The organism is Shewanella jiangmenensis, assembly GCF_018596335.1.
GTDB lineage: Bacteria > Pseudomonadota > Gammaproteobacteria > Enterobacterales > Shewanellaceae > Shewanella > Shewanella jiangmenensis.
Genome location: NZ_JAHEPS010000002.1, coordinates 403,701 through 519,043, shown reverse-complemented (window position 1 = coordinate 519,043; position 115,343 = coordinate 403,701). Strand labels below are relative to the sequence as shown.

General features: G+C 56.2%; 94 protein-coding genes and 2 riboswitches (2 of these 96 cut by a window edge). Of the genes, 37 read left to right on the top strand and 57 right to left on the bottom strand.

Annotated elements, in window-relative coordinates; genetic code table 11:
- Nucleotides 1-634: the final stretch of a valine--tRNA ligase gene (locus tag KJI95_RS07710; RefSeq protein WP_214506598.1), read on the top strand. Its footprint begins 2,246 nt before the window's first position; only the last 634 of its 2,880 coding nucleotides appear in the window; its start codon lies beyond the left edge, outside the window; the stop codon is at nt 632-634.
- A gap of 165 nt (nt 635-799) precedes the next feature.
- On the opposite strand, the gene KJI95_RS07705 is transcribed toward KJI95_RS07710, so the two are convergent.
- Nucleotides 800-2,221 (bottom strand): aspartate ammonia-lyase, encoded by a 1,422-nt coding sequence (locus KJI95_RS07705; RefSeq protein WP_214506597.1) that lies wholly within the window; start codon nt 2,219-2,221, stop codon nt 800-802.
- 269 nt (nt 2,222-2,490) lie between these two features.
- Between KJI95_RS07705 and KJI95_RS07700 the strand changes: the two genes are divergently transcribed.
- The gene (locus KJI95_RS07700) at nt 2,491-3,303 is read left to right on the top strand and encodes a helix-turn-helix domain-containing protein (RefSeq protein ID WP_214506596.1); all 813 of its coding nucleotides are present in this window, start codon (nt 2,491-2,493) and stop codon (nt 3,301-3,303) included.
- 229 nt (nt 3,304-3,532) lie between these two features.
- Here KJI95_RS07700 and pepB read toward each other — a convergent pair whose 3' ends face one another.
- A complete protein-coding gene (gene pepB, locus KJI95_RS07695) occupies nt 3,533-4,810 on the bottom strand; it encodes an aminopeptidase PepB (RefSeq protein ID WP_214506595.1) in 1,278 nt (425 codons plus the stop codon).
- 191 nt (nt 4,811-5,001) lie between these two features.
- Between pepB and sfsA the strand changes: the two genes are divergently transcribed.
- The 8 genes from sfsA (at nt 5,002) to KJI95_RS07655 (ending at nt 11,776) form a co-directional block, all read left to right on the top strand.
- On the top strand, nt 5,002-5,727 hold the full coding sequence (gene sfsA / locus KJI95_RS07690; RefSeq protein WP_214506822.1) for a DNA/RNA nuclease SfsA: 726 nt from the start codon (nt 5,002-5,004) through the stop codon (nt 5,725-5,727).
- Nucleotides 5,728-5,875: 148 nt separating this feature from the next.
- Nucleotides 5,876-6,319 carry an RNA polymerase-binding protein DksA gene (gene dksA / locus KJI95_RS07685; RefSeq protein ID WP_214506594.1) on the top strand — a complete coding sequence of 148 codons (444 nt, stop codon included), beginning with the start codon at nt 5,876-5,878 and terminating at the stop codon, nt 6,317-6,319.
- Between the two features lie 140 nt (nt 6,320-6,459).
- Nucleotides 6,460-7,344, top strand: a complete 885-nt coding sequence (gene gluQRS, locus KJI95_RS07680; RefSeq protein ID WP_214506821.1) for a tRNA glutamyl-Q(34) synthetase GluQRS — start codon at nt 6,460-6,462, stop codon at nt 7,342-7,344.
- 188 nt (nt 7,345-7,532) lie between these two features.
- Nucleotides 7,533-8,876, top strand: coding sequence for a polynucleotide adenylyltransferase PcnB (pcnB, locus tag KJI95_RS07675; RefSeq protein WP_432653790.1), 1,344 nt, complete (start codon nt 7,533-7,535; stop codon nt 8,874-8,876).
- Nucleotides 8,873-9,361, top strand: a complete 489-nt coding sequence (gene folK, locus KJI95_RS07670) for a 2-amino-4-hydroxy-6-hydroxymethyldihydropteridine diphosphokinase (RefSeq protein ID WP_214506593.1) — start codon at nt 8,873-8,875, stop codon at nt 9,359-9,361. Before pcnB ends, folK begins: the two co-directional genes overlap by 4 nt.
- A 58-nt stretch (nt 9,362-9,419) precedes the next feature.
- The gene (gene panB, locus KJI95_RS07665; protein WP_214506592.1) at nt 9,420-10,214 is read left to right on the top strand and encodes a 3-methyl-2-oxobutanoate hydroxymethyltransferase; all 795 of its coding nucleotides are present in this window, start codon (nt 9,420-9,422) and stop codon (nt 10,212-10,214) included.
- Nucleotides 10,215-10,221: 7 nt separating this feature from the next.
- Nucleotides 10,222-11,067, top strand: coding sequence for a pantoate--beta-alanine ligase (panC, locus tag KJI95_RS07660; protein WP_214506591.1), 846 nt, complete (start codon nt 10,222-10,224; stop codon nt 11,065-11,067).
- A 199-nt stretch (nt 11,068-11,266) separates the two neighbouring features.
- Nucleotides 11,267-11,776 carry a DUF4124 domain-containing protein gene (locus KJI95_RS07655; protein WP_214506590.1) on the top strand — a complete coding sequence of 170 codons (510 nt, stop codon included), beginning with the start codon at nt 11,267-11,269 and terminating at the stop codon, nt 11,774-11,776.
- Between the two features lie 153 nt (nt 11,777-11,929).
- Here the strand turns inward: KJI95_RS07655 and KJI95_RS07650 are convergent, their stop codons facing one another.
- From KJI95_RS07650 to mpl, 5 genes are all read right to left on the bottom strand, one after another.
- Nucleotides 11,930-12,700, bottom strand: a complete 771-nt coding sequence (locus KJI95_RS07650) for an ABC transporter permease (protein ID WP_214506589.1) — start codon at nt 12,698-12,700, stop codon at nt 11,930-11,932.
- Nucleotides 12,697-13,665, bottom strand: coding sequence for an ABC transporter ATP-binding protein (locus KJI95_RS07645; RefSeq protein ID WP_214506588.1), 969 nt, complete (start codon nt 13,663-13,665; stop codon nt 12,697-12,699). Before KJI95_RS07645 ends, KJI95_RS07650 begins: the two co-directional genes overlap by 4 nt.
- A 79-nt stretch (nt 13,666-13,744) precedes the next feature.
- Nucleotides 13,745-14,275 carry a hypoxanthine phosphoribosyltransferase gene (gene hpt, locus KJI95_RS07640; protein ID WP_214506587.1) on the bottom strand — a complete coding sequence of 177 codons (531 nt, stop codon included), beginning with the start codon at nt 14,273-14,275 and terminating at the stop codon, nt 13,745-13,747.
- Nucleotides 14,276-14,282: 7 nt separating this feature from the next.
- Nucleotides 14,283-14,939 (bottom strand): flavin prenyltransferase UbiX, encoded by a 657-nt coding sequence (locus tag KJI95_RS07635; protein WP_214506586.1) that lies wholly within the window; start codon nt 14,937-14,939, stop codon nt 14,283-14,285.
- The gene (gene mpl / locus KJI95_RS07630) at nt 14,936-16,321 is read right to left on the bottom strand and encodes a UDP-N-acetylmuramate:L-alanyl-gamma-D-glutamyl-meso-diaminopimelate ligase (protein WP_214506585.1); all 1,386 of its coding nucleotides are present in this window, start codon (nt 16,319-16,321) and stop codon (nt 14,936-14,938) included. Before mpl ends, KJI95_RS07635 begins: the two co-directional genes overlap by 4 nt.
- A gap of 249 nt (nt 16,322-16,570) precedes the next feature.
- Between mpl and KJI95_RS07625 the strand changes: the two genes are divergently transcribed.
- Nucleotides 16,571-17,254 (top strand): hypothetical protein, encoded by a 684-nt coding sequence (locus KJI95_RS07625; protein WP_214506584.1) that lies wholly within the window; start codon nt 16,571-16,573, stop codon nt 17,252-17,254.
- A gap of 471 nt (nt 17,255-17,725) precedes the next feature.
- On the opposite strand, the gene cobO is transcribed toward KJI95_RS07625, so the two are convergent.
- The 8 genes from cobO to KJI95_RS07585 form a co-directional block, all read right to left on the bottom strand.
- Entirely contained in the window at nt 17,726-18,328 is a 603-nt protein-coding gene (gene cobO / locus KJI95_RS07620; RefSeq protein WP_214506583.1) for a cob(I)yrinic acid a,c-diamide adenosyltransferase, read from the bottom strand.
- A 29-nt stretch (nt 18,329-18,357) separates the two neighbouring features.
- Nucleotides 18,358-19,863 carry a cobyric acid synthase gene (locus KJI95_RS07615; RefSeq protein WP_214506582.1) on the bottom strand — a complete coding sequence of 502 codons (1,506 nt, stop codon included), beginning with the start codon at nt 19,861-19,863 and terminating at the stop codon, nt 18,358-18,360.
- 14 nt (nt 19,864-19,877) lie between these two features.
- Nucleotides 19,878-20,396 carry a bifunctional adenosylcobinamide kinase/adenosylcobinamide-phosphate guanylyltransferase gene (gene cobU / locus KJI95_RS07610; RefSeq protein ID WP_214506581.1) on the bottom strand — a complete coding sequence of 173 codons (519 nt, stop codon included), beginning with the start codon at nt 20,394-20,396 and terminating at the stop codon, nt 19,878-19,880.
- Nucleotides 20,393-21,175 carry an adenosylcobinamide-GDP ribazoletransferase gene (locus KJI95_RS07605; protein WP_214506580.1) on the bottom strand — a complete coding sequence of 261 codons (783 nt, stop codon included), beginning with the start codon at nt 21,173-21,175 and terminating at the stop codon, nt 20,393-20,395. The genes cobU and KJI95_RS07605 overlap by 4 nt, the downstream gene beginning before the upstream one ends.
- 14 nt (nt 21,176-21,189) lie before the next feature.
- Nucleotides 21,190-22,224, bottom strand: a complete 1,035-nt coding sequence (gene cobT / locus KJI95_RS07600) for a nicotinate-nucleotide--dimethylbenzimidazole phosphoribosyltransferase (RefSeq protein ID WP_214506579.1) — start codon at nt 22,222-22,224, stop codon at nt 21,190-21,192.
- Between the two features lie 9 nt (nt 22,225-22,233).
- A complete protein-coding gene (locus KJI95_RS07595) occupies nt 22,234-23,322 on the bottom strand; it encodes a FecCD family ABC transporter permease (protein WP_214506578.1) in 1,089 nt (362 codons plus the stop codon).
- The gene (locus KJI95_RS07590) at nt 23,319-24,113 is read right to left on the bottom strand and encodes an ABC transporter ATP-binding protein (RefSeq protein ID WP_214506577.1); all 795 of its coding nucleotides are present in this window, start codon (nt 24,111-24,113) and stop codon (nt 23,319-23,321) included. The genes KJI95_RS07595 and KJI95_RS07590 overlap by 4 nt, the downstream gene beginning before the upstream one ends.
- 96 nt (nt 24,114-24,209) lie before the next feature.
- Nucleotides 24,210-24,370: riboswitch (cobalamin riboswitch) on the bottom strand.
- Between the two features lie 36 nt (nt 24,371-24,406).
- Nucleotides 24,407-25,066 (bottom strand): histidine phosphatase family protein, encoded by a 660-nt coding sequence (locus KJI95_RS07585; RefSeq protein ID WP_214506576.1) that lies wholly within the window; start codon nt 25,064-25,066, stop codon nt 24,407-24,409.
- 360 nt (nt 25,067-25,426) lie between these two features.
- On the opposite strand from KJI95_RS07585, the gene metH reads away from it, so the two are divergent.
- On the top strand, nt 25,427-29,167 hold the full coding sequence (gene metH / locus KJI95_RS07580) for a methionine synthase (protein WP_284730690.1): 3,741 nt from the start codon (nt 25,427-25,429) through the stop codon (nt 29,165-29,167).
- A 385-nt stretch (nt 29,168-29,552) separates the two neighbouring features.
- On the opposite strand, the gene KJI95_RS07575 is transcribed toward metH, so the two are convergent.
- Together KJI95_RS07575 and KJI95_RS07570 are read right to left on the bottom strand one after the other, a co-directional pair.
- Nucleotides 29,553-31,268, bottom strand: coding sequence for a GSCFA domain-containing protein (locus KJI95_RS07575; protein WP_214506575.1), 1,716 nt, complete (start codon nt 31,266-31,268; stop codon nt 29,553-29,555).
- 454 nt (nt 31,269-31,722) lie between these two features.
- The gene (locus KJI95_RS07570; protein ID WP_214506574.1) at nt 31,723-32,694 is read right to left on the bottom strand and encodes a DMT family transporter; all 972 of its coding nucleotides are present in this window, start codon (nt 32,692-32,694) and stop codon (nt 31,723-31,725) included.
- Between the two features lie 399 nt (nt 32,695-33,093).
- Here KJI95_RS07570 and dbpA point away from each other — a divergent pair, with 399 nt between their 5' ends.
- The gene (dbpA, locus tag KJI95_RS07565; RefSeq protein WP_214506573.1) at nt 33,094-34,497 is read left to right on the top strand and encodes an ATP-dependent RNA helicase DbpA; all 1,404 of its coding nucleotides are present in this window, start codon (nt 33,094-33,096) and stop codon (nt 34,495-34,497) included.
- 78 nt (nt 34,498-34,575) lie between these two features.
- Here dbpA and hflX read toward each other — a convergent pair whose 3' ends face one another.
- Nucleotides 34,576-36,006 carry a GTPase HflX gene (hflX, locus tag KJI95_RS07560; protein WP_214506572.1) on the bottom strand — a complete coding sequence of 477 codons (1,431 nt, stop codon included), beginning with the start codon at nt 36,004-36,006 and terminating at the stop codon, nt 34,576-34,578.
- Between the two features lie 319 nt (nt 36,007-36,325).
- Nucleotides 36,326-36,697 carry a potassium channel family protein gene (locus KJI95_RS07555; RefSeq protein ID WP_214506571.1) on the bottom strand — a complete coding sequence of 124 codons (372 nt, stop codon included), beginning with the start codon at nt 36,695-36,697 and terminating at the stop codon, nt 36,326-36,328.
- A 222-nt stretch (nt 36,698-36,919) separates the two neighbouring features.
- Between KJI95_RS07555 and KJI95_RS07550 the strand changes: the two genes are divergently transcribed.
- Nucleotides 36,920-37,189, top strand: a complete 270-nt coding sequence (locus KJI95_RS07550) for a DUF2999 family protein (RefSeq protein WP_214506570.1) — start codon at nt 36,920-36,922, stop codon at nt 37,187-37,189.
- A gap of 64 nt (nt 37,190-37,253) precedes the next feature.
- Here the strand turns inward: KJI95_RS07550 and KJI95_RS07545 are convergent, their stop codons facing one another.
- Complete coding sequence (locus KJI95_RS07545; RefSeq protein WP_214506569.1) at nt 37,254-40,847, bottom strand: CHASE domain-containing protein; 3,594 nt, start codon at nt 40,845-40,847, stop codon at nt 37,254-37,256.
- Between the two features lie 375 nt (nt 40,848-41,222).
- Here KJI95_RS07545 and KJI95_RS07540 point away from each other — a divergent pair, with 375 nt between their 5' ends.
- Nucleotides 41,223-42,101, top strand: coding sequence for a transporter substrate-binding domain-containing protein (locus KJI95_RS07540; protein WP_214506568.1), 879 nt, complete (start codon nt 41,223-41,225; stop codon nt 42,099-42,101).
- A gap of 122 nt (nt 42,102-42,223) precedes the next feature.
- Here the strand turns inward: KJI95_RS07540 and KJI95_RS07535 are convergent, their stop codons facing one another.
- The 3 genes from KJI95_RS07535 to KJI95_RS07525 form a co-directional block, all read right to left on the bottom strand.
- Entirely contained in the window at nt 42,224-42,667 is a 444-nt protein-coding gene (locus tag KJI95_RS07535) for a hypothetical protein (RefSeq protein ID WP_214506567.1), read from the bottom strand.
- Between the two features lie 124 nt (nt 42,668-42,791).
- Entirely contained in the window at nt 42,792-43,271 is a 480-nt protein-coding gene (locus KJI95_RS07530; RefSeq protein WP_214506566.1) for a GNAT family N-acetyltransferase, read from the bottom strand.
- A gap of 70 nt (nt 43,272-43,341) precedes the next feature.
- The gene (locus tag KJI95_RS07525) at nt 43,342-43,785 is read right to left on the bottom strand and encodes a GFA family protein (protein ID WP_214506565.1); all 444 of its coding nucleotides are present in this window, start codon (nt 43,783-43,785) and stop codon (nt 43,342-43,344) included.
- Nucleotides 43,786-44,241: 456 nt separating this feature from the next.
- Between KJI95_RS07525 and KJI95_RS07520 the strand changes: the two genes are divergently transcribed.
- Entirely contained in the window at nt 44,242-45,063 is an 822-nt protein-coding gene (locus tag KJI95_RS07520; protein ID WP_214506564.1) for a hypothetical protein, read from the top strand.
- A 42-nt stretch (nt 45,064-45,105) separates the two neighbouring features.
- Here KJI95_RS07520 and KJI95_RS07515 read toward each other — a convergent pair whose 3' ends face one another.
- The 4 genes from KJI95_RS07515 to trxC all read right to left on the bottom strand — a co-directional run bounded on the left by KJI95_RS07515 (nt 45,106) and on the right by trxC (nt 48,645).
- Nucleotides 45,106-46,113 carry a hypothetical protein gene (locus KJI95_RS07515; protein ID WP_214506563.1) on the bottom strand — a complete coding sequence of 336 codons (1,008 nt, stop codon included), beginning with the start codon at nt 46,111-46,113 and terminating at the stop codon, nt 45,106-45,108.
- A gap of 295 nt (nt 46,114-46,408) precedes the next feature.
- Nucleotides 46,409-47,116: a monofunctional biosynthetic peptidoglycan transglycosylase gene (gene mtgA / locus KJI95_RS07510; protein WP_250885696.1), complete on the bottom strand. Its 708-nt coding sequence runs from the start codon at nt 47,114-47,116 to the stop codon at nt 46,409-46,411.
- Nucleotides 47,117-47,271: 155 nt separating this feature from the next.
- Complete coding sequence (locus tag KJI95_RS07505) at nt 47,272-48,156, bottom strand: hypothetical protein (RefSeq protein ID WP_214506562.1); 885 nt, start codon at nt 48,154-48,156, stop codon at nt 47,272-47,274.
- Nucleotides 48,157-48,222: 66 nt separating this feature from the next.
- Entirely contained in the window at nt 48,223-48,645 is a 423-nt protein-coding gene (gene trxC / locus KJI95_RS07500; RefSeq protein ID WP_214506561.1) for a thioredoxin TrxC, read from the bottom strand.
- A gap of 702 nt (nt 48,646-49,347) precedes the next feature.
- On the opposite strand from trxC, the gene KJI95_RS07495 reads away from it, so the two are divergent.
- Nucleotides 49,348-49,611 (top strand): hypothetical protein, encoded by a 264-nt coding sequence (locus KJI95_RS07495; RefSeq protein WP_214506560.1) that lies wholly within the window; start codon nt 49,348-49,350, stop codon nt 49,609-49,611.
- A gap of 133 nt (nt 49,612-49,744) precedes the next feature.
- On the opposite strand, the gene KJI95_RS07490 is transcribed toward KJI95_RS07495, so the two are convergent.
- The 3 genes from KJI95_RS07490 to hldE all read right to left on the bottom strand — a co-directional run bounded on the left by KJI95_RS07490 (nt 49,745) and on the right by hldE (nt 52,790).
- Nucleotides 49,745-50,236 (bottom strand): TetR family transcriptional regulator, encoded by a 492-nt coding sequence (locus KJI95_RS07490; RefSeq protein WP_214506559.1) that lies wholly within the window; start codon nt 50,234-50,236, stop codon nt 49,745-49,747.
- Nucleotides 50,237-50,380: 144 nt separating this feature from the next.
- Entirely contained in the window at nt 50,381-51,358 is a 978-nt protein-coding gene (locus tag KJI95_RS07485) for a hypothetical protein (protein ID WP_214506558.1), read from the bottom strand.
- Nucleotide 51,359: 1 nt separating this feature from the next.
- Complete coding sequence (gene hldE, locus KJI95_RS07480) at nt 51,360-52,790, bottom strand: bifunctional D-glycero-beta-D-manno-heptose-7-phosphate kinase/D-glycero-beta-D-manno-heptose 1-phosphate adenylyltransferase HldE (RefSeq protein ID WP_214506557.1); 1,431 nt, start codon at nt 52,788-52,790, stop codon at nt 51,360-51,362.
- A gap of 114 nt (nt 52,791-52,904) precedes the next feature.
- Between hldE and KJI95_RS07475 the strand changes: the two genes are divergently transcribed.
- On the top strand, nt 52,905-53,831 hold the full coding sequence (locus KJI95_RS07475) for an LpxL/LpxP family Kdo(2)-lipid IV(A) lauroyl/palmitoleoyl acyltransferase (RefSeq protein WP_214506556.1): 927 nt from the start codon (nt 52,905-52,907) through the stop codon (nt 53,829-53,831).
- 179 nt (nt 53,832-54,010) lie between these two features.
- On the opposite strand, the gene KJI95_RS07470 is transcribed toward KJI95_RS07475, so the two are convergent.
- Nucleotides 54,011-55,732 (bottom strand): potassium/proton antiporter, encoded by a 1,722-nt coding sequence (locus tag KJI95_RS07470; RefSeq protein ID WP_214506555.1) that lies wholly within the window; start codon nt 55,730-55,732, stop codon nt 54,011-54,013.
- Between the two features lie 370 nt (nt 55,733-56,102).
- Here KJI95_RS07470 and KJI95_RS07465 point away from each other — a divergent pair, with 370 nt between their 5' ends.
- The 3 genes from KJI95_RS07465 (at nt 56,103) to KJI95_RS07455 (ending at nt 61,312) form a co-directional block, all read left to right on the top strand.
- Nucleotides 56,103-58,379: a nitric-oxide reductase large subunit gene (locus tag KJI95_RS07465; protein WP_214506554.1), complete on the top strand. Its 2,277-nt coding sequence runs from the start codon at nt 56,103-56,105 to the stop codon at nt 58,377-58,379.
- A gap of 294 nt (nt 58,380-58,673) precedes the next feature.
- The gene (gene norR, locus KJI95_RS07460) at nt 58,674-60,215 is read left to right on the top strand and encodes a nitric oxide reductase transcriptional regulator NorR (protein ID WP_214506553.1); all 1,542 of its coding nucleotides are present in this window, start codon (nt 58,674-58,676) and stop codon (nt 60,213-60,215) included.
- Nucleotides 60,216-60,397: 182 nt separating this feature from the next.
- Entirely contained in the window at nt 60,398-61,312 is a 915-nt protein-coding gene (locus tag KJI95_RS07455; protein ID WP_349356718.1) for a L,D-transpeptidase family protein, read from the top strand.
- Nucleotides 61,313-61,547: 235 nt separating this feature from the next.
- Here KJI95_RS07455 and KJI95_RS07450 read toward each other — a convergent pair whose 3' ends face one another.
- From KJI95_RS07450 to KJI95_RS07440, 3 genes are all read right to left on the bottom strand, one after another.
- Nucleotides 61,548-61,838: a hypothetical protein gene (locus tag KJI95_RS07450; RefSeq protein WP_214506551.1), complete on the bottom strand. Its 291-nt coding sequence runs from the start codon at nt 61,836-61,838 to the stop codon at nt 61,548-61,550.
- 166 nt (nt 61,839-62,004) lie between these two features.
- The gene (locus KJI95_RS07445) at nt 62,005-62,550 is read right to left on the bottom strand and encodes a GNAT family N-acetyltransferase (RefSeq protein WP_214506550.1); all 546 of its coding nucleotides are present in this window, start codon (nt 62,548-62,550) and stop codon (nt 62,005-62,007) included.
- Nucleotides 62,551-62,807: 257 nt separating this feature from the next.
- Nucleotides 62,808-63,635: an N-acetyl-ornithine deacetylase gene (locus tag KJI95_RS07440; protein ID WP_214506549.1), complete on the bottom strand. Its 828-nt coding sequence runs from the start codon at nt 63,633-63,635 to the stop codon at nt 62,808-62,810.
- A 217-nt stretch (nt 63,636-63,852) separates the two neighbouring features.
- Between KJI95_RS07440 and KJI95_RS07435 the strand changes: the two genes are divergently transcribed.
- The 3 genes from KJI95_RS07435 to KJI95_RS07425 all read left to right on the top strand — a co-directional run bounded on the left by KJI95_RS07435 (nt 63,853) and on the right by KJI95_RS07425 (nt 68,025).
- Nucleotides 63,853-65,487: a M16 family metallopeptidase gene (locus tag KJI95_RS07435; protein ID WP_214506548.1), complete on the top strand. Its 1,635-nt coding sequence runs from the start codon at nt 63,853-63,855 to the stop codon at nt 65,485-65,487.
- On the top strand, nt 65,484-66,938 hold the full coding sequence (locus KJI95_RS07430) for an insulinase family protein (protein WP_214506547.1): 1,455 nt from the start codon (nt 65,484-65,486) through the stop codon (nt 66,936-66,938). The genes KJI95_RS07435 and KJI95_RS07430 overlap by 4 nt, the downstream gene beginning before the upstream one ends.
- Nucleotides 66,939-67,140: 202 nt before the next feature.
- Entirely contained in the window at nt 67,141-68,025 is an 885-nt protein-coding gene (locus KJI95_RS07425; protein WP_214506546.1) for a universal stress protein, read from the top strand.
- 139 nt (nt 68,026-68,164) lie between these two features.
- Here KJI95_RS07425 and KJI95_RS07420 read toward each other — a convergent pair whose 3' ends face one another.
- Entirely contained in the window at nt 68,165-69,130 is a 966-nt protein-coding gene (locus KJI95_RS07420; RefSeq protein ID WP_214506545.1) for a bactofilin family protein, read from the bottom strand.
- Between the two features lie 266 nt (nt 69,131-69,396).
- Here KJI95_RS07420 and KJI95_RS07415 point away from each other — a divergent pair, with 266 nt between their 5' ends.
- Complete coding sequence (locus KJI95_RS07415) at nt 69,397-69,924, top strand: DUF4124 domain-containing protein (protein WP_214506544.1); 528 nt, start codon at nt 69,397-69,399, stop codon at nt 69,922-69,924.
- Here KJI95_RS07415 and KJI95_RS07410 read toward each other — a convergent pair.
- Both KJI95_RS07410 and KJI95_RS07405 read right to left on the bottom strand, forming a co-directional pair.
- Nucleotides 69,872-70,327 carry a DUF4156 domain-containing protein gene (locus tag KJI95_RS07410; protein WP_250885694.1) on the bottom strand — a complete coding sequence of 152 codons (456 nt, stop codon included), beginning with the start codon at nt 70,325-70,327 and terminating at the stop codon, nt 69,872-69,874. The genes KJI95_RS07415 and KJI95_RS07410 overlap by 53 nt on opposite strands.
- 186 nt (nt 70,328-70,513) lie before the next feature.
- A complete protein-coding gene (locus tag KJI95_RS07405) occupies nt 70,514-71,116 on the bottom strand; it encodes an acetate uptake transporter (RefSeq protein WP_214506543.1) in 603 nt (200 codons plus the stop codon).
- 32 nt (nt 71,117-71,148) lie between these two features.
- On the opposite strand from KJI95_RS07405, the gene KJI95_RS07400 reads away from it, so the two are divergent.
- Both KJI95_RS07400 and KJI95_RS07395 read left to right on the top strand, forming a co-directional pair.
- Nucleotides 71,149-71,394, top strand: a complete 246-nt coding sequence (locus tag KJI95_RS07400) for a hypothetical protein (protein ID WP_214506542.1) — start codon at nt 71,149-71,151, stop codon at nt 71,392-71,394.
- Between the two features lie 240 nt (nt 71,395-71,634).
- A complete protein-coding gene (locus KJI95_RS07395; protein ID WP_214506541.1) occupies nt 71,635-72,228 on the top strand; it encodes a DUF4124 domain-containing protein in 594 nt (197 codons plus the stop codon).
- 60 nt (nt 72,229-72,288) lie between these two features.
- Here the strand turns inward: KJI95_RS07395 and KJI95_RS07390 are convergent, their stop codons facing one another.
- On the bottom strand, nt 72,289-73,263 hold the full coding sequence (locus KJI95_RS07390) for a LysR family transcriptional regulator (protein ID WP_214506540.1): 975 nt from the start codon (nt 73,261-73,263) through the stop codon (nt 72,289-72,291).
- A 137-nt stretch (nt 73,264-73,400) separates the two neighbouring features.
- Between KJI95_RS07390 and KJI95_RS07385 the strand changes: the two genes are divergently transcribed.
- From KJI95_RS07385 to bamJ, 4 genes are all read left to right on the top strand, one after another.
- Complete coding sequence (locus KJI95_RS07385; RefSeq protein WP_214506539.1) at nt 73,401-74,348, top strand: sodium-dependent bicarbonate transport family permease; 948 nt, start codon at nt 73,401-73,403, stop codon at nt 74,346-74,348.
- A gap of 106 nt (nt 74,349-74,454) precedes the next feature.
- Entirely contained in the window at nt 74,455-75,678 is a 1,224-nt protein-coding gene (locus KJI95_RS07380) for a DUF418 domain-containing protein (protein WP_214506538.1), read from the top strand.
- A gap of 30 nt (nt 75,679-75,708) precedes the next feature.
- Entirely contained in the window at nt 75,709-76,059 is a 351-nt protein-coding gene (locus KJI95_RS07375) for a DUF1294 domain-containing protein (RefSeq protein WP_214506537.1), read from the top strand.
- Nucleotides 76,060-76,172: 113 nt separating this feature from the next.
- Complete coding sequence (gene bamJ / locus KJI95_RS07370; RefSeq protein ID WP_214506536.1) at nt 76,173-76,643, top strand: BamJ family beta-barrel-assembly machinery protein; 471 nt, start codon at nt 76,173-76,175, stop codon at nt 76,641-76,643.
- A 274-nt stretch (nt 76,644-76,917) separates the two neighbouring features.
- On the opposite strand, the gene KJI95_RS07365 is transcribed toward bamJ, so the two are convergent.
- Nucleotides 76,918-79,521: a glycosyl hydrolase family 18 protein gene (locus tag KJI95_RS07365; RefSeq protein WP_214506535.1), complete on the bottom strand. Its 2,604-nt coding sequence runs from the start codon at nt 79,519-79,521 to the stop codon at nt 76,918-76,920.
- Nucleotides 79,522-79,637: 116 nt separating this feature from the next.
- Nucleotides 79,638-79,734, bottom strand: a riboswitch (cyclic di-GMP riboswitch).
- A 220-nt stretch (nt 79,735-79,954) separates the two neighbouring features.
- Entirely contained in the window at nt 79,955-81,172 is a 1,218-nt protein-coding gene (locus tag KJI95_RS07360) for a M24 family metallopeptidase (protein ID WP_214506534.1), read from the bottom strand.
- A gap of 919 nt (nt 81,173-82,091) precedes the next feature.
- Here KJI95_RS07360 and KJI95_RS07355 point away from each other — a divergent pair.
- On the top strand, nt 82,092-84,800 hold the full coding sequence (locus tag KJI95_RS07355; RefSeq protein WP_214506533.1) for an ankyrin repeat domain-containing protein: 2,709 nt from the start codon (nt 82,092-82,094) through the stop codon (nt 84,798-84,800).
- 56 nt (nt 84,801-84,856) lie between these two features.
- On the opposite strand, the gene KJI95_RS07350 is transcribed toward KJI95_RS07355, so the two are convergent.
- Both KJI95_RS07350 and KJI95_RS07345 read right to left on the bottom strand, forming a co-directional pair.
- Nucleotides 84,857-85,636: an ROK family protein gene (locus KJI95_RS07350; protein WP_214506532.1), complete on the bottom strand. Its 780-nt coding sequence runs from the start codon at nt 85,634-85,636 to the stop codon at nt 84,857-84,859.
- An 87-nt stretch (nt 85,637-85,723) separates the two neighbouring features.
- Nucleotides 85,724-86,917 (bottom strand): MFS transporter, encoded by a 1,194-nt coding sequence (locus KJI95_RS07345; RefSeq protein WP_214506531.1) that lies wholly within the window; start codon nt 86,915-86,917, stop codon nt 85,724-85,726.
- Between the two features lie 189 nt (nt 86,918-87,106).
- On the opposite strand from KJI95_RS07345, the gene KJI95_RS07340 reads away from it, so the two are divergent.
- Both KJI95_RS07340 and KJI95_RS07335 read left to right on the top strand, forming a co-directional pair.
- Nucleotides 87,107-88,906 (top strand): aminopeptidase P family protein, encoded by a 1,800-nt coding sequence (locus tag KJI95_RS07340; RefSeq protein WP_214506530.1) that lies wholly within the window; start codon nt 87,107-87,109, stop codon nt 88,904-88,906.
- 77 nt (nt 88,907-88,983) lie between these two features.
- Nucleotides 88,984-89,658 (top strand): glutathione S-transferase family protein, encoded by a 675-nt coding sequence (locus KJI95_RS07335; RefSeq protein WP_214506529.1) that lies wholly within the window; start codon nt 88,984-88,986, stop codon nt 89,656-89,658.
- Nucleotides 89,659-89,862: 204 nt separating this feature from the next.
- Here the strand turns inward: KJI95_RS07335 and KJI95_RS07330 are convergent, their stop codons facing one another.
- Nucleotides 89,863-90,438: an aldolase/citrate lyase/malate synthase family protein gene (locus KJI95_RS07330; protein WP_214506528.1), complete on the bottom strand. Its 576-nt coding sequence runs from the start codon at nt 90,436-90,438 to the stop codon at nt 89,863-89,865.
- Nucleotides 90,439-90,595: 157 nt separating this feature from the next.
- Here KJI95_RS07330 and KJI95_RS07325 point away from each other — a divergent pair, with 157 nt between their 5' ends.
- A complete protein-coding gene (locus KJI95_RS07325; protein ID WP_214506527.1) occupies nt 90,596-92,113 on the top strand; it encodes a DUF3612 domain-containing protein in 1,518 nt (505 codons plus the stop codon).
- Between the two features lie 79 nt (nt 92,114-92,192).
- Here the strand turns inward: KJI95_RS07325 and KJI95_RS07320 are convergent, their stop codons facing one another.
- Together KJI95_RS07320 and KJI95_RS07315 are read right to left on the bottom strand one after the other, a co-directional pair.
- A complete protein-coding gene (locus tag KJI95_RS07320) occupies nt 92,193-95,267 on the bottom strand; it encodes a TonB-dependent receptor plug domain-containing protein (protein ID WP_214506526.1) in 3,075 nt (1,024 codons plus the stop codon).
- A gap of 360 nt (nt 95,268-95,627) precedes the next feature.
- Complete coding sequence (locus KJI95_RS07315) at nt 95,628-96,005, bottom strand: PH domain-containing protein (protein ID WP_214506525.1); 378 nt, start codon at nt 96,003-96,005, stop codon at nt 95,628-95,630.
- A gap of 515 nt (nt 96,006-96,520) precedes the next feature.
- On the opposite strand from KJI95_RS07315, the gene KJI95_RS07310 reads away from it, so the two are divergent.
- On the top strand, nt 96,521-98,890 hold the full coding sequence (locus KJI95_RS07310) for a M4 family metallopeptidase (RefSeq protein WP_214506524.1): 2,370 nt from the start codon (nt 96,521-96,523) through the stop codon (nt 98,888-98,890).
- 83 nt (nt 98,891-98,973) lie between these two features.
- Here KJI95_RS07310 and KJI95_RS07305 read toward each other — a convergent pair whose 3' ends face one another.
- The 7 genes from KJI95_RS07305 to mdh all read right to left on the bottom strand — a co-directional run bounded on the left by KJI95_RS07305 (nt 98,974) and on the right by mdh (nt 108,565).
- Nucleotides 98,974-100,902 carry a peptidase U32 family protein gene (locus tag KJI95_RS07305; RefSeq protein WP_214506523.1) on the bottom strand — a complete coding sequence of 643 codons (1,929 nt, stop codon included), beginning with the start codon at nt 100,900-100,902 and terminating at the stop codon, nt 98,974-98,976.
- Nucleotides 100,903-101,013: 111 nt separating this feature from the next.
- Entirely contained in the window at nt 101,014-101,328 is a 315-nt protein-coding gene (locus tag KJI95_RS07300; RefSeq protein ID WP_214506522.1) for a cupin domain-containing protein, read from the bottom strand.
- A 102-nt stretch (nt 101,329-101,430) separates the two neighbouring features.
- Complete coding sequence (locus KJI95_RS07295; protein WP_214506521.1) at nt 101,431-102,030, bottom strand: hypothetical protein; 600 nt, start codon at nt 102,028-102,030, stop codon at nt 101,431-101,433.
- A 167-nt stretch (nt 102,031-102,197) separates the two neighbouring features.
- The gene (locus KJI95_RS07290) at nt 102,198-105,269 is read right to left on the bottom strand and encodes an efflux RND transporter permease subunit (protein ID WP_214506520.1); all 3,072 of its coding nucleotides are present in this window, start codon (nt 105,267-105,269) and stop codon (nt 102,198-102,200) included.
- Nucleotides 105,270-105,278: 9 nt separating this feature from the next.
- Complete coding sequence (locus KJI95_RS07285; RefSeq protein WP_214506519.1) at nt 105,279-106,358, bottom strand: efflux RND transporter periplasmic adaptor subunit; 1,080 nt, start codon at nt 106,356-106,358, stop codon at nt 105,279-105,281.
- A complete protein-coding gene (locus tag KJI95_RS07280; protein WP_349356714.1) occupies nt 106,358-107,329 on the bottom strand; it encodes an efflux RND transporter periplasmic adaptor subunit in 972 nt (323 codons plus the stop codon). Before KJI95_RS07280 ends, KJI95_RS07285 begins: the two co-directional genes overlap by 1 nt.
- Nucleotides 107,330-107,629: 300 nt before the next feature.
- Entirely contained in the window at nt 107,630-108,565 is a 936-nt protein-coding gene (gene mdh, locus KJI95_RS07275; RefSeq protein ID WP_214506517.1) for a malate dehydrogenase, read from the bottom strand.
- 284 nt (nt 108,566-108,849) lie between these two features.
- Here mdh and argR point away from each other — a divergent pair, with 284 nt between their 5' ends.
- Nucleotides 108,850-109,314, top strand: coding sequence for a transcriptional regulator ArgR (argR, locus tag KJI95_RS07270; RefSeq protein ID WP_214506516.1), 465 nt, complete (start codon nt 108,850-108,852; stop codon nt 109,312-109,314).
- Nucleotides 109,315-109,477: 163 nt separating this feature from the next.
- On the opposite strand, the gene KJI95_RS07265 is transcribed toward argR, so the two are convergent.
- The 5 genes from KJI95_RS07265 to KJI95_RS07245 form a co-directional block, all read right to left on the bottom strand.
- Nucleotides 109,478-110,413, bottom strand: a complete 936-nt coding sequence (locus KJI95_RS07265) for a Dyp-type peroxidase (RefSeq protein WP_214506515.1) — start codon at nt 110,411-110,413, stop codon at nt 109,478-109,480.
- Between the two features lie 98 nt (nt 110,414-110,511).
- Nucleotides 110,512-112,218 carry a gamma-glutamyltransferase gene (gene ggt, locus KJI95_RS07260; RefSeq protein WP_214506514.1) on the bottom strand — a complete coding sequence of 569 codons (1,707 nt, stop codon included), beginning with the start codon at nt 112,216-112,218 and terminating at the stop codon, nt 110,512-110,514.
- A 153-nt stretch (nt 112,219-112,371) separates the two neighbouring features.
- Nucleotides 112,372-113,415: an ABC transporter ATP-binding protein gene (locus tag KJI95_RS07255; protein ID WP_214506817.1), complete on the bottom strand. Its 1,044-nt coding sequence runs from the start codon at nt 113,413-113,415 to the stop codon at nt 112,372-112,374.
- Nucleotides 113,415-115,148, bottom strand: a complete 1,734-nt coding sequence (locus KJI95_RS07250; protein WP_214506513.1) for an ABC transporter permease — start codon at nt 115,146-115,148, stop codon at nt 113,415-113,417. Before KJI95_RS07250 ends, KJI95_RS07255 begins: the two co-directional genes overlap by 1 nt.
- Nucleotides 115,149-115,206: 58 nt before the next feature.
- Nucleotides 115,207-115,343 carry the 3' portion of an extracellular solute-binding protein gene (locus KJI95_RS07245; RefSeq protein ID WP_214506512.1) on the bottom strand. The gene runs 871 nt beyond the window's last position, so only the last 137 of its 1,008 coding nucleotides appear in the window; its start codon lies beyond the right edge, outside the window — the gene reads right to left on this strand; its stop codon occupies nt 115,207-115,209.

Here is a 115,343-nt window from a genome sequence, read left to right as displayed (position 1 = left end):
TGAGCAGCTGCTGCGCCTGATGCACCCCATGATGCCTTACATCACCGAGACCATCTGGGATCGCGTTAAGCCGCTCGCCGGTGTTGAAGGCGACACCCTGATGTTGATGTCCTTCCCCGAGTTCGATGCCGCCAAGGTAGATGCCAAGGCTATGGCCGATCTCGAGTGGGTTAAGCAGGTGATTGTGGCGGTGCGCAATATTCGCGCCGAGCTCAACATTGCGCCAAGCAAGCCGCTGTCAGCCCTGCTGCGCGGTGTAAGCGATGAAGACAAGGCCCGCATCGAAGCCAACCAGGCCTTCTTCGGGACGCTTGCCAAGCTTGAGAGCATGACCATACTCGCCGAAGGCGAAGCCGCCCCCATGGCCACCACTCAGCTGATTGGTGAAATGGAGCTGCTGATCCCTATGGCGGGCCTGATTGACGTAGCCGCCGAAATGGCACGTATCGACAAGCAGCTGGAGAAGCTGACCGGTGAAGTGGCCCGTATCGAAGGCAAGCTGTCCAACGAAGGCTTTGTGGCCAAGGCCCCGGCCGAAGTGATTGAGAAAGAGCGTGCCAAGGCCGCCGACATCAAGCGCGATATGGACAAGCTGAGCGAGCAGAAAGCCGAGCTTGCCAAGCTGGAAGCCTGAGACGGCGTAAAGCCAAGTCTCTGACTCCGTAAAAAGCAGTAAAAAAGCAGCCATCAGGCTGCTTTTTTTATTGGTCAATTTTTACTGAGATCAAAAGCCTTTGTCAGTGCGCCGTTTGATCAATACCGCTTAATCAGCGCGGCGCTTAATCAGTGCGCAGGTTGATCAATGCGTCTTGGCACCAAGGCCGGTCAGCTCCACCGGGGTGACCATGGCGGCCGGGCTTAAGATTTGGCTTAAGGCATCATCGCTCAATAGCCCATCGCGGCGCACGAGCTCCGCCACACCGGCGCCGCTCAGCAGAGCTTCACCGGCGATGCGGGTGGCGTTCTCATAACCGATGTGCGGCACCAGCGCCGTGACTATGCCGATACTGGTGTTCAGGTGCTGCTCGCATTTGGCCTCGTTGGCTTCGATACCCTGAATACAGCGGCTATCGAGCATGGCGATGGCGCGGGTGAGCAAGGCGCAGTTATTCAAAAGGTTATAAACAATCACCGGCTCCATGGCGTTCAGTTGCAGCTGCGCCGCCTCGGCGGCCATGGTGATGGTCATGTCGGTGCCAATCACCTGAAACGCCACCTGATTCACCGCCTCGGGGATCACCGGGTTTACCTTGCCCGGCATGATGGAGGAACCCGGCTGCATCGCAGGCAAACGGATTTCCCCAAGGCCGGTGCGCGGACCGCTTGAGAGCAGCCGCAGGTCGTTGGAAAGCTTCGACAGTTTCACCGCCAGGCGCTTCAGCACAGATGACAGGGTCACAAAGGCGCCCATATCGGTGGTGGCATCGATAAGGTTGTCAGCCTGAGTCACCGGCAGACCCGTGATATCGGCAAGGGCCTTCACCGCCAGCACGCCGTAAGCCGGATGGGTGTTGATGCCGGTGCCAATGGCCGTGCCGCCAAGGTTTACCACGCAAAGCTCCTTGCAGGCATCATCTATGCGGGCGATGTCCGATTTAAGGCTTGCGGCAAAGGCATCAAACTCCTGCCCCAGGGTCATGGGCACCGCATCCTGCAGCTGGGTACGGCCCATCTTGAGGATATGGCCAAACTCGCGGCCCTTGGCCTCAAGGCTTAAGCAAATGGCCTCGATGGCAGCCTTGAGTGGCACAGCCGCTTCCACCATGCCAAGACGCGCCGCCGTTGGGTATGCATCATTGGTTGACTGAGAGCAGTTCACATCGTTGTTGGGATGCAGATGACGATACTCGCCCTTGCCGTGGCCAAGCTTGGCAAGGGCCAGATTGGCAATCACTTCGTTGGCATTCATGTTGGTGGAGGTGCCGGCGCCGCCCTGAATAAGGTCCACCACAAACTGGTCATGCAGCGCACCCTGAATGATGTCATCGCAGGCGGCGACGATGGCGCTGGCCTTGGAGTCACATAATAGTCCCAGCCCATGGTTGGCGCGGGCGGCAGCGGCCTTTACCCTGGCCAGTGCACGGATAAGCTCAGGGAAGGCGCTGATGGGAGTGCCGCTCAGACTGAAGTTTTCCAGCGCCCTCTGGGTTTGAATGCCATACCAGGCGTGGGCAGGAACCGGGGCATCCCCCAGCAGGTCGTGTTCAATACGTGTATCCATATTATGTGTGCGCTCCCGGAAGCGGTCTTGGCTGGGCTGTCTCAAGTGGGCTTGTTCTAGGCAAGCCTGATTATTCCGCGCTATTACAGCAGCCTGCACTGCAATAAGGGAGTTGACGCACTGATGCAAATTGGCGCTGATTGACGCAGTTTTAGCGACAAACAGCATCTGACGCAGTCTGTCGCACTTTGCCGCTTTTAGGTACACTGGACGAACAGTTTCGAGCGATACGCGCGCCAATTGCCGCCGGGAATAATCACAGGTCTGCCATGCATCAGGAATTTGCCAAAAATCTTCGCCTCCTTTGCAGCTACTACCGCTCGGTGGCCGAGGTCTGTCGTCGCCTCGATATCAACCGGCCGCAGTTCAACCGCTATTTAAGTGGCAAATACCGCCCCTCGGCCCATAGCCTGCGGCGCCTGTGTGATTTCTTCGGGGTGGAAGAGCATGAGATCCTTATGCCCCACAGCCAGTTTCAGCTGCTTATTCAGGTGCGGCCGCGCCCCAGTGAGCCTGTAAGCGAGGCGCCTGAGCTTGAGCATCTGGCCAGGCTGCAAAGCCTGAGTCAGGGGCTCGATAAATACCTTGGCTATTACTTCGAATACCACCTGTCGATGGCCTTTCCGGGCAAGATTTTGCGCAATCTTATTTGCCTTGAGAAACAAGGCGGCAAGGTGTACTACCAGCGCACCGAGCGGTTGCAGCAGGGCCCGGGTGAAAAGGTCTATCACAGCAAGTATTTCGGGATGGCACACCTATTAGCTGACCGTATCTTTTTAATGGATTATGAGTCACTTACCGGCAACCAGCTGACCCAGACCATCCTTATCCCCACCTTCAAGAGTCGGGTTGGCCGTTTAAGCGGTTTGCGCCTTGGCGCCTCGGCCAGCGGTGAGCGGATCCCCAGCTGCACCCGGGTGGTGTTCGAGTATCTGGGGCATCAGGTGGATATCCGCAAAACCCTTAAGCTTTGCACCACCTTAGACCCCGACAGCGGCCAGATAAGCCCTCGAATTCTGGAAGCCATTCAAAACGATATGGCGCCGGGCGAGCGCCACTTTCGTGCCCGCCACAGCTTTTAGGCATTTTGCATCTGAGCAGTCTTCCGAGCACTCTTCTGAGCGCTCTTCTGAGCACACGGCTTATATAAGCCTTGCTTTGCACCTGCGCTGTCAAAGCAGACCAAAACCCGCTTTACAGACGTTAGCGCTTTGCAATGTTGAAGTTTGGCACTGTGCCAACAAAAAGGCCGCTCAACGAGCGGCCTTTGAATTTCTGCAGCAGTACTTTGCTATGTCAGTAAAAAGCGGCTCAGTCTTTCAGCAGCTCTGCAATGGTCAGCACACCGTGGGTGGTGGCACCGGCGGCCCACAGCGGGCCTGCGCTGTCTTCAAAGGAACCCGCAAGGTCGATGTGCAGCCACTTGGCATCTTCACGCACAAAGCGCCACAGGAAACCAGCAGCATTGGACGCACCACCAGCGCCGCCACCTTTCACAGGGCGGCTGTTGGCGGTGTCAGCATAGGCTGATGGACACATGTCTTTATGCCATGGGTCCAATGGCAGCGGCCACACCCGCTCGGCCACGGCGCTGGCCTTGGTTTTGGCAAGTTCAAGCACGGCAGCATCAGGGGAGAAGATAGCGTTATAGTTACCGCCCACTGCCATCACGGCGGCGCCGGTCAAGGTGGCAGCATCGATAATGAAAGGCGCGCCTGTGGCAGAAGCCGCCTGCAGGCCATCGGCCAGTACCAAACGGCCCTCTGCGTCTGTGTTAACCACTTCCACGGTCACGCCGTTTTTGTAGGTAAGGATGTCACCCAGCTTATAGGCGCGGCCGCTGACCAGGTTTTCGGCGCAGCATAAAAAGAGCTTCACGCGCTTGTTCAGGCCGCTTTTGATAGCCAAACCCAGCGCGCCGGTCACAGTGGCGGCGCCGCCCATGTCACACTTCATATTAAGCATGCCTTCGCTGGCTTTAAGGCTGTAACCGCCTGAGTCGAAGGTAATGCCTTTGCCAACCAGCGCCACAGACACAGGGGCATCGTCGCCCAGCGGGTTGAAGTCCAGCTCCAGCATCGCCGGCGGACGCTCGCTACCGCGGCCAACCGCATGAATACCAATCCACTGCTCGGCCAGCAGCTGCTCGCCCTCAATAACGCGGAAACTCACCTTATCGCCGCCCACCTGCTTAAGGTAGTTGGCCGCCTGAGTCGCCAATTTCACCGGTGACAGGTTTTCAGGGGTTTCGTTGGTCAGCTGGCGCACCAGACGCGCGGCATCCATACGGTTTTCAAGGGCGGTGCGGGTGGCGTCATCGCCGGTCCACTCGATGCTCCAGCCAGGTTTGGCAGTCACAAAGCCCTGAGCGAACACCCACTGACGGTTTAAATCCCAGCCTTCGCCATCGAGTACTACTGTACTGATACCCTGAGCGCGCAGTTTGCGGGCGGCCATCTGGATCTGACGCAGAGCATCGGCGCCCTGCAGGTGAATACGGGCAACTTCGCCTTCAAAGCTGATATCGGCCTTGCCCCAATGGGCGGCGGCGGCCTCAGTGGTGAGGCAAATGCGCATTGCTTGTGTCATCTTGCTTCCTTCTTATAGGGTTTTCATCGTCGGCAGCTCGGGCCGCGTTTTTCTGCCAAAGAGTTTACCCCATAGCCAGAATAAGTCCCAGAGCCGACATGGGACCTGGCACCGAGGCATTCATGCCCCCAAGGCGCAGTATTTGCGGTACACTCGCGGTCACGTTGCTTATTCTTCTCGCCGGACAGCCCATGAAATACCCCGAGCCATTAACCGAAGCGATATTACTTAAGCGCTACAAGCGCTTTCTCGTCGACGTGCGCCTTGCCGATGGCAGCGAAATCACCCTGCACTGCCCCAACACAGGCTCGATGAAAAACTGCCTTTATCCCGGAAAACAGGTGTGGTTCTCAACCTCTGATAACCCCAAACGCAAGTACGCCAGCACCTGGGAGCTTGCCGAGGACGACAATGGCAACCTGATAGGCATCAACACCGGCCGCGCCAACGCGCTGGCAGAAGAAGCAATTGCAAGCGGCCTGATTAAGGAGCTTTCGCACTACAGCAGCATCCGCCGCGAGGTGAAATACGGCAGCGAAAACAGCCGTATTGACTTGTTACTCTCTGCCGATAACAGCCCCGACTGCTATATCGAGGTAAAAAGCTGCACCTTGCTTGAGGGCAAGCAAGGCTTCTTCCCCGATGCGGTGTCTGCGCGGGGGCAAAAACACCTCAGAGAACTCATGGAAATGGTGCGCCTGGGGCATCGCGCCGTGCTCTTGTTTGTGGTGCAGCATCAGGGCATTAAAGCGGTGGCACCGGCAGACCATATCGACGCCCAATATGGCATCTTGCTTCGTCAAGCCATCGACGTTGGCGTCGAGGTATTAGCCTATGGCTGCGAGATGGACAACGAAGGACTGATATTGTCCATTCCGCTGGCGTTTGCGGCCGATAAACCCGAAAAATCGGCCTGAAAATTTGAAAACTCGGGGAACAGCGGACATGATCAAATAATTAACAGGTGCTCATGTAAAATGTTTGCCACCCCTAAATTATTCTGATATATGTAGCGGCCGTTCTAAGATGACGCCCGAACAACGCAAAGAATACAGGAGATGCGTTATGCCTGAAGGCACTAAAAAACTTGGCGTACTCGCTATCGCAGGTGTTGCACCGTACCAGGAGCAGCCTGGTGAAGAGTATATGAACGACAAGCAGTTGGGCCATTTCAAGAAAATCCTTGAAGCCTGGCGTAACCAGCTGCGTGAAGAAGTCGACCGCACTCTTTCACATATGCAGGACGAGGCAGCCAACTTCCCCGACCCAGTCGACCGAGCCGCTCAGGAAGAGGAGTTCAGTCTGGAGCTGCGTGCCCGCGACAGAGAACGTAAACTCATCAAGAAGATTGAGAAAACCCTGCAGAAAATCGAAGATGACGATTTCGGCTTCTGTGATTCCTGCGGTGTTGAAATCGGCATCCGTCGCCTCGAAGCCCGTCCGACTGCGGACCTGTGCATCGACTGCAAGACGCTGGCCGAAATCAAAGAAAAGCAGCTGGCGGGTTAATCCAACCAGCTTGCGGTATAGAAGCGGGGCTCAGGCCCCGCTTGGTATTTCTGCGCCTTATCCAGCTTGTGCCTGCCATGTCACATCCAAGCCAAATCGCCCTGCTCCCCAGTAACGACATCAAAGTCAGCTCAGGTTCAATGCCCTACAGCTCAGGCTCAATGCCTTATGTCGGCCGTTTTGCGCCGTCACCTTCTGGCTCATTGCATTTTGGCTCGCTGATAGCCGCGCTTGGCAGTTACCTGCGTGCCCGCAGTTTGCAGGGCAAATGGCTGGTGCGTATCGAAGATATAGATCCCCCCCGCGAAGTACCGGGCGCCGCCGATGACATACTGCGCACGTTAGAAGCCTTTGGCCTCAACTGGGACGACGCAGTGCTGTACCAGAGCGCGCGCAACGAGGCCTATCAGGCGCAAATCGATGCCCTGCTAAGCACGGGTGACGCCTATTTTTGCCAGTGCAGCCGCAAACAAATTCAGGCCATGGGCGGGGTGTACAACGGCCACTGCGAAAGGCTTAAGCTTAGCAGCGGCGCCATTCGCATCAAAAACCGCACCCGCATTAGCTGGTTTGACGATGTGCTGATGGGCCGGGTCGAGGTAAGCGACGATTTTGCCCGCGAAGACTTTATCATCAAGCGCAGCGATGGCCTTTATGCCTATCAGCTGGCGGTGGTGATGGACGATGCCCACAGCGGCATAACCGAAGTGGTGCGCGGCGCCGACTTGATTGAGGCAAGCTGCCGGCAGCTTAGTCTGTTTGAGCAATTTGGCTTTCACAAACCTGCTTTTTTGCACCTGCCGCTCGCCTGTGCCGATGTGGGCTTTAAGCTCTCAAAGCAAAACCATGCCACGCCGGTGGACAAGGCCAATCCGCTGCCGGCACTCAAGGCAGCACTGGCGTTTCTTGGCCAGCGCACAGTGGATGGCGCGACGCCGGACGAACTCCTGTCTCAGGCCGTGAGCAATTTTCAACTTGGCGCCATTCCCACCACGCGGGAAATCCTGATAGACGGCAGAGACTGACGCGCTGCTCTACTGTCATTCATCCCCAATTACGGGTATGATATCGGCCAACTTTTTTAGCCCTTAACCAGATGTAGAGGTGTACCATTTTTCGTCGTATCACTCAGTTCTGTAAGCAACTGTTCGCCGAGGGCGAGCAGGCCGAGAGCACAGAAACCTTTCAACAGTCCGTTCCCGAGGGAACCGGGCTGAGCCTGAGCGTCACGCCCCGAAATGCCCACACTATCTCGCGCAAAAACATCAGTGAAAATGCGCTCAAGGTGCTGTATCGCCTCAATAAGGCCGGATACCAGGCCTTTCTGGTAGGTGGTGGTGTCCGTGACCTGCTGCTGGGCATGGAACCCAAAGACTTTGACGTGGTGACCGACGCCACGCCGGAAGACATCAAAAAGCTGTTCCGCAACTGCCGTATTGTTGGCCGCCGATTCCGTTTGGCCCACATCGTCTTTGGCCGTGACGTGATTGAAGTGGCCACTTTCCGCGGCCATCACGGCGATGAAGACGGCGACAAGATTTCCAAGGCCAATGCCGAAGGTCGCCTGCTGCGCGACAACGTCTATGGCGGTATCGATGAAGATGCCGAGCGCCGCGATTTTACCGTCAACGCCCTCTATTACGATATCAGCGACTACTCCATTCGCAGCTACGGCGGCGGCATGGAAGATCTCAACGAAGGCGTGCTGCGCCTGATTGGCGACCCGGACACCCGCTACCGTGAAGATCCGGTGCGGATGATCCGCGCCGTGCGTTTTGCCACTAAGCTTGGCATGCGTATCGAAGACGCCACCGCCGCGCCTATCCGCAAGCTCGCGCCGCTGCTCAAAGACATCCCGGCCGCCCGCATGTACGAAGAAGTGCTCAAGCTCTTTTTCGCAGGCAAGGCCCAGGCAAACTATCAAATGATGCAGGATTATCAGCTATTTGCGCCGATATTCCCGCTGATTGCCGAAACCATGGCCGACTCGCCCAAGGGCCACTGCGCCCGCATGACCCAACTGGTGATGCGCGGCACCGACCAGCGAGTGATTGAAGATAAGCCGGTAACGCCGTCGTTTTTCTACGCTGCACTGCTGTGGTATCCACTCAAGAGCCGCGCCGAAGAGATTGCCCATGAAAGTGGCCTGAGTCTGTACGATGCCTACTTCGCCGCCATGGGTGATGTGCTCGAGCGCCAGTGCCAGACCATAGCTATCCCCAAGCGCTTCAGTGTGCCAGCAAGGGATATCTGGCAGCTGCAGCTCAGATTCGAGCGCAGCCAGGGTACCCGCGCCTTTAAGCTGATGGAAAACCCCAAGTTCCGCGCCGCTTACGATTTACTGCTGCTGCGCGCCGAAATCGAAGGTGGCAGCCTGCAAAAATCCGCCCAGTGGTGGCAAAGCTTTGTCGAAGCGCCGGAAGAAGCCCGTGGCGATATCGCCCGTGGCAGCGGCAGCAGCAAAAATGCCGCGCCGCGTAACCGCAACCGCCGTGTGCGTCGTCGCCCCCGCAGCGAAGGCGCCCCGGCAGGCAGCGGCAGCGGCAGCGAAGCATGATTAGAGTCTTCGTCGCCCTCGGGGCAAACCTCGACGGGCCGGTGGCTCAACTGGACAGGGCCTGTGAGGCCCTGTTGTCTTTGGCAGCGCCGGGCAGCTTTCAGGTGTCGCCTTACTATCGCTCCCGCCCCATGGGCGATGTGGTTCAGCCGGATTACGTAAACGCCGTTGCCAGCTTTGATACTGAGCTTGAGCCGCTGGCACTGCTCGATGCGCTGCAGGCCATTGAAGCGAGTCAGGGGCGCGAGCGCCTTATTCGCTGGGGTGCCCGCACTCTGGATTTGGATCTGCTGCTTTATGGCGATAGTCTGATCCAAACCGAGCGTTTGACAGTACCCCACTACGGCATGAAACAGCGCAGTTTTGTACTGCTGCCACTTTATGATTTGGCGCCAACCCTGATATTGCCCTGCGGCAGCGCACTGGAGTCCCTGATAAACCAGACAATGCGCGACGAGCTTCACCAACTGACACAGGATGATTGAAGTCAGACCAGAGTTGGCTTATAACTCCACTTCTCACTCGCAGTTAAGAAATTCCATTATGTCCAAAGTCACCACCTCAACCCTGCTGAAGTTCAAACAGGAAGGGAAAAAGTTCACGGCGCTGACCGCCTACGACGCCAGCTTTGCAGCGGCCTTCGACAGTGAAGGCATCGACGTGCTGCTGGTCGGCGACTCCCTTGGTATGGTGCTGCAGGGTCACAGCGACACGCTGCCGGTCACGGTTGAAGATATTGCCTACCACACCCGCTGCGTGCATCGCGGTATCGAGCGTGCGCTGCTAATCGCAGATATGCCTTTTATGAGCTATGCCACCCCTGAGCAGGCCATGACAAACGCCACAGTGCTGATGCAGGCCGGTGCCAACATGGTCAAACTCGAAGGCGGTGAATGGCTGCTGGAAACCGTGAAAAAGCTTACCGAGCGCGGCGTGCCCGTGTGCGCCCACATTGGCCTCACGCCTCAGTCGGTGCACGTGTTCGGTGGTTTTAAGGTGCAGGGGCGCGATGCTGAAAATGCCCAGCGCATTCTGAATGAAGCCAAGGCGCTTGAAGCCGCCGGTGCCCAGCTGCTGGTGATTGAATGCATTCCGGCATCCCTTGCCAAGGCCATCAGTGACGCGCTGACTATTCCGGTGATTGGCATAGGTGCCGGCAAGGATACCGATGGCCAAATCCTGGTGATGCACGATGTGCTTGGGATCTCCAGCGGTTATATCCCACGTTTTTCAAAGAATTATTTAAAGCAGACCGGCGAAATCCGCGCTGCCGTGCGCGCCTACGTGGATGAAGTGGCCAGCGGCACCTTCCCCGGCGCCGAACACACTTTCAACTGAGAGCACGATGTACACAACAGCCGTAATCGATGAAATCCGCGCTCAGGTGCGTGCCTGGCGTGCCAAGGGCGAAACTGTCGCCTTTGTGCCCACCATGGGCAACCTGCATGCCGGCCACATTACCCTGGTCAAAGAGGCCAAGCGCCGCGCCGACCATGTGGTGGCCTCTATCTTCGTTAACCCAATGCAGTTTGGCAAAAACGAAGATTTAGATGCCTACCCGCGCACGCTGGCAGAAGATCAGGCCGCACTGACCGAGGCTGGCTGCGAGCTCCTGTTTACCCCAACGCCGGACATCATGTATCCCAAGGGGCTAGATGCCCAAACCTTCGTCGAAGTGCCGGGCATTTCCGATGAACTGTGCGGCGCCAGCCGTCCGGGGCATTTTCGCGGCGTCGCGACCATAGTGCTTAAGCTCTTTAACATAGTGCAAAGCGACATGGCACTCTTTGGCCGCAAAGACTTCCAGCAGCTTCTGGTCATCCGAACCATGGTGGAAGACTTATCACTGCCGATTGAAATCATAGGCGTTGATACAGTGCGCGAGCCAAGCGGCCTTGCCATGAGCTCCCGCAATGGTTACCTGACTGCCGATGAAAAGCAGCGCGCTGCCGCACTGAAAGCCGCGCTCGATACACTGGCTGCCGATATCAAGGCCGGTAGCGCCATAGACGCCGCCGTTGCCAGCGCCAATCAGAGCATCAGCGCTGCCGGTTTCAAGCCCGATTATATGGAAGTGCGCTCAAGTAAAACCCTCGCCAAGGCCACCGATGCCGACCGCGAGCTGGTCGTGCTGGCCGCCGCCTATATTGGCAAGGCGCGCCTTATCGATAATCTGGTGTTCAGCCGCTAACACCGGGATAAACCGTGTTAAGGGAGCCTTGGCTCCCTTTTTGTTTGCTTTTTAAACCAAAAAGCCACCCAAATGGGTTAACGGTTTACATTTTCTGGATATTTTTGGCTCGTTACGTCATATTATTGACAGTTGTGCCCGGTTCATGACGAACGCTGTTGGGTGCCCCTTTCCCAATTGACAAAAGGATGTGTTTTCGATGCGACTCCTCGCTCTTCCAATGCTGCTTCTTCTGGCGCAACCGGCTGCGGGGGCCGACACCATCTATAAATGCATCAAAGACGATAAAGTGGTGTTTTCACAAAGCGCCTGCCCCACCGAATACAAACAGCGTCAGATGGAACTCGAGCTGGGTTTGACCCGCGAAATTGATTCTGAGCGCAGCGATCCGAACGATCCCTTAAGTGAGCTGATGAGTGGCCGCGCCATCACCAAAGAAAAGATGGTGCAGCTGATTGATGCCGAGATTTACCGCCTGACCCAGGAAAACAGCTACGTCGAGATCCTGCGTACCAGCGAGCGGCAAAAGCTTAACCGCAAGCGTTTTTGGCGGGGCGAGCCGGAAGACGATCCGGTCTTTATCAAAGAAGTGGCCGATATGGACAAGCGCTTTGATGACATCAAAGACAACAACCAAAAGACCATTGAACTGCTGAAGGCGCGCCGCGTTCAGGTGGCTGACGTCGACACTGCGACCACCAATCCCTGATACGTCGCTGCAAAACTGTTTCTACAAAGCTGCGCTGCAAAGCTGGCTCTAAAATTCCAGCTCTACACTACTGCCGCTACAAAACTGCCACTCAATAAATGGCATCACTCTTAAAAGTGCGGGGCACAGGCTCTGGCAAGCACCCCGCATCAATCAGCTTCTAAGCCCAATGCCTCGGGAAATCAGGTAGTAGGCCAGATACCAAAGTCCGGCGCAAAAGCCCAACATCACCCCAAACGACAGCCACAGACTCAAATCCGCCGTGCCCAAAAAGCCGTAGCGGAACAGGTTTATCATGTACACCACAGGGTTAAGGGTCGAGACAGCGCGCCAGAAGTCCGGTAGCAGAGACAGCGAATAGAACACCCCGCCAAGGTAGGTAAGCGGCGTCAGCACAAAGGTCGGAATGATGCTGATATCATCAAAACTCTTGGCAAACACCGCGTTGATTAGGCCGCCAAGGGCAAAGAGCACCGAAGTCATAAACACGGTCACCGCCACCAGCCCCAGGTGCTGCACGCTCAGGTCGACGAAAAACAGCGCCACCAAAGTCACGATAACGCCAACACACAGGCCACGCGCCACACCGCCGCCCACGTAGCCGGCAATCATCACATAATGGGGCACGGGCGCGACGATAAGCTCTTCAAGGTTGCGCTGAAACTTGGCGCTGAAAAAGCTTGAGGCCACGTTGGAGTAGGAGTTGGTGATAACCGACATCATGATAAGACCGGGTGCGATAAACTCCATGTAGCTTACGCCGCCCATCTCGCCGATACGGCTGCCCACCAGATTGCCAAAAATCAGGAAATACAGTGTCATGGTGATGGCAGGCGGCACCAGGGTTTGCACCCAAATACGGGTGAAACGGGTGATTTCCTTGATAAGAATGCTTTTGAATGCGGTCAGGTACAGCGCCTTCATGATACGGCTTTCTCCTGTTGCTGCTGACTTGAGAGCTTGGTTTTGGCGCCTTCCACCAGCGCGACAAACAACTCTTCGAGACGGTTGGCCTTATTGCGCATCGACAGCACCTCGATGCCCTGCGCCGTCAACTGGGCAAACAGCTGATTGAGGCTATGCTCCTTGGCGATATCCACCTCAAGGCTGTGGGCATCGGTGACACGGCACTGAATACCTTCAAGGGCCGGCGCCGACTGCAATTCCTGACGGATATCCAGCACAAAGGTTTCCATATTCAGCTTGGAGAGCAGCTTTTTCATGCTGGTGCATTCCACCAGCTCACCCTTGTCGATGATGCCGATATTGCGGCACAGCATCTCCGCTTCTTCCAGATAATGGGTGGTGAGTATGATGGTCACGCCCTGACGGTTAAGCTCGGTCAAAAAGCTCCACATGGAGCGGCGAAGCTCGATATCCACCCCGGCGGTGGGCTCATCGAGGATAAGGAGTTTGGGCTCATGCATCAGCGCCCTGGCAATCATCAGCCGGCGCTTCATGCCGCCTGAGAGCTGGCGTGACGGGCTGTTACGCTTTTCCCACAAATCCAGTGCTTTGAGGTACTTCTCGGCGCGCTCCAGCGCCACCGGGCGGCTTACACCATAGTAACCGGCCTGATTAACCACAATCTGCAGCACGGTTTCAAACTGGTTGAAGTTAAATTCCTGCGGCACCAAACCAATGCAGAGCTTGGCCGCTTCAAGGTCAGTATCAAGGTCGTGGCCGAACACACTGACCTTGCCGGCGCTCTTGTGCACCAGTGAGCTGATAATGCCGATGGTGGTCGATTTGCCCGCCCCATTGGGGCCAAGCAGGGCAAAAAAGTCGCCCTGGGCAACCTTAAGGCTGATGCCTTTTACCGCTTCCACTCCACCCTTGTAGGTCTTTTTAAGGCCCGAGATGGTGAGCGCATCTGGCGTGTCTGTCATCTTTCCCCCAAACAAACAAAAACCAATTGATATCAAACAAAAACGGGGGCCAAGCCCCCGAAATTGAACACAGTCGCCATTACTCCAGCGGAATAACCTTGGCGATGTAAGGCAGGTTGCGATACTGCTCGGCGTAGTCGATACCGTAGCCAACGATAAATTCGTCAGGAATGGTAAAGCCGACAAAATCCACATGCACGTTCACTTCACGGCGCTCAGGCTTATCGAGCAGCGTACAGAGCGCCAGGCTCTTTGGCTCGCGCACCAGCAGCAGCTCACGCACCTTGGAGAGGGTGTTACCCGAGTCAATCAGATCTTCCACAATCAGCACGTCGCGGCCGGCGATATCAGACTGCACGTCCTTGAGGATTTTCACGTCACGGGAGCTGGACATGGCATTGCCGTAGCTCGAAACGCACATAAAGTCGATTTCCACATGCCCTTTGATACGGCGGCACAGGTCGGCCATAAACACCGCCGATCCCTTCAGCAGCCCCACCATCAGCAGGCGCTCGCTGTGCTGGTAATGGGCGTTGATACGATCAGCCAGTTCGTTCAGCTTTTGGTCAATCTCGGCAACCGAGATCATCTCTTCGATGGTGTGTTTCATATTACTCTCAATTATCAGAAGCTTGTGTGGCAGCTTCGCCACCATAACCCCAGCGCTTGGTCAGGCTGTGGGCTACGCCCAAATGGTCAAGAATTCGTGCGACGAGGAAGTCTACCAGATCCTGTACTGATTTGGGATTGTGGTAGAAGCCGGGTGCCGCAGGCATCACCACTGCGCCAAGTTGGGTGAGCTTAAGCATGTGCTCAAGGTGAATGGCGTTAAAGGGTGTTTCCCTTGGCACCAGAATCAACTGGCCGCGCTCTTTGAGCATCACATCGGCGGCGCGCTCAAGCAGATTATTGCTCATGCCGGTAGCAACTGCTGCCAAGGTGCCGGTGGAGCAAGGGCAAATCACCATCTGTTTTGGCGCGGCTGAGCCTGACGCCGGCGGCGAAAACCACTCATCCTTGCCAAGCACAATCAGCTCACCGGCGCGGCAGTCGATAAAGTCGCGGATTTGCGCCTCGGCCTTGGCGCCATCGGCCGAGAGTTTCAGCCCCTCTTCGGTGGCAAACACCACCCGGGCGGCGCTGGAAACCATCAAAAACACCCGATAATCCGCCTCGAGCAGGCATTTAAGCAAGGTCAGGCCATAAGGCGCGCCAGAGGCGCCGGTCCAGGCCAGGCTGATACTGCGCGCTTTGGGGGTGAGGCTCACTGTCATAGTGCCTGGTTTACCTTATCGTGGGCCTCGGCGATGGCGGTCTTGAGCTTGCCATGAATGCCGCCAAAGCCGCCGTTACTCATCACCACCAGATGATCGCCACTCTTAAGCTGTGACGCCACCTTGGCGACCAGAGTATCAATATCATAGTCCACATCCACCGGCAGCGGCGCGTTGGCCATGGCATCGCGGATATCCCAGCCGATATTGTCGGCCTGATACAGGTAAGCGGCATCGGCAAGCGCCATCGACAGCCCAAGGGTGTCTTTATGCACGCCACGTTTCATGGTGTTGGAGCGTGGCTCCAGCACCACAAAAATACGCGCATTGCCGACTTTGGCGCGCAGCCCTTTAAGGGTGGTTTCGATGGCGGTGGGGTGATGGGCAAAATCATCGTACAGACTCACACCTGCCACTTCACCAAGGAGCTCCAACCTGCGCTTAGGCGGTGCAAAACTCTTGAGTGCATCGATGGCGGCCTTAGGCTTTACGCCCACATGGCGCGCGGCGGCAATCGCCATCACCGCATTTTCCATGTTGTGGTTACCGATAAGCTGCCAGTCGAGCACACCCTGCGATTCACCAGCAAAATGCACTTCAAACTCATGACCATCGGCGCTGAGCGGCTTCACCGACCAATCGGCACCAGACTGATGACTGAAGGTTTCCTGCTCGCTCCACAGGCCCTTGTCGAGCACCTCGGCCACGGCCTTACTGTCTTTGGGCCAAATCACCTTGCCGGACGCAGGCACGGTACGCACCACGTGGCTGAACTGGCGCTGGATATCTGCCAGAGTGTCAAAGATATCGGCATGGTCAAACTCGAGGTTATTGATCACCAGCGTGCGCGGCTGATAGTGGACAAACTTGGAGCGCTTGTCGAAAAAGGCGCTGTCGTACTCATCGGCCTCAACCACAAAAAACGGTGAGTTACCCAGACGCGCCGACACGCCAAAGTTTTGCGGCACGCCGCCAATCAAAAAGCCCGGCTCATAGCCGCAGGATTCCAAAATCCACGCCAGCATGCTCGAGGTCGAAGTCTTGCCGTGAGTACCTGACACAGCAAGCACCCAGCGGCCCGGTAGAATATGGTCGTGCAGGAACTGCGGCCCGGAGGTATAGGCCATGCCCTTTTCAAGCACAGCTTCGACGCAGGGATTACCGCGGCTCATGGCATTGCCAATCACCACCAGATCCGGCCCGCAATCGAGCTGCGAGGGGTCAAAGCCCTGAATAAGTTCAATCCCCTGCTGTTCAAGCTGGGTGCTCATCGGCGGATAAACGTTGGCATCCGAACCTGTGACCTTGTGTCCCATGGCGCGCGCCAACAGCGCCAGACCACCCATGAAAGTGCCGCAAATCCCAAGAATATGTACGTGCATAGGCTCCTGCCGAACCGGGTACCATAGAGCCAACGAAACCGCAAAACCCCTGTACCGCAAAAAGAAGTGAAAAAATCGACTGCCATTGTACCGCCCTGTCCCGGCAAAGGCGAGCCGACAGCCGATATGGCAACTCAGTCTTTCGACTAAAAAATTCTTGTTCCCCCCATGGCTCAAATTGTGCGCCCCAGCTAGAATGCTTGCCGATTTTATCCCCAACCCAATCCTTTATTCAGGAACCATTCAACCATGTTTGCTTTCTCGCCCCGTCGCTGGGCTTTGGCACTGGTGTGCCTGCTCTCCCTGCAGGCCTGTGTCGCTCCGCTGTTGATGTTGTCGCCCCAGAGCCAGTTGCTGTGGGCTTTGCTCAAACCCCTGGTTGGTCTTGACCCCAATCAGGTTAACCTGCTCGAACAGCCGATGATCAAAAGCCGCCTCGAGCCCATGCTGGGCGAGCACTACGGCACAGCGGTAAAAATGCTGCAAACCGCCAACGAGCTGCAACAGGAAGGCCCGCTGTTCTATATGGTGTCGCGCTACACGCCTGTACCCGAAATGGCTGAAAAAGCAGGCTTTGTGTGGAACAGTGAGACTAACCAGATGGCGGTAATGCTGATTCAGGGCGATGTGACTCAGGTATTTGCCGAGCCGCTGCAGCAGGCCGTGAAAGACAAGGTTGGCGAAGTGGCCCCAAGCTGGCCAGCCGAACTGGTTGACTACGCAAGCCCGGAGCGCCTGCAGCAAAAAGCCATCGAAAAGGCTACCAATGCTGTGACTGACACTGTAACTCAGGGCGTCAATCAGGGCGTGACCCAAGGCATCGACAAAGCCATGGGCGACAGCGCCCCGGCCGGCGTCAAACAGGCGCTCACCAATCAGGTGACCAGCGACGCCAATAAAGAAATAAACAAGGCAACAGGCACAGTCAAATAAGCCTGACTACAGCGCTTATCCAACGCCCAAAGGGCAGGCCCAGCCTGCCCTTTTTGCTGCTGGCAGCAAGAGTAAGCAGCCAATCTAAAAATGATCGGAGCTTTGCCGCGCTCTTCGGCAACCAAGAACATTCAGTACGTGATGGAGTGAAATCTTGCAGGCAATGCCGCCTCATACCCCAGCAGTAGCTACCATTCAGCACAGTGATTGGTGCTTTTGGCAAAGCCGCCGAGCGGTGACGGCCCTGAGCGTAGCGGCGCTACGTGATGGGACAGAGTGACCAAGACAATGACGTCAGCTACGAGAGCAGGCATCGGATTTAAACGTCATCAATGGGAAGCGAAACATCCTGCAAGCTGATCTCGCGACTGACAAAGCCGTCGAGTCAATATGGCCCTGAGCGTAGCAGCGCTACGTGATGGGACAGAGTGACGAAGACAATGACGTCAGCCGCGAGAGCAGGCAGCAGGATCAGAAGTCAAAGCCGGGCTGGGCTTTTATACCTGCCTCAAACGCATGCCTCACACACTCAATCTCACTCACGGTATCGGCAAGCTCAAGTAGCTGGCGGTGGCAATTACGGCCAGTGACTATCACATGCTGCATCGGCGGGCGATTTTTAAAGGCCTCGAGCACCCGCTCGAGATCAAGATAGTGGTAACTCAGCATATAGGTGAGTTCATCGAGCAAAATAAGGTCAATGCTTTCATCTTTAAGCCAAATCTCGGCCTGCGCCCAGGCCTTCTCGGCGGCTTTGGTGTCGGTGTCGCGGTTTTGGGTTTCCCAGGTAAAGCCGGTGGCCATGACTTCAAAGGGCACGCCTGCGCCTTCAAGCAGCTTACGCTCACCGCAGTCCCAGTTGCCCTTAATAAATTGCACCACGGCGGCACGTTTACCGTGGCCCACGGCGCGGGCAACAGTGCCGAAACCGGCGGTGGTTTTGCCCTTGCCGTTACCGGTGATCACCATCAGCACGCCCCTCTCTATGTTGGCGGCGGCCACCTTGGCGTCTACGGCCTCTTTCACCTTTTGCTGACGGGCCTTATGGCGCTCGTCGCTGCGGGAGTCAGACATTGTTCTTCCTTCACACTTGCTATTGTTGTTTATAAAAACAGAGATTTGAGTTTATCCATATCCAGATGCGCCTCCAGCGTGTCGGCAAGGCGATTAAGCTGCCGCTCGCGGTGCTCATCCAGCGATACAGCCTTGCCCTCACCCCGGTACCCCGCCCAGCCAAGCACGGCATCGAGCGCCTCGGGGGTATCGAATATGCCGTGCAGATAGGTGCCGAATACCTGATAATCGTCGCTGATGCAGCCTGCATCGGCGCTGGCACCCCGTTCATCGAGCAGCCACAGCGGCCGCTTAAGCTTGCCAAGCACAGAGGTTCGGCCGCAGTGAATTTCATAGCCTTTTACCGCCACCGCCTCGCTGCCAAGGGTCAGCTCACCTGTGACATTGGCCAGCACCTTGGCCGGTTTAAGCTCTGTTATCACCGGCAAAAGCTCAAGCCCTTCACTTGAGCCCACGCCCTCCTCGATGCCGAGCGGGTCGTCAATCTCAAGCCCGAGCATCTGATAGCCGCCGCAAATCCCCATCAGCTTGCCGCCGTAGCGCAAGTGGCGGGCAATGGCCTTATCAAAGCCCTTATCCTTGAGCGTGGCCAGATCTGCCCGTACGTTTTTACTGCCGGGTAAGATCAACAAGTCTGCGCCAATCAGCACATCATCGGCCGCGTTTTGAATGTCGATGTAATCAAAGTCGATATCGGGGTGCAGGCGGATGGGGTCAAAATCAGTGTGATTACTGGTGCGGGGATACACCAGCACCCGCACCCGAAAGCGAGGCTTACTGCTGCTCTGGCGCGCATAGGGCACCAGCGCGTCTTCGGCGTCCAGCAGCAGATTATGCAGATAGGGCACCACGCCGAGCACCGGCTTGCCTGTATGGGCTTCAAGCCAATCGAGCCCCGGCTTAAGCAGGCTCAAATCGCCGCGAAAACGGTTGATAACAAAGCCCTTAATCCGCGCCTGCTCCGACTCGGACAGGAGCGCAAGCGTACCAACGAGCTGGGCAAACACGCCGCCTTTGTCGATATCGGCCACCAGGATCACCGGGCAGTCCACCGCCTCGGCAAAACCCATGTTGGCAATATCGTTCTCCCGCAGGTTAATTTCGGCCGGACTGCCGGCGCCCTCCACCAAAAGACACTGATATTGTTTGCTAAGGCGCGCGTGGGACTCGAGCACCGCCTGCATCGCCAGCGCCTTGTAATTTTTACCGGCGGGGCCAAAAAACTCGCTCGCTTCCAGCGCCGTCATGGCCTTGCCATGCACTATTACCTGGGCGCGTGTATCTGAGCCGGGTTTGAGCAAAATCGGATTGAAATCTGTATGGGGTTTAAGGCCACAGGCAATGGCCTGCAGCGCCTGAGCGCGGCCGATTTCGCCGCCATCTTCAGTCACGGCGCTGTTGAGCGCCATATTTTGCGGTTTAAAGGGGGCAACGGCAAAGCCGCTGCGGGCAAGCACACGGCAAAGCCCTGCGACCAGGGTGGTTTTGCCGGCATCGGATGCTGTGCCCTGGATCATGAGCGTAGCGCAGGCCATGGGTGACTCCCATTTTAGTTTTTGAGGTGTAACGGCAAGCCCGCCACCACCAGGGTGACTTTGTCGGCGCGCTCGGCCAGCGCCTGATTGAGCCGCCCCGCCGCATCCACAAACTGGCGGCTGAGCTCCCCAAGCGGCACTATGCCCGAACCTACCTCATTGCTGATAAGGATAAGCTGCCCCTGAAATCCTGCCACTGCCGCAAGCAGGGCATCGCAACAAGGCGTGAGCTGCTCAGGCTGCCTGACCAGACACTGAGTCAGCCACAGGGTTAGGCAATCTACCAGCACCGGCTTATCCGAGCCTGAAAGCGAATTGAGGAGAGTAGGTAAATCGTATGATTCTTCAATCAGTTGCCAGTTAAAACCCGATTGAAGACGACCGGCGCGATGATGCGCGATGCGCGCTGCCATCTCCGCATCACCGGCGATGGCAGTGGCAATATAGATGCCGCTCGATGCCTGACTCTGGACCCAGTGTTCACCGAAGCGGCTCTTGCCGCTGCGGGCACCACCGAGGACCAAATGGATCAAGACTGGCTCCACAGAAGCAGCAGCGCCAGATAGACGCAAAGCTCAAGGATTTGCTGACAGGCACCGAGGGTATCGCCGGTGTAGCCGCCAATCTGACGATATTGCCAGCGGGCCAGCAGGGTGCGGGCCACAAACAAGACGCCAAGGATCACCACAGTCGCGGTCACGCCGGTAAACAGCAAACAGATAACCGCCGCGCTGATGGTCAAAAACAGCACCTCGTCCCAGTGCATCGACTGTGCCAGCGGCTTGGCCTTGCTGTCTTCGTCTTCACGCACATAGTCGTGGTTAAAAATGATGCTGGCGGCAAAGGCGCGGCTTAAGGTGTGGCCAAGAATAAGGCCGCCGACCACGCTGGAGACAGAGTAAAGCGCAAGCTCACTAAGCAGTTGGAATTTCAGCAGCAGCGCCAGCACCAGTGCCAGCGAGCCGTAAGAGCCGACACGGCTGTCTTTCATGATTTCCAGCTTGCGCTCACGCTCAAAAGCGCCGCCAAAACCGTCGGCGGTATCGGCCAGACCATCTTCATGGAAGCCGCCGGTGAGCACCACGGAGCCAATCATGGCCAGCACCACGGCCACCGAGGCAGGAAACACAAACTGCGCGAGGAAAAACACCAGCGCCGACAACAGGCCAACCAGGGTACCGACCAGACCGAAGTAACGGCTGGCTCGATTCAGTCGCTCCGGACTGTTGTCGAGCCGCACAGGCACAGGAATACGGGTAAAGAAAGTGAGCGCCAACAAAAACAGCTCCAGTTCACGCTTGAACGTCGACATACCAGCCCTCAAACCTAAGAAACTACCGGCTCCACACCGGCATCATCAAAACTTGCCATTTCACGATAAAAACCACAGGCCGCCTTGATAAGCGGCAGCGCCAGCGCGGCGCCCGAACCTTCACCAAGGCGCATCCCGAGGTCAAGCAGAGGCTCAACGCCGAGATGCTCGAGCATCATACCATGGGCACGCTCGCCTGAGCGGTGTGCAAAGATAAGATATTCCTTTGTTTCAGGATACATTTTTACAGCACAAAGCGCTGCAGCTGTGGCAATAAATCCGTCCACCATCACAGGAATGCCGATTTCGGCAGCGCCAAGTATGGCACCGGTCATCTGCACAATTTCAAAGCCGCCCACACAGGCAAGCACAGATTTGGCGTCGCCAAGCTCGCTCATGTGCAGCACCAGCGCCTGCTCCACCAGCATCTGCTTGCGCTTGAGGGTTGCAGCATCCACACCCGTGCCGCGCCCAACGCAGTCCTTGGCCTCAATATCAAGCAGCGCCGCCATAATCGCTGCTGCGCTTGAGGTGTTGCCAATGCCCATTTCCCCAAGGCCAATCAAATTGCTGCCAAGACTATGATGGGCTCGCACCCGCGCGCGGCCGAATTCGAGCCCCTGCTCCACTTGCCCCAAGGTCATGGCGGCGCGTTTATGGATAGGGCCGGTACCGGCACCGAGGCGGCAGTTGGTCACGTTAAGGGAAGGGTCCGGCGGCGTGAGAATACCGGCATCGATGATTTCAAGTGTCCAGCCAAGCTCGCGGCAAAACACATTGATAGCAGCGCCACCGGCGGCAAAGTTGGCCACCATCTGCGCTGTCACTTCCGGCGGCGCAATGGACACGCCGGCATCGGCGATACCATGGTCGGCGGCAAACACCAGCATGGCCGGGCGCGCAACAGTGGGCTCATCCCCGAGCATACGCACCAATTGCAGCGCCAGGCTTTCGAGCTTGCCTAGGGCGCCAACCGGCTTGGTTTTAAGATCTATCCGCCGCTGGATGTTTTGGTCGCAAGACTTATCCAACGCTTTGATTTGAAACATAACCCGTCCTTATCTATCCCTGCGGCCAAACAGCAGCACCAGAAAAAAGCCACTGCCAAGCACGGCGGTTATCACCCCAACCGGCAACTCCTGCGAGGGCAACAGCGCCCGGGCCAGCACATCCACCCACACCATCAAGAGGCCGCCGAGCATGGCCACTATCATAAGCGACTGGCGCGCAGGAAACATCAGTCGAACTATGTGTGGGATCATTAATCCGACAAATCCTATACCGCCGCAGCTTGCCACCAGCACCGCCGTCATCAGTGAGCACATCAATAAACTGATGATGCGAAGCCTGGCGACCGGCACCCCAAGGGAATGGGCAGTTTCATCTCCGGCCGACATCGCCAGCAGCTCGCGCCGGTTTATCAGCAAAAACAGCACAAACAGCCCAAACACCAGCCAGGGCACCATCAGGGTATCCCAGGCGGCGCGGGCAAAGCTGCCAAGGCTCCAGAAAAGCAGCGAGGCCGTGACCTGCGGGCTTGAAAAATACAGCACCAGGCTGCCGAGGGCAGAGAATAAAAACGAGGTCGCGACGCCGGAAAGCAGCATTCGCTCGACCTGGCTTTGCAGCCCAAAACCACTGAGCGCCAGCACCAAAAGCACAGACACAGACGCGCCAACAAAGGCGCCTGTGGGCAAGGTCAGCACCGAAAGCCAGCTGTCAGACGCCGCCATACCCGCCGCGGCAGCGGCGCTGCTTGCCCCTACACCCGCCGTCAGGCTCAGCACCACAATTGCGCCCAGCGAAGCGCCGGCACTTATCCCAAAAAGATAAGGATCGGCCAGCGGATTACGGGTCACCAGTTGCAGCGCCCAGCCCGACAGCGCAAGCCCTGCGCCGCAAACAAAGGCGAGTAAAATCCGCGGCAGCCGAAGCTCAAGCAGAATACGGCTGTCAAGGTAAGCCACATCCGCTGGCAGCGGCGCGCCAAGGGCGTGCAGATACACAGAAAATGCCTGGCGAAAACCTATGTCGGCCGCGCCAAACATGCCGGCAAACACCATCGACAGAATGCAGGCTGCCATCAGCAGCAGCGTGAGCACGCCCTGGGCCTCAACGGGTCTGAGCAAGGCTGAAAAGGCTCTCATGGATGCTCCGACGTGCCGTTGTAGCCGTAAAAATAGTGAATAAGCGGATTGCCGTGCTGGGGATGGGCCTCAACGGTGCAGCACACGCCAAACACCTCCCCAAGCAGACGCTCGCTCAGCACCTCAGATGGCTTTCCCTTGGCGACCAAACGGCCACGGTCCAGCAGAAGCAGCTCGTCACACAGGGCGCTGGCAAGGTTTAAATCATGGATGGTACACACCACAAACACATCGAGCCGCTTTAGAAGCTCCAGCACCTCGATTTGAAACCGCACATCCAGATGACTGGTTGGCTCATCGAGAATAAGGATTTTGGGCTGCTGCACCAGCGCGCGGGCAATCAGTGCGCGCTGCTTTTCGCCGCCGGAGAGTTTGCCAAACGGCCTTTGGTTATAACCCTCCAGCCCCACTTCACCCAGCGCGGTATTGATGCGGCGCATGTCGTCGGCGTTGTTGCCGCTAAGCCAGCCCTTGTGGGGAATAAGCCCCATGGCGACCACGGCTTCGCAGCTTAACTCAAACAGCGGCGGCAATTCCTGCGGCACCACAGCCACCAGCCGGGCAAACTCGCGGCGGGAAAACATCGCCAGCGGCCGGCCATTCATCAGGATTTCGCCGCAGGTTGGGCGGATAAAGCGGTACAGGCAGCGCAGCAACGAGGATTTGCCCGCACCATTGGGGCCAATTACGCCATACATGCCCCGTCCGGCAAGGTGAAAACTGACCCTGTCCAGCAAGGGCTGGCCGTTCACCTGCCAGCACAGGTCGCTGACGCTGATGGAGGTATTCAAGGCTGGCACTCCAAACGCTTATCCCGTGGGCAAGGCGTGGGCGTGCGAAAGATAAAAGGCATAAGACTCCTCCGGATAACCCGTCCGGACACTGTAATTGGACCGAGGGCAAAGGCAGGTATCCTGACTCGAAGGCTTAATCCACCAAGCACTTCACACAGTTGCGGGCACAGTCCGGGCTCGGCCAAGCGGCATTCCCGGTTCCCCTTTTACGTCGGCGCTTACCAGGCGCAGACACCTTTGCTGATGTTTTGTTCCGGAATTACACCGGTTTAGCGCCAATTATCCAACCTTCAGGCCGGAAGCGCCATATTTTGCCAGACAAGTTGTCCCTGCCAGCCATCACCGCTTCGATACCAGCGGCTGCCAACGCAGGCGCCGTAGGGAATATCGAGCCGGTTATAAAAGCCACTTTGACGCCTGGCGCCAAGGATATAAGCCATCAGGGCGCGGATAACGCCGCCGTGGGTTACAACCCAGATGCGCTCACCCGGCTTATGCTCATTAAGTAAAGTGTTAAGCGCCTTCTCAACCCGCGCTTCAAACGCGGCCATGGTTTCGCCGTTTGGCGGCGAGATTTCCCAGGGATTTTGCCACCAGGCTTCAAGCGGCGCCTCTTGCCAAAGCTCGGCAAGGCTTCTGCCGTCCCAATCACCAAAATCCATCTCGGCAAAGCCGTTATCCACGCTAAGGGGGCAGCCAGCCTGATTGGCGAGAGCCTGGCCAAGCACAAGACAGCGGCTTAAGGGCGAGCTGACGATTGCGCTTGGTTTCGCGCTGGCGTTCGCGCTGGTTTTCTCGCTGGCGTTTGCGCTGGGATTTGCAAGAGCGGCTGCGTACCTCACTATGGCATCGAGCGATGTCAGGTCGGGAGCACTGTCGGTTCTGCCCCGCAGCACGCCGCCGTCCAGGCATTCGCCATGGCGCCAAAACACTATTTCACAGGACTCCATAGTCTCTCCTGCTGCCGATAATCGCCTCTGCAGGGCAAGCTGCACAGGGCGGGATGAAGCTGGCGTTTGATTAGGCTTTCGCTAAGGCTTTTGCACAGGCGTTAGCTCAGGCTTTCGGCTTGCCCTTGGGGGCGAATTTCGCGTATTATGGACGTCTATACGTATAAATGTCCAAACCAATTTTATGTGCCATTGTTACCGCTTTTTTTCATCTCACTGCGGTGCCGATTGCAGCTGACAGGCACCGGGCCTAAGCTAGGGCTTCACGCCGCAAATCGCTCGACAACGCGCCATGGGTGGTAATAAGGCAGGCCAGAATCTGCCCCGGACATAACTTCTTCGTACTTTGCAGGTGTTTTTATGGCAACTCCAGTGTTAACTCCCAAGGCCCGCGATCTGGCCCTCTCCCGTCAGCAGCGACTGAATGCGGATCTCGCCAAGCGTATTCTTATCCTCGATGGCGCCATGGGCACCATGATCCAGGGCCACAAACTGGAAGAAGAACACTATCGCGGCAGCCGCTTCGCCAACTGGCACTGCGACGTAAAAGGCAATAACGACCTGTTGGTGCTCACCCAACCTGAGATAATCAAGGGCATTCACCGCGAGTATCTGCTGGCCGGTGCCGACATTATCGAAACCAACACCTTTAACGCCACCACGGTTGCCATGGCCGACTATGAGATGCAGTCGCTCTCGGCGGAGATTAACCTCGTTGGTGCCCGCATCGCCCGTGAAGTAGCCGATGAAGTGGAAGCCCAAACCGGCATCCCCCGCTATGTGGCCGGGGTACTTGGCCCGACAAACCGTACCTGCTCCATCAGCCCGGATGTGAATGACCCGGGCTTTCGTAATATCCACTTCGATGATTTGGTGGCCGCCTACCGCGAGTCCACCGCTGCCCTGATTGAAGGCGGCGCCGATATCATCATGGTGGAAACCATTTTCGATACCCTCAACGCCAAGGCGGCGCTGTTTGCCATCGAATCGATTTTTGATGAAGTCGGCCTGCGCCTGCCGGTGATGATCTCCGGCACCATTACCGATGCGTCCGGCCGCACCCTGACCGGCCAGACCACCGAAGCCTTCTACAATTCGCTGCGCCATATCAAACCCATCAGCATGGGCCTTAACTGTGCGCTGGGGCCAAAAGAGCTGCGCCCTTATGTGGAAGAACTTTCCCGCATCAGCGAATGTTATGTGTCGGCGCACCCCAACGCGGGTCTGCCGAACGAGTTCGGCGGCTACGATGAAACGCCCAAGGAAATGGCCGACATCATAGTGCAGTGGGCCATCGAAGGCATGCTCAACATAGTCGGCGGCTGCTGTGGTACTACCCCGGATCATATCCGCGTTATCCGCGAAGCCGTTGAAAAACACGCCCCGCGCAAGTTGCCGGATATTCCGGTGGCCTGCCGTCTCGCGGGGCTTGAACCGCTTACCATCAGCGCCGACAGTCTCTTTGTAAACGTAGGTGAGCGTACCAACGTCACAGGCTCGGCCAAGTTTTTGAAGCTGATTAAAGAAGGCAAATACGAGACCGCGCTGGATGTGGCCCGCGAGCAGGTTGAAAGCGGCGCCCAAATCATCGATATCAACATGGATGAGGGCATGCTGGACGGCGTGGAGGTGATGACCACCTTCCTCAATCTGGTCGCCTCCGAGCCTGAAATCAGCAAGGTGCCCATCATGATTGACTCCTCCAAGTGGGAAGTCATCGAGGCGGGCCTTAAGTGCGTGCAGGGCAAGTGCATCGTAAACTCCATCTCCCTTAAAGAAGGCGAAGAGAAGTTTATCGAGCAGGCCACTTTGGTGAAGCGCTACGGCGCCGCCGCCATCATCATGGCCTTCGATGAAACCGGCCAGGCCGACACCCGTGCCCGCAAGATTGAAATCTGTACCCGCGCCTATCGGATTCTGGTCGATAAAGTGGGCTTCCCGCCGGAAGATATCATCTTCGACCCCAATATTTTTGCCGTGGCCACCGGCATCGAAGAGCACGACAACTACGCAGTCGACTTTATCGAGGCGGTGCGCGACATCAAGGCCACCCTGCCCCATGCGATGATTTCCGGCGGCGTGTCCAACGTGTCCTTCTCGTTCCGTGGCAACAACCCGGTGCGCGAGGCCATCCACGCCGTGTTCCTCTACCATGCCATTAAAGAAGGCATGGACATGGGCATTGTGAACGCCGGGCAGCTGGCGATTTACGACGATATTCCCGCCGAGCTTAAAGAGCGGGTTGAAGCCGTGGTGCTTAACCTGCCCTGCCCGGTAGCCGACTCAAGCAACACAGAGCAACTCCTGGAAATCGCTGAGAAGTATCGCGGCGGCGCTGGCGGCAGTGCCGGTAAAAAAGAAGATTTGGAATGGCGCAGCCTGCCGGTGAACAAGCGCCTTGAACATGCGCTGGTAAAAGGCATTACCGAATTTATCGACGCCGACACCGAAGAAGCCCGTCAGCAGGCCACCCGTCCGCTGGATGTGATTGAAGGCCCGCTGATGGACGGCATGAACGTGGTGGGCGATCTCTTTGGCGAGGGCAAGATGTTCCTGCCCCAGGTGGTTAAATCCGCCCGTGTGATGAAAAAAGCCGTGGCCTACTTAAACCCCTTTATCGAGGCCGAAAAGGTCGCCGGCCAAAGCAACGGCAAGGTGTTGATGGTCACGGTAAAAGGCGACGTGCACGACATCGGCAAGAACATTGTCGGTGTGGTGCTCGCCTGTAACGGCTACGAAGTGATTGACTTAGGCGTGATGGTGCCGGTGGAGAAAATCGTCGAAGTCGCCAAAAAAGAGAATGTCGATATCATCGGCATGTCGGGGCTGATCACCCCAAGCCTCGATGAAATGGTGCACAACGTGAAAACCTTCGAGCGCGAAGGGCTCACAATTCCCGCCATCATCGGCGGCGCCACCTGCTCGAAAATCCATACCGCGGTCAAGATTGCGCCCCACTACCCACATGGCGCTATTTATATTCCGGATGCGTCCCGCGCCGTGCCCATGGTGAGCAAGCTCATCAACGATGAGACCCGCGATGCCACCATCCAGGCCACCTACGATGAATACCATGTGATGCGCGAAAAGCGCCTGTCACAGGCCAAGCGCAAGGAAATTGTCTCCATCGAGGCGGCGCGGGAAAACCGCTGCCAGCTCGACTGGGCCAACTACCAGCCAAAGGTGCCGAGCAAGCTCGGTATTCAGGTGTTTGAAGACTACCCGCTGGATGATTTGGTCGACCGCATCGACTGGACGCCGTTTTTCCGCGCCTGGGAACTGCACGGCCACTTCCCGCGCATTCTCGACGATGAAGTGGTTGGCGAAGAGGCCCGTAAGCTGTACGCCGACGCCAAAGCCATGCTGCAAACCATCATCGATGAAAAGTGGCTCACCGCCAAAGGGGTGATTGGCCTGTTCCCGGCCAATACCGTAAATCACGATGATATCGAGCTTTACACCGACGAGAGCCGCAGCGAAGTGCTGATGACCACCCATCACCTGCGGATGCAAATCGAGCGGGTGGGTAACGATAACTTCTGTCTGTCGGACTTTGTTGCCCCCAAAGACAGCGGTGTGGCCGACTACACCGGCGGCTTTGCGGTGTGCGCAGGCCACGGCATCGATGCGCATCTGGCACGCTTTGAAGCCAACCACGACGACTACAACGCCATCATGCTCAAGGTACTGGCCGACCGTCTGGCCGAGGCCTTCGCCGAACGCATGCACGAGCGGGTACGTAAAGAATTCTGGGGTTATGCCGCCGACGAAAACCTCGACAACGAGGCGCTTATCCGCGAGAAATACCGCGGTATCCGCCCCGCCCCCGGCTACCCTGCCTGCCCGGATCACACCGAGAAGGGGCTCTTGTGGGATTTGCTCAAACCCAACGAGTGCATTGACCTCAATATCACCGAAAGCTTCGCCATGTACCCCACTGCTGCGGTATCAGGCTGGTACTTCGCCCACCCACAGGCGCGCTACTTTGGCGTGACCAACATCGGCAAGGATCAGGTAGAAGACTACGCCCGCCGTAAGGGGATGACGGTAGCAGAAGCGGAGAAGTGGTTAACACCAGTGCTCGACTATGACCCAGAATAAGTGATCCAGAGTGATCGAGAGCACTCTTTGAAAGTAAAAACAAAAGCCGCATTGAGCGGCTTTTTATTTTTTTGGGCCGAAGCCCAGAGCGCTGCTGCCAAATAAGTAGATTGCCAACCGGCTAAAAACTGGCCGCCAGCTCTGTTGAAACGAATCACCTGCGGTGCGCCCTTCGCATATCCCCATCCGTGACACGCTGCAAGTACATCCCTGTAAGCAGGGCGACAGCAAATTACATCCCTGTAAAAATGCCAGTTCGGTATCCCTACCTCTCGCTCGTAAGCCCATGGCGTTGCCATACTCGCCAAGCTGTCGGCGGTCACTACTGGGGATATGCCAGTGTTTGGTGCAACCTTCCACAACCGTGTTATGCCTCACCTGCTTTTTATTCTTTTAGCAAAGGCAATAACTTCTCGGCGAGCCAATCATAATAACGGTCCCCGCCATGGAAGTAATCCCGACTACCGTCTGAATAAACCAAAGTCGAAGCGTAAGACATTGGATCGCTTATCTCTTCATTAAAAATGCGTGCCGCGTGAAAAAACTCAACCCCCATCTGCTGCCAAACATATTCTATCGCATCCATGTAAGCCATCACTAATGGTGCCATTTCTTTGGACTCTTCAAAGTATTGCCAGAATGGAGTGTCGGAAATCACCATGACCCTGAACCCAAACTCTTTCAAACGAAATACTATGGTCATTTGATCCCGCATATTTGCATTAAAGAACTCCACATAGTCTTCCATGCCAATTCGGTTCAACCTGTCTGGACGCTCAGCTTTCATCCACCGCACAAACATGGATACTGTCTGATGAGTTTGCAGTCCAATATTGGTCAATACCCAAGATTCCGACTGACGTTGAGCCGAGCATAGGCTGTCGAGGTTATTGACTATGCGTAGCCACAAACGCCGGGACTCTGCACTTTCAAGCGGCACCATGATGTCATTGTCCGTGGTCAAGGAAAACTTGTGTTGTGCGAATCCTGAACCGTTCATCACCATGCCACCACAGCAGGGCTGTCCAAGCCGCTCAAAAGACTTGGCCAACTTGCCAAAATGGCTATCGCCTATCAAAGTTAGCTGCGCACCCACCTCACTTGAGTGGGCCTTCTTAATAGCGTCTAGCATTTCATCATCACAGACAGCTTCAATGCTGCTTACTTCTGGTGTTCGCTTACCATTTAACGACTTGGCCCAATGCCGCATCACATAACTAACGCCTTTCTCAGATACTGTGCGCCGATTTTCCAGATAGCGAAAATCTTCCGGCAAGGGGGTAGTAATGAGTTCAAAAGAGGGAAAGTAGCTGACATCCTCCCGCTCTTGGCAGAATGCACCTGCAACAGCCCGCAGGACAGATTTGGAGTAGCTGTTGGCAACCAACACGTGAGCATCCGTGGCGGTAGCAGTCAAAGGAACGGGAGATACAGTCAGCACAAAACGTATCGACGGGTTTACAACTTTGATTTGCTTAAACAGCTCACTAAGATCAGAAAATATTTCCTGATAATTAAATACTTTCAGTTTGTATTTTTCAGAATCATACACACCCAATTTCACCCCTGGGCAACTTGGATAGCAAAGGCCTTTGCTATCGTTCCAGGTCTCAATCAGCCCAAGAGTAAAAATAAAACATTCACTTTGAGCCAGCTGAGCGCGGGTTTCCTCCATCACCAACACCCTGTACGCCAGTAACTCTTCCCGCGACTGATAGCCCGCTTCAGCTGCTCTTGGTAATAATAAGTCATAGTAACGGCCGGACTCCTCCTCAAAGTACACGCTGTGCTCCGATAATTCATCATCGGAACAAACAAACCACTGAAGTAAAGAACGGGGCGTGTAGATATTACCAAAGGCAAAGCTAGAAACTTCATCACGATTCAGCTGGCTTCTATTGTAAGAGTAGTTATTTTGCGTCAACCAATTACCTATATGCTGAGCAAAACAGGAACCTGCAGATGAAATCCGATGGTGAGACTCAATGTCGAACTTTGACGTGAGCATGTTGAAGTTATCAATTCCTGTATGAATGTTGGCAACAGCCGTTCGCCAAAAAATTTCATCACGGGAAGGATCATAGGGTAGTTCAAGTGCCATGGTCTAAACCTCCTTATCATAGTCAAACCATTCCGTTGGTTGGCCCCTTTGCCAAAAATTTGGCCATTGGGAGACACACTTTCGTTGATGCATAAACCAAGCCAAGGGACGAAAACCGCAGTTTTTTATCGCTTCTTGCTAAATAATTGGCTTATTGTTAACGCAAAAACAGAACTGGCAGCTCTTATTTTTGATGTGATTTAAGGCCTCAAAAGCGAGGACTGACTTGGACGATACGCTGGACGCAAGGCGCTTTAGCTCTCGAATAGTCATCTGATGCACGCCTTGCCTATAACTTTCCCTGCGCTTTTGATGATGACTGACTTAAATGATGTTGCTCTGACCAGATGTTTAAACCGAAAGGATGAGCTTGACCGTGCACAGTGCATAAAAGCTGGCGTCCCAAAAAAGGACAAGACAGGTATAACCCCCAACTAGAGCTTCTGCAGGCAGGCTATTTCCCCGGGCGGTTGAGTACCGCGAGTGCAATGCCGCCGAGGACGGCGGTGGAGCAGAGAATGAGTCTGAGGCTAAGTGGTTCGCCAAGCAGTAACAGGCCGCCAAATGCGGCTATGATGGGTACGCTGAGCTGCACGGTTGCAGCGGTTGTGGCTTCTATGCGCGGCAATACCGCATACCAGAGTGCGTAACCGAGCCCGGATGCGATAGCGCCTGAGCCAATGCCGTACAGCACGCCAATGGCGGAAACGCTGAAAATCTCTCCCCCGCCTCCCTGTCCTGCGATTTCTCCGTGAGAATCAATGCCCACGGCGGCTATCACCCCATACAGCAGCAATGCCAGGGGGACGCTGCGGACAAAGTTACCGGCAGTGGCGGAAAGTGGCGATGCAGCGCCGCGCCCGAGTAACGAATAAACTCCCCAGCAAACGCCTGCCAGCAGCATTAATAAGGCGCCGACGCTGTCGGGCGCTGCAACCCCCGGCAGTAAAAACCAGCCCAAGCCGAGCAGGGCCAGTAACATTCCAAACAGCTGCAACCGATTTGGCCGCTCACCTGACCAAAGGCCATAGCCAATCATGGTGGCCTGCACCGCCCCAAACAGCAGCAAGGCGCCGGTGGCCGCAGTGAGGCTGTGATAGGCAAATGAAAAGGCGGCTGCGTATCCCAGCAGCGCCAGCGCCGATCGCCAGTTGCCGGTAAGCCGCACCGGCCTCGGCTCTTGCTTCGGATCTGGCTTTGGTTCTGGCACCGGAGCGGTTCTTGATTGCAGAAAAGCAAGCATCATAAGTACCAGGGCGCCGCTCACCATCCGCACCAGGGTAAAGCTCGCGGCATCGATACTGCCGGACACCAGCGCCTCACGGCAAAGGAGCGAGTTGGCCGCAAAGGCAAGCATGGTCAGCGCCGTGAGCAGCCACAGCCGACTGTTATCCTGGGTTGATGCAATCTCTGGCTTTTTGTTCATTCGGCCTTTCTGCTGAAGTGGATTTACTGGTTATTGACGCTTTCACCTTTTGAAGATGACGACATCTGGCGATAAGCATAATGACAATGGCATCGGCCATGTCTTTGATGTTAGCCCGCTTCTGGCGGCAAATTCCTGGTGTAAGGAAATCAGCCCGCATTATTGCTACAATAGCCTCGCTCTGGGCCGACATGCCCAACCCGATTAAGCACATTGGCTGCTGACACAGGCTAAGCACACAGGTTTAGAGTCAGACCGGCCAAAAGCAGATATAATTCCGGGGCGAGTCGCAAGACGACACAGTAACAACCGATTCAGTTGAATCATTGCAGTAACCGCTATTTCCATAGCTTTCATCAGCCGTGCCAACGCCCGGTTAGCCACCACAGGACACAATCCTTGAGCAATTCAGATCTCCAGCCGTCACTGGCTTTCTCCACCCTTAAGCTTAAACCCGAACTGCTTGAGAACCTGTCCTCCATGGGCTACCACGAGATGACGCCCATTCAGGCCCAAAGTCTGCCGGCCATTCTGGCGGGTGAGGATGTGATTGGTCAGGGCAAAACCGGCTCAGGCAAAACCGCTGCCTTTGGGCTCGGGCTGCTGAACAAGCTGGATGTGAAGCGGTTTCGCATTCAAACCCTGGTACTGTGCCCAACCCGCGAGCTTGCCGATCAGGTCGCCCAGGAAATCCGCACCCTCGCCCGTGGCATCCACAACGTGAAGGTGCTTACCCTTTGCGGCGGCGTGCCCATGGGGCCGCAGGTGGGCTCACTTGAGCATGGCGCTCACATCATTGTGGGGACACCGGGTCGGATTGTGGACCATCTGGAGCGCGGCCGTCTGGATTTGAGCAACCTTAATATGCTGGTGCTCGATGAAGCCGACCGCATGCTGGAAATGGGCTTTCAGCCGCAGCTGGATGCGATTATTGCAAACGCGCCGCGCGAGCGCCAAACCCTGCTGTTCAGCGCGACTTTCCCCGAGCAAATTCAGTCTATTGCGCAGCAGGTTATGTATAAGCCTGTGATGGTGAAAGTGGCCGTTACCCACGAAAAAAGCACCATAGAGCAGCACTTCTACCATCTGGATGACGACAGCGCGCGGATGCAGGCACTGCATTTGCTGCTGCTTGAGCACAACCCCGAAAGCGCCGTGGTGTTTTGTAACACCAAACGCGAAACCCAAAAGGTGGCGGATGATTTGAGCGCCATGGGCTTTAGCGTGCTGGCACTGCACGGTGATTTGGAACAGCGCGACCGCGATGAAACCCTGCTGCAATTTGCCAACAAGAGCGCCAACGTACTGGTCGCCACCGACGTAGCCGCACGCGGTTTGGATATCGATGCCCTCGATGCGGTATTCAACTACCACGTGGCCCACGACACCGAAGTGCACATTCACCGCATTGGCCGCACCGGCCGTGCCGGCAGCAAGGGCGCGGCGTTCACCTTCTTTAACGACAAAGACGGCTACCGGATAGCGCTGCTGGAAGAGTATCTTGAGCGCGAAATCGAGAGCGAGCCGCTGCCATCATCGAGCCTCTTGGGTAAAACGCCCAAGGCGCCAACCATGATCACCCTGCAAATCGATGGCGGTAAAAAAGATAAGCTGCGCCCCGGCGATATTCTGGGCGCCCTCACCGGCGATAATGGCATCGAAGGCGCCGAGGTGGGTAAGATTTTAGTGACCGACTACCGCGCCTATGTGGCGGTTAACCGTAAGGTTGCCAAAAAGGCACTGGGTAAAATCACCTCCGGCCGCATCAAAGGCAAGTCGTACCGCGCCTGGCTGATGAAGTAAGGCCATAGATTTCAATAGAAAAAGTAAGGGCAGTTGAGGCTGCCTTTGTTGTTTTTAGCACTCGATTTTTGATACCAATCAAAAGCCGGTGAGCAGCCGTTTATTCAGTCGGTCCAAATCGGCGCTGCGGGCACGCAGGGTAATGCGGATCCCGGATTCATGATATTCCTCATCAATCACCTGCATCCGGCTGTGAATATCCCCCATCAGCGCGCTCGCCGCATAGGGAATGTTAAAACAGGCCGCGAGCATTTGATTTGCAATGGCATCGACTATCGCCTGATGCACCCGCGCCACATCGGCACTGTTTAAGGCGCTGATTTGCATCGCATCCGGGAATTCCTGCATCAGTTCAGCCCGAGCCTCATCGCTCAGGCAATCAACCTTGTTAAGTAGCAGCAGCTTATCCTTTCCACCCAGATGGATTTGGGTGAGCACCGCGCGCACCACCTCAAGCTGAGTGCGAAAATCCGCATCACTTGCATCCACCACATAAAGCAGCACGCTGGCATCCTTGGCTTCTTCGAGGGTGGAGTGAAATGCCGGCACCAAATCGTGGGGCAGCTTATTGATAAAGCCGACCGTGTCTGAGACTAAAATCCGCGGCTGGGTATGGGGCATCAGTGCCCGCACTGTGGTGTCCAGGGTGGCAAACAGCTTATTTTCCACCAGCACGTCGGAGCCGGTGAGCGAGCGCATCAGCGATGACTTGCCGGCGTTGGTGTAGCCCACCAAAGCGGCGGTCGGCGTATCCATGCGGCTGCTTTTTTGCTCCTGCATCACCTCCTGCACCTTTTTGAGGTCACGCCTTAGCTCCGCCTGTTTGTCGCGGATGGCACGGCGCTCAAGTTCCAGCGCGCTTTCGGCAACACTGCGCCCGCCGGTGCGCTGCCGGTCGCCCGCATGCTCGCGCCGCACCCTCGGGGTTAAATAGTTAAGCCGGGCCAGCTCCACCTGCAGCTTTGCCGTTTTGCTGCTGGCGTGGCGGCTGAAAATCTCAATGATGATGCCGGTGCGGTCAAACACCTTTACTCCCAGCTCATCTTCAAGATTACTGAGCTGCATCGGGCTTAAATCACAGTCGAACACCACCACATTGGCCTGCGGGTTGCGGCTTGATGTCAAAAAGGCTTCGAGTCCGGCTTCATCCACATTGGAGAGCGAGTCATCGGCCTCATCCAGCTCGCCGGTCATTCGCGCCAACTGCTCAAGCTTGCCACTGCCAAGCACCGACAGGCGCTTGGTCGACTGTTGCCGCTGGGTGTCGGTGGCGTGCACAGTAAAGCCAAGTGTGCTCACCAGCCGCGCAAGCTCGGCGAGCGAGCTCTCGACTTCCCTCGCGCTGATGCTTGGGGTGCGAATGGAAATCAGCAAGGCGCGGGTCGAAACAGGCTCAATCGCCTCGGGCTGATTGGGCTTGGCTGACTGCTTGAGCTTAGCCGACTGCTTGATTGCAGTCTGCTTGAGCTTTACTGACTGGTCTTTGGAGGAAGTGTGCTTATCTGGCATGGCGGCTCACGGCAAAAAGCCCTGACGGGGCGAGGTTTGGTGATAGCTGATGTTAATGGCAGTCTGGCATTAGCGCCGAGTCACAGCCTGGGATCACATCATAAAAACACGGCCTGCGCTTAGTCAGCGCTAAGGCCATTCTGGCGCCAGTTATACGCAAGAAACTGCCCCTTTGCCAGAGAGGCGGGTGAATTTAATCAAGCGTTGCTAATGCGTGCAGCGGTGCAGCATCTCTGCCCTTTGTTAAGCGCAAATGATGCCGGAAATTAACAGCGGCCGATGCCTTAGGCCAGGCCGCCTTGGCCGCTGACGAAGGCGGCTATTTATCCTGCTGCGCCAGTTTATCCTCAATGCGCTTCAGGCTTGCCATCAATTCCTGCTGCTCGTCATCGGTAAACAGGTGCTGGTCTTCCACCAGATGAATAATGATGTTGGCGACTATCATGGGGATCACCATAAAAATCCAGAAATGGCCGAACACCACACCCATGATGCGCCCTTCGGTGGTCATGGGGGTCAAATCGCCATAGCCAATGGTCAGCGCCGTCACCACCGCCCACCACAGGCCTTCGGTAAAGGTTTTTTGCTCCAGCAGGCTAAAGCCAACGGCGGCCAGCAACAAACTGAAAAGATAAATGGTCATTATCAGCCACAGCCGGTTGGCTATGTAGATAAGTGATTTTTTAAGCATAACAACTCCCTGTTTTCATTATCACTAAGCATGGCGCATGGTGCTCTTTGCGAGAGAGTCGGAGGGTAACATCATCGAAATGGCGAAAAAAGCCCATATTCAAACAAGTTACCATCTGCGCGTACAGGCCGGCACGCCCACAGCACCTGCGCCCCTGCATGCGCGCGTCAAGTCTGCTAGAATCGCGGTTTTATTGTTGTTCTCAAACCGGAGTAAAGAACCATGAATCCCATTATTGCCTTGCTGAAGGAGCACAACGTAAGCGATGAGCAGGTCAAAAACCTGTTCCATACCCTGACCGAAAATCCCTTGATGGCCATGGGCGTGCTGGGGCAACTGGGCATAGCGCCAGAAAAGTTGCAGGGCATGATGATGATGGTGATGCAAAATCCCGGACTGATTAAAGCCGCTGTGGAAGAACTTGGGCTGGATTTTGCCAAAGTGGAAGCCGCCAAAGCGAAACTGGCGCCCCAGAGCGGCGACGCAAACTAAGCTGCCCCGGCTGGAGTAACAGCCTGAGCCGCATTCGCGGCATTAACTGATAGGGCTGAAAGGCTCACGCCTGGTCTTGCATCGGCGTAGCCTGCAACATGGCGCACAGGGTATGCAGCAGCGCTCTGGCTTCCGTCAGGGCGCCAAGCACCGCCCCGTCGGCTACAGCAGGCTCGCTGCCATCTGCCGAGCAGCTCGCCTCCTTTGCCCGCATCAGGGCACTCAGGGCACTGAATCCGCAGGAGGCCGCCGCACTTTTCAGGCTGTGATACTGAATTTTTGCCTCTTTCATCGTCAGCTCAGCCTTACTCAAAATGGCCTGAGCCTGCTCTATGTCGGCGCTGAATTGATTGAGCACCAGCGCAAACAATTCGGTATCACCCAACTGCCTGCAGGCAGTGTCGAGCTCAAGCCCCGAGGCCTTGGCAAACAGGCTGACATGGTCCGGCAGCGCGCCGGCGGACGGCAACTCAGTGTGGCTCTCGGTCGTTGGCAGCGCCGGCAAAAATTCGGTCAACGTATTAATCACTTCATCGATATCAAAGGGTTTGGCGATGTGGCCATTCATGCCCGCCTGCTCACTTGCCAGCCGGTCCTGGGGCATGGCGTTGGCGGTCATGGCGACAATAGGCAGCTCCGTCAGTTTAAGGTGCTGGCGGATTTGGCGGGTGGCCTCGTAGCCACCCATACCGGGCATCTGAATATCCATCAGCACCAGATCAAAACGCTGTGATGCGAGCTTATCCAGCGCATCGAAGCCATCCACCGCCTCTGTCACTCTTGCGCCATGTTGCCTGAGCAGCGTCGTCGCCACCAGGCGGTTAGTCGCGTTGTCTTCAACCAGCAGCAAATGCCGCCCCAACAGGCGGTTGTAATCCTCTCGCAGCGCCGCTGATTTGCGCGCTTCACGCACGCCGTCGCCATGCTTTGCCATGACTGACGTGAGAGTGGTTTGCAGCATCTCACGGGTGATGGGCTTGATAAGCGTGGCGTCGCAGCACGCGTCCGGATGACTGCGCTGGGCCTCGAGAATTTTTTCACTGAAGGCGGTCACTATCACTATCGCGGGCTGACGCGGCAAATGGGTCATCCCCCGCACCGAGGCGGCGAACGAAAGGCCGTCGGCGTCGGGCAACTGCCAGTCAATCAGCATCAAATCGATGGGCACAGGCGCTGCGCGGTTAAGCAGCTGCTTAGCCCCAGCGGCATCGGCGCACACCAGCACCTCAAAACCGAGCTTTTGCAGCATATCGCGCAGCACCATGCGGGTGGTTTGATTGTCTTCCACCAGCATGACCCGCGCTGGCATGGGCAATTGTGAAGGGGCGTTGGCGGGCTTGAACGCAAACGGCATTTTGATGGTAAAAATACTGCCCTCGCCCGGCGCACTGGTTACCTGGATCTCGCCCTGCATCAGATTGATAAGCTCGCGGGTGATGGCAAGCCCAAGACCTGTGCCGCCATAGCGGCGCGAAATAGAGGTATCGGCCTGGTGAAATCCCTTGAATATCGCCTGCTGCTGCTCGGCGCTCATGCCGATGCCGGTATCGGAAATGGTAAATTTAATCAGGCAATGCTCATCATCCAGCCGTCTGGCCGAAATGCGGTTTATCACCTCGCCATGCTCAGTAAACTTTACCGCGTTACTGAGCACATTCAGCAGCACCTGACGCAGGCGCAGGCAGTCGCCAATCAGGGTGTCGGGTACATCGTCATCCACCTGATAAATCAGCTCTATGTTTTTGTGCTGCGCCTGAGACGACAACATGCTGCCGATTTCGGTGAGCAGCTGCTGCAGGGAAAATGGCTCCTGCTCCAACTCAAGTCGACCAGCCTCAATTTTGGAGAAATCCAGGATGTCATTCAAAAGCGCCAGCAGTGACTTGGCCGCCGACTGGGTTTTTAACAGGTAATCGCGCTGCTGCGGGCTAAGCTCGGTGTACAGCGTAATTTGTAAAAGCCCCAACACAGCGTTCATTGGGGTGCGGATTTCATGGCTCATATTGGCCAAAAAGTCAGACTTGGCTTTACTGGCCTGCAGCGCCTCTTCGCGGGTGTTTGCCAGCTCCTGCTCGCGGGCAAGTTGCTCGGTCAAATCGTAGGCCACCCCCAAAAAGCCGGTCAGCTCACCCACTTCGCTGTGCAGCGCAGTAACGCTCAGCTTCACCGGAATATGGGTGCCCTCTTTGCAGACAAAGGTCCAGCTGCGCTCCTCTGAGTCGCTCAGTTTGGCGAGTGTCGCAATCGCCTCAAAACCGGGCGTCAGAGGCTCAGTCCGCTCAGGTTGCAGCAGCGCCAGTTGAGCGCTGATTTCACTTTCAAGCAAAAACCTGGCAGGCGTATGCAGACCAACAATCTCGCGGCTTTGATAGCCAAGCAGCTTCTCGGCCGACGGGTTAAATTCAGTGACTATGCCGTCTCTGTCGGTGGCGATAATGGCATAGGCGGCAGCATCCAGAATACTGCGCTGCAGCGCCGACAGGTGCACCAGCTCACTGGTGCGCTCCAAAACCTGCAGCTCAAGCCTGGCATTGGCCAGTTGCAGGGCGTTTTCTTCGGCTTTAGCCAGCTCATGACGATGCTGCAATTCAGAAAGGCGCCTCAGTCCAATCAGCTGCACGCTGTAACTGGCAGCGGCCAGCAGTAAACTGAGCAGCAGCGCATTCCAGATGGATGCTTCAGGCTTTGGCAGTCCCAAGGATGAGATAAAAGCGGCACTCGGCGCGAGTGACAGCTCCCATTCACGGCCAAAAAGTTTAAGCCGCGCCTCGCGTTTATATGTGTCGATGGCCGATGTCGCATCGCCCCGGTCAAAAAACCTCTGCTGCTCACCCCGGGTGATGTCGCTGATGGATAACACCAGATCCGCGCCAAGCCCGCTGATGGTGCTTAGCACTTCATCAATCAGCAGCGGCGCATAACTCCAGCCGATGGTATTGGCAAGGGACGGTTCAGCCGGACCGTCGCTGCGGTAAATGGGCAGCAGGATAAGAAAACCCTGGGCGCTTTTATTGCTGGCCTGCACCAGTGTGATGGGGCCAGTCAGGCGCATGGCGTTATCATTTGCCGCCTGCACCGCCGCATTGCGCCGGTTGGCCTCGGAGCCGATATCGAGCCCAATTGCCTGCTTGTTGCGGGACTCAGGCTCAATAAAGCGGATAACAAACAGGCTTTGTTGATGGGGCTCTAGCTGACGGATGCTAAAACTATGGTCAGGCCGCTCTGCCGCGCTTTGGCTGATAAATCGCTCGCGCTCATCGTTCTCTATCTGCTGAATAAAGCCAAATCCCCGCGCCCCGGGAAATTCCACCTCATAATGGCGACTTGCGGAATAAGCCTGCATCGTGGCGTAGTCGAAGTGGTCAGGCCCCACGGAGATAATGGCCCCACGCAGGCCCCGTAAGCCATGCTCATAGGTGGCGACACTTTCATGCACTCCGGAAACAAGCAAATCAAGCCTCGCCTGAAGTACCTCCTGAATGCGGCGCTGATTGGCCTCTGTCTGCTGCTGTGCAAGCAGGCCGCCGACCACCAGGCCCGCAATCACGATAAGCAGCGGCAACCACAGCCAAAACAGGGAGCGGCGAAAAAATGAGGATGAAGGCGGCTGCGCGTCTTTTGCATGCCCTTGCGTATGCCCTTGTATCTGTCCTTGCATCTGGCCCTCTGGGAGTTATCGCGCGCTGAAAAGCTCGCCAAAACAATTGCTGCGCACTCCCAAGGATAGACATCAATCGGCTATTTCGCCTGTTTCAATGGGTTTTATGCAGCTTTACCTTAAGGAAGCTGCGAACAAAGCATCACAGCGATGCCTAAAGAGACTAATCTGCCACTGTGCTTTTGCTGCGCCGCGACAGCCCCCCACAGCAACCCAAAGCCGGCGGTAATAAATGCGCGCACCGAGCCCGCCTCTCACTTTGTATCTGGCGAAGTCGGCTTAAGAAGAAATTTCGCGAAGCCTGTGCCTGCAACACAAATGTAGATGTAGACTTAATTTTGTCTTGGGTAAGCAAAGCGTCAGGAGTCGGCACAGATGAGCTACACGTCAAAGCTATTCAGAGGCGCTGCGTTACTTATCCCGCTGCTTTGTACCGGCACACTTCTGTTTACCTGCACACTGTTGTTTTCCAGCACACTGCTTGCTGCGCCCCTTGTTATTCCCATCCTTTCCGATTACCCGATAGATACCGAGCTGACCAGCCAGACCCTGAATGGCAATGTGCTGCATGCGCTCGAGCGCCACAGCGGCGGCCAGTTTGAATTTAAACCCCAGGTGATGCCCCAAAGCCGGGCATGGAAATACATTGAGGAAAATGATGCTTGTATTTTCAACCAGATAAAAACGCCTGAGCGGGAAAGCAAGGCCAGTTTCACCAAGTTCCCTGTGACCCTGTACCCGCCCATCCGGCTGATCATCAGCGATGGCGACCGCCGCTGGCCGACGGTGTTTGACCCGCAGGCATTCAATCTACCGCCCAATGTGCAAATCGGGACAGTCGCGGGCCACAGTTATGGCACCCGATTGGATGCGGCTATCGCCGCCCACCCGCAGCAGTTTTTCCGCCGCACCGGCACTGAATCCTCATTTCGCCTCAATGACATGCTGGTCGCCGGGCGGATTGATGCTGTCTTGAATTACGCTGTGGCGGTGCAGGTGTATCTGGATGAGCATCATCCGGGGTTTAAATTCAACGCCCTGCCCATAAAAGGCGCCGAGCAAGGGGTGGAAGGCTTTATTGTGTGCAGCGCAACCGATGCCGGGCGCGACATGGCCGCGTTGATAAATGGGGTATTTGCCCAAAAGGCGATGCAGGCAGATTTTGTCCGCTTTCATCAGCAAATCTATCAGGGAAGCGAGCAAAGCTGGCTTGGCTCAGAGTTCAGGCGCTTAAAGCTGCCAGAAGCTGAGTGAGCCGCGCCCAAGCACCCAAGCACCTCAGCACCTCAGCACCTCAGCACCTCAGCACCTCAGCACCTCAGCACCCCAGCATCTAAACACCTCAGCCGCTCCGCCCCTTATCGGTCGGCCTTGCCTTACAAAGAATCTGGCTCAGAAGATGGCGCGTGAGCCGATTTTATCTCTGCTGACGCGTCTCTATCAGCAAAAGAATCAGCGCCCTTATCAGCGTTTACATCAGCACCGGCTTCGGCCAGTGCCGCTGACGCGGCTTCAAACTTGCGGCCAATCAGGGTTACGCCTTGGGTGTAACTGAAACCATATCCATAACCGCCGCCACCAAGCAGGCCTGAGCCGCGGTTATCGGCAAAGTCGTAATGCCCCGAGGTCACAGGCATCACCGACTGCACTTCGTAGCCTTCGGCGTTCATTGCCTCTACCGCAGCGGCGATGTCGCCGGCAAGGCGCTCACCATCAATCACTGAGTCGGAATATTCCGGCCCTTTACCATCGGACCAGGCTTCGCCCGGTGCTTCCCTGAGAATTTTGAAGTGTGACGGCACATAGACAACTTTATTCATAATGTAGGGCATCCTGCTAAATTTAATCATTATTATGCCTGCAGCGCCGCCAAGAGCAACCCGGCCGGGCGCTGTCGGTTCAGTCAAGCTCAGTGTCGTCCAGCCTGACTCAGGTAAGCCAGATTCAGCTAAGAGCTAACTGATACACATGGCTGGTTTTACTGAGGCTAAAACCAAGCGCCCGATAAAAATGATGCGAGGCATCGCGATTGACGTTGGAGCGTACGATGACGGTATCCAGCCCTTGAGCGTCGCTCCACTGCAGCGCTCTGGCAACCAAAGCCTCACCTATCCCCAGCCGCCTGTGGCTGGCGCTGACCACAAGGCCGGTAATTTCGGCCTTATAACCAGTTTCAAGACTCAGGCGACACTCAACCACAACCCAGCCTACCGTGCGCGAAATGGTGCCGTCACCCACGCTTCGGGCGACAAACACGCCGTAGCCCGGGCTTTCAAGCATGGCACTTAGCCAATCAAGGGTTTGCGCCTCAGTAGATGCGTATCCAAGCTCGCCGGTTAATCCCTGAATATCGGCCGCATCGGCAAGGGCGGCCGGGCTGATATTGATTTGAGCCTCTGACTGAGCCCCCAATTTAGCGTTCATCTAAGCTTCCAACATAAGGAAAAATAAGGTCCTTTTCTGGTGCAACGCCATTACATCTTTTGCAATCGCATTACTCGTTTTTCATCTCAGCTTCAGACTTTTTCACCAGCTCATCCTGCACCGAAAACCAATCCACATGGCTGTCATAAAACACATGGGCCATGGGCAAGGCGCCGACACTGCCCTGCATGCACGCAAGCGCAATGTGCAGCTCCCCCGGCCAGCGGCCGGAGCGGAAAAAAAGACTGCTGCCACAGCAGCCACAAAAACCCCGCTGCGCCAGCGCTGACGAGGCATACCAATTAAGCTGCTCTTTGGGGTCGATAATATTTGCCTTGTCGGTATCCACCCCAAACCAACTGACAAAGGCGGCGCCGTGGGCTCGCTGGCACAAAGTGCAGTGGCAGTGCGCCACCCATTTCACCGGCAATAAAACCTCGACGCTGACCGCGCCGCACAGACAACTGCCGAGAACCGATTGCGGCGGAGTGTTACTGGTTTGCCATGTATCCATCTTGATCCCCCAACACCAGACCGGCCCCGACATCCTTGCTGCCGCTTAGGTGAAAAACGCGTTCGAAAAGCTGTTGCGAAAAGCTGTTGCGATAAGCCAGTGCGATTAACCTGAAGCCTGATTGTTGGCAAATGGCTGCTATTTTGTCCAGTCTTCTCGCCGGTGCTGGTGTTCACAGAGCACGATCAACCAGACGCGCTGAACAAATCGCCGCTGAAAACCAGCCGCTGAAAACCAGCCGCTGACCATATCAGAGCCGACCGTTGTGCGATTTACAGCGGCATCCTTACAGTTGCCAGGCGCAACCATAACGAACAGCGTACTTTATAGTCTTTTGATATTTAGGCGTTTAATCAGCAAAAGCGCTGCAACTGCCCAGCAGATATTGACCTCAGTAAAGTGAGGTATTAAGGTCAGCCAACCGCAGTTTTAAGACAATTTTCAGGCAGGGATGCAATGGCCATCGGCAAAATCAGATTTCAGGGTTTTCTGTTCCTAATTCTTCTTGGCCTTATTCTACTGAGCGTATGGCTTGCCACACGTCAAAGCGCCCGCAACGCCGAGATGATGCATGCCGCCAAGGCCGCCAGCGAGGCGCAGCAAGAGCGAGTTGCTGAGCTTACCGATGTCAACGCCATCAGCATGGTCGAAACCTCCACCACGGATATGGATGGCAATATCCATACCTATATGGTGCCGCGCATCAAGGGGTTACATCCGGCTGAGCTCGCTGTGGATGCGCCGCAGCCCGCGCGGGAACAGCTGGTGGCCATGGGCATTAATGCCGCAGAGTGGCGCATCCATTCCCAGGGCGTGGCCCAAAGCGGCGAGCCAAGAATTATCAACGACGCCGTGCTGATTTATGTGGCCGGGCTCGATGAAAACGGCACACCAGTGGTGGACTATGTGGACCTCGACGGCGTCGGCGACAAATCCTACGGCGCGATGGCGGGCCAATTTGCCAGCGACCTTGCAACACTTGAGGGCAATGAGCGCCTGGGCGCGCCCAATCCTGATATGGAAACCCAGATCTCCGGCCTCATTTACCGCTTGCAAAGCCCGGTGCCCTACGACATTTATTCGCTCTATTGCCGTGACAGCAAATGCATGTTCAGGCTGCAACTTGGCGAGATACCAGAAGATTTACCCCAAAGTGGCGCCGAGCTGATTGGCGGTATAATGCAGGATGTGAGCTATGCACTCGAGAAAACCTGCGCCGCCACCCACAGGGCCGACAGGCAGCAAAATGTGTATTTCACTGTTAATTGCCGTGACTAAATGTAAGTCACTATTGGCAATAGTGGCATTGTTAAGGCCGCACTACAGCTGCTGTTTCAGCGCCTGACTTTGTTTAACAAAGTCTTTATCATCCGGCGCGACCGCCTCGGCCTTGGCAAGCCATTGGCGCGCGCTGTCTTTATCGCCAAGTTGCATCAGCAGCTCTGCCTTTCTAAGCTCTGCCCAGCCCCGATACATCTTTGGCACGTTGCCAAAGAGTCCTTCGGTCAGCTCAAGCGCCCTCGCGCCATCAAGTTTGCCCTTGGCCGCATGTTTGATGAGCTGATAGGCAAGGTGCGCCTCAAACTCAGGCGACTCGCCAGGCCCCTTGCCAAGGCTTAACGCCGCCTCAAGCACAGCAGCCGCCTCGGCGTGGGAATCTTCAAACCGGCGCGCCTGCTGCAGGCTCAGCATTCTGTCGGTGGGAAAGGCCTTGCGCGCCTCGGCAAACTGGGCGTCAAACGCCTTGAAATCTTTGTTTTTAAGATGAATATCCAGCAGTGCCTGCTGACCTTCGAGCGGCGCAAACTGCCCGATGGCAATCGCCACCTCACGCGCCTTGGCCTCGTCGCCGCCCACTATGCCGGGGGCGTACAGGTAATAACCAAACAGCGAGCGGGCAATGGTCAAATCCTTTGGCGCAAGTTTATGGGCCTGCTGATAATGCTCGAGCGACTTACCGGCAAGACCCGGCGCCGAAAACAGTGACGCACGCTGGGCAAGCACAGCATAAATATCGCCGCCAACCCTGAGCTGCTGCGCCTTGGCATTGGGAACTGTGGACTGATGTTTGGCAAGCCACTCGCCAAGCAAGGTTTCGGCATCATCATCCCGCTCAAGCTTAAGCAGGCTGCGAAGCTTAAGTGACATCAACTCGGGGCTGGCATCCGCGTCAATGAGCTCAAACACCGCCTGATATTCACCGGCCTGATAGCGGCTCTCTATTGCAGCAAGCTCAGGCGCAGGCAAATCGGTCATCAAGGCCGAAGCCGGCGGGGCAAGCCACAGCGCCGTCAGCAGCGCCAATACAGAATATCGTCCTGTTTTCATATCTTTATCTCAATTTCCCTATGGATAACTCTTGGATTGCAGCCAAGCTTAAGGGTTCACTGAAATACGAACATCCATCCAAAGTTTGACCCTTGAATGTGAAACTTAAGCGTTTAACAACGCCCAGTGCGGGTATTGGCAGGATGATTACCGATGAAGAGCGCAGCAACTGAGCGTTCCCCCAAATTGAAGACTTTTGCAGCACAATCACAGCGCTCATTCAGGCAAAACAAAAGGACGCCGAGGCGTCCTTACTCTTTGCTTGCCGCTTTGCACGCAAGGCTTGCACCACACACTAGTTCAGCGGTTTTAAGGTATTCATCCCAAGCTGGCGCATCTGGCGGGTGATCCAATCGGCACGACGATTCATGTAATTGGTGGGCGGCTTGATACGGTAATTCCACGGATTGGGCAGCACGGCTGCGAGCAGCGCCGCCTCACGCTTGGTCAGCGACTTGGCGCCTTTGCCAAAATAGTAGCGCGCCGCCGCTTCGGCGCCGTAAATGCCCGGACCGAATTCCACGATATTCAGATACAGTTCCAGTGTGCGACGCTTGCCGGCAATGGTGTCGAGCAGCAGCGCAAACCAGGCTTCCAGCCCTTTACGCACATAACTGCGGGACGACCACAAAAACAGATTCTTGGCGGTTTGCTGGGTGAGCGTGCTGGCACCGCGCAGCGTATCGCCTTCATCCCTGTCTTCAAGCGCCGTTTTAATGGCATCGAAATCTATGCCGCCATGCTCCATAAAGCGCTGATCTTCCGAGGCAATCACCGCCAACTGGATATTGGGCGACATGTCATCGAGCATAATCCAGTAATGGCGCACCTTGATGTCGTCCTTCGGGGGAAACAAACTGCGATCGATGCGCCACGCCCAGGTCGGCGGGTCAACAAAGGTGACAGTCACCACCAGGGCAACGGAGAGCACAACAAACGCTAAGCTGAGCCGAAGCCCCCATCGAAGCGATGTCTTCAGTAAACGGCTGAATGAAAAAGCCAAAATGAAATCATCCTTTCTACACAGCAGCCAGCCTCAAGGGCACAGCAGAACGCCCCGAGGGCACATTAACAAGCCCAAAGGGCGATAATCGCCAGATTCTACCCTAAGCCACGGAAAAACCGCATGTGAAAGTCAATCTGCGACGCGAGACCTGCTTATTCGTCCTGTGAGGGCAACAGATACACCCACTTGGGATCTGTGCTCCATGGCTTGATGATCTTGCGACTTTTATCTTTGGTATAAAAGCATTTACCAAACAGAATAACGGCGGCGCCTTCAAGGTCGCGACGTTCTGTCAGATTAAAGCGTTTTTTCAGTGGTTCGCGAATATCGGAAATGGCGATGCCAAGCTCGCGGTTTTCGGCGGAATTTAGCCAGTTCATGTCTTTATCGCTGTGGGAAATTGTGCCCCAGTACATCCGCGGCGCGCCGTTTTCGGTTGGCTCGGCGTCGGCAAAGTTCACAAACAGGTTTTTGGCGCGCCAGCGATGCACCGCATCTGTGTATACCCAGAGATCAGAGCCTGCAAGCTCGCTGCCGCGCAGCAAACTCAGCAGCAGTTTTTTAAGACCAAGGCGGGGCGTGGTAACCGAAGATTCGGTTTGTCCCTCGCGCTCGCCGTGCTTAAGACTGGTTTCGGTGGAAGGCACTGTGGCGAGGTATTCCTTTTTAGACTCGCGCACAGTTTTATTGTCGGCATTGGTGGGCTTTTTTCGTGGTGTACGCACAGGCGCATCAAAGTCGATATGCAGGCCGTCATCATGCTCAAGTACGCTTTGCACCTCAGTGACGGCGGCCTCTTCATCCTTGCGGGCAGCGCTTGGGCGATACTCGGGGCAATCGTCTTTATGGTACAGCGAGCCAAAACAGGCGGCTTTGCCATCGGATGAGGCACGGCGAAAGTAGGCTCTGCCGCCGCAGCCAAGGCAATAGAGCGACAGTCTCAGCCGCTCCTGCTCATTTTCATCAAGCCTGGCAAAACCAAACACCGAATACACCTTGGGCTCTTCGCCGTCCGGTGCGCAGCGCACGTCCAACATACCTTACCTCCTAATGCTTAAGGCACAGGCCCAAGCATGAGAACCATGGTAAAGACTGCTGATAAATCAGGCAAATTGTTTAAGCCACTGGGCAAACGCCTGTTTTGGCAGCGCGCCTGCCTGCTGGGCAATCACTTTGCCGCCCTGAATAATCATCACAGTGGGAATAGAGCGAATGGCAAAACGGGCCGCGAGCGCTCGCTGGGCTTCAGTATCGAGTTTGCCAAAACGAAACTGAGGTTCAAACTCGGCCGCAGCTGCGGCAAACACAGGGGCAAAACTCTGGCATGGGCCGCACCAGCTGGCCCAAAAGTCCACCACCAGCGGCAGTTCAGATTTGAGCGCATGGGCATCAAAATTGGCCTCGGTTAACTCAAGCGGCGCGCCGGCAAACAGCGTCGATTTACAGCGGCCGCACACAGGCTTGTCAGCGAGGCGCTCATTGGGTACGCGGTTTAACCCATGGCAGTGGGGGCAGGCAAGGATCATGGCTTCTCCAGAAATAATGCAGCGGGCCTTTATCACATGTGGTCTTAGTCCGTTATTTACAAGCCTCTCACGCGGGATTTGTTCGCGTTTCAGCCTATCTTTGGCAGCTTTGTTGGGCGTAAACCAGTAAGGATAAAAATGAAAAGCGGTATTATGTTATGAAAAGCGGAATTCGTCGTACGCTCCTCCTTGGTCCATTATGGTTCGCGCTATGGATCGCATTGCCTGAGCGGCATCTGGCAGATAGGCGAAGCTAACAGAGCCCTAGGTGATCTTGATGAGGCAAAGAGCCTGCGGCAGCGCGCTCCGGCGCTGGCAAAGGAATAGCAACTTAAACGCTGGGAAGTTTGAGAGTTGAACCCTCGCCGATTTGAGTGGGATTTTGGGGCAAAGCTAAACCCTTTTCAGCCTAAAAATTAGCAGCCTGAAATAGCTGCCTGAAATACTTGCCTCAAATGCGGCTTAAAGCGCTGCAAACGGCCGACACCGGCTCAGGCCTTTGCTGACGGGATAAGCAGTGAGTTAAGCCTGCTGCCCCTGCCCCGGCTGTCGTAATTCTTTATATTTACCCACAAATCTTAAGATTGGTAGTTATTTACACTGCCACAGCCTTTAGTTCAGTTGCTATCGCCAACCATTGGGGTATAACAGGAGAACCACCTGTGGTTGGTGGTATTGAGGGGTCATTGTTGGAGGCCACAAATGCAGGCAAGTACCAACCATGGCGGCCAAAGGGAGCGAAACGACCGCCGCAGCAGCAAGTTGTCCAATACTGAACATTGGGACAGATTATCAACGGCACAGAGGTTTGCCTATTACACCCTGTCCAAACTCGGATATCAGCTATTGTTTGTCCGGCGTCAGGGTGATTTGAGTCTTGCCATCACAAGGCTTGGAGTGGATGTAGCAACCATAGACAATTGGGGTGAAGTCGATTTTACCCCGAAGATCAGCCTTAGACAGTAAGCCATTGATAAATTTTGGATGAACCTTGTAAGTGCTGCGATTCGGTCAAAATAAAAAGGAGCCAGTTCTGGCTCCTTTTTATTTCAGGCCGGGCAGATTGCCAGCCTTCTGATTTCCCACTGATGGGCTCGATTCACGCCGCTTGCTGATTGGCAAGGCCTGATTCGGTGTCGGCCAGCAACATCACCGCGGTACGACCCAGCAGTTGGTTGATGGTTTTCTCACCGGCTGCACCCAGCTCGATAATCGCGTTTTCGCGCGCATTTGCCACCGCCCGGAACAAGGTAATTTCACGCTCACTGCTGCCACAGAGGCTGAAAAACAACTTGAGAACCGCGCGGTAATGGCTTTCACGCATCGCCTGCATCCAGGAGCGCTCCAGCGCTTCAATGCCGGAAAAATCCAGCGCAGCCAAAAACAAACGACCAATACGGGCGTCGAGTTTGACCAGAAAATCCGTTTTCTTCGGGAAATGATGACTGATACCAGTCCGGCTTATACCGGTCGCTTCCGACAGCGTGGTATAGGACATAGCATCAAAGCCAATACTCAGGATCTGTTTGAGTGCCTCATCCATGATCTGATTAATGGTTTGCTCAGTCTGTACTTTGGAACGTTTCGCCATGAAATGTATCCCCCGTTGTTATTTTTGTTGCCGAGAGCTTACCAAAGCATTAGAGGGATTACTGCCAAAAAAGGACCAACGGCAAGAGTATATGACTTTGGTTCAGCTCATGTTCAGCTTGCGTCAGCAGAAGGCTCTGAGTGGTTAACTTTTGATTAACAAATGTTTCTTTGAAAGCCAGATGCTGGCTGACTCAGAACCAAGTAAATACTCAAGAGTTGGTGTAATGACGGGGGTCAACGCAGGTTTTCGCCAGTACAAATAGTCGGGCAACATATGTAGCGTCGAGGCCGAAAACAGCTGATGCAGCAAACTGGCAAACTCGGCCAGCTCAGCATCATCCCAGCGTTTTATTGATGGATAAAAATTCTGGCAAAACACATCAAAGCCAGTGAAATATGCCAGATCGACCGCAGAGTTTTGCTGCAGCAAAGGCAGTAGCGAAACCGAGCTCCAGTGCGACAAATGACTGATATCACTCATCACCTGCAGGTTGCGGCGATGGAACTGCTGCCAGGCAAGCGCCAAGTCGCCGTACTCGCGGGCAATGCGCCAGTAGAGATAGGCATCGGCCAGCACTTCCTGCTCATGGGCGCTGAGGGCTTCGGGCAAGATCCCGCCCTGCAGGGCATGTACTTGCAAATGGCCGAGTTCATGCCAAAGGGTCAGCTGCGGCTGCTGGGATAAGGTTAAGGTAAGAAGCTTGCCATCCACTATGGCATCGAGCATCCGTGCTTCACGCTCGGGCGCCCACAGCACTATGCCGGCAATTTCAGGATGGGTTAAAGGCGCTGCCAGTGCGCTGCGATAACCAAGGCGAGAACGAAGCAGCGGCGCAAGATCCTGCGATAGCGGCTGCGTTGTTGGGGTAAAACCCGCAAGGCATTCATCCAGTTGATCCGGATGACAAATCAGCGCCACTTTATCTGCTACCTGCTCAAGGCGAAGGTTGCGCTCGCCCGCAGCTGTGCTTGCGGCGGGCAAGCCGGCAACTTGAGCAACAGGCTTGGTGGTCTCAGCAAGTTCTAATGGCTCAGCGAGCTCTAAAGGCTCAGCGGCATTGGCACCCGTGGCCGTCAGCAGGGCCCACAGGCTTAATTGCAGCCATGGGGCCCCTGGCATCTCAGTGCTTGCTCATGATGTTTTGAATGATGGCTGTGGTTGATACCCCATCTTCAAACCCGAGCACCTTCACCTGGCCGCCATTGGCCATCACCTCGGCGCCGCCGGCGATGTCTTCGATTTTGTAGTCGCCGCCTTTAACCAACAGATCCGGCAGTAAGCGGGCGATAATGCGCTGCGGCGTGTCTTCACTGAAAGGCACCACCCAATCCACCGAAGCCAGTGCCGCCAGCACCGTCATGCGCCGGTCAACCGAGTTGACCGGACGGCCATCGCCCTTAAGACGTCGCACCGAATCATCATCGTTTACCGCCACAATCAGCCGGTCGCCAAGGGCGCGCGCCTGGGCAAGATAGCTCACATGACCCGCGTGCAGAATGTCGAAGCAGCCGTTGGTCATCACAATGCGTTCGCCGCGAAGCTTGGCCTGCTCGAGGGCATACACCAGCTGATCTTCACTCACCACACCCACACCGGACTCGCCCTGATGGTTTTTAAGCGCTTCAATCAGCTCAATCCGGCTCACGGTGGAGGTGCCGAGTTTACCCACCACCACACCGGCGGCGGTATTGGCGATGGCGCAGGCCTGAGCAAGTTCAGCGCCGGCGGCAATGGCGGTGGCCAGCGCCGAAATCACGGTATCACCGGCGCCGGTAACGTCATACACTTCGCGGGCCACGGTGGGAATGTGCAGCTCTGGCCCGTTGGGGGTGATTAGGGTCATGCCCTTTTCGGAGCGGGTCACCAACAGCGCATCAAACTGATAATCGCGGATAAGCTGCTGCGCCTTGGCAACAAGATCCGCTTCGCTTTTCACGGCGCCCACCACGGCTTCAAACTCGCTCATGTTCGGGGTCAGCAAAAACGCGCCGCGGTAACGGCCAAAATCACTGCCTTTGGGGTCAACCAGCACTTTGACGCCTTTGGCGCGGGCACGGGCGATAAACTCAGCCGGCTCGGCAATCGCGCCCTTGGCGTAGTCTGACAGCACCACCACATCCACGCCGGTAAGCTCGGCCTCGGCATGGGCAAGCAGCGCATCGCTGTCGGCGCGCTCAAAGGATTCTTCAAAATCAAGCCGGATAAGCTGCTGATTGCGCGACAAAACCCTCAGCTTGGTGATGGTGGGCTTGTCGGCCACTTCGAGCCAGCGCGGCTCCACACCGAGCGCCTGCACCCCACGGGTAAGCGCGGCGGCGGTATCATCTTTACCCACCAGCCCCGCAAGTTGCACCTGACCGCCGAGGGTCGCGATGTTCAGCGCCACGTTGGCTGCGCCGCCGGGTCTGTCTTCGATTTGATTGATGCGAACCACTGGCACAGGCGCCTCGGGCGAAATACGACCGGTGGGACCGACCCAGTAGCGGTCGAGCATCACATCGCCGACAACCAGAACCCGGGCCTTTTCAAAAGCTGGCAGTGTAACCTTCATATGACTCACATGCGTTTGACTGAATTAATCGCCGATTGTACCCAATTTTCTCCCTGTGTTGCGCCTGTTTTGCGTTAGAATAGCGACTAATTTTTCGTTGAGAGTGAACACCAAGTGGTCGAAAGCGCACAATTTTCCAATCACCTGTATCACCCCAAATACTGGCTGCTGTGGCTCGGCGTTGGGTTGATGCGCCTCCTGTCCTGGCTGCCACTGCGCTGGCAGATGAAACTTGGCGCTGGCCTTGGCAATCTGGTTCGGCTGATTGCCGGCAGTCGCAGCAATACCGCCAGACGCAATCTGGAACTGTGCTTCCCCGACATGAGCGAAGCCGAGCGCGAGCAGCTGTTCAAACGCAACTTTGAAGAAACCGGCAAGGCCGTGTTCGACACCATCTGTGCCTGGTGGTGGAGCGATGAGCGCATCCAGTCCCATATGCACATAAAAGGCCGCGAACACGTAGAGCAGAGCCTTGCCGATGGTCAGGGGGTTATCCTGTTTGCGGTGCATTGTCTGCCGCTGGAGATGGGCGCGCGGATTTTCGGTCAGTTTCAGCCGGGGGTTGGCGTGTATCGTCCCCACAACAATGCGGTGATGGAATATCTGCAGGTGAAAGGACGGCTGCGCTCCAACAAGGCGCTGGTGCCCAAACGGGATCTGCGCCAGATGGTGCGTTGCCTGCGTGCGCCCGAGGTGATTTGGTACACGGCCGATCAGGATTTTGGCCGTTCATCGGCGGTGTTTATTCCGTTTTTTGCGGTGCCGGATGCGGCCACCATCACCGGCGCCACCACCCTTGCCAAGCTCGGTAAGGCGCGGGTACTGCCGTTTTTTGTTGAGCGTAACGCCGATGACAGCGGCTACAACATCGAAATTATGCCGCCGCTGGAGGATTTCCCCGGCGAAGATGAGGTAGCAGATGCCATTCGCGGCAACGGCATTGTTGAATCTATCATCTCCCGCAATCCAGCCCAGTACATGTGGCTGCACCGCCGCTTCAAGACCCGCCCGAATGAAGATGACCCGTCCCTGTACCGCTGAGCCTTATTGCCAAGGGCACAGCTCATCGGTATCCATTTGAGCGACGACGAATAAAAAAAAGAGGCTGAACCCGGGTTCAGTCTCTTTTTTCAGTCTCTTTTCTGCTTCTTTTTCAGTCTCTTTTGTCAGCTTCTGATTATTGTGCAGATAATTGTTTATTCGACATATTCAGCCGCCACTCAGGCCGCTGCGTGGAGCCTTAACCCGAGTGACGACGGACAATCGCCTTCGAGGGCGGCCACCACCCACTCGCAGCCCTGCCAGACAAATACGTCCCCTTCCACCGGCGATTTACCCAGCTCACGCAGGCACAGTTCACCCAGGGTCAAACCCTGTTCATCGTCAGTGAGCGACAGGCCGTAAAGCGGCGCCAGTTCATCCAGCCGCACCTTGGGATCCAGCATAAAGTCACCAAAAAAGCCGGACATGCCCTCGGCCAGCGGCGCCTCACTGAAAAGCTGCGACAGTGCCGGCAAGTCTTTTTCCTGCCCAAGCACACACAGCACATCGTCGGCGGCAAGCACGGTACTGCCGGAGGGGTGCAGCAGCACCTTGTCCCGAAACAGCGCGGCAATGCGGGTGCCTTCCGGCATGGCAAGCTTTTTAAGCGGCTCACCGACACACCACTTTTGCTCTTTGAGGCGGTAAACAAAAATCTCCCACTCGCTCGCCGGGAAGATATCCACTCCGGCGCGGCTCACAGGCTCAGGCTTTGGCGGCAGACCAACCCGGGCAAGCTTCATCGCCAGCGGCACTGTGGTTCCCTGCAGCAGCAAAGACACCAACACCACGCAAAAGGCGAGATTGAAATACAGCGCCGCGTTGGGCAGCCCCGCCATCATAGGAAACACCGCCAGAATAATCGGCACCGCGCCCCTAAGCCCCACCCAGCTGATAAACCAGCGCTCACGGGCGGCAAAACCACGAAACGGCGCCAGGCTTAACCACACCGCCAGTGGCCGTGCGATAAAAATCATCCCCAGCGCCAACCCTATGCCCGGCAGCAATACCGGCAGCAGGGAGGATGGCGTAAGCAAAAGCCCCAGCACCAAAAACATGCCGATTTGCGCAAGCCAGGTCAGGCCATCCATCACCGCCAGGGTGCTGTGTTTGCCGCGCATGCCGCGATTACCAAGAAACAGGCCATAAAGATAAATCGACAAGATGCCGCTGCCGCCAAGGCTGTTTGACAGCGCAAACAACATCAGGCCACCGGAGAGCACCAAAATCGGATACAGGCCATCGGCAAGAATGCTGTGATTCACCAGCCGCCACATCAGGTAGCCACCGCCAATGCCGGCCGCCATCCCCACCAGCGCCTGCAGCAGGAGGCTGGTCAGCAGCGACGGCGTATCAAAACCGCCGCCGGAGCCAATCATGGCAATCAGGGTCACGGTTAAAAATACCGCCATCGGGTCGTTACTGCCGGATTCGATTTCCAGCGTCGGCCCGACCCGGTCGTTGAGTGGCTTGCCTTTAAGCAGTGAAAACACCGCCGCCGCATCGGTACTGCCGACAATGGCGCCGATGAGGAGCCCCGCCAGCAAATCAAGATTAAACAGCCAGGCCGCCATCAGACCGGTAAGACCGGTGGTCACCGCAACCCCGACGGTCGCAAGCGACAGCGACGGCCACAGCGCCAGCCGAAAACTGCTCATCTTGGTGCGAAGACCGCCGTCGAGCAAAATCACCGCCAGCGCGAGGTTACTGACCAGATAAGCCGTGGAATAGTCATTGAACAGAATGCCGCCGGGGCCATCTTCACCGGCGAGGATCCCCACTGCCAGAAACACCAGCAGAATAGGCACCCCGAGGCGGGAGGACAGCGGGCTAATCACCACACTTACAGCGACCAGCAGAGCGCCAACCAGAAAGAGCAAATTCATGTTTTCAGCGCCCATAACACCTCCCAAGCAAAAAATCCTGCCAATTATAGCAAAAACCTTAGCATCGGACGCAGCTTTAAACCAAATTTAATGTTAAAAACCTGAGTAAATAACCATGTTTCACAGGGGATTAAATAACAATTATTGAAAAATACCGCCATTTCATTTGATTTACTGCAAATCCCACCAACCAAGCAAACTGCACACACTTTAATCAGTGTCTTTTTGATAGCACAACTGTCTTTTTAACCACCATGACAATTGTCCATATGACATTAAAAGCCATCACGAAAGATACATGACACTGTAAATAAAGACTTTCTTTATCTGGCACGTTTCCTGCGAATGTGTGAATGACATTAGAACAAGCGCTGGAGAGGTCTTGATGAGTTCATTACGTAAAACGGCAATCGCACTGCTGATAGTGCTGATTGCATCTTTTTCGGTACTGCTGAGTCTTGGCAGTGAAATTTATCGGGAGATGCCGCCCATCCCCGATACATTCAGCAGTGACAGCGGGCAAACCCTGTTTACCAAGGAGGATGTGCAGCAGGGGCAATTGGTATGGCGCTCTATGGGTGGGCATCAGCTTGGCTCCATCTGGGGTCACGGCTCTTATGTAGCGCCCGATTGGTCGGCCGATTGGCTGCATCTGGAAGCCCAGGCCTGGCTCAATATCAGCGCCCGCGCCCAATTTGGGCTCGACTTTGCTGCGCTGGATAACAGCCAGCAGGCTGCGCTTGAGCAGCAACTTCGGGATGATATGCGCCGCAATACCGTGTTTCAGAGCGGAGACAATGTCCGGGTCAGTTTAAGCGACACCCGCATTGCCGCCATCAAGCAAACCGCTGCCCATTATACGGCACTGTTTGGCGATGATGCCGCCATGCAAACCCTGCGCGAGCAATATGCGATGAAAGAAGGCACCATCCCCGATGAAGGTCGCCGCTCGCAGCTGACCGCCTTTATCTTCTGGAGTGCCTGGGCCGCCATCACCGAGCGCCCGGGTGAGAATTACACCTACACCGCCAACTGGCCTTATGACCCGCAGCTTGGCAATACGCCGACCTCCGACAACATTGTTTGGTCGATTTTAAGTATCGTCACCCTGATAGCCGGGATAGGCGCGCTGGTATGGCACCACGCCGCCGGTAAAGAAGAGCCGCTGCCGCTGCCAGCAGCCGAAGATCCGCTGCACCGCTTCAAACCAACCCCGTCGCAAAAGGCCGTCGGTAAGTACTTCATTACCGCTATTGGCCTGTTTTTACTGCAAATCGTGCTTGGAGGGATCACGGCGCACTATGCGGTGGAAGGTCAGCAGTTTTACGGCCTTCCCCTGGCTGAAATCCTACCCTACTCAGTTACCCGCACCTGGCACACCCAGCTTGCGGTGTTCTGGATTGCCACCGCCTGGCTTGGTACCGGCCTTTACATAGCCCCTGCGCTGTCGGGTTATGAGCCCAAATATCAGCGCCTTGGCGTGAATGTGCTCTGGGCGGCGCTGGTCGTGGTCGTGCTTGGCTCCATGGCCGGTGAGTGGCTGGGGGTGCAGCAGTATTTCAGTCTCGATAACAACTTCCTCTTTGGTCATCAGGGCTATGAGTACGTTGACCTTGGCCGTGTATGGCAAATTCTGCTGCTTGGCGGCCTGATGATTTGGTTGGCGCTGGTGACTGCCGCAATCCGCCCAGCTCTGAAGACTCAGGGTGAGGTGCGGCCGGTGATCTGGGTGCTGTACGCCTCCTGTGTTGCCATTGGCCTCTTTTACGGTGCCGGCCTCTTTATGGGCAAGCACTCCAACCTCGCCATCGCCGAATACTGGCGCTGGTGGGTGGTGCATCTGTGGGTTGAAGGCTTCTTTGAAACCTTTGCCACCTCGGTGATTGCGCTGCTGCTGGTTCGCCTTGGGCTTATCCGTGCCCGCAGCGCCAATGCTGCCGTGTTGTTCGCCACAGTCATCTTCCTCACCGGTGGCCTTATCGGCACCCTGCACCATCTGTACTTTACCGGCACCACCAATTCTGTGATTGCCTGGGGCTCGATTTTCTCGGCACTCGAAGTGGTACCGCTGGCGCTGATTGGCTTTGAAGCAGTGGAAAGCTATCGCCTGCGCCGCGCGGCGCCCTGGATGCAGCGTTATCACTGGGCCATCATGTTCTTTGTGGCAACCGCCTTCTGGAATTTGGTCGGTGCCGGCGTGCTCGGCTTCCTGATTAATCCGCCGATTTCGCTCTACTTTATTCAGGGGCTTAACACCACCGCCACCCATGGCCACGCCGCCTTTATGGGTGTTTACGGCATGCTCGGTATTGGCCTGATGCTCTCCTGTGTCCGGGGTCTCACCCTGGAGATGCAGTGGAACGACAAGCTTCTCAAAGGCGCTTTCTGGAGCCTGAACCTCGGTCTTGCGGCCATGGTGTTTATGTCGCTGCTGCCGGTGGGTATTACCCAGTTCTTTGCGGTGATTGAACAAGGTTACTGGTATGCCCGCTCACCCGAGGTCATCCACAGCAGCACGGTTGAAACCCTGGTGTGGCTGAGGGTGGTTGGCGATGTGATTTTTGCCGCAGGCGGCATATTCCTCGCGGCCTTTCTGGTGGATTTGCTTCGCAGGTTACCATGGCGCAAAGCCATCGCGGTCGCCGACGGCGCTGCGGCCTGATGGGCGGTCAATGCCTTTCAGTCCGAAACTTTCAGTCCGGATCATTAGGTAAGAATCGTTAACAAGGATTCGGCCTGATAAGTAACAAAGGGGAGCCCAGGCTCCCCTTTTCCTGACGAGCCACTTGTCAAAACCACGAGGAAGCACAGCTATAAAAAAACACCGCTGCAGTGACAACAGCAGAAAAAAGAGTACGCCGGTCTCACCCATCCTATTTGTCAAAATGACAACCAGGGCGGCGCGGCGTATGCTCAGTGTGAGTTTCATTTTCAAGCAAATCAGGGTCGATACCGCATGTCTCTCAGTCAAACCTTACTTACCCGCATCGCGCTCGATATTACCTCTGGGCTGTCGCACCGCGACCGCTTTGCCAGGCTGGTAGAAACCGTGAAGGCGAATCTTGGCTGCGATGCCGCCGCACTGCTTGAGTTCCGTGGCCGCCACTTTGTGCCGCTCGCCACCGCAGGCCTTGCCGAGGACGTTGCCGGACGCCACTTTGCCATCGACTCGCACCCGAGGCTTGAAGCCATCGCCCGCGCAGGCGATCCGGTGCGCTTCCCCCACGACAGTGAATTGCCCGACCCTTACGATGGCCTTATTCCCAATCAGGACGACAGACTCGAAGTACATGCCTGTATCGGCCTGCCACTGTTTGACGGCGAAAAGCTGATTGGCGCCCTGACGCTGGATGCGTTTGACCCCAAGCGCTTTGATGCCCTTGGGCTGATGGAGCTGCGGGCACTCGGGGCCTTAAGCGCCGCGTCCCTTAAAAACGCGCTGCTGCTTGAAAAACTCGAGCGCCTCGCACTGGTGGGGCCGGTAAGCCCGCAGCAGAGCGATGAACATCAGCCGATGATAGGCACGGCAGCCTCAATGGAGAGCCTGCGGCAGGAAATTCTTGCGGTAGCGGGGACTGATTTAAACGTGCTTATTCTCGGTGAAACCGGCACCGGCAAAGAGCTGGTCGCCAAGGAGGTACATCAGGCAAGTCACCGCGCGGCAAAAGCATTGGTGTACCTTAACTGCGCCGCCCTGCCTGAATCTGTGGCCGAGAGCGAACTCTTTGGCCACGTCAAAGGCGCCTTTACCGGTGCCATCAGCCATCGCAGCGGCAAATTCGAGACTGCCGACAAGGGCACCCTGTTTTTGGATGAAATCGGTGAACTGCCGCTTGGGCTGCAGGCCAAGCTGCTGCGGGTACTGCAATACGGCGATGTGCAGCGCATCGGCGATGACCGCAATATCAAGGTCGATGTCCGCATCATTGCCGCTACCAATAAAGATCTGAAACAGGAAGTGCTGGCGGGCCGTTTTCGCGCCGACCTTTACCATCGCCTGAGCGTGTTTCCGCTGCATGTGCCGCCTCTTCGGGACAGAATCGATGACATAGGCGCCCTGTGCGGTCATTTTCTGGAGCAGAGCCGTAAGTCGCTGCGCCTGTCGCAGCTGCGTCTGGGCTCAGACGCCTTAAGCCGGATAAAACGCCACGACTGGCCCGGCAACGTGCGCGAGCTTGAGCATGTAATAAAGCGTGCCGCCACCATAGCCCGCGCCTCGAGCGATGGCACCGACGTGCTTATCACCTCAGCCATGCTCGCCATTGGCGACAGCCGCAGCCTGAATGACAGTCGAATGGTTTCAGGCACAGTGTCAGCAGACGAGCAGACAGGCTTTAACGGCCAGCCGCTTCGCGAAGCAAGCGATGCCTTTCAGGCCCGCCATATTCGCTCCTGCCTTGCCGCCAATAAGGGCAACTGGGCCGCCTGTGCCCGCGCCCTTGGCATAGATCCTGGCAACCTGCACCGGCTCGCCAAACGCCTTGGCATAAAAGATTGAACTAAAAGGATGAGGTGATGCCAGCCACGGCGGTTTGCATTGACCTCAATGCAGTGAATTGACAAATTTCAGTTGAAATTCTCGACGATTTCTATGAGGATGCGTGCTTCGCCAGGGAGAGACTTAAGAAGGCTTCCAGAGCGCCCCCGGATTGGGCCATGCCAAAGAGAGCAACCATCTTGATTACGCGTTTTATAAAATTGAGTATTGCCGCAGGTCTGCTTAGCCTGTGTCAGTCCGCGCTGGCGGTCGTTTATCCGCTGCCAGAAAAGGAAAGCCGTCTGATTGGTGAGAATCAGTTTTACGTGGTGCCAGATGATAAACGCACCCTGGAAGACATCGCCAACCAGTTCCAGCTTGGCCTGTCGAACCTGATTGAAGCCAACCCGGGCGTTGATCCCTTCCTGCCTAAACCCGGCAGCACCCTGATCATCCCGCACCAGCTGATCCTGCCGGACGCCCCACGCGACGGCATCATCATCAACATCGCCGAGATGCGCCTCTACTATTACCCCAAGGGTAAGAAAACCGTAGAAGTGCTGCCTATCGGTATCGGTCAGGTAGGTCGTGACACGCCGGAAAACTGGGTGACCAGCGTACAGCGCAAGCGCGCTAACCCAACCTGGACCCCAACGCCGCGCATCCGCAAAGAATACGCCGCCAAGGGTGTGACCCTGCCAGCCGTGTGGCCAGCAGGTCCGGATAACCCTATGGGTCTGTTTGCCCTGTACATTGGCAACCTGTACGCCATCCACGGCACCAACGCCACCTTTGGTATTGGTCTGCGGGTAAGCCAGGGCTGCGTGCGTCTGCGCCACGAAGACATCGAGCACCTGTTCAACACTGTGCCTGTGGGTACCCGGGTGCAGTTTGTTAACCAGCCGGTAAAAGCCACCGTTGAACCCGATGGCGGCCGTTATCTGGAAGTGCATCAGCCGCTGTCGCGCACCGAAGCCGAGTTCAACTCCACCGCCCAGGTGCCGCTGAACCTGACTCCGGCTATCAGCCGCTTCGTCGCCCACGCTGAGACGGACTCATTCCTGCTCAAGCGTGCTATCGAAGAGCGCACCGGCATGCCGCTGCGTATCAATCCCTGATAGCACTTGCGCTGATTGATAAATCCAGGATAGCCAAAAGCCGCCCAAGGGCGGCTTTTTGATTTATGGCGTTTCTGTTCCGGCAGGAGAACTCTTAATACAATACCCTTAAACCCATCTGGCTGACGCTTGGGTTTATGAAAGTAAAGGACTGATATCAAACCTCTTCTCTACCAGCCCATGAATCCAGAGTCTAGATTCTAGATTCTAGATTCTAGATTCTAGATTCTAGAGTCTAAGAGCCGATACCAAATACCAGCCCCACGGCAAGCTCGGCCCAAACAAGAACAAACCCCAGCAGCACCAGCACTGCGGCTGCGGCAAATCGCCTCGGTGGTAACTTTCGGGCAAGCAGGATAAGCGCAGTGCCCGTTGTCAGCAGCAAAGCCGCCATCACCACAAAATCGGCGCCACTCCAATGCACATCTGCGCCAAGTTGCATGGCCACAAACGGCATGGTGAGAACCAGACCTGTTACACCCAATAACCAGAAAAAGGCATTTTTACTCTGCAGTCGCTGTTCCATATTTAGCCCCAGTTCCAATAGTGCCGGACGCCGCAGCGCTGACTATCTCAGCGCTGTAACCATAAGACTAAGCTAAGCAGTTTTTGGGTAAAAAATGCAACACTCATGCATCAGCCCATCAAATCCAACGGCTGCGAAGGCGGTTTACCTGAGACTGACGCGCTGTTTAGTCTGTTGCTGAAAAGGCGCTGTGATAGCGCACCTCGCCGGCAGGCCAGTCGCCGGCAAAGCGGCGCGCCATAAAATACTCAGGCGGCACCCCGGGCAGCACCAAACCGGGCACGGGTGCAAATCCAAAACGCTGATAATAGGCAGGGTCGCCAAGCAGCACACAGCCACCGGCGCCAAGCGCCTCAAGCCGAGCCATCGCCGCCAGCATAAGCTCGGTCCCTATGCCTTGTCGCTGCTGCGCCGGCGCGACTGAAATCGGGCCAAGGCCGAACCAATCAAGCTCACTGCCGTTACCAATAATCTCGACCCGGGACAGCGCCACATGACCGACCAACTGCTTGCCATCCTCACCGCCATTCACCAATTCCGCAGCACCCAGCTGGGCCACCAGCGACAGCGCCAGCGCGCCGCTGTCACGCAGTGCCTTCACGATAAACTGCTCGGTATTGTCTGTGTGTGGCGCATTGGCAAACGCCGCAATAGTCAGGGCGTGGATAGCTTCGATATCGGCGGGGAATTCATCGCGGATAATGATGGACATGACAACTCCTGTCTGGCCGCAATTGCTCGGCGTTAAATAATGACAATGGATAATAACAGTAGCCGCAGCCAGTATTGGCAAAATGACGCCTGCGAGCACGGCTGGCTGAGCTGTAAATCACAAAAGCGGAGCTGAAGCATCAAAAGACGCGCTGACAGAAACACACAGCCGCCCACAAACAAGGCTTAAGCGCCTTGCAAGCACAGAGGCTTGCAAGGTTTTACACGCCTTAACCTAATCCAGAGCTTGGCTGGAGCTTATTCCTCTTCGGCCGGCGCCAGCAGGTCGAGGAAGGTGCTCATCACCGCGGCATTGGCCAGAATACGCTGGTCGAGTTTTTGCTGAGCCGGGGTTTCGCTGCAGCAGCCAACGCGGGCGCCGCTTCGCACCAAAAACGACTCAAACGAGGTGTCGAAGTGGTTGAAAATCACGCCATCCTGCACCGGACACTCATCGATATGACCATCGGCGGCAATGGGGAAATACTGTCCCAGCGCATCACGCAGGGCATGGCTCAGGCGGCCCGGGGTCTGGCGCGGCTCAAAGCTGTAAACATAGGTGTCGTGCATCAGCACATCTTCATGGCAGGTGAGAATGCCATCGCGGCTCGCCACCTGCAGCAGGTGGGCGTGCTCCATCAGGATTTTACCCTCGTGGGAGGTATCTTCGCCCACCTTGGGTTTACCGTTTTCCACATAAAAACCACGGTTGGGGTTTTCACCCAGCTCGTTGAATCTGTGCCCCTTGGCAAAACCTGTTGGGTTAACCAGCGGCAGCAGGCTTAAGTTGACCCGCTCGAACACGGCGCTGTCGAGCTGGGATAAAAAGTACAACAGCCCCCATGGACCGGCAGACTCTTCACCATGAAAACCGGCGCTGATCAGTAAGTTTGGCAATCCCCCTTTCTGCCCCGGTGACTGCAGTAATTGCAGCGGATGGCTGCCGGCCTGGCCCAGGGTCTTGGTACTTAAGCCCAGACGCGCCACTTCGGCATCGAGCAGAGCAGAAAAGCGTCCTATGTCATTGCTGTTGCACTCAAAAATCTCACTGTGCCAGACAAAGGACTCAAAGGGGTTGCGACTCATGAAACACATCCTTGCAATTGTATTTGGGTAAGAGGAAGCACTTGCCATCATATCAATAAAGATGAAAAACTGAATCGCATTCCACGGATTGGATCAGAAATTCCTGGCGACAACTATGACCGCTCAAATATCAATCAATTCAATCAGTCTGTGGCTGCGGCTGTCGCGCCATCTTTGCGGCTGTATGCGCCGCTCACAGCAACGCGCACGAAGCGCCATGACGACTGCATTTGGGCGCAGGTTCAGTAGCATCAGCGCGGCAGTCGTCATCACAGCCTTGATGCTGATACCTGATGCAGGGGCTAGTGCCGAGGCAAGCTTCACCGCCTGCGGGCCGGATGCTGAGCGGCTTTATAAGCTCGATGCCGCCGTTCGCCCGTTAGGGCTTGATAATGGGATAACCCTGTATTTGCTGCCCAGAGCCGATAGCCAAACCATCACCCTCGCCAGCCGCTTTGAAGTAGGCTCGCGCCACGAGCAGCGCGGCGAAACCGGCTGGGCCCATTTGTTTGAACACCTGCTGTTTAAAGGCAGCGCACTTGCCCCGGGCGATAATTACAGCCAGCTGATGAACGCCATGGGCGGCAGCTTCAACGCCACCACCAGTTTTGACGACACCCGCTACTACAGCCGTTTTCCCGCCGAAGGGCTTGAATTTGTGCTGGCGCTGGAGCGCGATCGCTTTGAGCGGCCCGAGCTTTCGACAGAGTCACTCGCGAATCAGCAAAAAACCGTGCTGGCGGAAATGGCGCAGACCATAGACAACCAACCCTATTTTCGTGCGGCCATGGAGTATCTGCTCAAGCAGGCCAAAGACACGCCGTACCAGCACGCCATCATCGGCTCACGCGAAGATATAGAGGCGGCAACGCCCACAAGCCTGATGGCTTTTCATCGCCGCCATTACCAGCCATCAAACCTGACGATGGCGCTCGTCGGTAAAATGGATACAGGGCAATTGGAAATAGGGAAACCGGCAGCGGGAACGCAGGAAACTTCGATTGAAAACAAGTCAGTCGATACGGCGCCGGATACCGCCGAACTGGTAAAGCGCTACTTTGGTAACTGGCAGGGCAACGGGCATAGTATCGGGCATAGTATCGGGCATGACAGCTGGAATGGCAGCGAACCCCAATTACCACACGCGGCGCCGCCCGTTGGCACGCCAGTGCCATACAGCCCTGAGCAAGGAGGCAGCCCTGAGGAAGCATTCAGCCCGGTTAAGGCAAGCCATGGCAGTATCAGCGATAGCCGTGCGCCCTGGCCTGGCCTGCTGCTCGCCTGGCACACGGTTGGCAAAACACATCCCGACGCCGCCGCTATCCGCCTGCTGGAACTGCATCTGTTTCAGCGCATCGCAAGCGGCCTTGAGCGCGCTGGCATAAGCGGCGACCAAACCCTGCTCACCCAGTCGTTGCCCCTTGATATGGCGCAGCACGGCATGACCAATCTGGTGCTGGTGCCTCGGGCGCGGGTGAGCCTCAATACCCTTGCCGATGGCATTAACGGGCTGATTGATGATGCCGCGCAGCAGCGCCTTGGCGACGAGGCGCTGTGCCAGCTTAAAGCCCTCTGGCTCAACCGCTATCTTGAGGAGCTTGATGACGATGGCTATGCCGCGCAGCATCTGAGCGCCATTGCGCCTTTAGATGCCAGCGCCCCGTTCGCCGCGCCCTGGCAGCGGATAAACGCTGTCACTGCCGCCGACCTTAACCGGGTTGCGGCCCGCTATTTTGAGGGTAAAACCGTACGGCTCGATTTACTTCCCGCCTGGTACAGCAGCGCCGCCAAAGGCTTACTCGAATGGTTGCCCGCGGGCTGGGCCGATGGATTGGAGGAGCTGGCACTGTGAAGCTATCAAAGCGCCTTGCCAGATTAAGCCTTAGCGCTGCCATGCTCGCGGCGTTAATCGGCTGTCAGCACACTCAACTGAGCTTTGATGCGGCCCTGCCGCCCAAGCTTGCGGATTTCAGCGCCGAAGCTAATCCGGGGCTGCCGCCGTTTCCACACATTGCCGCGCCAAAGCCAGCCAAATTTGCTTTTGTGCATGGCGATGACGGCATTGATCGCGCCGCCGACCCACGCCTTGGCGAAAATCAGCTGCTTTTTACCAGCGCCCCCCCCTTTATCCATGGAGCCATGGCCGCGCGCGCCTTATTGGCAAACGCCCGCCAGCAGGCACTCGCGGGCGATGGCTGCGCCGAAATGCTGAAGATTAGCGCAGGCCCACATAGCCTTCGATTTTCAAGCGGCTGCGATTCACCTGAGCAGTTATCTCAGCGCGCGAGTGCGCTGATGAGCAGCATCGAAAGCCTCAGTGACCAAGAGTATCGCCGCATCCTTCGCGAGCAAAAGCTTGCCAGCCACATCGATGCCTTCAGCGGTAATGATATCGACCGTTTATGGGCAAAACTCATTCTTGGAAAAGGTCATCCTTATCTTGAGCTGGACAGCCCCTTTGATGGCAATCAGGCCGTGCTCGCCGAGCGCCTCGCTGCGTTTCGCGCCAGCGCCTCGGTGCTGCTGATAAGCGCCGCGGACAATGGCTTGGCGACGGCGCCCTTCTCATCAAGTCGAGTCTCATCAAAACCAGTCTCATCACAACCAGTGTCATCACAATCAGCGTCATCAAATCCAGCGCCTGAACCGCCAAAGAATACAGCTGAAACGCCTTCACTGCTCAAGATGGTAGCCTCACCAAAGCGGCTCTACTTACTCGATGCCCCCGGCCAGGTGCAGGCGCAGGTACGCATAGGCTATGGTTTGTCGCCACAGGGCAGCAGCCGCGATTGCCGCGCCCTTGCGGCACTGCTTGGGCGCAGTCAGAGTGGCCGGCTGTTTTACGACCTTCGCAGCCAGCGCGGTCTCACCTATGGCGTGTACGGCAGCTGTATCGACAATCCGCTCGCCCGCACCCTCAAGTTTTACGGTGCCAGCGCCAACGCCAGTGCCGGCGCCTTTGTGCGCGGCATACTCGACCACCTGACGCTGCTGTCGCAAAGCGCGCCGGGTGATGCTGAGCTTGAAATGCTTTCAAGCTTTCTAAGCGGCCAGCAAAAGCTGATTGAAAGCAGCAGCACCGGCGCACTGTCAAACTGGGTCGATGCCCGCATCCACGGCAAGCCCTTTCCGGCGCCGCCGCAGGCACTGCTGGACCGAACCGCGCTCAACACATTCGCATCCACAGTGCTTGCCACGCCGCCACTGGTGGTTATCAAAGGGGATGCCGATGTCATTCGCGCCGACTTTGAAGCAAAGCTGCCAGGCTGGCACATCGAGGTGCTGAGTAAACTGCCGGAGTGAGCGCAATCGCCCTCGCTGTTTTCATCCTTTGAGAGCCCTCGCGGATGCGGGCAAAGAACGCACCAATTAAAGCCGCTACACAGACCAAAAGCCGCTATTCTCAAGGGCTGCAAGTCCAAAAGGGTATTTAGTGCACGTCGAAATGACACACTAAAATTTTCTGAAATGGATTTTCAGTTAATCCAGCAAAGAGGACTATCACATGTGTCGTTTTTCACGGGTGCTTGTCGCCACCGACGATGGGCACCAGGCAAAGCCTGCGCTTCGAAAGGCGGTGCAATTTGCCAACCAAAGCCATGCCGATTTGACCGTACTGCGGGTAAGCCTGCCCAAAGAGCACGGGATCGGCGCCAAAATATTGCAGTTACTCACTCCCTGCCACGCCATCAGCCACCAACGCCAAAAACAGCCCATCTACCCGGATAAAGACCTGCATCTTCTCCTTAAACATTGCCATGCCCCCAGCCTTGCCTGCGCCGTGCTCAATGAGCTCAGCCAGCGTGACTACGATCTGCTGATTTTGGAGCACCATGAATATTCGGCGCTGAAACTCGAATTCAGCCACTCAGAAGACTGGCAACTGCTGCAACAATCGCCGCTGCCGGTGCTGTTTGTCAGCGCCGAGCCCTGGCTGGATGCGGGCAATCTGCTCACGGCGCTGGAGGTAGAAGACGAGGGCACTCAGCATCAGCAATTTAACCGCGAGCTGCTGGATATTTCAGACGAGCTGGCGCAGCTCTTTCGCATGGACATGCATTTGCTGAGCTGTTACCACGCCCGCGACATGAGCGTGTCGTTCGATTTTAACGCCGCCGAGCACCACGACCAGATTAGCGAGCAGTGGCGGCGCCTGCGCCAAACCTCGGGCCATCTGGGAATAGAAGATAATCACCTGCACCTCGCCGCTGGGCTGCCCGATGACATGGTGCCCGAGGCCGCACGGCGCTGGCACAGTAATCTGGTGGTGATGGGCGCCAATGAACATACCAGTATGCTAAGCGCCATGAAGGGCCGCGCTTCTGAGCAGCTGCTGAATCAACTCAGGTGCGATGTGCTGGCACTGAAACCGTCCAATCTGCTGCACTGATGCCAACCTAAACCAAGACCACTCGGGGCTGTTGCAGCCCCAAAAAGACCGCCAGTTCAAAGCGAGGCGACTCTTTACAAAAAAATGCTCAGAAAATAAAAAACGCGGCATCGCCGCGTTTTTTAAACCGTGTTTACCCTTAGCGGCGATTATCGGCCTGATTGGCATCAGCCACCGCAGCCGACGGCGCCTGTCCGGCCGTTTGCGACATTTGGCTTTCCGTTTGAGACAGCATCTGAGACTGATCTTGTGATTGACCTTGCGACTGCCCTTGCGGCTGTGCTTGCAAACCGTTCAGAGGCTCAGCTGCAACCTCAGTGCCATTTTGCCCCAGCGCGTTTTCTTCCAGCGGGCTTTGCTGAAGCAGCAGCGCACTGGCGGTATCCATGGCCTCGCTGTCTTCCTGATAAAATTCACCATCGGCTGGCGCTGCAGCATCATTGCCGCTGGCATTAGCATCCGCAAGCCCCATGTCGTCGGCAGCGCTGTTCATGCCACCACTGAGAGCGCTTGCTGCGGCCTGATTTTCAGCGCCTTGACTTTCAGCGCCTTGATTTCCAGAGCTTTGATTGCCAGCGCTTGAGTTCTGTGCGCTAAGGTTATCGCCGCCTGTAGTAACAGTCGATGTAGAGGCTTCAGTCAGCGACTGCCAGGTCGATGCCAGGGTTTGCTTAAGGCCAGTCTGCGTATATCCGGCAACACCCAGCGCCGTTACCAGCACCAGGGCAGCAACGGCTTTGAACGGGAAACTGCCCTCAGCTGGCAATGCCGCGCTGGCTTCAGCTGAAAACGGCACCACATCCGGGCCACGGGTACGGCTGCCAAGGAACTGACCGCCATCGAAAATTTCCATTTCGTTGCTGGCCACTTCGCCCTCAACCACACCGCCACTGACGATGATAAGTTTCTGGCAGCTGAGCTTGCCGCGAAAGGTGCCGCACACCCGCAGCTCGTGGCAATTCAGCTCGCCATCAATCACGCCCGTAGATTCAATTTTGATTTGACCGCTGGAGCTGATGCGACCACGCAGCTCACCCGCCACCAAGGCGGCACTTTCCAGCACCAACTCACCCTCAAGCCGGGTGCCAGTGCCAATAAATGTCATTCCCTGTGCTTTGCTCATATCCCTGTTACCCATCAGTTATTGTTGTTGTGCGCTATTTTTGTGGCGCAAATGTTAACTCATTTGTTTTAAAGGGCAAAGCCCGCAGGTCAGATACTGCTGTAAACCATGGCGCCAACCGGACCAAACATATGCGTTTATGCTGGACAATGGTGTTAAAGCCACAGAAAATACGAGTGCAATCAAACAACAAGGAATAACCATCGGCCAAATCATTCGGCTGCATTGGTATAACAAGGAGGTCTTCCGTGCTTCGTTACCTGCTGACATTATCACTACTGATACTGCTTCCACCTAAGGTTGCAGCCGAAGAGATTTACAAGTGGGTAGATAAAGACGGCAAGGTACATTTTGGCGACAGACCCGGCGATAATGCCGAAGCCGTCAAACCCAAAAACAGCATCAAAGCCGATGCAGATGCCGATGAACCGAGCTTCAGCAGAAAATTCACCCCCGAAAAAAGCCAAATCCTTGGCCGCTGGACCGACAGCTCCGATATAGACGTGGACGAATACTTCGGCGGTGATGGCAGTTATATGGGCACCACCAGCATTATCGGCGTAAAGGTCGAGATGCACGGCCGCTGGACACTGAATGGCAACCGTCTTGTTATCACCTTGCACCGCACCGTTTCATCTGGCTACGGCAAAAGCAAAACCAGTACCGAGTCCAAGGTAGATGACCGCAAGATTATTTACATCAGCAGCAGCAAAATTAACTACATCAGTGCAGGCAAAGACGGTCAGGAAGCGACCATGACCCGCACGGGATCATAAGCCGCGCCCGAACATAGGTCAGCGCGGACGCCAGCAGTATCAGCGACTGCTTACATCGCTCACATCCGCGGCCCCGCACTGATAGGCATTGCCAATGCATGGTCACAGAGCCAATAAAGCCAAGCGGCTGATACAGATACAGGGTATCGCCGCCCATGGCCGCCGTTTTGATGCGCATCTCATTGAGGGTGCCCCACAGCATGTCGCGGTCGGCGTGCAGCCAGTAATCGTAAAAATGCCCCTGTGAGCCGATAACAGAGCCAAGATGGCGGCATTGGGCCAGCGCCGGCGGATTGTCCCACAGCACCTTCACCTGATTCGAATCGTCGGTGGGAAAAGTAATACACCCGCTTAACGTGAGCAGTGCTCCGCCAAGCAGAGCGCCCTGTTTCAGCATATTCATGGCCGCGCCTCCAAAAAAGCGCGCAGTCTACCCACGCTCGCCGCGCATCAACAGCATCGCATTACCATTCTGAGAGCCAGCGCAGGTTAGAGACAAACCCTAAACATAAATGCCAAACAAAAACGCCCTGAATTATCAGGGCGTTTTACCTTTATCTTACGTTTGGCTATTGGTCTGGGTTGGCAATCAGGCCGCTTTGGCGCTGCTCACTGCCGCCACAGTGGCCTTTGGCTTAAGCTCGCCAATCGGCAGTATGGTGCGGCCGTATTCATTGTTGATTACCTGTGCCATGGCAAAGTAAATGGCCGAAGCGCCACAGATGATGCCTTCCCACGCGGCGATGGTGCCGATGAGTTCACTGCCGGTAAAATCGCGGGCCGCCAGCAGGAAAAACAGCACGGTCAGCGAGCCAAAAATAAACTGTTTGATGCGGGCATAACGCAGCGAGCCGATAAACATAAAGCCGGTAAACACGCCCCACAGCGCCAGATACCAGCCCATAAAGGATGCAGGGCTTGCCGCCACGCCGGCGTTTGGCATCAAAATCAGCCCAACCAGGGTGAGCCAAAACAGGCCGTAAGAGGTAAAGGCGGTGGTACCAAAGGTATCGCCACGCATAAAACACATAATGCCGACAATCACCTGCCCGAGGCCGCCGTAAAAAATACCCATGGCCAAAATCATGGCATCGATGGGAAAGAAACCGGCGTTATGGATGTTGAGCAAAATGGTGGTCATGCCAAAACCCATCAGCCCCAGCGGGGCGGGATTGGCGAGCGGGGTGGACATAGTTAACTCCTGAGTAAAAGCCGCCGGCAAGGGTGCCCACGGCTGGAAACTGTTATGCGCCTGCCAGCACAAAAATAACACTGGCCGCAGCACTGAAGGCGGCGCATTTTAGAAGAGCCAAAATCAAAACACAATCGCTGAAAACAGCGGCTTTGATTTATCTCAAAACACATAATTTCAACAAGTTAGATACAATTTTATTTATGGTTTCAAAATCATTGACCTGGCGTATTTACCGCCGGATTGATGATGCGGCCACGGCGAAAATATCAAGGTGAAAACGTCTTGCTTTGCGCCCGCCAAGCCCAGCCTTTTTACCCTCGCGCGTACCCTTTTTGACAGCCGCCGCGGCTAAACCGACAATACCGCTGGCTTTACTGACAATAACGCAGGCTTTACCGACGAGTTAAGGGACACTGAGGATGGATTCAGGAATAAAGGCAGGGATGGAAGCAAGGATGAACGCAAGGAAGAAACCAAGAATGCCATCAGGAATGAACTCAAGAATAAAATCATGGATGTTGCTCGCATCGCTGCTGACCTTGCTGCCATCGGCAGCCGCCACGGCCGAGAACATTTACAAGTGGGTCGACAAAGACGGCAAGGTGCATTTCGGCGATAAACCCGAAACCCAGCACGCCCCCGAGCAGCTCAAACTGAGCGATAAAGGGCTGCCCACCGAGGCGGTGGTGGTTGATTATAACAGTGGCCCCAATCCTGATGGCGTGGCCGCCAACAGCGCTGATGACACCAGCGGCGATAACCCAGCCCGCGCTGGCGATACACCGGTGTTTGACCGAAAACTGCTCCTTGGACGGTGGCGGGTGACAGACTTCAACGACCTCTATGAAGAATTCAAACCCGACGGCAGCTACAGCCGCTATGGCAAACTCCTTGGCAACACACTCACCATCAAGGGGAGCTGGCGCCTCGCCGGCAACATACTGCATATTCAGGTGGTGAGCGAAACGGCCCAATTGCCAAGCGGCGAAACCAAGACCCAGTACAAAACATCCAGCCGCCAACGCACACTGCTGAGCGTTAACCGGCATGAAATCAAATACCTGTGGCAGACCGCCGATGGCGAAATGGAGTCCACTCTGGTGCGCTGAGCCTAAAGCGTCCGTTCCCGACTCCGGGCTCTCGATTATCCATGTCGGGTTTTCGACTCGCTATTCTTTGCCGAAGACCTTGTTAAGGCTGTCGATATTGTCGGCCACGTACCTTGGGTCGATACAGTCCCCGAGATTTTCGGCCATAAAACGGATAAGCCGCAGCGCACTCTGGGGCAGGCGCTTGTCGCGCCGCGCCACCAGATACCAGTTACTGCGAAGCGGAAAATCTGCCACATCCAGCACCGCGGGTTTCTCAGGCCCTAGGTCGCCTTCACTTAAGGTGTGGGCCGAAATGACCGACAGCCCAAGCCCCGACGCCACACTCAGGCGAATTGCCTCATTACTCTCAATTTGCATGGTGTCACTGAGCTCAATTCCGCGGGCGCTGAGCCAGCTTTCAAACATCATCCGGGTGGCAGAGCCCGGCTCACGCATGATAAAGCGCTCGGCTTTAAGGGCATCAAAGCTTAAGCCTTTCTGGCCCACCGCCCAGTGATCCGCCGGCGCAATCAGCCTGAGTGGATTGGAAATGATCCGTGAAGCCAACACCCGCTCGCCCGCCGGCGGGTGGCTGAAGAGGTACAAATCGTCTTCCTGCTGCTCAAAGCGGCTCAGCACATGGGCGCGGTTACCTATGCTCAGTGTCACCTGCACCCCGGGAAAGCGGCGATAAAAAGGCCCGAGAATTCGCGGCATCACGTACTTGGCAGTGGTCACAAGTCCGATGCGGATGTGGCCGGCGCTGCCCTCACGCACCCCGCCAAGGAAGCTGTCCAAATCATCAAGCCGCGACAGCAAATCGCAGGCGGCGCGGTACACCTCCTGGCCAACTTCGGTGGGCACCATGCTGCTTTCCCGGCTCTCAAGCAAAGGCGCGCCCACAAGCTCAGCCATTTTTTTAAGCTGCAGCGACACGGTCGGCTGGGTAAGGTGCAAACTGCGGGCAGCGGCCGACACCTTGCCAAGGCGCACCACAGTGATAAAGACTTCCAGCAGACGTATGCTCAGGTGCTTGAGGCGGGGATTGATCATTGATACTTATCTATACATTGCTTGGTTAAAATTTATTTTTCAATATAACCAAATCAGGGCAGAATCGCCAACCGTTGAACTTAGGGAATGTGCCGGTGAGCGAGCCGCGTAAACCCGCCTAAACGGAGAAGAGAGACATGCCGGATATTGTTATCGCATTTTTTGCCCTGGGCCTCCTAGCCGGGGTGATGAAATCAGATCTGAAAGTGCCTGAATCCATCTACGAAACCCTGTCGATTTTGCTGATGCTGACCCTGGGCCTCAAGGGCGGCATGGCGCTGCACGGCCAAACCGCCAGCCTGCAGCCGCTGGAGCTGGTTGCCGTGATAGGGCTTGGGTTTATCATCCCGCTGGCGCTGTTTCCGGTGCTGAATAAGCTGGTCAAGCTCAACACCTCCGACTCTGCCAGTATTGCGGCCCACTACGGCTCGGTCAGCGCAGGCACCTTTGCGGTGGTGCTGGCGCTCACCGAATCCATTGGCTGGGAGCTTCGCCCCGAAACCACCCTGTATCTGGTGCTGCTTGAACTGCCGGCCATCGTCATCATGCTGTGGCTGCACCGCAAACTTACCCGCAGCGGTGACAATCAGGGCCAAAGCAGCGGCAATCTGCTGCACGAATCCCTGACCAGCCGCGGCGTGGTGCTGCTGCTTGGCGGCGTGCTGATTGGCTGGGCTTATGGTCCGCAGGGGCTTGAGCCGCTGGCGCCCATGCTGCTTGGCGGCTTTAAAACCCTGCTGGCGCTGTTTTTGCTGGAAATGGGCCTGGTGACTGCCAAGGTGTGCATTCCGCTGCCACTGAAACAGTGGCGTCTGATGCTGTTTGCCGCCATCACGCCCTTTGTGCTCGCCTGGGTCGGGATTGCGACCGGCATCGCCATGGACCTGCCCGCAGGCTCGGTGCTGGTACTGGCAGGACTCACCGCCAGCGCCTCTTATATCGCTGCACCGGCGGCGATCCGCGCCGCCATCCCCGATGCCAATATTGGCCTTGCGATGCTGGCATCGCTGGGGATCACCTTCCCGATAAACGTGCTGATAGGCTTGCCGATTTATCAGCACTGGATTGAAAAGATGATGTTTTAATTCTTAAAAAGCGGGCCTGTGACCCACTCTTTGATTTTTATGATAGGCTGGCATTAACCAACGGAGCAGCAAGCCCCAGCAGGAAGCCACAGCAGGAATACATTGGATGTCAGCCAGTTACACCGCAGCACCACCCAAACGCAGTCCCCATATCGATGCCATTCGCGGCCTGGCTGTGCTGGGTATTTTTTTGATGAATATCCTCTTTATGGGCAATACTCTTGATGGTTATGCCAAAACCTCCCCTGCCGCGCCGGGAGACCCGCTGCTTGAACTCGTGAGCCGCATCTTTTTTGAAGGCCGTTTTATCGGTCTCTTTACCCTGCTGTTTGGTGTCGGGCTGGCGATTCAGTTTGCCCGCGCAAGCTCCGCGGGCAACAGCGAAGTAAATCTCGAAGCGCACCCAGCAGCACAGCCAAACCTTAACCCCATCAAACGCCGCCTCAAGGTGCTGATGCTGTTTGGTCTGCTGCATGGCCTGTTTATCTGGCCCGGGGATGTGCTGCTCAGTTACGGCCTCTCGGCCATGGTGGCAATTTATTACCTTGGCGCCGAGCTTAATCACCTTAAACGCCGGGCGATGCAATTTCTCGCGCTGGGGTTTAGCGTATTGCTGGTGTTTGCCACCATGCTGATGGGCGAAGAGTTGCCCGCGCGCGGCACCGATGAGTTTATCGCCGCCCTCGCCCCCTGGATTGGCAGCTACCCCGAGCAGCTTATCCAGCACCTTACCTTGATGGCCGCGATGAATCTGCTCGCCCTGCCCTTTGCCATGCTCTGGTATATGGCGGGCATGATGATGCTTGGCATGTGGCTGTATCGCAGTGATTTTTTCAGCCATGGCTTATCGACTACTGACACAGTGCGGCTGTTGCTGCTGGCGCTGGCGCTGGTTGCGCTGGACCTTTTTTGCCACGCAGGCAGCCACCCCTGGCTTGAGGCCATTTCACAGGTAACAGTGATATTTGCCGCTATTCCGGTTTCACTGCTGTATGCGTTGGCAATCATCCACATACAGCGCCAACATCCAAACCGCCTCGCCACGCTGCAGCGGGTCGGAAAGCTTGCGCTGTCGCTGTATATTCTGCAATCCATTGTGGGCGTGCTGGTTTTTCGCTATCTCTTCCCCGAGTGGCTGCTTGAATTTAACCGCATCGATTATCTGCTCGCCGCCCTTGGCTGGGGGCTGTGCCAGATACTGATAGCCACTGTGTATTTAAAGTTTGCCCGCCAGGGGCCGCTTGAGTGGCTGTGGCGCCGCCTTGCCACAGGCCAGCACACACGCCCGGGATTGGCGACATCCAATCCCTCACCCGGAACTGACCAATAATCAAATGCATAATCAAAGGACTGCCATACCATGTTGATTGCCGCTTTGCTGTTTTATCTGCTGCTAGCCCTCGGGGTAGCACTGAACTGGCTGCCACTTTGGCTGCTTGGTGCTTACGGCGCACTGGGGCTGATAAGCTTTGCAAGCTACGGCCTGGATAAACGCGCCGCCATCAAAGACAACCAGCGCACCCCGGAGCGCAAACTGCTCGGCCTCGCCCTTCTCGGCGGCTTTGCCGGTGCCATGCTGGCCATGGCACTGTTTCGCCATAAAACCAGCAAGCGCAGCTTTTTATGGCTGTTTTACGGTGTAACCGCGCTGCATTTGGTGGTGGCAGCCGCACTCATCCGTCTGTTTGTCTGGCCTCAGGCACCGCTCTGAGCCAGCAACCTGTTTTGCCGTGCTAAATTGCCTGTCCGCCACAGCTTTACCGACAGCGGCCGAGCCCGTACCATAGCGCCACACTTTTTCACCATCTAACTGGAACCTCGCCCATGAAAGTTGTACTTGCTGTAGTCGTGATTGCCTGCGTTGTGTTTTACTTTTTTACCTCGATGAACAGCCAAAAAGCCGCTAAAGCCAATGAAGAAAAAGGCGCGGTATTTCTGGCCGAAAACGGCAAACGCGACGGCGTAAAAACCACAGCGTCCGGCCTGCAATATGAAGTACTGAGCACAGGCAGCGGCGAGCGTCACCCAAGCGCAACTGACACAGTGCGGGTGCACTACCACGGCACCTTGACCGATGGCACAGTGTTTGACTCCTCGGTTGATCGCGGCGAAACCATCTCGTTTCCACTGAACCGGGTTATCAAAGGTTGGACCGAAGGGGTGCAACTGATGAAAGAAGGCGATAAGTTCCGCTTCTTCATTCCGGCAAATCTGGGTTATGGCAACCGCAGCGTGGGTAAGATCTCCGGCGGCTCGGTGCTGATTTTTGATGTCGAATTGATTGCCATCGAATAAGTGCGCATAAGCGATAATTCCTGCAATTATTCGCAGGCTTATAATGGCGCGATGTTATAAAGGCGTGATGTGTTAAAAGCGCAGTGTTATAAAAGCGCGATGTCGTCAGCGCCCCATAAAACACGAAAGCAAAAAGCGAAGGCAATGCCTTCGCTTTTTTGTTTTGAGCTATTGGTTTAGTGCTACTTGAACTGACGCTTATGGGCTGATGCCATCAGAGGCAAGAGCCAGCCCAGTCACTTACCCTGAGCCGGCAGCAAAACAGGAACCTTGATTAGTTACAGCTCGCAGGCCCCACATCCGTCCACACGCTGGCAACGCCCGGCTCTTCGCCCTTGGTCCACCAGGAAGCTTTCCAGTTACGGCCCTTGTGGGAAGTCACAGCGCCGCCGTTGTAGGCAACCGCTGCATCCCAACCAAGAGCAACGTTACTTTCGAGCCCCCACGCATCGGCGCTGCGGCTTGGCTCATTGCCCTGAGTCCAGTACTTGGCGCGCCATACCAGCTGATTGTGGCTCACTTTATCGCCGCCATTGTAAACAGCAGCAGCTGACCAGGCAGGGAAGTTACCGGCATTTGGGTCAGTGACGCTGCAGCCGCCGGTGTCACCGCCACCGGACTTGGCCTTCACCGTCAGCACGGTTGCAGCGGTCGCATCCAGTGCTCCGTCAGATACCAACACGCTGATGTTGTATTGGGTGTCAGCCGTCACCGAAGGCGCCGTTACCACCAAAGTGGCGCTATTCTGGCCAGAAACGCTGAGCCCCGCAGGCACAGTCCACTGGTACGTCAGCGCATCGCCATCGGCATCAGATGCACTGGCCGCAATGCTCACTGAGGCGCCGGACTCGGCCGATACCGCCGCAGTGAGGCTCACCGAAGGCGCGCGGTTTGGCGTTTCGGCCTTGTTGGTCACAGTCACTGAATCGGTAGCAGACAGGCCTTCCGGATCTGTGACCTTAAGGCTGAACACGTAGCTTACATCGGCATCGGTTGAGCCAAGGGCGATGCTGGCATTGGCGGAGTCAGCCGAGCTGATGGCAACGGCCGGACCCGAGGTCTGGCTCCAGCTGTAGCTCAGCGCGCCGCCTTCTGGGTCGCGGGATGCTGAGCCATTCAGTGCCACATCGGCAGGGCCGGTTACGCTGACGTCGCTGCCTGCGTTGGCAATGGGCGCCTTGTTGGCAGGTGGCGTGGTGCCGCTGCCATGGCCAAGACCCTCATGCATGGCATTGAGGATATCGCCGTTGTCGGCATCGATTTCCCAGGCGAACAGGCCGCCGAGCTGATTGGCCAGCACATACTGGCCCTTGGCCTTGACCGAGCGCTCGTTGTCGTAGCTGATAAGGTCGCCGCTGGATGGGTTAAACAGCCATGGCGCCTCGGCCACTTCGTCGTAGCCCTGCTGCCAGCCGCTGCCCATGCGGTTGTTGACTATGTCGCGGTAATCCACCACGCCATTTTCCCAGGTGCCTTTAACCGGGCCGGTGGCGGTGCCGGTGAAAGGATTGCTGCCGCTGTAGTTACTGACACCGGTCCAGCCACGGCCGTACATGGCAGCGCCCACCACCAGTTTGCCCGGCGTTACGCCCTGAGCCAGCAGCGCTTTAACGCCCTTGTCGGTGGTGTAGCGGGTGTCAGGGTCCCATGAGGCATCATAGAGCGAAGTCTGATGGCCAAGCTCGGTGTTGCTCCAGGCGCCGTTGAAGTCGTAGCTCATCACGAAGATGTGGTCCATGTACTGCTGAGCCTGCTGATAATCGACCTTGGCAATCTTGTCGTCACCGGCACTGATGGCAGACGTGAGCTGATACTCGCGGCCGGTTTCGGCTTCGAGTTCATCCAGCATGGCGCGCAGTTCCTGCATCAAGGTCACGTAGGTTGCGCCATCCTGCGGGCTGCCGAGCTTGGGGTTGGCACCGAGGCCGCCCGGAAATTCCCAATCGATATCAACGCCATCGAAGAATTTCCAGGTTTGCAGGAATTCTTTAACCGAGGCGACAAACACATCGCGCTTGGCTTTATCACCAAAGAAAAAGAACGGATCGGACAGGGTCCAGCCACCGACCGATGGCAGAATTTTTAAGTCCGGATGGGCTTTTTTCAGCGCCATCAGGTTGCCGAAGTTGCCCTTGTAAGGCTCATCCCAACCGGAGAGATTGCCCTGTGGCATTTGCACCGCTGCCCATGGGTCGTGGATGGCGACTTTAAAATCACCGCGGCCGGCACAGGCGCGCTGCAGCGCCTCAAAGCTGCCTTCGATTTCTTTCAGGCTGTCGTTAATGCCATTGCCGCCGCAAATGGGGGTAAAGCCGTACAGCAGGTGGGTGAGGTTCTGGGCCGGAATTTTATCCACGGTGAATTTACGGCCGTACACGCCCCACTCGACGTAATAGGCGCCCACCACCTTGCCGGACTTGTTGGCGTAGGGTTTGTTGTTTTCTTTGAGCGGCGCGTTAAGGGGCTGCAAATGGCTGCCATCGGTATCGGCGACCAGAATTTCACGCGCATCACTGGCGGTGCAGCCTTCGGCGTTACACAGGGCCACGGTCAGCTGATAGCGGCCGCCCTTATTTACTTTAAAATTGGCAGTGCCGGAGGCGCCGGATGGGCCACTCCAGTGCTCAACTCCATCGAGCAGCACCTTGGCGGTGGTGCCCACTTCGCCGCTCCAGAGGTTCCAGCTCACAGATACATCGGCGCCATCCTTTACCGTGACCAGCTGGTTGTAGGCGGTAGCCGCCTGATTGATTTCGATAATGGAAAACTTGGTTTCGCCCCAGGCGAGCGCCGGTTTTCCGGGTTTGGCGGCCATGGCAGGCGCGGCAAGCGCCGACGCCACCACGAGCGCGGTTACTGAGGGTTTAGTGAGAAACATGTCTTTGTCCTTATTGGTTTTTTATTTTCAATAAGGCAAGGCAAAGCGCCTTCAGGAACGGCAGATGCCGACAACAAGCATGGGGTGCGACCAAACACCCGCTTAAGACATCATCCTGTGGTATCCCCGCTATCGTAGCCTCTGTCTGCCCAGAGCGCCCTTAGACCGGTGGCTTTGCGTCCCGGCCTTTCGACCGGTTTGCCTTTTTCACAAATGACTATTTGGCTGAACCAAATGACAACGTTGTCATCATTAATTCAGCATAGGCTAATTATTTTCAAGGTCGCAACAACTTATTTACAGAATGGCGTTTTGATTGATGAGGAATCAGTAAAAAGTGGCGCAGCTCTGGTGTAATTACTTTAAATTAACTGCAATTTATTCATTGCCTTAAAAAGAAACGGCGCCAGACCATGGCGCCGTCTTTACCTGGTCAGACCTCAAGTCCGAACGGATCGTCGATGGAGTGCGACGGCTCTGTAAACCACTTTGGCCCTGTTTCGGTCATATAGAAGTGATCTTCAAGCCGCACCCCAAATTCCCCCGGCACACACAGCATGGGTTCGTTGGAAAAACACATGCCGGGCGCGAGTGGCGTGGTGTCGTTTGCCACCAGATAGGGCCATTCGTGAATATCGAGCCCTATGCCATGGCCGGTGCGGTGCGGCAGGCCGGGCACCGCGTAACCCGGGCCAAAACCCGCCGCTTCAAGCACGGCACGGGCCGCTTTATCTACGCTGCCACAGGGCGCGCCGAGCTTTGCAGCTGCAAAAGCGGTGGCCTGCGCCAGCTTTTCCAGGTTCCACAGTTCACGCTGGCGCGCACTTGGGGTGCCGTAAACGTAAGTGCGGGTAATATCGGAGTTGTAGCCATAGAGCTGACAGCCGGTATCAATCAGCACGGTATCGCCCTCTTCCAGCGCCTTGGGATTTTTCACGCCGTGGGGGTAAGCCGTGTCTTCGCCAAAAAGCACAATGCAGAAATAAGAGCCGGCAGCGGCACCGACTTTACGGTGGGCAGCATCGATAAAGGCCTCAACTTCGGCGACTGTGATCCCGGGGCGCAGTATCGACGCGGCAGCCTTGTGCACTTGCAGGGTCATGTCTTTGGCGCGCTGCATCAGTGCGAGCTCTGCGGCCGATTTTTGCATACGGCAGCCGGCGGTAACGCCCTTGGCGCTCACCACCTTAAGATCAGGATTGGCATCACGAATGCCTTCGCTGATAAAAAACGCCGCCGACTCATCCATGCCGATGCGCGCCGATGCCAACCCCATGCGCGCAAGCACAGCACCAAACAGCTGATACGGGCTTTCATCTTCGTGCCAGGTGTTCACCTCGCCCTTGATGACCATATAGCCCTTGAGCGTATCGAGCTCAAAGGCAGGCGCTATATATTCAAGCGCGCCGTCGGCGGGCAAAATGGCCCCGACCATGCGCTCGCTCGCGTACCAGCGGGTACCGGTGAAGTAATACAGGTTGGTGCCGGCATTCAAATACACAGCATCCAGCCCCAGCGACTTCATCAGCGTCTGCGCCTTGGCTATACGGGCGCTGAATTCATCCTTCCCGATTGGCGCTGTGCCAGCCGTCATGCATTTCAGGGTTGCCAGCGCCGCATCAAGGCTTGAGCCACCTACACCTATTGTCATAATGTCCTCTGAATTCTCTGTCCGGAGCGGGTCTTTGCCACGCGCCCGAAGCCGTATTAACGTCGTCTGTATGTTTGCCAGTTTTGTTTCGTTGCCAAGTCTGTTTCGTTACCAGTTTTGTTTCGTTGCCAGTTCCGTTTCCTCACCAGCTCTGTTTCCTTGTCTGGCTCATTGCCGGAAGAATCCAAGTCTGGGAAATCATCACCAGCTTGCACCTTGGCGAGCGTTTGCAGATGGGGATGCCGTGCCGACTTTGATTCTGGCCGACTTTGCACTTATGCCGAGCTCGAACCTGTGGCGACGTTTTAGCATAAAATATACAAAGAATAAACCGATAATCATCTTAGCCAAATCGACCCAATTCATTCGGCACTATAAGCTCTGCACCATAAGCTATGCACCATAAGCTATGCACCATAAGCTATGCAGCATCCCGACTGCGCCATTTGGTCTGCGTCATTTGGTCAGCGCAAGCAGATCAGCATCAGACCAGAAAAGTGTGCGAGTGGTGCTGTGGTTTCAGTGCCAATAATCAGCCCTCTGATGGCTTTTTTGTGAAAAGCGGCCAAATTATGGTGCAAAAGCGCGCCAATCCACCGAAAAGCTGCTAACTGTAAAGGACAAAGGGCAGCAAAATGGCCATGGGAAGCTGCAATTTTCGGCGCACCGGCATAGGGCTGATGCCTTACGCCACGCGGTAAACACAGCAGGGTTCACCGCAAATATTCCGCTTGGCAGGCAGAAGCGTCCGGATTGCGCATTTACGGGCAATTTCGGTTGCCAGATGAGGCACATGTGGGTATTGTGACGCCAATGTTGCGTGGTTAGACCTTGACGCCAATGCTGACTGCGCAAAGTTCCGGGGGGTATGGTGTCAGAGGGAGCCATGAGGGCAAATTGGTTCAGGTACAGCCTGTGTTTGACTGCAACTGACAGTGAACTTGTCAGGCAGCGGGTTGCATCTCTCCCTCCGCTGCAGGCACTGGATGTGCTGGGGCTGACGGCCGCCTTGGCTCAGGGTGAAACCCTTGAAGAGCTTCATGTTTTCAGTAACCACCTGCGCCTCGATATCGCCAGCGACGGCGGCATCAATTTTCGTCTGCTGCGCGCTGCCAAGCAGCTCGGAGTAGAATTTATCAAGGTCCAGGCCATTTGCGCCACGCTGGACGCCCACCACGAAAGCTATTTCCATCAGGGACGCCGCCCGACGCGAAGCGAGCTTGAGTCGCTGATTCGCCACTACCTGCCCCAGGACAAACTCGAAACCCTGATAGCAAACGGCGAGCTGCGTGCCATCGCCGAGCTGCTGCAACAGGGGCTCGACCCCAATACGCCGGTGGGCGATGAGCCTTTGCTGCACTACGCGGTGCAACAGGGCGACCTTAAGCTGCTGACGCTGCTGCTTGAGCAGGGCGCCGATATGGCGCGCCCTGACAGCAAGGGCCGCGATCTGATGGAGCATCTGTTTGCGCTGGCTGACAAAAAGCTGACCCCGGCTATCCGCCTGCTGCTCAGCCACGGCTGGCCGGTGGATAAGCTGCTCGCCGATGGCGGCTCTGTGCTCTGGCATGCCTTTGCGCTGGATTACGAGCTTGCCAGCATGCTGCACCGCGCGGGGCTTCCCTATATCCGCAGCCGCAGCGCCTATCAGGGCAGCGCGATTGAGCAGCACATCAAACGTGCCATCAGTCACCACGACCAACCCGTGCTCGAGCGCCTGCTGTTGCCGCTCAGTCTCAACCACGATCAGCTGATGGTGCTCGCCGGGCTCTGTACTCAGGTCGATAATCTGGTTGGCTTTAAACACCTTGAATCGCTTGGCCTCTCCCTCGATGGCCATGGCGATGACATGGTTGAGCTGTTGCAGGGCGCGGCCTCCAGCGGCGCCTTCCGGCTGGTGGCCTATCTGCTGCTTAAAGCCGAAGCGCTTAATCTCAATATTGATGATTGCGCCGCCGATCTGGTGGAATATCTGGTGGCCGACGACAGGGCCAGCCGGCTTATCGCCATCATCACCCGCCGCATCACCGAGTTTGATCATAACCGCGCCATCGGCACAGCCATTCATCATAATGCGTTGAATAACTTATCGATTTTACTTAAGGCCAACAAGCCGACCCATTATCGCACCCCGCTGCTGCACGATTATCTGGACGAGCTGACGCCGGAAGCGGCGCGGATGCTGCTGGCGGCCGGTGAAAATCCCGCCGAAACCAATTTCGACGGCGAAACCGTATTTGAAGCCATGCTGCGACTGCGCCCCGGCGATAAGGCGCTGCATCAGGTGTTCCACGATGCCCTGTTTGACTTGCCGGTAAGTGAGCACATCTGGTTGCTGATAGCCCTGAAAGACACCATCGCTTTCGAGCGCAGCTGGCTGAAATTACGCGACAAACAGATGGTCAATCATCAGGGCGATACCCTGCTTTTGAATGCCTGTCGCCACGGCGCCAGTGACATAGTCGCGTTTTTGCTGACCAAAGAGCAGGACGTCAATCAGCTTAACCACGAAGGCAACAGCGCGCTGGCACTGAGCATCATCAATGGCCAGTTGATCACTGCCAGAGCCCTGCTCAATGCGGGCGCCGATGCCAACGATACCCTGCGGGTGCCCAAGCAGTATGTTTCGGGCAGCCACAAGAGCCTCGAGGTGCTGCTTGGTCCCTTAAGCCGCCTCAAGCACGAAGCCGAAGCGCTGCGTGAGCCGCTTCGCCCCGCCGGTCGTCAGCCGCTGCTGAGCTGGGCGGTATTTTTAGGTCAGCGCGCTTTGGTTGAGCTGCTGCTCGCCAAGGGTGCCCGGGTTAACGCCCGCGACCATGATGGTGCCAGCGCCCTTTATTTTGCGGTGGCCAACGGCCATGGCGAGTTGCTGGAATTGCTGCTTGCGAGCGGCGCCGATGCCCGCGACTGGCGCGCCGGGCAGTCGTTGCTGCACACCGCCTGCTACCGTGGTCACGCTCACCTTATCGCGCCGCTGCTTAAGGCAGAGCTTGCGCTGAACGCCGCCAACGAGACCGACGGCGACACGCCGCTGCACATTGCCGCCAGCATGGGCGCCATGCACGACGATGAACTGCTGCCGGTGCTGCTCGAAGCCGGTGCCGATATCAATGCCCAGAATAATCAGGGCCGCACGCCGCTGATGAATGCGGTGCGCATGCTTAATCACAAGGGCGTTGCCACGCTGCTGCAGGCTGGCGCAGATGTCACGCTGCTCGATAAGCGCAGCCGCAGTGCCTACGATCATTATCAGGCGCTTGGGATCCCGGGCCCAGGGCTTGATGAAAACGCCCTCAAGCCATCCGGCTTTTGGTATCGGCTGCACAAGCTCACCTTAGGGCTTGGGCACGTGACGCTCTGGTACCTGCTGCCGGGCCTGTGCGCGGCGCTTTTGGTGTGGTATCTCGCCCCCGACTGGATCTGGTTCGGCGGCGGCGCCATCGGCTGTTGGTGGCTGGTGTCTCTGGTGCTTGGGCTTAAGCAGCAACTGGCAAGCCAGAGCGCACCGCCGCAGCTTCTATCGCCCCTTGGCAATTTCAGCCGCGATGAAGATGAAATCCGTTATATGGCCAGCTGGGATGACCCGGCCGCCGACGTCCCGCTCTCATCCCCCAGGCTTCAGGCATAAAAAAACGCCGCGATGCGGCGTTTTCTTTGCGGGTTAACCCAGCGATTCAGAAGCCACTATGACGGGGTTTTCTCGAGCATGGCGGCCAAACCACGGCACACCAGGGTTTCCATATCATCCACCCGCTGCACCTGACAATTGGCCAGCGGCGCGCCAAGTGCCATGTCCTTGAGGCTGCCGATACAGCCACGGTAAAACTCGGCGCCGTTAATCATGCTGCCGGCAAGCCAGATGCGGTTGGGGTTAAACAGATTCACCACCCAGGCAAGCCCCATCCCAAGGTACATGCCGGCCTGATGCATCTCGTCACTGCTCGCCTGTTTACGACCACGGAGGATCTCGTTCGAGGCAAGCTGCTCAAGGCTGAACTCGCCGCCTTCGGTCATGATCCGGCAGTGGCCAAGCTCACCGGCAAAACCACTAGCACCGCTGAAGAGCTTGCCGTTCATGGCAATCGCCATTCCCACACCGGCGCCGCAGGTCACCAACACCTCGCAGTCGTGCCTGGGATCGGCAATAGCCTGAATGCCGGCGTCCATATCGTTAACGATAAAAGCGACCTCTGCGCTGCACTGCAGCTGCGCCGGGTTAAGCCCCGTCAGCCCCGGCAGCGACTTGCAGGTAACCAGCCGGTTTTCACGCACAAGCCCGGGAACCCCCAGCGCCAGCCGGTAGTTTTCGAGCCCAAAATCCTGTTCAAACGCCTGAATTTGTTCGTTCAAATCCCGCAGCGCGAAACCATCACCGGTGGGGAATTTGTATTGTTCTGTGTGACCGTTGTGCCTGAGTTCAAACAGACCCACGGTTCCCCCCACATCGAGTGTTAATGTTTGCATCATCTACTCCACTGATACTTCCCGCTCTGACCCCGAGCAGGGATAGTGAAGTTTAACACAGTGTTGCCAGCAGGGGGCTTGAATAAATCAATTGTTAGCAATAGGTAACACTCTGCTTTTGCTGTATTTCCATGCTGCCAGCAACGCCAGTTGCAGCCCTATCATCGGGATACAGGCCACCAGCAGCACACGCCAGCCAAGACCGCTGAGCAAATAGCCTGCGCCGAGGGACGCAAGTGCCTGGAAACCAAACACAGCAAAGTCATTGGTCATCTGCACCCGGAATTTTTCGGCGCCGCTATAACAAGCCGGCAGCAGCGAGGTACCGGCAACAAAGAGAAGATTCCAGCCAATGCCAAGCAGCACCAGCGCCGTCCAGTAATTCAAAAGCGCGCTGCCGGACAGCGCCATCATGATGGTCGCGCCATACGCAGCAAGCCCCAGCAGCATCATGGCGCCATGACCAAAACGTGCCACCAGCAAACCGCTGAAAAACGATGGCAAATACATGGCGATAATGTGGCTCTGGATAACCCATTTGGTATCGGCGAGGGAGTGATGCTCCATATGGTGCATGTGCAGCGGCGTGGCGGTCATGATCAGGCTCATCATGCCGTAGCCTATGGCGGCAGCGCCAAGGGCGGCCCACAACGCCGGCTGTGACATAAGCTCTCCAAAGCTGCGCTCAGGCTCCGGCTGCTGACTGTCGGCAGCCGCCTGCCACTGGGCATCGTTGCGATAGCCCCAAAGAATGGCCCCGCCACAAAGCGCTATCAGCGACAGCAGCAAAAAGGCGCCGGCGTAACTGCCTTCGATAACAGAGGAACCCAAAAGCGCAAGCTCCGGCCCCAGCACAGCCGCCACGAGCCCACCAAGCAGCACCCTTGATGCAGCGCGCGGCGCATCCGCAGGCGCCACCGATTCCATGGCGGCGAAACGGTATTGCTGCACCACAGCGCCTGCTGCGCCCAGAAGCAAAGCGCCAAGACAAAACAAGCCAAAATGATTGAGATAAACCCCGGCTGCGGCTAATAGTCCCGCCAGCGCACCGACCAGGCTGCCAAGCAAAAACACCCGCCGACGCCCGTAACGGCGCCCAAGCAGCCCAACCGGAATAACCGAGCTTGCAAGCCCCAGCACCATAATCGCAATCGGCGCGGTGGCAAGCTCAGGCGATGGCGCCAGCGCCGCACCCACCAATCCGCCAAGCAGCACCATGATGGGGGTTGCGCTCATCGATGCCGCCTGCGCCAGCATCAGCAGCCATACATTTCGTGGCATTTATTCTTTTTCCTTCAAACAATGACTTACACAGGATACACATCCGGGTAACACTCAGGTCAAGCGCCAACGTTAGCGCTTTTCAATTTCAACCCGGTTGCAGCCCTTGGCTGCGGTTGCGATAATCCAGCGACACAGATAAGCCCAGGGCAAAGGCACCGGGGCAACTCACAAGCAAAAAGGTCTTCCATGTCAGCCATCCCAAGTACCGAAATCGCCAGACGTCTCGATGCCATCCGAACCAGCATGGCCAAGGATAAGCTCGATGCGTTTATCATCCCCCGCGCCGATGAATACCTCGGTGAATACGTGCCCGAACATAATGAGCGCCTTTACTGGGCCACCGGCTTTACCGGCTCGGCCGGTATGGCGATAGTGATGAAAGACAGCGCGGCGATTTTTGTTGATGGTCGCTACACAGTGCAGGTGCGCGATCAGGTGGATGAGCGCCTGTATGCCTACGAGAGCCTGACCGACACCCCACAACCCCAGTATCTGGCCGAGACCTTGAGCGAAGGCGCGCGCGTCGGCTTTGATGCCCGCATGCACACCCTGGCCTGGTACGAGCAGGCTAAAGCCGTGCTCGATAAAGCCGGCATTGAGCTTGTTGCCGTGACAGCCAATCCCATCGACAGCCACTGGCATGACCGCCCTGTGCCCGCAGTTAAACAATTGCATCTTTTCAGCGATGCGTCTGCCGGTAAAACCAGCCGCGAGAAGCGCAGCGAAATCGGCGCACTGGTGAAAAAGAGCGGCGGCGATGTGGCGCTTATTACCGCGCTCGACTCCATCGCCTGGCTTTTGAACATTCGCGGCTTTGATGTGCCGCGCCTGCCGGTGGTGCTGGGTTCGGCGCTGCTGTGGCAGGATGGCCGCATGCAGCTTTTTGTCGATACCGCCAAAATCCCCGAAGGCTTTAACCAGCATGTGGGCGAAGGCGTGACAGTGGCGAGCGAATCGGCGTTAGCTGAAGCCCTTGGCGCCTTAAGCGGCAAAAAACTGCTGGCCGATCCTGCCAGCAGCAACGCCGCCAGTCAGCTTGCAGCAAGGGATGCCGGCGCCAAGCTGATTGCGGCGCTCGATGTGGCAGCGCTGCCCAAAGCGGCCAAAAACGATTCTGAACTCAAGGGCATGCGCGAGTGCCACATTCGCGATGGCGTGGCCGTAAGCCGCTTCCTTGCCTGGCTTGATGGCGAAGTGGCCGCCGGTCGCCTGTACGATGAAGCCGAGCTTGCCGACAAGCTTGAGAGCTTCCGCCTCGAAGACCCGCTCTACCGCGAGCCAAGTTTCGATACCATTTCTGCCGCCGGTGCCAACGCCGCCATGTGCCATTACAATCACAACAATGGCACGCCAGCCAGGCTCACCCAGAACAGCATCTATTTGGTGGATTCGGGCGCCCAGTATCTGGATGGCACCACAGATGTGACCCGCACCCTCGCCATCGGCGAAGTGACAGGTGAGCACAAAAAGATGGTGACCTTAGTGCTCAAGGGCCATATCGCGCTCGATAAAGCCCGCTTCCCCAAGGGCACCACGGGCCAGCAGCTCGATGCCTTTGCCCGCCAGTACCTGTGGCAACACGGCTTTGACTATGACCATGGCACAGGCCACGGTGTGGGTCACTTCCTGAGTGTGCACGAAGGGCCGCAGCGCATCGCCAAAAACAGCAATGGCGTCGCACTGCTGCCGGGCATGGTGGTATCAAACGAGCCGGGCTACTACCGCGCCGACGGCTTTGGCATTCGTATCGAAAACCTGATAGTGGTGCGCCACTGTGAGGCGCTGAAAGGCGCCGAACGTGAAACCTATGAGTTTGATGCGCTGACGCTTATCCCCATCGACACCCGCCTGATTGATAAGGCGCTGCTCAGTGCCGATGAAATAAGCTGGCTCAATGCTTACCACGCCCGGGTGTTTGCCGCGCTGTCGCCGCGCATGTCCGGCAATGAGCTCGCCTGGCTTGAGCGGGCCACCCAAGCGATTTAACAAAAAGCGCCTGCGGGCGCTTTTTTTATGTGTGCCATATAAACAGCAACCACGGCTTAACTGATAAGGAGCTTCACATGCCAACCCTGTACATCGCCAATAAAAACTACTCATCCTGGTCGCTGCGCCCCTGGTTGCTTCTGACCGAGCTTGGCATCGGCTTTGATGAAATTCTGCTGCCCTTTGGCGAAAAGGATTTCAGTGCAGTGTCGCCCACCGCCAAGGTGCCCTGCCTGGTGGATGGCGATATTCGGGTGTGGGACTCGCTCTCAATCATTGAATATCTTGCCGAAAGCCATCCGTCTGTGTGGCCTGCCGATAAAGCAGCGCGCGCCTTTGCACGCAGCGCCAGCGCCGAAATGCACTCAGGCTTTGGCGCTATTCGCTCACTGTGCTCCATGAACTGCGGCCTGCGCATAAAGCTCAACGCGACGCCAGCCGCCCTCCTCGCTGAATGGGCCAGAATGGATGCCCTGTGGCGGGAAGGGCTTGAGCGTTTTGGCGGCCCGTTTCTCGCGGGCAGCAAATTCAGTGCGGCGGATGCGTTTTTTGCGCCGATTGCGTTTCGTGCCCAAACCTACGCGCCTGAACTGTCGAATCAATCCCGCGCCTATATCGACACTCTGCTTGGCCTCAAGGGCATGCAAAGCTGGTATCAGGCGGCGCTTGCTGAGCCATGGCGCGATGATGAACATGAAAAAGAAGCGCTGGAGGCCGGGGAGATCCTGGCTGATTTTCGCCAAAGCCGCTGACACTCTATTGAGCCGCTGACATTCAATTGAGCCGCTTGGCTGCTCGATTGAGTCGCTTGGCTGCGTAGCTGACAGTCGGTTTGCTTACCCAAAGCTCGATGTAAGCGCCGCCCGATAACAAGCCAAAAAACCACAGGCCCGCTGAGATGCGGGCCTGTTTGTTATGTTTTGGCAGGTTTTGACGTCAGGTAACCGCGGCAGCGCTTACCAAATCCCCAATTCAGCAAGGCGGTATTCGCCGCCATCTTTGGCGGTAAAGCGGCGCTCGCGGCTCTGGCGGCAGGCTTCTTCACAGGCTTCGGCATGCAAAAGGCTCAGCCAGTTGCGGCACTGACTCACAGCGTCGGTGGCGCACTCGTCACTGTCACGCAGGCAAAAGCCGGGGGACTCGACCTGAATATCCTCGATATGGGCAGGGTTGGCAGCTCCCATAGCGCCGTTTTTATCCAGCGTCAGCTCCACATGAATATCGCCGGATTTCAGCAGGAGAGCGGCTGGGCTCTCGCGGTGGCCACACAGGGCAACAAACTGGGCTGGCTGCTCGAGTCCACTGTGGCTGCCATCGTCAAAAAATGCCAGCAGATGCTGGTAGTACACCACGTAGCTCTTAACCGCCTTGTGCGAGCCACGGGCAAGCGGAAAGCGCTGGTCAAGAAAGCCGGTGGCACTGTCGAGGCTCACTCCACGTTTGGCACCATTGACCACGGCGGCGATGGCTTCCCCGATGAAGTGAGTCAGTTGCTGCTGATTGCTTTGGGTATGCATCATGGTCATGTTCATTGCCTTGTCCTCGGTCACAGGATGTTATTGTCGGTTTGGGCTCAGTTGGCAGCACAGGGTCAGGTCGGGCGGCCGGTCAATTTCGCTTGATTTTTAGTCTAGGTTATTTTTTACTACAATTTCACAATAAAAATTTTACAGTGTGAATTTTACAAAAATGGCCAGTGAAAAAAGCCTGATGCGCCAGTCGCATTTTATGGGCACAAAAATCAGAAACCTGCGTAAACGCAACCACTTAACTATCGAAGACCTGTCGTCCCGCTGTGTGCGTATCGATGCCGAATCCGCGCCCTCTGTGTCGTATTTGTCGATGATAGAGCGTGGCAAACGGGTGCCGAGCGCCGCCATGCTGACGGTGATAGCCAAGGTGTTTGAGAAGTCGCCGGACTGGTTTTTGGACGATGCCCCCGACGATGAAGCCATCACCCCGGACAAGGGTCGGCGCGGTGGCATCAGCGGCATGGCGCTTGAGCCAGGCTTTTTGTTTTCCAAGGATATTTTGCAGATTGCCATTCCGGAGATGCTGTCCCAGACCGGGATCAGCGGCCGCCAGTTTGCCCATCTGCTTATTCGTGCCCATCAGGAGCATCATCAGAATCACTTTCCGGATCTGGAGCGGGCCGCCGATGAGGTGGGTGCCAAACAGTTAAATCTGAGCCCCCAGGATCTGATGGACATCTGTAAGCGGATGGGCATGAAAATCCGTTATTTCACTGAGGCGCCGCGGGATCAGCTGGACGATAACGGCGTGCCGACCCATCAGCTGGTGACCTCTTACTTTGAGCCGCCATCACACATCTTTATCAACGAATCCCTGAAAAAGAACCCCGAGCGGCTCAAGTACGATCTGGCGGTGCACATAGGCCATTGTGTGCTGCACAGTAAAGACGGCCTTAAGAGTGTGCTCGCGGTCGGGCGCGGCATAGGCTCCGCCGATGGCGAATTTGAAGCAGTGTCATCGACTGTGAATGCCCAGGACATACTCGGCGCCTGGCGCGATTTTGAATCAAGCTTCTTTGCCGGGGCGCTGCTTTGCCCCAAGGTACCGTTTCGCCAGCTGCTGGAGCGCGGCGGCTATGAAATTGATACTCATAAAAAAATCGGCGTGTCGGCTTCGGTGGCCATGCGGCGTATGACTGTGGTCTCGCCCTACCCACACTGGCACTATTTCGATGCCTACGCCCCCGGCAAACTCAAGGCTGTGTATCGCGGTAACGGTATTCCGCTGCCCTGGGGCAATATGCGCCAGGTGCCGGATCCCTGCCAGCACTGGGCGGTGTTTCGGATGATAAGCGAGCCAAGCGATGGCACCTCGGCGCAGATTTCGATTCTCGATGTGAATGGCAGCCCGCGGATTTACTGCTGCGAGTCCACCAAGGTGGTGGATCTTGCCGGCAATCATCACGTGCTGTGCGCAGGCATTGACCTCAATCCCGCCATTGATGCCCAGGGCACGGATGCGCTCACCCTCGCCGAGGCCCTTAAAACCCACTGCATCGAGGCCGGCGGTCAGGGGCAAATTCCTGCGCCCATCCGCAAGCAGCTGCTCAGCATCGCCCGCATTCTTAACATCAACTGGGTGGAACGCGGCATCCACAAGGGCGCGCGGCTCATCTGCTCACGGGGCGCCGTGTGCCCGCGTAAACCAAGCTGCTATGGCGGTTGTCAGGGCTGACAACTCATAAATAAAAAAGCCGCCTCACGATGGAGGCGGCCAAGAGAGCCAGACGCGGCTTAAAGGTTCAGGGGAATCGTCAGAACTTGAGCTCAGCACCCAGGAAGCCGTAGCGGCCAATGCCCGCGCCGTATTCTGAGTGGTAGTTACCATTACCGCTTGAGAATACGCCGGAGGATGGCACCCATGGGCCCTGGTTATCAAACAGGTTACGGATACCGCCGTAAACGCGAAGCTCGGTGTTACGGGCTACGTCCATGGTGTATGACACACTGAGGTCATGGGTGATGTACGAGCCATAGTCATAGAACGACAGGGTTTCAGGGTTTTCTACGCCGCCGGTACCGGCATCGAGTTTCGCTTGGTTGGCCGCCAGCGCTTCCAGATAGTCGTCCATGCGCTCATAGTCATCCACCATCGGGCCCTTGTACTTGGTGCTCCAGCGGATGCGCAGATCGACATAGGTCCAGGTCAGCGACAGGCCGGCCTTGTCCTCGAAGATGCCGCTGGAGAGCTGACCTACGTAGTCATCTTCAAAGTATTCGCCGCTGACGGCGGTGTAAGAGACCTTGTAGTCCAGCACGTGGGTCCAGTTACCTGACAGCTTGAACTCGCCCATGGCGTCCAGTTCCAGCTTGTAGGTGAACGAGAAGTCGTAACCACGGGTGGAGATTTCGTCCAGGTTTTGCTCGCGCTGAATGATTTCAGTCAGCTGACCTTCAGTGTCACGGGTAATGTCGGCGCAGTAACCGTTGGCATCGCCATAGTTGGCACTGTCGTAACACAGGGCCAGGATGTCCTCGTTGGAGAACTGGCTGATGGCATCAAATACTGTGATGTCGTAGTAGTCGACCGCGAGCTGCAGGTTAGGAACAAACTGCGGCGCCACGGTAAAGCCCAACGTGTAGGTGTCGGCGGTTTCTTCAAACAGCTCGTCGTTACCTGCGTTGGGTGAGTACTTGGAGCCGCCTGAATCCTTGTAGCTGCCGCTTTCAGCGATGGCGGCGGCAATACCCGGATCCTTACGGCAATTTTCTGCGATTTGGCCTGTGGTGCTGGCATCGATACCGGAACAGATATCGATTACCGAGTCGTAGTCACCCCGTGGTGGCGACACCAGTTCGGTGATGTTAGGCGCACGCTGTGAACGTGAGTAGTTGGCACGTACGGCGTAGTTGCTGATAGGTTCCCAGAAGATACCGGCACGATAGCTGGACATCAGGTCGATGTTTTTCTGGCTGTAGTCGGCAAGACGCAGCGACAGATCCATATCGAGTTTCTTGGCAGCGACCACATCGCGCAGCAGCGGCAGGTTCACTTCACCAAAGGCTTCGTAAACGTTCACTTCACCGGAGAATGGCGGTACGTCGTTGAAGGTCACGGCCAGAGAGCGCATCTCTTCATCGGTACTCACCGACTGGGTATCACGGCGATATTCCACACCAAAGGCGGCCTGAGCGCCACCGGCAGGCATTTCAAACAGCTCACCATTCATGTAAGCCATCAGGTTAAGCTGGCTGATGTCGGTGTGGATATATGGGTTAACGCGAATGTAATCCGCAGCCTCGGCGCTGATGCTGCCGGTGCCAAAAATGTTGATAGGCACACAACCATCGGCACGGGCATCTTCACTGGCGCACTGAATGGTGCTGCCATCGGCGGCGTATACCGCGTTGAGCGCGTCTTTCAGCTTGAAGATACTGATTTCGTTAACACGCTGCTGGCGCTGCTCAAATTTGCCGTAACCAACAGAAGCATCCCAGCTCCAGTCACCGAACACATAGCCCTTAAGGCCGGCCCAGCTGCGCAGTGTGGTGCGCTCGTTATCGGTTTCAACCGGACCCACTTCGTCAAAGCGGCGATCCCAGTTGATGCTGCCAGCGGCTACCGCGGCGATTTCTGCAGGAATAAAGGGGTTGCCCTTTTTGATTGAGCCTGCAGCCACAGTGCCGGGTTCGCCGGTGACCGGGTCGATGTAAGGCTCGGCATCGTTATAATCCTGACCTTCGGCAGCACCGCCTCGGAAGGAGTTGTTCTTGCTGAACTGCACCTGTGCATAGGCCTGCAGCTCATCAGAGAAATCGTAATCAACTTTAAATGCCGCGTTCAGCGAGTCTTCCGGCACTTTCAGGATATCCAGCGGCGCGGCGTTAAAACCGTCGCGCTCTTCGCTCCAGTCGTTGCTGAACTGGTTGGATTCGTTATACCAGCCAGAATATTTCTTCTTGGCAGAATCGGAATAGCTGAAGAGACCACCTGTGATGTCGTTGCTGCGCTCACGCCAGTCCTGCGGACCAATCTCACGCATACACTGGTAACGATAACCACCGGATACGCTCGGATCGGAGACCTTCATGGTGTTGCACATCTGGTCTTCATCGTACTTGTAGGTCGACTCAAACAGACCGCGCTCACGCTCGGTGGCGAACAAGCCGTATTGCTTGTCGTAGGTAGCACTGGCGTAGAGATAACCGCGGTTATCTGCAAAATCAGCACCATAGCCCATATCGACGGTGAACTCGCGGCCACCGCCTTCAAAGGTTTCACCGCCCTTGGCGTTGATTTCAAAGCCTGTGCCTTTTTGCTTGGTGAGAATGTTCACCACGCCGGCGATAGCGTCAGAGCCGTACACCGCCGAAGCGCCGCCGGTGATGATTTCAACCTTGTCTACCATGGCGGTAGGAATGGTCGACAAACTGACGTAGTTGCCTGAATAGCTGTTGGATACCACGCGGCGGCCATCAATCAGGGTCAGGGTGCGGTCGGTACCGAGGTTACGCAGGTTAATGGTCGACAGACCCGTGTTCTGCACGCTCGATTGACTGTTGGTGTTACTGACGCCTTCGGCAATCGACGGGATCTGGTCAACCAGAATTTCTGACAGTGAACCCAAACCGGAGTCGGAAATCTCTTCGGCGCTGAGCCCCATCATAGGGGTGGCCAGTGAGAAGCTGTCGCGCTTGATACGTGAGCCTGTGATGGCGATTTTTTCGATGGCAGCATCGTCGCCGTTGGCAGCCTGCTCGCCGCTGGCCTGTTGATTGCTCCCTGATGCAACCTTGGTCACCTCAACCTCATCGGCAGCCATAGCAACCATGGGTACCGTTCCCAGCACCGCGGCCTGGATAGCCAACGTCAGAATTGTCTTTTTCATACTTTCACCCTTCCCTGCTTGCCTGCAGTGTTTTTGCCTGTTTTTTATCATTGTGCTGGAACGTGAATAAACCGACGTCCCGTTATGCCGCATCAATCGCCAACCAAATCACACAATCCGGTTAACCAAATTAACATTCAAATAACGGCAGACTCGGTTGTACGGTGCCTGCAGGGTGGCAGCAATGGCACTGGCAGTCGTTTCTTTGCCAATTTTATCTCTACTAAACATCTATTTTACTTTTATCAGACACTTATCAATGTATTTGATGAGGGGTAGCTGCCGGATAGAGATTAAATAGAGGCGAATTCTGGCAACAAAAAAGCCGCCTGATGGCGGCTTTGGCAGGTAATGGCAGCGTTAGCCAAGCACATAACGGGCGATGGTTTTTTGGATCCCGACCACATCGGTGCCGCGCTTAAGCTCTTTTACCAGCGGCTCATGTTGGCCCGAGATCCACAATTTAAGCTCGGCATCCATGTCGAAGGTACCGGCTGTTTCCACTTCAAAGTGAATAATCGCCTTGTAGGGGATCGAGTGGTAGCTCACCTTCTTACCGGTCATGCCCTGCTTATCAATGAGGATCAGCCGCTTATTGGTGAACACGAACAGGTCGCGCACGATTTTGTAGGCGAGCTGCAACGCTTCATTGTCACCCATGATGGGCGACAACTCGGCGGTCAACTCGGTCAAATCCACTTCACTGGCATTGCCCATCAGGGCATTCAAAAATCCCAAGCCATTGCTCCTTTGTCTTGTTTAGGCCCGAACCACTGCCGGTATCGGCTCTGTAAAGCCACAGCATACTGCAGTTAAGGGGAAATATTCAAAGTGGCTGAAATTCATTATGAATAAATTATACCAAATCGATATATATCAGATTTAGCTTGAGAATATTTCACTGTAAGCCTTGATGTACAGATTTTGCACAATCCACAATTTCGCCGACAAGGCAGTCCATAACCGCGCTTCGCTTAAATCCCCCTCAGACTGGCAGGAAAATGTTACGCATTTGTAAACAAGCATTCACAAACAAAGAGTATCCAGCATACAAAATACGATTTGATGAATTTTTATGTGAGGCATATGGTAAAAACCGCTTCCACACAGAAGCGACCGGGCTTGCCCGTCAGCAACAATAAATCGGCCTCGGCCGTAATAATTTGCCTTATCTCAATTGACGTTACGGATAATGGCATGTGGTTTATTTCGGTTTGCGCGCCAAATAACAACAGCAAAAATCGGAGTCAAACATGCATATCCATTCAAGACTCGCACTCTGTGCCCTCGCAGTAACAAGTCTCATGTCCACCCATGGCATGGCCGCAGAGCGGGTTAAGCTTCACCAGCAAAGCGCTGCCAGCAAAGCCTCTCAGGCCCATAAGATGTTCGCCGCGGTCGATAGCGGCGACTATCAGGCAGTGACCTTTGCCGCCACCCCCGGCGGTGATGACAAAGGTCGTTTTCAGCAGTTCCATCAGGGGATCCCTGTGTATGCCGCCTCAGTCGTAGCCAGCCGCTCGGCCATGAAGCAGCTTCACGGTCTCTATGGCGAGCAAATTGTCGGCATTGAGAAAGATTTGCCATCGCTTAAGCCCAAATATGATGTCGAAAGCGCCGTGGAGCAGGCCCTCGGCCACAGCGGTGTGCAGCTTAGCCGTGATGAGGTAGAAAACCTGCAAAGTCAGCTATATATCTGGCTCGACAACAAGGATAAGGCACACCTTGCCTGGCAGATTTCCTACGTACACGTCACGCCCGGTCAGGAGCCCATCCGTCCTATGCTGTTTATCGATGCACACTCGGGTGACGTGCTCGACAGCTGGGATGCCATGGCCTTTGCCTCAGGTACCGGCCCCGGTGGTAACCTGCGTACCGGTCGTTACACCTTTGGCCCGAATGGCACTTATCCTGCTTTCGAAGTCACCGGCAGCGGCAGCAGCTGTCGTCTTGACAGCACCAATGTCGAAACCTGGGACATGAAAAACGCCACCTCAGGTGGCAGCGTGCATACCTTCCCCTGCTACGAAAACACCGCCCGCGAAGTCAATGGCGGCTATTCGGCGCTGAACGATGCCCACGCCTTTGGTCAGGTCACCTTCAACATGTACCGCGACTGGTACAACAAGGCGCCCATCAGTCAGAAGCTCAGAATGCGGGTTCACTACGACCGTAACTATGAAAATGCCTTCTGGGACGGCCAGCAAATGACCTTCGGTGATGGCAACACGGTATTTCACCCGCTGGTTGACCTGGGCGTAGTGGCCCACGAAGTCAGCCACGGCTTTACCCAGCAAAACTCTAACCTTGAGTACCAGTATCAATCCGGCGGTTTGAATGAGTCCTTTTCGGATATCGCCGCGGCGGCAGCAAGCTACTACCTCACCGGCAGCTTCAACTGGCAGATTGGCGACAAGATTAAAAAAGGCAGCGGTGCCATGCGTTACATGAATAATCCGACGCTGGATGGCCGCTCTATCGACAACGCCAGCCAGTACTACAGCGGCATGGACGTTCACCACAGCTCCGGCGTCTACAACAAGGCGTTTTATCTGTTATCGACCTCGGCTGGGTGGAACATACGTAAAGCCTTCGATATCTATGTGCGCGCCAACCAGCTGTATTGGAGCGCCAATGCCACCTTCGTCAGTGCCGGTCAGGGGGTTTACAAGGCGGCCAAGGATCTGGGCTATTGCGTCAATGATGTGGTGGCATCCCTTGAGGGCGTAGGGATCAGCGGCAGCGGCGCCAAAGATGGCTCAGGCTGTGGCGGCGGCAGTAATCAGGCCCCCAATGCCAACTTCAGTTACAGCATCAACGGCCTCACTGTCAGCTTCAGCGACAGCTCAAGCGACGACAAGGGCATTGCGAGCCGCAGCTGGAACTTTGGTGACAACAGCAGCAGCACGGCCGCCAACCCAAGCCACAGCTACGCCAGCGCCGGCAGCTATACAGTCACCCTCAAAGTGACCGACGCCGAAGGCCTAAGTGATGAACACCAAGTGAGCATCAGTGTTGGCAGCACCGCTCCAAGCGAGTGTACCGTTGCAGCCTGGAGCGCCAGCACCGCCTATAACCTTGGCGATCGCGTGTCCTACAAGGGCTACAACTACGAGGCCATCTGGTGGTCAACCGGTGCAGCGCCGGATGTGTACACCAACGTATGGCAGAAGCTCGACAAGTGTGGCGGCAACAATGGCACTAACCAGGCGCCGGTAGCCGATTTCAGCTTCAGCGCCAGCGGCCTGTCAGTGGACTTCACCAGCCTTGCCAGGGACGACAAAGCCGTTACCGGCCACAGCTGGAACTTTGGTGATGGATACAGCAGCAGCGCCACTAACCCAAGCCACAACTACGCGGCGGCAGGTAACTATCAGGTGCAGCTCAGCGTAACCGACGCCGAAGGCTTAAGTCACACAGTGAGCAAAACCGTGAATGTCAGCGGTGGTGGCACGGGCAGCTGCAGTGCCCAGGCCTGGAATGCCGCAAGCATTTATCTGGCAGGCGATATGGTCTCGCAAAACGGCAAAGAGTATTTTGCCAACTGGTGGAACCAGGGCCAGAGCCCAGAGGTATTCTCAGGTCCGTGGGATGCATGGACCTTGCTGGGAAGCTGCCAGTAATCCACTGAAACAATGCGTTGGCAGCAAAAAGGGCGGTGAAACATCACCGCCCTTTTCTCATTTCTTAACTGTGCCGTCGCGGGTTAGCCCACCACCAGCATTTCGCACTTGTGGCAGTCAAACACCAGCTTGAACTGCTTGCCGCCAAGTTCCATTTCAAGCGGTTCGGCCTTGATGCCGGGCACTTCTTTGGGGCACATGTTGTAGCTGTAACGGATGCAGTGCTTGGTGATCATCAGCGGTGCGTCGCCCTTTACCGGCCGCACTTCATAGGCATCGCGAATCGACACCACGCCGTGGCGGGTAAAGAAGTCTTTGGCCTTCTGGTTGGCGACGTTGGCAAGGTAAGTCATGCTTTTTTGGGGATAACGCACGCTGTCATCGCGCTGCCACGGCGTTGGCCGCTGATAGCCTTCAATCCGCGCCTTTGTCAGCGCTTCAACCGCGTCGCGGCGCAGGTTATTGATAACCGACGCGGGCGCAAACACCCCGGCGGCGTCGCCAAGGTTGATGTCACCGAGGCAAAAGTCGGTGTTACCAAGCTTGCCAAGGTTTTTATTGAGCCCGTCGCGGTTGCGCTCAAGGTCTTTGGCGAGCTGCTTTTCAAATTCCGCTGCCACAGTCACGCTGTGACCGTGGCGGTCGGCGGCGGTGAGGCTAAGGCCGGTAGCGGTTTCAGCAAGTAAAAAGTCCACAGTCACCAGGCGCTCGGCCGACTCTTTGGCAAGCAGGGTCTCAAATTCCTGATCGTGGTTACGATACAGGGTCACACCTACCCGTAAATCCTGAGGAATGGTTTTTAAATACAGTACATTGCCTTCGGCGCGGTTAATCCGGAAACCGGTGAGCTTATCGTCCGACAGACGCGCCTTTTCAAAATTGCGGGCAAAGAAGCCCAGGCCGTCGCCGTTGTGGAACTCGGTGCTTGAATCAACAACGATATGATCTTTGGCGATTTTGGTGACCTTACCTACCTCAATACCCAGGTACTTGGGGGTGCGGAAATCGGCAATTTCCGGCTTGCGGTCATGGACAAAGTAATCGGTTTTACCGCGGTTGAAGCTTTTGTCCGGATCCGGCACAAAGCTGTAGCTGCAGCGGCCATGGGAGGCACTTTCAAACTCGGGGCGGCGCGCCATGATGGCATCGAGCTGCTGACGATAGTGGGCGGTTACGTTTTTCACGTAACTCAAGTCTTTAAGGCGCCCTTCAATCTTGAACGAGCGGATACCGGCGTCAATCAGCGCTTCGAGGTTTTCAGTCTGATTATTGTCTTTAAGCGACAGCATATGCTCGTTGGTGGCTATGGTATCGCCCTGACGGGTCTTGAGGTTACCCGGCATACGGCACTGCTGCGAGCACTCGCCGCGGTTGGCGCTGCGGTTATCGGTGTAAGCCTCACTGATGTAGCACTGGCCGCTGAACGCCACGCACAGGGCGCCGTGAATAAAGAACTCAAGCCGGGTCTGGGTTTGGGCGGCCACGGCGCGAATTTGGCTTAAGCTCAGCTCCCGCGCCAGCACCACCTGAGAAAACCCAACGTGCTCAAGAAACGAGACTTTTTCCGGCAACCTGTTATCCATCTGAGTACTGGCGTGCAGCGCGATGGGGGGTAAATCCAGCTCAAGCAAGCCAAGGTCCTGCACAATGATGGCATCGGCACCGGCCTCGTACACTTCCCAAATCAGCTTGCGGGCATCCTCAAGCTCAGAGTCAAACAGGATGGTGTTTACGGTAACAAACACCTGAGCATGGTAGCGGTGGGCAAATTCACACAAGCGGGCAATGTCGGCGATGCTGTTACCGGCGGTGTGGCGGGCACCGAAGGCGGGCGCGCCAATGTAAACCGCATCGGCACCGTGGCGGATGGCTTCAATACCATAGTCGGCGTTTTTAGCCGGGGCGAGCAGCTCAAGCTTGTTATCGGCAAGGGCTACCGGGGCAAGGTGCGCCGGGGCAGCTGGACTCTTGGAGGTGCCGGGAGTAAAGATTTCAACGCCGTTTGTGCTCATGAACTGAAACTCGTCTGCCTTGCCTGAAATGGAAGCTTGGAAAAATCGGACGCAGAGTATAGCAGAGACAGTGTTTCAGAAAAGACTTATGAGGCGGCGAACAAAAAATAATCAGCGGTAAAATACCGCCAGCCACACGCTGACTTCATTCAGGGCCGTGTGTTCAACCCGGTGGCGCACATGGGCGGGAATGGTGACGTAATCGCCGGGCTTAAGGGCAATGCGCGTACCATCGGCAAAACTGAGCTCGGCGCTGCCACTCAGTAACATCACCCATTCATGCTCGTCCTGATCGTACCATTGCCCCTCAGGCGTTGTCTGACCAAAGGAGACAATTCGCTCAATCCGGCAATGGGAGGAGCTGACGAGGGTAGTAAACACCTCGTCTGCGCTCTGTGTCGGCAAGGAAGAAAACAGATTATCCATACTCGCCTCCAAAGCTCGCCATTTGATTGCTCAATGATTTCAGCGCTTAAGTGTTTTTGCGCTTAAGTGTTTTGCGGCCAAGTGATTTCAAACGAACGCGATTCAGGGCTTTGGCTGCGCCAAATCGGCATAAAGCTCGGCATACAGATCCCGATGACGGCCAAACAAAAACCGCCGCAATGCTTCGCGGGCCTCCGCGGAGGCCAAAATCCGCGCCGCCACTACACCATTTTCGCTGCGCACCTCTTCCACCGCCAGCGGCACGGTTTCACCGCCCGGCAGCTCAAGCTGCACCTCTTTGCTGTCGCCCATGTCCTGCTCGCGCAGGGTAACCCCTGAACTTGACAGCGACAACAGCTCCAGCGGCTCGCCATCGTCGGCGGATTTCACCACCACGCCGTCCAAATCAGTCAGCCGCCAGCTGCGCTCACCACCACGGGTGTCGAGCACTTCAGGAATGCCAAGCTCAGGATTGAACTGGCCGAATTCGTCCATATGCAGATTTAGCGGGAAAAACAGCTTGTAGTGGCTCACCTCGGCCAGCAAGGTCAGTTTGGACTTGCCAAGCAGCCTCGCCACCAATTCAGGCACCTTGGTGGTTACAGTCAGCCGGTGGGCATCCGGAAGCTCGTCACCCGGCTCTATGGCAAACAGCTCTTTAAAGCTGTCGAGTTCTTCCGGCGAGAGTTTATGACTATCCATTTTCGCTAAACTTCACCCATGGTATTGCAGTCTGGTGTCAATTTACCACGGCCTGAAATCCATGTTCAATTTTCCACCAGCACTTAAGCCGCAATTTACGTATTTGGTTGCAATAATTGATAATAAAACGACCGCCGCAGCGGTCGTTTTATTACGTCAGTTCCGGTTTAAAACTCTTTGAAGGAGCGATAACCGATGCGGAAAAAGATGATGTAAAACACGGGCACAATCAGCAGGGTCAGCACAGTTGCCACCCCAAGACCAAACATTACCACCGCCGCCATCGACTCAAAAAACGCATCAGTGATAAGCGGCAACATACCAAGTATGGTGGTAATGGCCGCCATGCACACAGGGCGAACCCGGCTTACAGTTGACTCAAACACCGCCTGGAATGGCTCCTTGCCTTCGTTTATCTCAAGGTTTATCTGGTCGAGCAGCACGATACCGTTTTTAAGCAGCATGCCCGACAAACTGAGCATCCCCAAAAGCGCCATAAAGCTGAATGGCTTATCCAGCACCAACAGGCCCAGAGTAATACCGATTATCGCCAGCGGCACACAGGCCCAGATCACCAGCGGCTTTCGCACCGAGTTAAACAAAAACACTGTGATAAGGAACATAAACAGGAAACCAAGCGGCAAGGTGGCAAACAGTGACTCCTGCGCATCGTGGGAGGATTCAAACTCGCCGCCCCAGACCAGCTCGTACCCTGCTGGCATCTCGATGGCCTCCACCTGAGCGCGCATCTTTGAAAAGAGCTCGGCCGGCAGTATGTCGTATTCGAAGTCGGCATCGGCAAACACAGTCAGGGTACGCTTACGGTCACGGCGCTGAATGATAGGGTCTTCAAATTTGACCTCAAAACCATCCACCACCTGCTGCAGCGGCACCAGGGTTTGCAACACAGGGCTCCAGATACGAATACTCTCAAGGGACTCAATATCAACCCGCTCATCATCGGGCAGTCGACCTATGATGGGCAGCAGATTGGTGCCTTCGCGGTACACCCCGATTTGGGTGCCTGCAAACGAAAACTTAAGCGCTTCATCCACCTGGCTTTTGACAATGCCGAGGCGACGGGCCTGGGATTCGTTGAATTTAGGCGCAATGTACTTAACCCGCTCGCGCCAGTCGTGACGCACGTTAACTGTGCCGGGCGTCGCGGCAAATACGGCCTGCACCTTGGCGCCAAGCTCACGCAGCACATCCGGATCGGCGCCGGAAATGCGCGCTTCTATCTTGGCATCGGTCGATGGCCCCACTTCGAGGCGCTTGAACTTAAGCTGAGTCTGAGGGAACCCTTGTTCCATTTCAGCGCGAAAGGTGCTCATCACATCGCCCAGCGACTCAAAGGCGCTGGCACGGATAGCAAGCTGGCCATAGGCGGCGTAGTTCTTTTCCGGTGCGTAGGTGAGCATAAAGCGCGGAAAGCCCTTGCCGACCGACGATGCCACAAACTCCACATCGCTGAGCTTGGCGGCCCGCTCTTCCATTGCCGCAATCACCTTCTGGGTTTCGCGGATATCTGTCCCCTCAGGCAGCCACACATCCACCAAAAAGATGGGCGTAGTGGAGGGCGGAAAGAAGGACTGCTTCACATAGGCAAAGCCGGCAACCGAGGCCACAAATGCCAGCACCACCGCAATCACGCTGATGTAACGGTAACGCATGCACACATCCAGCATCACCTTGTAAAAGGTGAAGAATGCGCCGCCGTAGGGGTCTTTTTGTTCGCCTTCTGTCTGCGCTTCACCGGCTTCACCAAAAAACAGCCGGGCAAAAAACGGCGTAATGGTGATGGCGGTTATCCAGGATAAAAACAGCGAAAACAGCAGCACCCAAAACAGCGAGCCGGCAAACTCACCGGTGGAGTCAGGCGACAGGCCGATAGGCGCAAAGGCGGTAATGGCGATAACGGTCGCGCCAAGCAGCGGCCACATGGTTTGCTTGACGATGGCCTCTGACGCCTCAAGGGTACTCTTGCCCTGCTGACGACCGATAAGTATGCCCTCGACCACCACAATGGCGTTATCCACCAGCATCCCGAGCGCGATAATCAGGGCACCGAGGGAAATCCGCTGCAGCTCAATTTCGGCCTGCAGCATTAACATAAAGGTGCCAAGACAGGTTAAAAACAGGATAAGCCCGATAAGCACCCCGCTTTTTACGCCCATAAACAGCAGCAGTACGCCGATAACAATCACCACTGCGGCGATAAGGTTCCAGACGAAACTGCCAACGGACTTATCCACCTCCACCGGCTGGTTGTACATGGTTTCAATCTTCATCCCGGCGGGGCGGGCCGAATCGACCTGGGCGAGTTTGGCGTCCACCGCCTTACCCACTTCCACCACGTTGACGCCGCTTGAGAAAGAAATCCCAAGGTTGATGGCCTGGGCCTGATTGAACGACAGCACATTGGTGGGGATTTCCTGATAGCCGCGGCGCACCGTGGCCACGTCTTTGAGGTAAATCAGTTTATCGCCGGCAGTACCGGGGATAATCAGCTCCTGCAGCTCCTCCACCGTTCGCGAGCCGCCGCTGGTGCGGATACGCAGGTTATCACCGGCCACCTGAATATTACCGGCATCCGACACCATGTTTTGCGAGTTCAGCAGGTTGGAGATGAGATTGGGGTCGAGGTTTGAGCTCGCCGCCTTGTTCAGCGACATTTCGACAAAAATCTGCTCTTTTTGCTCACCGGCGAGCGACACCTTGCCAACCCCGGGCACCAGTTCAAGCTCGCGCTTAACATAGTCCACATAGTCTTTAAGGTCGCGGAAACTGTAGTCTTTGCCGGTGATCATCAGCATGATGCCGTACACATCGCCAAAGTCATCGTTCACCATGGGATGCTGGGCGCCCGGCGGCAAACTGGCGGCCATGTCATTGACCTTGCGCCTGAGCTCATCCCAGATTTGCGGCAATTCTTCCGGACCATAATTGTTTTTCATGGTCACGGTGATTTGCGATAGCCCCGAGGTACTCAGGGACTTGATTTTATCCACATAGGGCAAGGCCTGAATGGCTTTTTCGACCGGATAGGTCACCTCTTCCTCAACTTCGGTTGAGGTAGCACCGGGATACAGGGTCACTACCACCGCATCTTTAATGGTAAAAGGCGGGTCCTCAAGCTGCCCTAGCCCCAAAAAGGCAACACTGCCGCCAATCAGCAGGATAAGGGTAAACATCCAGCTGATGACCGAGTTTTTGACAAAATAACCTGCAACACTCATGGCCTGTCCTTATCCCTGAATCAATTCTACTTTTTGGCCATCCACCAGCCGCGACTGGCCCTGAATAACCACATGCTGACCGTCACTGAGCCCTGAGGTGACCTCAATGCTCTGACCGACAATCACGCCAAGAGTGACCTGCTTAAAGCGCACTGTGCCGGTTTGCTCCTCGTACAGCCACACGCCCGCATCCTGCTTGTCGATATCACTGCCATCGCGCATCACCACGGCGCCGGCGGGCAACAAAAACTCTCGGCTGTGGGTATAAGTAACCTTGCCGAGGTCAACCGTGACCTTGGCCGGCATACCTTCGAGCACCTTAACGCCGGCAGGTAAATCAACGGCTATGGTCGCCACATAGGTTTGAGAAACCGGGTCTTTTTCGGTGCTCACTTCCAGCAAACGACCGACAAAGCTGCTGTTTGGGAAGGCTTCAAAGGACACATCAAACGCGTATTTCTGGGCGCTGGGTTCGGCCTTTCTCGACACGGCAATCAGGAGATCCGGCACCTGCACATCAACCTCAATCTGGGCGGTGCGGTGAATACTCATCACCGCCTTGCCGGGCTGCACGTTTTCAAATGACTCGATAAACACATCACCAATCACCCCATCAAAGGGTGCCTTAAGCTCTGTGTATTCCAGCATCAACTCCGCCTGACGCGCTTCGGCGCGGGCGACCAGATATTGGGCATTCATCTGATCGTACTCGGCCTGGGCCATCAGTTTTTGATCCACCAGAATTTTGGAGCGCTCGGCCTGCTTGCGGGTTACATCGAGGCGGGCGTTTCGATCGTTAAGGGCAATCTGAAAATCGCTTTTCTCAAGCAGGGCAAGCACGTCACCGGCCTTGACCGTCTGGCCCTTGGTCACCGGAATGCGCGCAACCCGCCCCTCGAGGCGAAATGCCAGCGCGGTTAAATCCTGCGCCCGCGCCACCCCGTTGAACACCCGGTTCACCTGATTGTCGGTCTGGGGAATGGTATACACAGCCACCCTGACAGGTTTATCGGCAATCTCTGGCGCCTGACGGCAGGCCACCAGCGAGAAAAGTGGCAGTATGGCCAACAAGATAAATGACTTTTTCATCACAGTCCCCGCTCCTTGACCCAGCGCACCGCGGCCTGCCCATCCTTCAGTTCATCGGCGCCGGCTATCACCAGAAAATCGCCGTCGTTAAGCCCTGAGACCAGCTTGCCATCCTGAATCACCACCGCGACTTTTTCGACCCGATTGTCATCGGGCAGCCAGCGAAACACATAGGTTTTATCGGCTGCAGTCACCACAGCGCCCGCCGGAACGGGCGTATTGCCGCTAAGCCCCTGGGCCGGCAGCAAAACCCGCACTGAGGCCGACATGCCGGGTAATACATTCAGATCCTCTGGCATGGGCAAGGTTACAATTACGGTGTAACTGCCGGTGGCGCTGTCGGCCACTGTGCTCATTTCTTTGAGTCGGGCAGGAAACCAGGCATCGCGACTGTCAAAACGCACCTCTGGCGGCAGGACTTTGCCGGTACTCGCCTGATAACGTTGGATAGCGCCGATAAATTGCTCAGGCAGCTGAAAGCTCACATCTATCTGATTTTCAGTGCGAATGCCGAGCACAGTTTCCTGGGCACGGACATATTCAAACTGCCGCTTATCGCGTTTGGAAATGACACCATCGTATGGCGCCAAAAGACGGGTATAAGCCAGTTCCACTTCGGCCTTATCCAACGCCGCTTTGGCGACATCATGGTTACTTTTGGATTTATCAAAGTCGTTGCGCGACACCACGCCCTGCTCTACCAGACTGAGATTTCGCTGATACAGCACCCGTGCAAGCTCATACTGGGCGCGGGCAACTTCAAGCTGCTGCTCGTAAAGAGCAGGGTCAAGCAGCGCCAGCACCTGGCCGGCCTTAACCTCTTCACCGGGCCTGACATTAATCTGCTGAATTTCGCCGCCAACCCTGAAAGAGAGCCCGGCACGCTCAGCCGCGCGCACTTCGCCCGGCAGCAAGCGCTGGCTCATGCCATCGCCAAGGGAAATCTGGGTCAGCTTAACTGGCCTCGGCACCTCTTTGTGGTTTCCGTGGTGGGATTCTTTATTTACTTGTGCCTTTACTTCTGCGCTTGCCGCACTGCTCAGAAATCCGAGCAACAGTGCCACCCAAAGTTGGGCTGGCAGCCTGAACCTGGTCATTGAAAAACTCCTGTAATTCACAGTGAATGCCCCGCATCCGAGGTCACAACTCCTCAATAATGCTAACAGTTTTATGACGCTATGCGAGGAATAGCACTGAATTTCAATGAAAATACCTTATTTGAGGTAAAAAAAACGGAGCCATCAGGCTCCGCTTTTTTAATCGGGGGGGACTTACTTAACGAAGTCCACGCCGAGCTGGATGTCGCCCTTCAGGGTGTCCAGCATAGCGTCGCGGGCGTTGGCTTCAAACGCACTCACTTCGCCGTAAGGCAGTACTTTTTCAACGCCGTTTTTACCCAGCAGCACTGGCTGAGCGAAGAACACTGCGTGCTCGCTGCCGCCATCTACGTAGGCACATTCAACTACGTTGGCTTCGCCCTGCAGACCACGAATAAGCGACATACCAAAACGGAATGCAGCCTGACCCATAGACAGGGTAGCGCTGCCGCCACCGGCCTTGGCTTCAACTACTTCAGTACCGGCGTTCTGGATACGCTTGGTCAGAGCAGCGACTTCGTCATCGCTGAAGCTTACGCCTTCGATTTGAGACAGCAGAGGCAGAATGGTCACGCCGCTGTGGCCGCCAATCACGTTTACTTTCACGCTGGCAACGTCAACGCCTTTAGCTTCAGCAACGAAGGTCTCGGCGCGGATAACGTCCAGAGTGGTCACACCGAACAGACGGTTCTTGTCGTAAACGCCAGCCTTTTTCAGTACTTCGGCAGCGATGGCAACAGTGGTGTTAACCGGGTTGGTGATGATACCAACCAGTGCCTTTGGACAGGTCACGGCCACTTTTTCAATCAGGTTACGCACGATACCAGCGTTGATGTTGAACAGATCTGAGCGATCCATGCCTGGCTTACGGGCAACACCGGCAGAGATCAGCACCACATCGGCGCCTTCCAGAGCAGGAGTCGGATCTTCACCGGAGAAACCTTTTACTTCAACGGCAGTTGGGATGTGGCTCAGGTCAACCGCAACACCTGGGGTTACCGGGGCGATGTCGTACAGAGACAGCTTGGAACCGGCTGGCAGTTGGGTTTTCAGAAGTAGGGCGAGAGCCTGGCCGATACCACCGGCGGCGCCAAGAACAGCAACTTTCATAGTATTCTCCGTTATATCTCGGAAATTGTGAGGTAGATCCTTACGCGATGGCGCCACATTAAAGCATAGTCACACAAATTTCAATTATCCCTTGGTCGCGTAGCGCCTGAGTTTGCGCGCTTTATCGCCGGAATTGTCAGCAATCTGAAACACCCGTTTGACCGGCCGTCCGGAAGGCTTGGTCAGCATGCATTTTTATTCATGAAAATCGCTGAAATGTTGACTTTTGGCTTTAAAGTATGCAGAATGCGCTGGATTTTTGAATAACTACAAAGCCGCCCACTATGCAAAAAAATCAAGATGATTTAGTCAGAACCTTCAAGGCGCTGTTAAAGGAAGAGCGCTTTGGGTCCCAGAGTGAAATAGTCAACGCGCTGCAGTCGGAAGGCTTCGGCAATATTAACCAATCCAAAGTCTCCCGCATGCTGAGCAAGTTCGGCGCCGTGCGCACCCGCAATGCCAAGCAGGAGATGGTCTACTGTCTGCCCGCCGAGCTCGGTGTGCCGACCGCAGGCAGTCCGCTGAAAAATCTGGTGCTGGATGTGGATCACAATCAGGCCATGATTGTGGTGCGAACCAGCCCCGGCGCAGCGCAGCTTATCGCTCGGCTGCTGGACTCCATCGGTAAACCCGAAGGGATCCTCGGCACCATCGCCGGTGATGACACCATTTTTATCTGCCCATCCAGCATCAAGAACATCGAAGACACCCTGGAAACGGTGAAATCCCTGTTCAACTATGCCGAGTAACGCCTGCGCCGAGTAGCGCCTGCGCACGGCACCGGAGATTATAACAACTCATCCCGGTGCTGACCTCAAGCAGCAGGCGCTAAGCTCAGGCAGTAAGCGTTAAGCCAAGGCAGAGCCAACATATCGGCACAAAAACGCCTCCTTCCGGAGGCGTTTTTTATTGTCAGTCCAAATCTTTACGCAAAAAGTCCAGCGACGGCGCAAAGAAAGACGAGCCTGTCATGGCGCGGGTAAAGTGCATCAGATGGTCATGGTTGCCCTGACCGTCACCATGCACCATAGATTGCAGCATCTTTTCAAAATGAAACGGCGTGCGGCACACAGAGATAAACATCAGCCCCTGCTCTTTTACCGAACCATAAGGCATGCTCTGGCGTAAAATTTCCAGCGAGCGGCCCTGCTCATCTTTCAGGTTTACCCGCTTGATATGGCTGGTAAGCGGCTTGTCCTCAGACTCGTACTCGACGTTATCAACCTTGGTGCGGCCAATAATATCTTCCTGTTTTTTCACCGGCAGCCGATGCCACTTCGACAGGTTATGAGCAAATTTCTGCACATGCACATAACTGCCGCCTTTGAACAGCGGGTCTTCATCGCCCACCAGTGCCACTTCCTGACGGTGACGGCCCTTGGGATTTTCAGTGCCATCGACAAAACCGGTCAGATCGCGGCTGTCCATAAAGCGAAAACCCCGTTCTTCTTCAATAAGTTCAACCTGCTCTTCCAGCATCTGGTTAACCTCATTGGCCACCAGATGCAGTATGTCGAGCCGGTCGCAGCGAAGATGCACAAACAGGTCAAACTCGATGGCCGGAGCGCTGCGGTTACCCTCCTGCATTGCAGGAAATGGCTTTAAGTGTGCCGGGCGCTCAGCCGGAAACAGGCTGTCCCAATAGTTGGCGCCGATGGCGACAAAGCCATTGAAGGCACTGTCGGCGTATTGATCTGTGAGGTCATAAAGATACTCGGCAACACTGGCAAGACTTGAGCGCAGCGGCGCCTCAACACCGTCGTTGGCATTGAACATCAGATAGATGCTATGCAAATTACCTTCAGCACAAACGCCCAACTGTTCACGTGGCATAACCTGATTATCCATAACTATAAGACCTTACTGAATATGTCATTGTCGGTCGTATTATCCCGAACTTTAGCGAAAAATAGCACCGATTGACGCACAATATGCGCGATTGGTGCTCAATATCCCGCCGCCTGACCGTCTTTGCGGCTCTCTGAGGCGCCGCGGTACACGCCGGTGTCGACATTGATGCCGATGGCCTGATAGCCGCCAAACTCGCCAATCACATCCCGCAGCACGTGGCCTTTCTTGGCGAGCTCACGGCGAGTTTCCATCGAAAAGCCAGACTCCAGACTCACGTAGCCGCCATCGCTCATGACTTCGCCCGTGGGCTCGCTGGAGCCTGAATGCAGAATGCGCGGCGCATCGCCGGCTTCCTGCAGATTCATGCCGAAATCGACCAGATTGATGACAATCTGGGCGTGCATCTGTGGCTGGGTCGCACCGCCCATCACCCCGAAACTGAGCCAGGGCTTGCCGTCTTTGGTGATAAAAGCCGGAATGATGGTATGAAACGGCCGCTTGCCCGGCACATAAGAGTTGGAGCGTCCCGGCGTTAAATCAAAGAGTTGCCCACGGTCCTGCAACACAAATCCAAGCCCTGGCGGCGTCATGCCCGAGCCCATGCCGCGAAAGTTGCTTTGGATGAGCGACACCATATTGCCTTCGCTGTCGGCGGTGGTGAGATACACGGTATCACCCTGTTCAAGGTGCGGATTACCGGGCTCCACCGACTTGGCGGCGCGGGCACCAATCAGCTTGGCGCGCTCGCGGTTATAGGCGTCAGAAATAAGTTCAGCCACCGGCACCCGGGCAAAATCCATGTCGGCGTAAAACCGTGCCCGGTCGGCAAAGGCCAGCTTTTTGGCTTCCACAAAGAGATGCACATACTCGGCGCTGTCATGGCCAAGGGCGGCCAAGTCATGGCCTTCGAGCATTTTCAGAATTTGCAGTGCGGCAATACCCTGGCCGTTTGGCGGCAACTCCCACACGTCATAACCCCGGTAATTCACCGACACAGGCTCAATCCAGTCGCTGCGGTGGCTCGAAAGGTCGTCATAGCTCAGGTAGCCGCCATTGGCCTGCATATAATCGGCAATGGTGCGGGCAATGTCGCCCTTGTAAAACGCATCCCGTCCGCCGTTGGCGATTTTTTCATAGCTGTCGGCAAGCCCGGGGTTTTTCATAATCTCGCCCACTTTCGGCATTTTGCCGCCGGGCATAAAGGTGTCGCTGAAACCGGGATACTGCGCCAGCCTGCGAGCACTGCCCTCGAGGTAATAGGCAATCAGCTCAGAGACGGGAAAGCCGCGTCTGCCGTAGTCGATGGCGGGGGCCAGCAGTTTATCCATCGGTAGGCGGCCGAATCTGCCGTGCAGCTCAAACCAGCCATCCACTGTGCCTGGCACAGACACGGGCAAGGGGCCATAGGGCGGCAGAAACTCAAGCCCTTTGGCTTTGAGCATCTCGAGTGTCAGGGATTTGGGGCTGCGGCCGGAGGCGTTGAGGCCATAGAGCTTTTTCTCTTTGGCGCTCCAGACCATGGCGTACAGGTCGCCGCCAATGCCGGCACCGGTCGGCTCAACCAGGCCGAGCATGGCGTTGGCCGCAATGGCCGCATCCACGGCATTACCGCCGGCTTTGAGTACATCCAGCGCTACCTGGGTCGCGAGCGGCTGACTGGTAGCCGCCATGCCCTGGGTGGCATACACCTCAGAGCGGGTGGCAAAGGCTTTACCTGTGATCCTGTCCATAGCCTCTGCGCCTCCTGCGATAACAAGGCCGCCCAGCAAAAGGGCCAGCGATTTGACTGAAAATAGGTTCATAACAGCACCTCCGTGCTCACCAACCTACACAGTTTTCAGTACTAAATCACCTGTTTATGTAAACAGAATGCTAAACAGAAAGTCACACAATCGCTACAAGGCTAGAGCCAACAAGACCTAAGCAAACAGGCAGACCTAAGCAAACAACCAGACCTAAGCAAACAGCACAGGCTCATCGACATCGGCTGTGACCCGCACCCGAGCGCCGCAGCCAAGATGACCTAAGTGACTGTGGATATCGAGCACCTGCTCACCGAGCTGCACCAGATAATGGCAACCATTCCCAAGGAAGCGCCGCTCAAGGATGATGCCTTCGCCGCCGGCGTCTTCTTCCAACAGCAAGTGCTCGGGCCGCAGCAGCCAGCGGCCGCGGGAAGGCGCCTCGGTAAGTCCGGCAAACGGATAACTGCCGATGGCGCTCTCAATCCGGTAACCCGCATCGAGGGGCGTGGCCGTGACTGCCAGATAATTGGAGGCACCGAGGAAATCGGCGACATAGGCGGTCTTTGGCCGCTGATACAGGGTTTCGGGGATACCGTGTTGGACAATACGACCATCTTCAAACAGCGCCAGGGTATCGGCAAAGGCAAAAGCCTCGTCCTTGCTGTGGGTTACAAACACCGCCGATACATTACGCGCCTTCAATATGGCGCGAATTTCCAGCATCAGCGCCCGGCGCACCTGGGCATCGATATTCGAAAATGGCTCATCGAGCAGCAGCAGCTGCGGCTCATAGGCAAGCGCCCGCGCAATCGACACCCGCTGCTGCTGGCCGCCCGATAATTCATGGGGATAGCGCTTGGCAAGCCCGGGCAGTTTCACCAGCGCAAGCATATCGTCAAGCCGTGCGGCGCGCTCCTTGGCATTCAACCCCTTTACCCCAAAGAGGATATTGTCGGCCACACTCAGGTGCGGAAACAGCGCATAGTCCTGAAATATCATGCCGATGCCGCGCTTTTCAGGCGCTGTGAATACCCCGGAAGAAGCATCGTTTACCAGCTGACCGCTGATAGCGACACTGCCGCGGGAGATGCCCTGCAAACCGGCAATGCTGCGCAGCAAGGTGGTTTTGCCGCAGCCACTTGGGCCAAGCAGCGCCACAATTTCGCCCTGTGCCAGGGTGAGCGACAGCCCGCTGAGCACGGTTACGCCGCGATAGTCACTGTGTAAATCCTGAATGCTGAGGGTGGACATAATCAGCGCTCCTTCGGCGACATAGGGTTAACAGACACAGGGCTGTCAGATACAGGGCTGTCAGATACAGGGCTGTCAGATACAGGGCTGTCAGACACAGGGCTGTCAGGTGCCTTAAGCTCAAGCGAGCGGTTTAGCAAAATCAGTGGAACCAGTCCAACCAGCACTATCACAATCGCCGCCAGCGCCCCCTGCTCCAGTCGCTCGTCCGAGACATACTGAAACACATGGGTGGCGAGATTTTCAAAGCCGATGGGCCTGAGCAAAAGCGCTGCCGGCAACTCTTTCATTGCCTCGATAAACACCAGCAGCAAGGCGGCCAGAATGCCGGTACGCAGCAGCGGTAAGTGCACTAAAAAGAACATCGACAGCGGCCCCTTGCCCATGGTCAGCGCCGCCATATCGAGCGACGGCGACAGTCGCCGCCAGGAATTTTCGATACCGCCAATGGCAATCGCGGCAAAACGCACACAAAAGGCAAACAGCAGCGCCGCTACGCTGCCACTGAAAATAAGCCCGGGTCCTTCTCGCCCTAACCAGTCAGCAAGGTCATTGATGGCAAAATCAAGCCAGGTCAGCGGCCCAAGCACGCCAATGGCAAGCACAGTGCCGGGCAGCGCATAACCGCTGCTGGCAAGGCGCGCAGGCCAGCTGTCGATGCGCCTTGGGCTGATACGGCCCACATAAAGCAGCGCCAGTGCCAGCAGCACACACAGGGCGGCGCTCAGGGCGGATAAATAGAAGCTGTTCCAACTGAATTGGAAAAATTCACTGTTCCAACTGGCGCCAAAGTAGCGGATGGCGTAATCGAGCAAAATCCCGAGCGGCAATATAAAGGATGCCAGCAGCAGCAACAGGCAAAATCCAAAGGCTGGCCAGCGCCAGCGGCCAAGGGATAACAGCGGGATCTGGCCTGTCAGCGCCTGACGCTGAAACAGCTCCTGTTTGCGCCGGGCAAAACGCTCAAGGTAAATCAGTAAAAACACCGCCAGCAGAATGATCACCGACAGCTTGGATGCCGAGGCAAGGCTGCCGTAACCCAGCCAGGTGTCGTACACAGCGGTTGTCAGGGTAGGCACCGCAAAGTAACTCACGGTGGCAAAGTCGGCGGCGGTTTCCATCGCCACCAGCGCCACGCCGGCGGCAATGGCCGGGCGCGCCATGGGCAACGACAGGCGCCAGAAGCTTTGCCGCTCGCTGGCACCCATAATGCGGGACGCCTGCAGCAGGCTTAATGACTGCTCCATAAAGGCGGTGCGCCCCAGCAAAAAGATATAAGGAAACAGCACCAGCGCCAGCATCAATGCCGCGCCGCCAAGGCTTCGAATATCGGGAAACCAGTAATCAGCGGGCGAGGTAGCGCCAAGCAGACTCCGCACAAAGCGCTGCACCGGCCCCGGGTAATCGAGCAAATCGGTATAGATGTAAGCCACCACATAGCCCGGCATCGCCAGCGGAAGCAGCAACGCCCACTGGAAAAATCGCCGCCCGGGTAAGTCGCAGCGCGCCACCAGCCAGGCAGCAGGCACGGCAAACAGCAGCGACAACAGCACCACGGCCAGCATCAGCTTGGCGGTGTTGGCGATATAACTTGGCAGTACGGTGTTTGTCAGATGCGCAAACACCTCGCCGTCAGGCAAGGTGGCAAGGGTCAGCAGCGCCAGCAGTGGCGTCAGCAGTAAAAAGGCAATTACAAAACCCACAAGCGACCAGCGCTTGGGTAAACCAACAACCATAACTGTATCCGCGTGCGGCGTCGTCCCTGACGCCGCGCTTTAACGGGCTATCCTGCCGTCAGAGATCAAATTTCACTTCATCGAGCAGCTTCACCGCTGCGGCGTGGTTTTCGGCCAGCTTGCCAATCGGCAGACTGTCGGCCTTGAACTCACCCCAGGACGCCACGATGGCAGACGGCTTCACATCGGCCTTGA

What these genes read in the sequence shown, in the direction of transcription:
- pepB (WP_214506595.1), bottom strand. Translation starts at nt 4,810, where the DNA reads ATGACACAAGCAATGCGCATTTGCCTCACCACTGAGGCCGCCGCCGCC.
- KJI95_RS07285 (WP_214506519.1), bottom strand. Translation starts at nt 106,358, where the DNA reads ATGAAAAAGTCATTTATCTTGTTGGCCATACTGCCACTTTTCTCGCTG.
- mpl (WP_214506585.1), bottom strand. Translation starts at nt 16,321, where the DNA reads ATGCACGTACATATTCTTGGGATTTGCGGCACTTTCATGGGTGGTCTG.
- KJI95_RS07550 (WP_214506570.1), top strand. Translation starts at nt 36,920, where the DNA reads ATGAATCCCATTATTGCCTTGCTGAAGGAGCACAACGTAAGCGATGAG.
- KJI95_RS07470 (WP_214506555.1), bottom strand. Translation starts at nt 55,732, where the DNA reads ATGGGCGCTGAAAACATGAATTTGCTCTTTCTGGTTGGCGCTCTGCTG.
- KJI95_RS07520 (WP_214506564.1), top strand. Translation starts at nt 44,242, where the DNA reads ATGGCCATCGGCAAAATCAGATTTCAGGGTTTTCTGTTCCTAATTCTT.
- KJI95_RS07340 (WP_214506530.1), top strand. Translation starts at nt 87,107, where the DNA reads ATGTCAGCCATCCCAAGTACCGAAATCGCCAGACGTCTCGATGCCATC.
- argR (WP_214506516.1), top strand. Translation starts at nt 108,850, where the DNA reads ATGCAAAAAAATCAAGATGATTTAGTCAGAACCTTCAAGGCGCTGTTA.
- KJI95_RS07700 (WP_214506596.1), top strand. Translation starts at nt 2,491, where the DNA reads ATGCATCAGGAATTTGCCAAAAATCTTCGCCTCCTTTGCAGCTACTAC.
- KJI95_RS07390 (WP_214506540.1), bottom strand. Translation starts at nt 73,263, where the DNA reads ATGATCAATCCCCGCCTCAAGCACCTGAGCATACGTCTGCTGGAAGTC.
- KJI95_RS07465 (WP_214506554.1), top strand. Translation starts at nt 56,103, where the DNA reads ATGAGTTCATTACGTAAAACGGCAATCGCACTGCTGATAGTGCTGATT.
- KJI95_RS07305 (WP_214506523.1), bottom strand. Translation starts at nt 100,902, where the DNA reads ATGAGCACAAACGGCGTTGAAATCTTTACTCCCGGCACCTCCAAGAGT.
- KJI95_RS07290 (WP_214506520.1), bottom strand. Translation starts at nt 105,269, where the DNA reads ATGAGTGTTGCAGGTTATTTTGTCAAAAACTCGGTCATCAGCTGGATG.
- norR (WP_214506553.1), top strand. Translation starts at nt 58,674, where the DNA reads ATGTCTCTCAGTCAAACCTTACTTACCCGCATCGCGCTCGATATTACC.
- hflX (WP_214506572.1), bottom strand. Translation starts at nt 36,006, where the DNA reads ATGCCAGATAAGCACACTTCCTCCAAAGACCAGTCAGTAAAGCTCAAG.
- KJI95_RS07645 (WP_214506588.1), bottom strand. Translation starts at nt 13,665, where the DNA reads ATGACAGACACGCCAGATGCGCTCACCATCTCGGGCCTTAAAAAGACC.
- KJI95_RS07375 (WP_214506537.1), top strand. Translation starts at nt 75,709, where the DNA reads ATGTTGATTGCCGCTTTGCTGTTTTATCTGCTGCTAGCCCTCGGGGTA.
- KJI95_RS07490 (WP_214506559.1), bottom strand. Translation starts at nt 50,236, where the DNA reads ATGGCGAAACGTTCCAAAGTACAGACTGAGCAAACCATTAATCAGATC.
- KJI95_RS07575 (WP_214506575.1), bottom strand. Translation starts at nt 31,268, where the DNA reads ATGGCACTTGAACTACCCTATGATCCTTCCCGTGATGAAATTTTTTGG.
- KJI95_RS07525 (WP_214506565.1), bottom strand. Translation starts at nt 43,785, where the DNA reads ATGGATACATGGCAAACCAGTAACACTCCGCCGCAATCGGTTCTCGGC.
- KJI95_RS07425 (WP_214506546.1), top strand. Translation starts at nt 67,141, where the DNA reads ATGTGTCGTTTTTCACGGGTGCTTGTCGCCACCGACGATGGGCACCAG.
- KJI95_RS07420 (WP_214506545.1), bottom strand. Translation starts at nt 69,130, where the DNA reads ATGACATTTATTGGCACTGGCACCCGGCTTGAGGGTGAGTTGGTGCTG.
- sfsA (WP_214506822.1), top strand. Translation starts at nt 5,002, where the DNA reads ATGAAATACCCCGAGCCATTAACCGAAGCGATATTACTTAAGCGCTAC.
- bamJ (WP_214506536.1), top strand. Translation starts at nt 76,173, where the DNA reads ATGAAAGTTGTACTTGCTGTAGTCGTGATTGCCTGCGTTGTGTTTTAC.
- KJI95_RS07545 (WP_214506569.1), bottom strand. Translation starts at nt 40,847, where the DNA reads ATGCAAGGACAGATACAAGGGCATACGCAAGGGCATGCAAAAGACGCG.
- KJI95_RS07445 (WP_214506550.1), bottom strand. Translation starts at nt 62,550, where the DNA reads ATGTCCATCATTATCCGCGATGAATTCCCCGCCGATATCGAAGCTATC.
- KJI95_RS07320 (WP_214506526.1), bottom strand. Translation starts at nt 95,267, where the DNA reads ATGAAAAAGACAATTCTGACGTTGGCTATCCAGGCCGCGGTGCTGGGA.
- KJI95_RS07555 (WP_214506571.1), bottom strand. Translation starts at nt 36,697, where the DNA reads ATGCTTAAAAAATCACTTATCTACATAGCCAACCGGCTGTGGCTGATA.
- KJI95_RS07540 (WP_214506568.1), top strand. Translation starts at nt 41,223, where the DNA reads ATGAGCTACACGTCAAAGCTATTCAGAGGCGCTGCGTTACTTATCCCG.
- hpt (WP_214506587.1), bottom strand. Translation starts at nt 14,275, where the DNA reads ATGAAACACACCATCGAAGAGATGATCTCGGTTGCCGAGATTGACCAA.
- KJI95_RS07435 (WP_214506548.1), top strand. Translation starts at nt 63,853, where the DNA reads ATGACGACTGCATTTGGGCGCAGGTTCAGTAGCATCAGCGCGGCAGTC.
- KJI95_RS07625 (WP_214506584.1), top strand. Translation starts at nt 16,571, where the DNA reads ATGTTTGCTTTCTCGCCCCGTCGCTGGGCTTTGGCACTGGTGTGCCTG.
- KJI95_RS07380 (WP_214506538.1), top strand. Translation starts at nt 74,455, where the DNA reads ATGTCAGCCAGTTACACCGCAGCACCACCCAAACGCAGTCCCCATATC.
- KJI95_RS07300 (WP_214506522.1), bottom strand. Translation starts at nt 101,328, where the DNA reads ATGGATAATCTGTTTTCTTCCTTGCCGACACAGAGCGCAGACGAGGTG.
- KJI95_RS07295 (WP_214506521.1), bottom strand. Translation starts at nt 102,030, where the DNA reads ATGGATAGTCATAAACTCTCGCCGGAAGAACTCGACAGCTTTAAAGAG.
- cobT (WP_214506579.1), bottom strand. Translation starts at nt 22,224, where the DNA reads ATGTTTCAAATCAAAGCGTTGGATAAGTCTTGCGACCAAAACATCCAG.
- KJI95_RS07615 (WP_214506582.1), bottom strand. Translation starts at nt 19,863, where the DNA reads ATGGCCTGCGCTACGCTCATGATCCAGGGCACAGCATCCGATGCCGGC.
- gluQRS (WP_214506821.1), top strand. Translation starts at nt 6,460, where the DNA reads ATGCCCTACAGCTCAGGCTCAATGCCTTATGTCGGCCGTTTTGCGCCG.
- KJI95_RS07650 (WP_214506589.1), bottom strand. Translation starts at nt 12,700, where the DNA reads ATGAAGGCGCTGTACCTGACCGCATTCAAAAGCATTCTTATCAAGGAA.
- KJI95_RS07365 (WP_214506535.1), bottom strand. Translation starts at nt 79,521, where the DNA reads ATGTTTCTCACTAAACCCTCAGTAACCGCGCTCGTGGTGGCGTCGGCG.
- KJI95_RS07485 (WP_214506558.1), bottom strand. Translation starts at nt 51,358, where the DNA reads ATGCCAGGGGCCCCATGGCTGCAATTAAGCCTGTGGGCCCTGCTGACG.
- KJI95_RS07595 (WP_214506578.1), bottom strand. Translation starts at nt 23,322, where the DNA reads ATGAGAGCCTTTTCAGCCTTGCTCAGACCCGTTGAGGCCCAGGGCGTG.
- KJI95_RS07605 (WP_214506580.1), bottom strand. Translation starts at nt 21,175, where the DNA reads ATGTCGACGTTCAAGCGTGAACTGGAGCTGTTTTTGTTGGCGCTCACT.
- KJI95_RS07410 (WP_250885694.1), bottom strand. Translation starts at nt 70,327, where the DNA reads ATGAATATGCTGAAACAGGGCGCTCTGCTTGGCGGAGCACTGCTCACG.
- KJI95_RS07570 (WP_214506574.1), bottom strand. Translation starts at nt 32,694, where the DNA reads ATGAACAAAAAGCCAGAGATTGCATCAACCCAGGATAACAGTCGGCTG.
- KJI95_RS07515 (WP_214506563.1), bottom strand. Translation starts at nt 46,113, where the DNA reads ATGAAAACAGGACGATATTCTGTATTGGCGCTGCTGACGGCGCTGTGG.
- KJI95_RS07265 (WP_214506515.1), bottom strand. Translation starts at nt 110,413, where the DNA reads ATGGATAATCAGGTTATGCCACGTGAACAGTTGGGCGTTTGTGCTGAA.
- KJI95_RS07335 (WP_214506529.1), top strand. Translation starts at nt 88,984, where the DNA reads ATGCCAACCCTGTACATCGCCAATAAAAACTACTCATCCTGGTCGCTG.
- ggt (WP_214506514.1), bottom strand. Translation starts at nt 112,218, where the DNA reads ATGAACCTATTTTCAGTCAAATCGCTGGCCCTTTTGCTGGGCGGCCTT.
- KJI95_RS07450 (WP_214506551.1), bottom strand. Translation starts at nt 61,838, where the DNA reads ATGGAACAGCGACTGCAGAGTAAAAATGCCTTTTTCTGGTTATTGGGT.
- KJI95_RS07530 (WP_214506566.1), bottom strand. Translation starts at nt 43,271, where the DNA reads ATGAACGCTAAATTGGGGGCTCAGTCAGAGGCTCAAATCAATATCAGC.
- KJI95_RS07505 (WP_214506562.1), bottom strand. Translation starts at nt 48,156, where the DNA reads ATGTTGGACGTGCGCTGCGCACCGGACGGCGAAGAGCCCAAGGTGTAT.
- KJI95_RS07385 (WP_214506539.1), top strand. Translation starts at nt 73,401, where the DNA reads ATGCCGGATATTGTTATCGCATTTTTTGCCCTGGGCCTCCTAGCCGGG.
- KJI95_RS07360 (WP_214506534.1), bottom strand. Translation starts at nt 81,172, where the DNA reads ATGACAATAGGTGTAGGTGGCTCAAGCCTTGATGCGGCGCTGGCAACC.
- KJI95_RS07705 (WP_214506597.1), bottom strand. Translation starts at nt 2,221, where the DNA reads ATGGATACACGTATTGAACACGACCTGCTGGGGGATGCCCCGGTTCCT.
- KJI95_RS07350 (WP_214506532.1), bottom strand. Translation starts at nt 85,636, where the DNA reads ATGCAAACATTAACACTCGATGTGGGGGGAACCGTGGGTCTGTTTGAA.
- hldE (WP_214506557.1), bottom strand. Translation starts at nt 52,790, where the DNA reads ATGAAGGTTACACTGCCAGCTTTTGAAAAGGCCCGGGTTCTGGTTGTC.
- KJI95_RS07325 (WP_214506527.1), top strand. Translation starts at nt 90,596, where the DNA reads ATGGCCAGTGAAAAAAGCCTGATGCGCCAGTCGCATTTTATGGGCACA.
- dksA (WP_214506594.1), top strand. Translation starts at nt 5,876, where the DNA reads ATGCCTGAAGGCACTAAAAAACTTGGCGTACTCGCTATCGCAGGTGTT.
- KJI95_RS07310 (WP_214506524.1), top strand. Translation starts at nt 96,521, where the DNA reads ATGCATATCCATTCAAGACTCGCACTCTGTGCCCTCGCAGTAACAAGT.
- panB (WP_214506592.1), top strand. Translation starts at nt 9,420, where the DNA reads ATGTCCAAAGTCACCACCTCAACCCTGCTGAAGTTCAAACAGGAAGGG.
- KJI95_RS07345 (WP_214506531.1), bottom strand. Translation starts at nt 86,917, where the DNA reads ATGCCACGAAATGTATGGCTGCTGATGCTGGCGCAGGCGGCATCGATG.
- panC (WP_214506591.1), top strand. Translation starts at nt 10,222, where the DNA reads ATGTACACAACAGCCGTAATCGATGAAATCCGCGCTCAGGTGCGTGCC.
- mdh (WP_214506517.1), bottom strand. Translation starts at nt 108,565, where the DNA reads ATGAAAGTTGCTGTTCTTGGCGCCGCCGGTGGTATCGGCCAGGCTCTC.
- KJI95_RS07585 (WP_214506576.1), bottom strand. Translation starts at nt 25,066, where the DNA reads ATGGAGTCCTGTGAAATAGTGTTTTGGCGCCATGGCGAATGCCTGGAC.
- metH (WP_284730690.1), top strand. Translation starts at nt 25,427, where the DNA reads ATGGCAACTCCAGTGTTAACTCCCAAGGCCCGCGATCTGGCCCTCTCC.
- KJI95_RS07250 (WP_214506513.1), bottom strand. Translation starts at nt 115,148, where the DNA reads ATGGTTGTTGGTTTACCCAAGCGCTGGTCGCTTGTGGGTTTTGTAATT.
- KJI95_RS07535 (WP_214506567.1), bottom strand. Translation starts at nt 42,667, where the DNA reads ATGAATAAAGTTGTCTATGTGCCGTCACACTTCAAAATTCTCAGGGAA.
- KJI95_RS07635 (WP_214506586.1), bottom strand. Translation starts at nt 14,939, where the DNA reads ATGACAGTGAGCCTCACCCCCAAAGCGCGCAGTATCAGCCTGGCCTGG.
- KJI95_RS07405 (WP_214506543.1), bottom strand. Translation starts at nt 71,116, where the DNA reads ATGTCCACCCCGCTCGCCAATCCCGCCCCGCTGGGGCTGATGGGTTTT.
- KJI95_RS07495 (WP_214506560.1), top strand. Translation starts at nt 49,348, where the DNA reads ATGCAGGCAAGTACCAACCATGGCGGCCAAAGGGAGCGAAACGACCGC.
- trxC (WP_214506561.1), bottom strand. Translation starts at nt 48,645, where the DNA reads ATGATCCTTGCCTGCCCCCACTGCCATGGGTTAAACCGCGTACCCAAT.
- KJI95_RS07395 (WP_214506541.1), top strand. Translation starts at nt 71,635, where the DNA reads ATGTTGCTCGCATCGCTGCTGACCTTGCTGCCATCGGCAGCCGCCACG.
- cobO (WP_214506583.1), bottom strand. Translation starts at nt 18,328, where the DNA reads ATGTCTGACTCCCGCAGCGACGAGCGCCATAAGGCCCGTCAGCAAAAG.
- folK (WP_214506593.1), top strand. Translation starts at nt 8,873, where the DNA reads ATGATTAGAGTCTTCGTCGCCCTCGGGGCAAACCTCGACGGGCCGGTG.
- KJI95_RS07440 (WP_214506549.1), bottom strand. Translation starts at nt 63,635, where the DNA reads ATGAGTCGCAACCCCTTTGAGTCCTTTGTCTGGCACAGTGAGATTTTT.
- KJI95_RS07330 (WP_214506528.1), bottom strand. Translation starts at nt 90,438, where the DNA reads ATGAACATGACCATGATGCATACCCAAAGCAATCAGCAGCAACTGACT.
- KJI95_RS07655 (WP_214506590.1), top strand. Translation starts at nt 11,267, where the DNA reads ATGCGACTCCTCGCTCTTCCAATGCTGCTTCTTCTGGCGCAACCGGCT.